The following is a 115,343-nucleotide window of genomic DNA, read 5'->3' on the forward strand; positions in this document are numbered from 1 at the left end:
GCAAAGTATCGGGCTTAATTTTATATGGGCAGGGGGAATGTCCCTTGTAATTTATGCAGGAACACTTCAATATTTGGCTGTTATGATGTTTCAAACAGGAATGAGTATGATAAGTGTTGCACTTATGACACTTTTTGTTCATTTTAGACATATGGTTTATGGACTTTCTTTAATAGAAAAATTCAAAGATATAAGCTTTTTTAAGAAAGTATATATGATTTTTGGTTTAACTGATGAAACATATGCGCTATTAACTTCTTCAACCGTTCCTGAAAGTGTAAAAGACGATGTAGAAAATTACTATTTTTACATATCTATCTTAGACCATTCTTACTGGATTATAGGTTCAATTCTTGGTGCAACCATAGGTTCACTTATAAATATAAACACAGAAGGTGTATCATTTGCCATGATAGCACTATTTTGCGTTCTTTGCACAGAACAATGGTTTAACCTTAAATCAAAAGTACCGATTTTTATAGGAGGTATCTGTGCTTTAGTAGCTTTATTTATTTTTGGGCCTGACAATATGATGATACCTGCAATCATAGCAATAATGATTCTTTTAATGGGAGATAGGAAAAAACTTGAAAAGGAGGGGATAGTAAATGAATAAATATACTCTCTTTCAAGGTTTAATGGCAATTATAATAATGAGTGGAATTACTTTCTTTACAAGAGCCGTTCCTTTTGTACTTTTTTCAGGAAAAAACAAAAAACCAAATGATACGGTTTTACATCTTGGTAAAGTTCTTCCGCCGGCAATGATGGCAATGTTACTTATATACTGCCTAAAAGATACTTCTCTTATTTCTTATCCTTATGGAATACCTGAAATATTCTGTGTAATACTTGCAATAGGGCTACATGTATGGAAAAGAAATAATTTTATAAGTATATTCGGTTCAACAGTGGTATATATGATAATGGTACAATACATATTCGTTTAGAACTTCACAAAATAATTATTTAGTGAAGTAAATTATATAAAAGAGGTAAAACATGCAAGAAATAATAAATATATTATCAAAAGAATTTGACAGAAAACCAAAACACATTGAAAATGTAATTGAAATGCTTGATAAAGGGGATACTGTTCCTTTTATAGCAAGATACCGTAAAGAACTTACAGGTTCAATGGATGACCAGCTTTTAAGAGAGGTTGCACAAAGACTTGGTTATTTAAGAAACTTAAAAGAAAGAAAAGAAGAAGTAATTAGTTCTATTAAGAAACTTGATAAACTTACAAAAGAACTTGAAGAAGAAATAAATAACGCAAATACATTATCTGAAGTTGAAGACTTATACAGACCTTACAAACCTAAAAGAAAAACAAGAGCATCAATTGCAAAGGAAAAAGGTCTTGAGCCTTTAAGCGATATTATCCTTTCGCAGGAAGCAGATTTAGAGGATATAAAAATAATCGCAAAAGATTATGTAAGCGAAGAAAAAGGCGTTAATAACGAAGATGAAGCCATTAAAGGCGCTTTAGACATAATCGCTGAAAACATCTCAGACAATGCAAATATAAGAAAAGAGCTTAAAAAACTAATCAGAAACAAAGGTAAAATAATAAGTAAAAATACTAAAGATGAAGACAGCGTATATCAAACTTACTATGACTTTTCAGAATCTGTAAAAAGACTTCAAGGACACAAAGTTTTAGCTTTAAACAGAGGAGAAAAAGAAGGATTTTTAAAGGTTACAATCGAAATTAATAAAGATGAAGCCTTAAATATAATACATAAATACATTATAAAAAACACAAAAAGCAGTGCATATAAATATTTAGAAGAAACTTGTATTGATGCTTTCGACAGATTAATTTTTCCGTCTATTGAAAGAGAAATAAGAAGCGACTTAACGGAAAGCGCAAACGAAAGTGCAATAAAAACTTTTGCAACAAACCTAAAACAGCTTTTAATGCAGCCACCTGTAAAAAACAAAGTAACCCTTGGTCTTGACCCGGCTTATAGAACAGGATGTAAAATTGCCGTAGTGGACGGAACGGGAAAAGTTTTAGACACAACCGTAATTTACCCAACACCACCACACAACAAAATTGAAGAAAGCGAAAAGATAATTAAAGATTTAATAAGTAAACATAATGTTGAAGTTATTTCAATAGGTAACGGAACAGCATCAAGAGAATCAGAAAAATTTGTTGCCGATACAATAAAAGGCACAAAGGTTCAATATGTTGTTGTAAGTGAAGCCGGAGCATCAGTTTATTCAGCCTCAAAACTAGCTGCAAAAGAATTCCCTGATTATGATGTTGCCTTAAGAAGTGCCGTTTCAATTGCAAGAAGACTTCAAGACCCACTTGCAGAACTTGTAAAAATAGACCCAAAAAGCATAGGAGTTGGACAATATCAGCACGATATGCCAAAGGCTAAATTAAATGAAGCATTAACGGGTGTTGTAGAAAGTGCCGTAAACAGCGTTGGAGTAGACCTTAACACAGCATCTGTATCGCTACTTGAATATGTTGCGGGAGTAAGCAGTGCCGTTGCTAAAAATATCGTAGCATATAGAGAAGAAAACGGAATGTATACAAAAAGGAGTGAGCTTTTAAAAGTTCCAAAACTTGGTAAGAAATCATATGAACAATGTGCAGGTTTCTTAAGAGTTGCAGAAAGTTCAAACCCTCTTGATAACTCAGGAGTTCACCCTGAATCATACAAAGCGGCAAAGAAAGTTCTTGAACTTACAGGACATACTCTAAAAGACATTAACACAGAAAACATAAAATCAATAACAGAAGAAGCAGAAAAAATTGGTCTTGATAATATTTCAAATGAATGTGAAATAGGTATACCAACACTTAAAGACATACTAAAAGAATTAATCAAACCTGGAAGAGACCCAAGGGATGAACTTCCAAAACCTGTTTTAAGAAGCGATGTTATGGAAATGGAAGATTTAATCGTAGGTATGAAACTTATGGGTACGGTTAGAAACGTTGTTGACTTTGGAGCTTTTGTAGATATAGGAGTTCATCAAGACGGACTTGTTCATATCTCTCAAATATCAAATTCATTTATAAAACACCCTAGCGATAAACTTAAAACAGGGGATATAGTTGAAGTAACCGTTACTGATGTAGATAAGAAGAAAGGAAGAATTTCTCTTTCAATGATTATGTAATGAAAAGCCGTGATGTATCACGGCTTTTTTTGTTTTTTAAAGTAAAAATATGATATAATTAATTAGTATTTATCGAAAATTTTATAAATAATTAATTTATTTTAGGAGAAATAAAAATGTCAGAAAGCAATAATGCAAATATTGGATTTGAAAAACAAATATGGGATGCTGCCTGTGTTCTTTGGGGACATATTCCTGCTGCTGAATATAGAAAAGTAATAGTAGGGCTTATATTCCTACGTTATATATCAAGTGCATTTGAAAATAGATACAATGAACTTGTTGAAGAGGGAGATGGGTTTGAAGATGATAAAGATGCTTATATAATGGAAAATGTATTCTTTGTATCTAAAGAAGCAAGATGGAATAACATCGTCGAACATGCGCATACTCCGGAAATAGGAAGCATTATTGATGATGCTATGATAGCAATAGAAAAAGAAAATAAAACATTAAAAAATGTTTTACCTAAAAACTATGCAAGCCCGGACCTTGATAAGAGAGTTTTAGGGGAAGTTGTTGATTTATTCACAAATATGGAAATGGATGAAACCCATAACAGCAAAGATTTGCTTGGAAGAACATATGAATACTGTATAGCTCAATTTGCGGCTTACGAGGGAGTAAAAGGCGGTGAATTCTATACTCCTGCAAGCATAGTAAAAACAATAGTTGAAATATTAAAACCTTTTAAAAACTGCCGTGTATATGACCCTTGCTGTGGTTCAGGGGGAATGTTTGTTCAAAGTGCCAAATTTATTGAAGCACACAGTGGAAACAGAGGAGAAATATCAGTATACGGGCAAGAATCCAATGCCGATACATGGAAAATGGCGAAAATGAATATGGCAATAAGAGGGATAGATGCAAACCTTGGAAACTATCATGCAGATACATTTTTTAATGATTTGCATAAAACCCTTAAAGCAGATTTTATAATGGCAAACCCTCCTTTTAACCTTAAAAACTGGGGACAGGATAAATTAAAGGATGATGTTCGTTGGAAATTTGGAACACCTCCTGCAGGTAATGCCAACTATGCTTGGATACAACATATGATACATCACCTTGCACCAAACGGAAAAATTGGTTTAGTTCTTGCAAACGGGGCTTTATCTTCCATGACTTCTGGAGAGGGTGAAATAAGAAAAAATATAATTGAAGCAGATCTTGTGGAAGGTATTATTTCCATGCCTACACAGTTATTTTACAGCGTAACAATTCCCGTTACTCTTTGGTTTATAACAAGAAATAAAAAACAAAAAGGGAAAACCTTATTTATTGATGCCCGTAATATGGGATATATGGTAGACAGAAAACACAGAGACTTTACAGATGAAGACATAAAAAAACTTGCTGATACATTTTCAGCATTTCAAGAAGGAACCCTTGAAGATAAAAAAGGATTTTGTCACGTGGCAGATTTAGAAGAAATAAAGAAACAAGATTATATTTTAACACCAGGCAGATATGTTGGAATAGAAGAAACTGAGGAAGACGATGAACCTTTTGAAGAAAAAATGAAACGACTTACGGAAGAATTATCGCAAATGTTCAAACAGTCCCATAAACTTGAAGAAGAAATACGTAAGAACTTGGAGAGGATTGGGTATGAAATATAATACTGTTAAATTAGGCGAATACCTTTATATAAAAGGTCGTATTGGTTGGAAAGGTTTAAAGAAAAGTGAATATCTAGAACATAGTGAGTATCGCATAATCAATGGAGAAGCATTGACTGAAGACGGCATAAACTGGGATAAAGCCGGATTTATAACTAAGGAACGCTATGACGAGTCACCGGAAATAATGTTAAAAGAAGAAGATATCCTTATTTCCAAAGACGGAACTATTGGGAAAATTGGATTTATTAATAAACTTGAACAACCTACAACTGTTGCTTCAGGCATATTTGTAATTCGAAATCTTCAACCGGAAATAATAAACACAAGATTTATATATAATTTTTTGTGTTCACATTATTTCAAAGCATTTATTACAATGCGTACTGAAGGGAGTGTAATTCCACACCTATACCAAAAAGATTTTGTGGATTTAGATTTTCCTCTTCCACAAAAAGAAACACAAGAAAAAATTGTTTCTATTCTTGATGGTATAAGTGCCCAAATTGATATAAACAAAAAAATAAATGAGAAGTTGGAAGAGCAAGCTAAGGCGATTTTTAAATCGTGGTTTATTGATTTTGAACCGTTTGAAGGAAAAGTTCCATTAAACTGGGAAAATGGTGTTTTAGGAGATTTTGTAAAAATAAAACGTGGAGGTTCACCACGTCCCATTAGTCAGTTTTTATCTACAAGCGGACTTCATTGGTTAAAAATATCTGATGCAACTTGCACTAACTCCCCATTTATAAATAAAATAAAAGAGTATATCATAGAAGACGGATTAAAAAAAACAGTTTTTCTTAAATCTGGTAACTTAGTTTTATCAAATAGTGCTACTCCTGGATTACCTAAAATACTTGATATAGATACCTGTATACACGACGGTTGGCTATATTTTCCACAATCTAGATTCTCAAATGAATATCTATATTTATATTTTACACTTATTCGCAATAACTTAGTGTCTTTAGGTAATGGTAGTGTTTTTACAAATCTTAAAACAGATATTTTGAAAAATTATCCAACCTACTTGCCAACAAATGATATTCTCAATAAGTTTGATAATATTATAAAACCTATTTTTTCAATAATTCTTACAAAACAAGAGAAATAAAGAAATTAGAAGATATTAGAGACACTCTCTTACCAAAATTAATGAACGGTGAAATTGATGTTTCTGAGGTTGAGGTTTAGATAAAATCTTCAAAATAATATTATATAATTAAATATAAAAAGGAGAAAATATATGTCTATTTTTTATTACTTTTCAATATCACTTCAAATTGCAGGTTCATTAATTCTTTTAATCTCAAATTTTTCAACAAATAGAAAAAAAATAATTAAAGATATTTATAATACAAATAAAATTATAAACGCAGACGGTAATACAAAAGAAATAGATGATTTAACAGGTGTTTTAAAAGATAGATTTAAACAAGTATATTTAAACAGGTTTGCATTTGGATATTTAGCAATAGGTTATATATTAGAATTTATTTTTATGCAAAATAATTCATATAACAAAATATTTGCAATAATAACTATAACGTTAATTACGGTTTCATTTTTAGGTTTAAGTTATTCTGTAACTTATAAATATTTACTAAATAAAGATATAGTAACCCAAAATATTTCATATAAAGAATTAAATGATTTAAACTTAAAACCACATTTAGAATCTATGTCTTGCGAAGAGTTAATCAAAATATTAGATGGTGATGCTAAATAATTTTAAGAATAAAAATGGCTGTTTTCTACATCTATTATATCTGTTGTTATTGAATATTTATATATTATGCCTTTTCGTGTTAGTAAGTTAAAAGAAAAAATTAAAGCAAGAAAAAAATTCAAACAAGGAGATAAAAAATGGAATTTGAATATCTCGATGAAGAATCAGAGGAATTACTTAAAGAATTAATTGAAGATAAAGATTTATTTTTAAAAAGAATGAGTGGAATAGCTTTAGAAAATTTAATTGATAAAGGCTTTGTTAGTGGAGAAAATAGTACATATACTATTGACAGAGAACCTCATTACGATAATTTAAAGATAAAACAAAAAGGCTATACATATTTTGAGATGAAAGAAAAATATGAAAAAGAGAAAAGAAAAGAATTCATTTTTGAATTGATAAAAATTTTACCGAAGTTTTTAAGTTCTATAATTTTAAAAATTTTTTTCAAATAAAAGGAGAATAACATGTTCTACACCGAATCCAGCTACGAAAAATCAATAATAGAATTATTTACCAATAATTTAGGTTATGAATACATATATGGACCTGATACAGAAAGAGACATACACAGTCCGTTATATGAAGATGTACTTATTGACTGCTTATATAGAATTAATAAAAATATGCCAAGAGAAGCAATAAATGATGCCATATTCAAATTAAAAAATATAGAAAATGGGGAACTTGTACAAAGAAACTCTGTTTTTATGGACTATCTGCAAAATGGCTTCCGGTAAGATATTTTGTAGATGGAAAAGAAAAATCTTCTATCATTTATCTTGTAGATTATAACAATGTGGAAAATAACTCTTTTATCATTGCCAATCAATGGACATTTATTGAAAACAGTGAAAAAAGACCTGATATAATTTTGTTTGTTAACGGGCTGCCTGTAGTGCTTGCAGAGCTTAAGTCTCCATCTCGAGAAGAAACTAATGTAACAGACGCTTACAGACAGATTAAAAACTATATGAAAGAAATACCTTCAATGTTCATATATAATGCAATTTGCGTTATAAGTGACCAAGTAATATCTAAAGCTGGAACCATAACATCAGGCGAAGACCGTTTTATGGAATGGAAGAGTAAAGACGGAGATTATGAAAACACAAAACACGCTCAATTTGATACATTCTTTGAAGGAATGTTTGAAAAAGAGAGACTTTTAGATATAATAAAGAATTTTATATGCTTTTCAAACGAGGGCGTAAAATCTTATAAAATTTTAGCAGGATATCACCAATATTTCGCAGTAAAGAAAGCGATAAAATCAACTATCAATGCAACTGATACAGACGGAAAAGGCGGGGTTTTCTGGCATACACAAGGCAGTGGAAAGTCTTTATCCATGGTATTTTATGCTCAGCTTATTAATCAAACCCTAAACAGCCCTACAATCGTTGTTATTACAGATAGAAACGACCTTGACAATCAGCTGTATTCTCAATTTGTAAAGTGTAAAGACTTTTTAAGACAAACACCTATACAAGCAGAAAGCAGGGAAAATTTAATAGAATTGTTAAAAGGAAGAAAAGCAAACGGTATTTTTTTTACGACAATGCAAAAATTCACAGAGACAGGAGAAGCGCTTTGTGATAGAAAAAATATTATCGTAATGGCAGATGAGGCACATAGGGGACAGTATGGGCTTAGCGAAAAGGTAGACATTAAGACAGGGAAGCTAAAAGTAGGAACAGCAAGAATGATTAGAGATGCTCTTCCTAATGCTACATATATTGGATTTACTGGAACTCCTATTTCTCAAAAAGATAGAAGCACAAAGGAAGTATTCGGAAATTATATTGATATATACGATATGACACAATCTGTTAAGGACGAAGCAACGAAACCGATTTGTTATGAAAGCAGGGTTTTAAAATTAAATCTTGATGATGATATTTTACAACTTATAGATAAAGAATATGACAAAATGGCAGCTAATGCTGATGAAGAAGTGATTGAAAAAAGCAAACGTGAACTTGGAAAGTTAGATGCTATATTAGGAAACGACAAAACAATCCTTTCTTTAACAATGGATATTATTGACCACTACGAAAACAACCGTGAACATCTCCTTACGGGTAAAGCAATGATTGTTGCTTATTCTCGTCCAATTGCAATGAAAATATATAATCAAATATTAAAATTAAGACCGGAATGGAAAGATAAAGTTGCAGTTGTAATGACTTCCACAAACAACGACCCTGAAGAATGGCGTGAGATTATAGGTAATAAAAATTATAAAAATAAGCTTGCACAGGAATTTAAAGACAATGAAAGCCCTTTAAAAATAGCAATAGTTGTTGATATGTGGCTTACAGGATTTGATGTTCCGTCTCTTTCTACAATGTATATATATAAACCAATGGAAGGTCATAACTTAATGCAAGCAATTGCCAGAGTAAACAGGGTATATAAAGATAAAGTTGCAGGGCTTATAGTTGACTATATAGGAATTGCAAGTGCATTAAAAAAGGCGATGAGCGATTATACTGCAAGGGATAGAGAAAATTATGGAGATACAGACATTTCAAAGGTAGCTTATCCAAAATTTGTAGAAAAACTCGAAATATGCAGAGATTTATTCCATCAATTTGATTATTCAAAGTTTGAAATAGGAAGCGAACTTGAAAAAGCAAAGACTATAAGCAGTGCCGTAAACTTTATAATGGATAGAAAGAGAGTGAAAGATAAAGAGGCTTTTATGAAAGAATCATTTATTCTAAGTCAATCATTATCTCTCTGTTCTTCCATCGTTCCTAAGAATGAAAGAATAGAAGCATGTTTTTTCGATGCGGTAAGAGTATTTATTTTACGTCTTAATGATAACGGAGTAAATAAGAAAATCTCTTTAAAAGAAATGAACAACAGAATAAACGAGCTTTTAAAACATTCAATAAAAACCAGCGGAGTAATTAACTTATTTTCTGATATAAAAGAAGAATTCTCAATTTTTGATCCAGAATTCCTTAAAGACGTAGCAGCAATGCCTGAAAAAAATCTTGCAATAGAACTTTTGAAAAAATTAATTAATGAACAAATTTCTGTATATAAAAGAACAAATATAGTTAAATCAGAAAAATTTAGTGAAATAATAAAACGTTCATTAAATTCATATTTAAACGGGATGTTAACAAACGAAGAAGTTATAGAAGAGATGTTGAAACTTGCAAAAGAGATATCAAAAGCTCAAAAACAAGGGGAAGAAATGGGATTAACTGCGGATGAACTAGCTTTCTATGATGCATTAACCAAACCAAACGCAATAAAAGATTTTTATGAAAATGATGAATTAATAGCAATTACAAAAGAATTAACCGAAACCCTAAGAAAAAATAAAACCATAGACTGGCAAATGAGAGAATCCGCAAGAGCAAAAATGCGAATGATTATTAAAAGACTTCTACGTAAACATAAATATCCACCTGAAGGCATGGATGACGCAGTTAAAACATTAATGGCACAGTGCGAAATGTGGGCAGATAATTTATAAAAAAGACCTAACAGGTCTTTTTTGTTTTAATTTATATATACTTTTTAGGTATACATATATCAATAAATATAGAATTTGATATATTTAGTATTTTAATTTAAAATAAAATATATAAATAAAGTATTGACATGGAGTAAACTCCAAGTGATAGACTAAGCCTAAGATAAAACAAGGAGGTTTTATAAGATGAAAAATACATTAGTTGCTTATTTTTCAGCAACAGGAACTACAAAACATAAAGCTCAAATGATCGCTGAAGCTTTAAATTGTGATATTTATGAAATAGAGCCAAAAAATCCTTACACATCAGCTGATTTAAACTGGCATGATAAGAAATCAAGAAGCTCTATTGAAATGGATGATAAATCCTCAATACCTGAAATTATAGATAATAATCCAAATATTGAAAACTATGATGTAGTATTCTTAGGTTTCCCAATTTGGTGGTATACAGCGCCTACTATTATCAATACATTCCTTGAAAAATACAATTTTGAAAACAAGGAGGTTGTATTATTCGCAACTTCAGGAGGTAGTGGTCTAAGAGGTATTTCAAAGGATTTAAAAGGAAGCGTATCTGAAAGCACTATAATAAAAGAAGGCAGAATGTTAAACGGTAATATTACAAAAGAAACATTAGAAAGCTTTGTTAAAAGCTTAAATTTATAATATAAAGGAGAAGAAATTTAAATGTTAGGAAATTTTTCATATTCAAACCCTACAAAATTATATTTTGGTGAAGATTCATTAAACTATTTAAATGATGAATTAAAAAATTATGGTAAAAATATCATGCTAAGCTATGGTGGTGGCTCAATAAAGAAAAACGGTATATATGATAAGGTAATTGAAATTTTAAAAGCAAATGACAAAAACATCTTTGAAGATCCTGGAGTAATGCCAAACCCAACAGTAGAAAAACTTTATGAAGGATGTAAAATTGCTAAAGAAAATAAAGTAGATTTAATTCTTGCAGTTGGCGGCGGTTCTGTATGTGACTACGCAAAAGCAGTTTCTGTTTCAACTTACTGCGATGAAGATCCATGGGATAAATACTATTTAAGAATGGAAGATGTAGACAATGAAATCATTCCTGTAGGATGTGTGCTTACAATGGTAGGAACAGGTTCAGAAATGAACGGGGGAGCAGTTATAACAAATCATGAACAAAAATTAAAAATAGGTCATGTATTCGGCGAAAATGTATTCCCTAAATTCTCAATTTTAAACCCTACTTTTACTTATACTCTTCCTAAATACCAAATGGTAGCAGGTTTTTACGATATTATGAATCATATCACAGAACAATATTTTTCAGATGATGATGACAATACTTCTGACTATATTAGCGAGGGGTTACTTAAATCATTAATTCATAGTTCAAGAATAGCAGTAAAAAATCCAACAGATTATGAAGCAAGAAGTAACATAATGTGGATTGCAACATGGGCATTAAATACTTTAATTGCAAAAGGCAAAACAACAGACTGGATGGTTCATATGATAGGTCAATCAATCGGTGCTTATACTGATGCTACTCACGGTATGACTTTATCAGCTATTTCAATGGCATATTATCGTTATATCTGTCCATATGGTTTAAATAAATTTAAAAGATTTGCAGTTAACGTATGGGGAGTGAATCCAGAAAACAAAACTGATGAAGAAATTGCAAAAGAAGGCCTTGACAGAATGGAAGAATGGATGAAAGAAATCGGTCTTGTTATGAATATCAAAGACTTAGGCGTTAAAGAAGATATGCTTGAAGGAATTGCAAAAGGTTCATTCATAATGGAAGGCGGTTATAAAAAATTAAGCCACGAAGAAATCGTTCAAATTTTAAAAGAAAGTATGTAATATAAAAAACAGCTCTATGTAGGGCTGTTTTTTATTATTGAAATAACTAATATTAAAGATACTTTTATCTAAAGGGAATATAAATAGTTTTTAACCAACTTTCCGCTAAAGACAACTTTAACATAGAATTGACTATATTTTATAATAAAATTAACATATTTTTACACATCTTCTCAAACCCTTTGATTATAAGGCTTTTAAGCATTAATATCTTTATAATGTTATTTTCTATTATCTTTTTAATATATATTCCATTTTATATCTATACCATTTTATATCTATACCATTTTAAAATTTACTAAATGGATTTTTATTCATATCAATTTCTTCTTTTTTATCTTTTAGATATCTTTCAACTTGTTTATCTGTTTTTAGTCCCAAGAATGATTTGATTTCATTAAAACCTGCATTGTTATAATCTTTTAACATTTTTACTGCAGTATTCCTTAAAATATTGCTGCTTATTCCTTTTTCTTCAATTCCAATTCTCTTAAGTGCATTTTTAACAATTTCTTGTATTCTTCTTGTTGAAATTGGTTTTTCGGGATTTGAAGGACTATTTAACAGGTATATTTGGTCGTTTGAAAATAAAAAACGGCTTAAAATGGCTCTGAGAGCGTCATTTATTTTAACAATTCTTTCATTTTCACTGTTTTTGTTTATTATGATATTATTATCAAAAATATCTTCAGTTTTTATGTTTTGAACTTCTTTAACCGTAAGTCCATTAAATAACATAAGAAAAATTATTATTTGATTCTTTTCCGGTTCAATGTTTTTTACGTAATCTATTAAATCATTTATCTGCTCATTAGAAAGAACATCTTTATTTAAACTATCATTATTATATCTAAATTTGAACGAAACTATTTCGTTATTTAGACCATATTTTTTATTAAGAAATTTATAAAAGTTTTTAACTGCAGATATTTTTCTTGCGATAGTTTTATCTGAATTTTTAAGTTCTTTTTTTAAATAATCAACATAAGCATACATGTCGATACTATTAAGGTTTAAGAATAAATCTTTATCAGCTTCGTTATCTAAATTATTAATATGGTTTCTCTTCATCATAAATAAAACAAAGGTATTTAAGTCATATAAATACCCTTTAGTTGATGCCTTAGAAATATTATTTGTATTTAAAAATTCATTTATAAGTTTACTTTCCATTTTACATAACTTCACTAAATATTTCTTTAGTGAAGTTCTCTCCTATATAATTTTGATTTAACATTTTATTAAAGTCATCAATAACATTTTGAGGTGAGACAATTTTAATTCCACCCTCAAATTGAAATATCCAAGCATAAAATGTCGGACTTAATCCAACACGAACTTTAACTAAAAAATCCTCTTTTCCTTTTTCTAAAACAGGTACATCTTCCCCAAATTTATCTATTATATATTTCATTAATTCATTCTTACATTTAAGTATAACTTCTTTTTCTTCCCCCGGAAACATACTAAATATCTTTTTCCCATAATCTGTAATAGAAAAACCATCTGGGAACTTTGTTCTTTCATCATCTAGCATTGTTGGAATTTCCATCCTATCAACTCTAAAAGAAACAACATCGTTTCTTTTATCGGAATAACCTACAAGATAATACTTATCTTGATTCCAATATAAAGTGTATGGGCTAAGAATATATACTTCACCATTATTTTTAAATATTTTATCTTTATTTATATTGTAATCATAATATCTAAAAGATATTTTTTTATTTTTATTTATAGCTGTATTTATCAAATCAATAATATAATATATTAAGTTATTATTTGTTTTTACTTTTCCTGTGTTAATAATATTTCGATTAAGATGTCTTCTTTGATTTTCTGAAACTAACATCATAAGTTTATTTATGATAATCTTACTTTTCTTTTTACTTATAAACTGTGAAGAAGATACCGCATCTATAAGCATTGCAAGCTCAGGAAGCTCAAAAAGTCGTTCACCAAAGAAATAAATATTTTTATTGCCTTTTTCACAAATTATATCATATCCCATTACTTCTGACAAAAAAGATATGTCTTCATTAAATGTTTTTCTATCTATATTAATATTATGTTCTTTTAAATAACTAAAAAAATCTTTTGTTGTTAATGGATTTTCTTCATCGCTTTTTTCATAAAGAAGCTTTAATATGAGAAAAATTCTATATCTATTGTTTTTCATAACATTACCCTCAATTCTTTATATACACATTCTACAACAAAATTTATAAACTTTTCAATTATAAAAAAATAGACAGGGAAATTTTTCCCTGTCTTAAAAAATTATATAGGTTATTTTATCATTTCTTTCATTTTCTTAGCAGTTTCTTTTGGTGTAGAACTATTTACAAGTCCGCCGCCAACTATTATTACATCAGGATTTTGTGCATTTATTTCTTCTAATGTTTCAAGTTTGACACCGCCTGCAACACTAACTTTTGTATTTTTTACTAAGCTTTTAACTTTTATTAAATCATCAAGAGGAGTTGCCCCTTTCTTTTGTGTATCAGCTCCCGTATGTACACAAATATAATCAACTCCAATACTTTCCAAATATTTAACTCTTTCTTCTAAATTATCTACGCAAATCAAATCAACAAGAAGTTCTTTTCCCGCTTTTTTTACTTCTTCTAAAGAATCTTCTATTGTTTGATTATCACTTACAGCAAGAACAGTTACTATATCCGCACCGGCATCAAGAGCTATTTTCGTTTCAAATGCACCTGCATCCATAATCTTAAAATCCGCAAGTATCTTTTTATCTTTAAAGGTTTCTTTTAATTTTTTTATTCCCTCACTTCCGTATTTATAAGCAATAGGGGTTCCAAATTCAATTATATCGATATACTCTTCACATTCTTTTACAATTTCGATACTTTCCTCCAAGCTTTTTACGTCCAAGGCAATTTGTAATTTTTTCATTTTTTTCCTCCTTTAAATAAAAATCCCCGCACTAAATAAAGTGCAGGGAAAATTTAATACTATTCAGATTTTAAAAGGTCACCGAAGATATCACCTAAAGTTACATTACCATCTTCTTGATGATAAACTTTGTTTCTTTCAATTTTTCTTTTTGGTGGATCCATTGTTTCTTTAATGCTTAAAGAAACTTTTCTTTTATCTTTATTAATTTCAATAATTTTAACATTAACTTTATCACCAGTTTTAACAACATCTTCAACTTTGTTTACTCTGTCGTATGATAATTGAGAGATGTGAATTAAACCTTCAACATCAGGAATAATTTCTGCAAAAGCACCAAAGCTTGTTGTGTTTTTAATTGTAGCAGATACTGTTTGACCTACTGTATAATTTTCAATAAATTCTTGCCATGGTTCTTTTGTTAAATCTTTAACGCTTAATTTTACTTTGTAGCTTTCTTTGTCAAGTTCAGTTACAATAGCTTTTACGCTGTCGCCAACTTTGTATAAATCATTAATATTGTTAACTCTTTTCCAAGCGATATCAGAAATATGAATAAATCCGTCTACGCCGTCTAAATCAATGAACATACCAAAGTTTGTAATGTTTTTGATTGGAGCTTCAATAACTTTACCGATTTCTAAATTAGCAATAGCTGCGTCTTTAGCTTCTTTTTCTTTAGCTTTTCTTTCTTTGTAAGCTTCTTCAAGAAGAATTCTTCTTGAAACAATAATTTTGTTTTTGTTTTTATCAAATTCTACGATTCTACATTCAACTTCTTTACCAAGTAAATTATCAAAATCTTTAATGAATTTTGTATCATAGTAAGAAGCAGGCATGAATGCTTTAATGAATCCTAAGTCAACAATTAAACCGCCTTTTACAACTTTTGTAATTTTAGCGCTAACTGTTTCTTTTGCTTCAAATTTATCTTTTGCTTCATCTAAAGCACTAAGTTCATCAACTTTGATTTTAGATAATGAAACGTTCCCTGTACCGTCATTCATTCTCATAACCATAACTTTAACTTTATCACCTTTAGCGGCTTTTGTTGTTAAGTCTTCCATAAGGTCATATAAATAATCAGCTTTTTTAACAATTCCGTCTGATTTGTAACCAATATTCATTGTTACTTCATTGTGATCGACAGCAACGATTTCGCCTTCAACGATATCTCCCTCTCTAATTTCTTTCATTGATTCTTCGATGTTTTTTTCAAAACTATCCACCATGTTGTTGTCCATAGTATTAATTACCTCCTCTATTAACTGGGTTGGTGTAGATGCTCCAGCCGTTAGTCCAATATTCTTATATTTCTTTATAGCATCGTCCAAGTCCGAAGCTTTTTCAACAAAGAAAACATTTTTGCATTTTGATTTACTGATTTCAACCAATTTCTTTGTATTTGAGCTATGAGTATCACCAACAACTACCATAGCTTCAACTTCTGATGCTATCTTACTGGCTTCTTCCTGCCTTACGCTTGTGGCGTTACATATTGTATTAAAAATTACCACATCTGCGCAATTTTCTTTAATAATATCTGTTATATCATTAAAGATTGATTTAATAATTGTAGTTTGGGCAACAATACAAACACTGTTATCTGTTTTAAATTCTCTCGCTTCATCTAGCGAGAAAATAACATGAGCAGAGTTCTCACACCACCCGTTAACCCCTATAACTTCGGGATGATTTTTATCTCCTACAATTATTATAGTATACCCTTTATTATGATATTTTTCAACCTTATTTTGAATAGATTTTACATAAGGACAAGTTGCATCGATAAGTTTTAGATTTTTTTCCTTAATCTTATCATATACATCTTTTCCAACGCCGTGAGAACGAATTATAACCGTTCCGCTTTCTATACTGTCAAGGTCTTCAATTATATCTACACCTTTTTCCTTTAATTCATTTGTAACAAATGCATTATGTATTAAAGGTCCAAGGGTATAAACTTTTTCATTCTTGTTTTTACTTGCTTCATAAGCTGTTTCAACAGCTTTATTTACACCGAAGCAGTAACCTGCACTTTTTGCTTTTATTATACTCATTTTACATTTCCTTTAATCTTATAATTTCAGGATAAATTTCTTTTTTGCATATTTCTACAAAATCTTCACTGGTAAGTTTTTTACCGTAATATTTATCTAAATATATAGGCTTTCCATAATTAATGGTAAGAGGTTTTCTGAACTTATATTCACCTCTAATACCAACAGGAACAACTGGAACTTTCATTCTTGTTGCCAAAAGAACAAGTCCGCCTTTTGGTTCAAGCATTTTTTTGTCTGTTTTATTTCTTGTTCCTTCAGGGAAAAGCCCCAAAACTTCTTTATTTTTTAAAACTTTTATTGCACTTTTTATTGCAACAATGTCATTATCTTCTCTTCTAACAGGTATTGCATATACTTTATGTAAAAACCAATTTAAAAATTTAGATTTAAATAAGACATCTTTTGCCATAAAATGGAGATGTCTTCCTTTAATTTGCACAGCCATAACAACAGGGTCCCAAATATGGATATGGTTACCTGAAATTATGTAACCTTCATCTTCACTCGGAAGATTTTCAAGCCCTGTTATTTCGACTTTATATAAAATTTTACATAAAACCTTTATTATTGGTCTTAAAAAATCATATAACATACACTACCTACTAACCGTTTACTTTATTTATTATAAAATCAACTACTTCATCTATTGTCATATCTGATGTATCAATTACTGTTGCGTCTTCACAAACAACAAGAGGGTCAACTTCTCTGTTTTTGTCGTTTTCATCTCTTAATCTTATATCTTCTAAAATATCATCATATGGAACTTCTTTTCCTCTTTCAATATTTTGAAGGTATCTTCTTTTTGCTCTTTCTTCTGCTGATGCATCCATATAAAACTTAAATTCTGCATCCGGAAGAACAACGCTTCCAATATCTCTTCCGTCCATTATAACGCTTTTGCCTTTTGAGATATCTCTTTGAATATTTACCATTCTTTCTCTTACTTCTTTTATTGCAGCGTATTTAGAAACGTTTTTATCTATATTTTCAAATCTTATTTCTTTTGTTACGTTTTTGCCGTTTACAAAAATTTCATCTTTATCAAGTACAAGATCAATGTTTTCAAGAAGTTTTATAATATTTTCCTTATCATCACTTTCAACATTGTTTTCAAGTGCATAATAAGTAAAAGCTCTATACATAGAACCTGTATCAAGATAAGTAATATTAAGTTTTTTTGCGATTATTTTTGCTATTGTACTTTTACCTGATCCAGCAGGTCCATCAATTGCTATATTTATTATTTTACTCATTAGTAAACCTCAAATTCTGATAAATACTTATAAAATATTATATAATATCTTTTTAATTTTAACAAGTATTTAATTATATTTTAACACTAAAAAGTTTGTTTATACCTTTGTTAAATTCGTACTTTTCATTAACCATTGGAGATTTTATATTATCAGAAACCTTTAATACAAGTACACTTAATTTATCTTCTTTAAAGTTTCTAAGATCCACTTCCACAACATCTTTATCGCTTACGGCAAGAGTCATTATATTATTCTTTAAAGTATAATTAAAATCTTCTTCTCCGTTTACAAGTATTTTTACTCCGTCACTTTCACTAAAAGACATTTTTATTACGCCTGCTTGTAAATAATTACTGGAATTTACCAGTTTTGTCTGTTCATTTGAAGTACTGCTTACAGTAGATATTATTTCGTTTTTATCCAAAATATTAAGCCCAATACATAAAATACTTAAAACAACAATTAAACTTACTATAAATTTTTCAAATTTATATATCATTTTATCACCTGTTTCCTCTTTAAAATTTTATGTCAGCACTTAAAAAAAATACTTGTAAAGTTAATAAATAATTTTTATTTTTTTGTTTTTGGAGAAAAAATAAACGCAAAAAAATATCCAAAAATTATTGCTGCGGTAATCCCTCCTGCCGTAGCCGTAAGAGGGCCTGTTAATATTCCAATAATTCCGTCTTGTTTTACCTGAAGAATGGTTCCTTTTACCAGAGAATAACCAAAACCTGTTAAAGGAACTGTCGCTCCTGCCTTTCCAAATTGTACTATGGGTTCATATAATCCAATAGCCGTTAAAATAACACCCATAACTATATATATTACAAGAATTTGTCCAGAAACAAGCTTTGTATTATCCATTATAATTTGTGCTATAAGACAAAGTATCCCACCTGTTATAAATACGTTTAAATATTCCATAAAAACTCCTTTAATATTTATTTTCAATAGATACTGCATGTGCAATGCAAGGAATGTTTTCCTTTTGTCCCGTAGAGACAGGACTTAAAAGAGCACCTGTTGCCACAAGCAAAATATTGTTTAACTCTTTTTTTAAAAGTTTATCGTATAGAAAAGAACAAAATACGCTTGCACTGCATCCTGCACCGCTTCCTCCGCTTACAACATCTTGATTCTTTGTGTCGTATATAAGCATTCCGCAGTCTTTGTATATATTTTCTATATTTACTCCTTTTTTTCTTAAAAAGTCCTTGGCGATATTGTATCCCACAATACCCAAATCACCTGTAATTATTAAATCGTAATCTTGTGGTGATTTGTCTATATCTTCTAAATGAGTAATAATTGTATCACAAGCGGCAATAGCCATTGCGCTTCCCATATCATTTGGGTCATTTTGCTCAAAATCCATAACTTTTCCTATTGTCATATGTGTTATTATTGGTTTATTTGTTACATTTTTATTTAACAGTACACAACCGCTCCCCGTAACAGTTCTTTGAGCAGTGGGCGGAGACTGAGTTCCGAGTTCCAAAGGGTATCTATACTGTCTCTCTGCCGTTGAAAAATGGCTTGTAGCACTTATTATAGCAGTATCTATAAAGTCACCGTCTAAAAGCGTTGAAGCTGTCTGAAGAGCCTCTACAAAAGTAGAACATGCGTTATAAACACCCCAGTAAGGAATTTTTAAATCTCTTGCAGTAAGATTTGTAGTTATAATTTGATTTAATAAATCCCCGCCTATATAGATATCTATATCACTTTGTTTTAAATTGTTCTTTTCCATCACTGCAAGAATATTTTTAAGGCACATCTGATGTTCTGCTTTTTCATAAGAATTCTGCCCGAGTAAATCATCTTTAATAATTTCATTAAAATAACTTCTTAAGGGACCTTCTCCTTCCATTGGTCCAACTATGGCTCTGGTATCTGAAATTGATATTAAATTATCAAATTTATAAGTTTGCTTTCCAAGTTTTTTACTCATTATCTACCTCGTTAAAATAAAATATATAAGCCCTACGATAGAACTTGATGTAATCCCAAATACAATAACAGGACCTGCAATTTTAAACATATTTGCTGCCATTCCGAAAATATATCCTTCTTTGCTGTATTCCATGGCACAAGATACAACACTATTCGCAAAGCCTGTTATTGGAACTATAGAACCTGCTCCGGCTTTTTTTCCTATATTATCGTAAACACCTATACCGGTTAAAAAAGAACCGATAAATACAAGTACAATAGATGTCATATTTGATGCTTCAGTTATAGAAAATCCTTTCATAGAAAAAAAATCATTTATTATTTGTCCTATAATACAAATAAATCCTCCTACTAAAAATGACATTATTAAATGACTTTTCTTAGGCTTTGGTTTGTTTTCCTTAACTATTTTTTTATATTGTTTTATATTTTTTTCGTTGGTTTCCATATCTTTCTCCCAAAAATAAATTTATTTATATTTTTACCCAAAAAAAGAAAAACTTTCAAAAATTTAATTTTCAAAAGTTTTTTTCATATTTTCTATTATTTTCTTTTCTAGTCTAGATACCTGAACTTGAGAAAGTCCCAAAATTTCTGCAATTTGTGTTTGTGTTTTATTTTTAAAATACCTTAAAACAATTATCTGCCTGTCTCTTTTATTTAAACTCATTATTGCGTTTTTAAGATCAAGCCTTTCTATAATCATTTCATTATTATCTTTTTCATCTTTAATTTTATCCATAAGTAAGACTTTTGTTTTATCTTTGTTTGTCAGTTCTTTATTAAGTGATTCAGGCTGTCTGCAAGCTTCAAAAGCCATAATTAAATCTTCTTTTGATACACCTATTTTTTCACTTAAATAATTTACATCAGGTTCTTCACCATTTAATTTTATATATTCTTCTCTTATTTTTCTTGATTTAAGATATATTGTTTTTAAATTCCTTGCTACTTTTATTATTCCTTCATCTCTAAAATACCTTTTATATTCTCCGTTTATTACATACACCGCATAAGTAGAAAACTTTGTGCAAAAGGAAAAATCAAATTTTTTTATTGCTTTAATTAGTCCTATTGCTCCTATTTGAAATAAATCTTCATATTGTACGTTATAAGATAAATATCTTTTTAATATTGAATTAATAAGCGGAGTGTTTATTATGGTAAGTTCTTCTAAAGCATTTTTATCACCTTGTTGTGCATTTATTATAAGTTCTTTTACTTCATCTGAAAAATAATCTATTTTTACAGACTCGTTACTCATTTTGATATGTATCCTTTGAAGATATTTTTTTGCTCATAATTAAACTTGTACCTTCTCCATATCTAGATTCTATTTCAAGTGTATCCATAAAGCTTTCCATAATAGTAAATCCAAGCCCAGACCTTTCAAGCTCCGGTTTTGAAGTGTAAAGAGGTTCTTTTGCCTTTTTAATATCCTCTATCCCAATTCCTTTATCTATTATTTTTATTGTTACTTCATTTTCTTTTATATATGCTTCCATTGTTATAAGGTTATCTGATTTATTGTTATAACCATGTATTATAGAATTTGTAACTGCCTCCGAGACACTTGTTTTTATATCGTTTAATTCTTCCATTGATGGATTTAGAGACAGAATAAAGCTTGAAATAATAAGCCTTGCCAACGATTCGTTTTCTGATATGCTTTTAAACTGAACATTTAAGTAGTTTTCTATGTTTTTACCTGTTTTCATATTTGTTTATTCCTTCCTGTAAAGTTTTAAATAAATCGAAAATTGAAAGTATTCCCGACATTCTAAGTATTCTTATTATCTGTTCATCTCTTGTAACAATACCGCATTCTCCATTTCTCTTCTTTATTTGTCTAAATCTACCCATAAATAACCCTATACCTGCAGAGTCCATAAATGTAACTTTGCTTAAATCAAAAATAAGGTGGTTTATTTCTTTTTTGCATAATACATAATCAATATTTTCTCTTATATCATTTGTTACATGATCGTCTAAATCTCCCAAAATGGAAACAATAAGGATATTGTTTCTTATTGTTATTTCAAAGTTCATTTTTATACCTCTCAATATTATTTTCACCTACAAGATATTATCAAAATCGGAATGTAGAAATTTGGAAAAAAAGAATAAAAGTACATATTAAAAATATAAAAAAAGCAGGCATAACCTGCTTAAAATAAAAATATTAATATAAACCTTATATAATCTAATATATTATAATTGAATCATTTATTAGCTATATTAATTATAATCTTTTAAAAATAAGAATGTATATGTTCATTTCTTTATATAAATATAATTAATTTATAAAATTTTCTAATCCTACCTAAAATATAATTTTTATATTTAATAAAAAAAGACAGATACAATGTATCTGTCTTTTATATATTATCCTTATAGTATTGCAAGATAAATTACAAATATAACAAGTAATACCCATGTAATTGCATTGATTTCTTTTGCTTTACCTGTAAATACTTTAGATATTGCATAGAAAAGGAAACCAACAGCGATACCATTTGAAATTGAGTAAGAAAGAACCATTGTAATAATTGTTAAAAATGCAGCAACAGCAGTTGCAATATCTTCCCATTCAATTTCTTTTAATTGTTGAGCCATTAAAACACCAACGATGATAAGTGGTGCACTTGTTACTGGAGATAAGAATAATTCTCCAACTTGAATTGAGTTAACAACAGTTAGAAGTGGCATAAATAATACTGATAAGAAGAATAACACACCTGTTGTACAAGCTGTTAAACCTGTTCTACCACCTGCTGCAACACCAGAACCTGATTCAACGAAAGATGTAACTGTTGATGTACCAAGAACAGCACCAACACATGTACCGATTGAATCTGCTAATAAAGCTTTTTCAATATTTTCCATTTCACCGTTTTCATCAACTAAACCGATTTTGTTACCAACAGCAACTAATGTACCTGCTGTATCGAAGAAGTCGATGAATAAGAATGTGAAGATTATCATTACAAATGATGGTTTTGTGAATAAAGTAGATAAACCACTAAAACATCCTGCAAATGTTGGCATTGTAAAATCGAATGAAACAACACCTTGAGGAAGTGCAGGCATTCCGCTTACACCAAATAATCCGGCAACAACACCTACAACAGCAGTGATAATCATTCCGTAGAATACTGCGGCATTAACCCCTTTGCAAAGTAATGCAACAGTTACTATTAAACCAAAACAAGCAAGAAGTACAGTTGGGTTTGTTAAATCGCCAAATGCAATATATGTAGATGGATCAGCAACAATAATACCTGCATTTTTAAATCCGATAAATGCAATGAAGAATCCAATACCTGCACCAATAGCTAATTTCATGTTTTTAGAAATAGAATTGATAATTGCTTTTCTAATTCCCGTAACAGAAATAATCAAGAAGATTATACCTGAAATCAAAACGGCTGCTAAAGCTTCTTGCCATGTATATCCAAAAGTTAAACAAGCTGTATATGTAAAGAAAGCATTAACCCCCATTCCAGGAGCTAATCCAACTGGATAGTTTGCAAGTAGACCCATAATAACACTTGCTATACCTGATGAAATGGCAGTAGCCAAAAATACTGATTGAAAATCCATTCCGGTTTCTGCTAACATTCCAGGGTTAACACCTAAAATATAAGCCATAGTAAGGAAAGTTGTTAAACCAGCGATAAGTTCAGTTTTAACGTTTGTTCCTTTAGCATTAAGTTTAAATAATTTCTCGAACATTATGTTCCTCCCTAAAATTTTATAAATACTAACGAGACCCCATTATAACACGTTTTCTTCACCTCTACAATATACTTTTTTCACAAAAGTTGCAAATTTTTTACATTTTTTGATTTTTTTTACAAAAAAACAGTGCAAAAGCACTGTTTTTTATAATTTATAGTAAATCCATGGCAATAAGATAACCGTTAAGGCCTTTTCCTATTACTCTGTCAGTTGCCACATAAGATACATATGAAAGCTTTCTGAACTCTTCTCTTTCACTTATATCACTTATATGGACTTCAATTATTTTGCCTTTAAACATTTTTAACGCATCAAGTATCCCTACGGATGTATGAGTATAAGCAGCAGGATTAATGATAATGTCATCAAATTCATCCAGTGCTTGTTGGATTTTTGTTATTATGCTTCCTTCACTGTTTGATTGATATATTTCAACATTATATCCTAGCTCTTTCGCTTTTTTATTTATAATACCACAAAGATACTCATAATTTTCACTCCCATAAAAATCCTTTTCTCTTCTTCCAAGCATGTTCAAATTTGGACCGTTAATTACAAGAACTTTTTTTCCCATTCATATCACCTTATTTTATTTATTTTTTATCAATGTTTTCATCGTCTACTGTTTCTTTAAGTGATGCAAGAAGACCTGATAAGTTTTGAATTTCTGAAGGAACAATAATCTTTGTTGCTCTTCCTTTTGAAACTTCGCTGAATGTATCCATTGATTTTAAAGCAAGATATTCTTTTGTTGCTTTTGCTTCGTTAATCATTCTGATACCTTCTGCATTTGCTTGTTGAATTCTGATAACAGCTTCAGCGTCCCCTTCTGCAATTTTAATTTTACTTTGTTTTTCTGCTTCAGCTTGTAAAATTGCAGCTTCTTTTGCAGCCTCTGCACTAAGAATTTTAGCTTCTTTTTCACCTTCTGCTATAAGAATTGCACTTTTCTTTTCACCTTCCGCTCTAAGAATACTTTCTCTTCTTTCTCTTTCTGCTTTCATTTGTTTTTCCATTGCGTCTTGTATTTCTCTTGGCGGTAAAATGTTTTTAAGTTCAACTCTGTTTACTTTAATTCCCCAAGGGTCAGTTGCTTCATCAAGAATAACTCTAAGTTTTGAATTTACAACGTCACGGCTTGTTAATGTTTCATCAAGTTCCATTTCCCCTATTATATTTCTAAGAGTTGTTGCAGTTAAAACTTCAATAGCTTGAATAGGTCTTTCAACTCCGTAAGTATAAAGTTTAGGGTCTGTTATTTGAAAATAAACAACAGTATCAATCTGCATTGTTACGTTATCTTTTGTAATAACCGGTTGTGGCGGGAAATCAATTACTTGTTCTTTTAAAGAAACTTTCTTTGCAATAACCTCGATAAAAGGTATTTTAATATGAAGTCCCGTTTGCCATGTTGTATAATATGAACCAAGTCTTTCAATAACATAAGCATAAGACTGTGCAACGATTTTGACGTTTGCAATAAGAAGTGCCATAAGCAGAATTATAAGTAGTACAAATAATATAAAACCAAACATTTTTATCCCTCCTTTAGTCTATGTTTTTTACAATAAGATGTACACCTTCTATTTTTTCGACTTTAACCTCTTTGTTTTCTTTTATTATTTCACCATTTAAACTTTTCGCTGACCAAACTTGTCCTTTTATCTTTACCTGTCCTACTGCATCCATATTGTTTATTTCAACTATCACAACTCCATTTTCTCCAATTAAACTGTTTGCGTTTAAATGAACTATATCCTTTTTTATATATTTATGATATAGAGGATAAGTGATAAGCAGTAAAACAACCGAAACAATAAAAAACACTATAACTTGTGTTACAATTTGAAATCCGCTGAAATTTAAAATAAGTGCAACAAGACTTCCTCCAGCAAACCAAATAGAAACAAGCTGGGTTGTAGCAAGTTCAACTACGGTAAAGGCAACCAAAAGTATAAGCCAAATTAAAATCATGTTTTCGTTTGTAATGTTCATCTTTCTTCTCCTTTTTGTTATTATATCATATTTACTTTTTAAATATTATTATTAAGTATAAATTTAATAAATATTTTACTTTTTATTATTGACTTGTTTTAATAAAGATATAAAAAAACGCCTCTAAATTATAGAGACGTTTTAAATACAGTTTATAAATTATTCTAAGTTAGCGTGGTTTTTATACATTTCAGCTCCGTCTGTATCAATATCTTCCATTAAATCTAAAATAACAGAATCACAAATCAATAATAAAGCTTGTTCAAAAAGTGTTCCCATTGGTTGTATTGATTTTCCGCTGTCTGATTTATCTTTTGCTTGTGTTTCAATTTTTACGATACAGTCTGCAACTTCTGCAATACCTTCTTTATCATTTGAAGAGATAAGAGCAATTTTAGCTCCCATTTCTTTTGCTTTTTTTGCCATTGCAACAAGGCTTGATGTTTTACCTGAACCTGAACCTAAAACAAGTAAATCGCCTTCTAAAATAGCAGGTGTTGTTGTTTCACCTACAACATATGTTTTATATCCCATATGCATAAGTCTCATGGCAAAACCTCTCATCATAAAACCGCTTCTGCCCATTCCTGCTGTAAATATTCTGTTAGAATTTTCAATTATTGTTTTAAATTCTTCAACTTGTTTGTCATCAACTTTTTCCATTAATTCAACTAATTCATTTGCAACTTGTTTTCTTTTATTCATCTACTCTTCCCAATTCCTTCCATGTTTTTTCCATTCTGTCTTTAACGTTTGAGTGTCTGTCGCTTATAAACATCTCTTGCATCAATTCAGCGTCAAGAGCTTCGCAGTAAAATCTGCATTTACATAAGAAAAAGTAATATACATTATACTTACTTCCAGACATAACTTCAAAGTTTGCCATACCTTTTGAAATTATTATGTCAGCATTATCAAGTACTTCAATACACTCTTTTGAACATTTAGGTAAATATGTACCTACGATATCATTCCCGTTTGGAACTATATCCGCATAATCTGCCATTCCGGCTTCGTATGCTTCTTTAGGTGTAGCATCACTTGAAATAGGATAAGATGCAGGAACAACAGTAATATGTTTATCAGGATAAACTTCTTTTAATTTCTTACATAAAAGAGCATCCAAAACAACTTCTCCAACGTTATCAAGAAGAATAACTATTTCCTTTGCATTTTCCAAATCTTTTGTAAAAATTTTATAAAGTTCTTCATCAAACTTATATTTTTTTACATCATTAATAATACTTTTTAAATCATCAAGTGTTAAATTCGGCATTGTAGCAAAATCAATAACATTACCTGCGATGGCAAATTTAATGGCATCATTGATAACATCATCGCTTTCGTTTAACATACTTTCGATATCATCTTTCATATCTAAAATACATTTTTGGAATTTTTCTCTTGATTCTTTATGAATATCGTCTGTTTTCATAAATTTTCTCGTTACTCTTTCCCAAGCCGATTCTAATTCTTGATAAGAAGCCGCATTTACAGCTTTTGTTACTTCTTCAAAATAATCTTCTCTTTTTTCTTCAGGTATATGCTTATTTGCATATTTTGTATATCTCCTTCTTGCACACTCAAGACAAGCTTTACTTGTAGCCATATTTACCCCCTTAAAAACAATTCAAATATATTTTACTACAAAAAATTATAAATTAATAGTATTAAATAAAAAAACACGGCAATAAGCCGTGCTTTTTATAACAAGTTATTATTTTTCTTTCTTATCTGATTTACTGATAGCATCTTCTTCATTATCTGATTTTTCATTATCCTCATCGTTGGAGATATCAATATAATCTATATCTTCTTTTTCTTCGCTAGATTCAGTGATATCTTCTATATTGTTACTATCAGTCTCATTTTCAGATTGTTCATCTTCTGTATATTCTTCCAATGAAGAATCCATATTATCAGTACTTGAAATTTCTTCTTCCTCTACTTCATTTATTTCCCTTGAAGTTTCATCATTTGAACTTTCTTCACTGTCTGAAATATCATTTTCTTTATCATCAATAACTTGCTGTTTTTCTTCTTCAAGCTGTTCTACTTCATTAGTGCTTTCAATTTCTTCATTTGATACTTCATCAAAGACTTCATTTTCATGTATATTTTCATCAAGCTCTTCTACATCAGAAGTTTCTTCATCTGACGTATTTACAACTTCTTCACTTGATACTTCATCATCTAAAGCTTCATTTTTCTGTGTTTCAACATCTTCATTTTCTTCTTTAGTTTCTTCGATGTCATCTTTCAAGTCTTCTTGTTCTTTGTCATTTTCTTTAGAAACTTCTTCATTAGATTCTTCTGATTCAATTTCCTCTACTATTTCAGTTTCTTTATTTTCTTCTAATTGTTCATCAGAAGTTTCTTCTAAAGTATCATGTTGTACATTTTCACTTTCGTCTAAAACTTCAGCGTTGTCAGTATTTAACTTTTCATCATCTTGTTCATCAATTGAAGAACTTTCCTCTTCATAAGAAGCTTCCTTATTATCCTCATTTTCTAAATGAAAATCTTGTTCATCCTGTTTAACATCATCAGAAGTTTCTCCTTCATCTATTGGCATATCTTCTTTTGTTACATCAATTTCTTCTGTTTCTTCTAAATCTTCATCAGAAACATCTTTTGATTCTTTATTAACTTCTTCAGATATATCTTCTTTATCATTTAAATATAAATTGTCAGCTTCTTTATTTTCGTTTATATCTGATAATCCATCTTCTTCTTTAATATCAGTAACATCATCATCTGTTTCTTCTGTAATTTCTTTTATAGTTTCTTCAAACTCATTTTCCTTATATACTTCATCATAAACAGATTCTATTTCTTCTTTTGATACATTATCTAATATAACTTCATCAGAGTTACCAGTATCTTCACTAACTTCATCACTATTATCAAAAACATCTTCAAAAATTTCTTCTTCACTTATAGAAGTATTTTCATCTTTAATGTTTTCAATATCTTCCCCAAATTCTTCAACATTTACAGATTCTTTATTGCTTGGTTGTTCAAAAGTTAAATTAAGGTTTTTATCCCTCTTTGCTTCATATAACTCTTCATCAACATCTTCAAATACAAAGCTTTCTTCATCATTGTCATAATCTTGATCAATTAATGTTGCTTTGCTTACATGATTTTCTGAATTATTTACAAGTTCAAAGCCGATTTCTTCTTTTACGTCATTTTCATTTTCAAATTCGTAAAATTCGCTTTCGTCTTTAATTTTTGTCATTGCGGCTACATTACCGATGTTGACATTTTCACTTTCTTCTTTCTTATCTTCTTCTTTAGAAGATTTTATCTTATTATCCAAGTCTTTTTCTATTTCTTTATAATCGATAATATTTCCGTTTAATTCACCATTAGAAACAATATCTGCCGTACCGTTTTCTTTTGGTACAATTTTGATATCCTTTAAGCTTGGATATAATTTCATGATTTGTTCTACTGTAAATACACTTTCACCGTCAACTTCTTCGTCTTCATCAGCTTCTTCAATAACAATTTCATCATAATATTCGTAATCATCATCATGGCTTATAGGTTCCAAACCAAGAGCTCTTTTCTTTTTAAGTTCTTTTTCTCTTCTTTTACGTTCTTTTCTTTGTTCTGCTCTTCTTTCGGCTTTTAAATATAATGTCATTAAAAGAACATACAAAATAGCACATAATATTCCAATTAGAATAAACGGTGTATAATCAAAGTCTTCAAGATTTATTGAATTTATTGCTTTATCAAAGAAATCATAATCATCTATATTCTCTTCTCTCAAAGAATTATCAGTAAAAACAAAGTAATATACGTCACCATGGTCAATGGTAAACATAATCATTCCATGTCCCGTTAACTCTTCACCATCAGCACCGGTAAGTTTTGAATTATAATATATTTTATATCCGTTTCTTCTGTCTATTTTGCAATTTTCAACTTTTGTTACAGTTGGAGTTGATGTAAACTTCTTTGCAATGTTAACAGCATTTTGCTGCATATATGAATCATTGCCATATGTATTTTCTACAATATCACTCTTTATATTAATCTTATCAGGGTCTTTGATTTTATTTTTTTCAATTACATCTTCACCAATAAGATCCTCTACTTTTTCAACGTGAATTTCAAGTCTAATCTGATCCTCATAAGGTATGGTTACAACAGACAAATTACTATCCATTACAACGTTTTTTATATCTTTAGGAATTTTCAAACTATACAAGTACGTAGTATTATAATATTCCTCATAGGAATTAAACCCAAATACCGGAGTAGAAAGGTTTGTTATTAATATTAATAATGTCATAAAAAAAGTTAATATTTTCTTTTTCATATAATTCCTACCTTATTTTCATTCCTTTTAATGATATCACAAAATTTAATAAAATAAAAGAAATATTATATACTAACAAATTATAAAATTATTAATATTTTCTTTATTTTTTATTAAAAAACGTCCGCTTTTTGGGACGTTTTATTTCTTTATTGGATGGCGAATTACCGTTTTTAAATTATTTATATTCTTTACTCTTCTTGGGTCAGATAAATATATTTCATGGTGCAATCTTTCTTTTGAAAAATCGTTTTTATACCCTTCTTTTTCAATAAAAGAATTCATTTTCTCAATTGAAAATTTTTCGTCATCATAAGAACCCATATGCATAATTTGAACACATAAGCCTTCTTCTATTTCCTTAAAAAATGTATTCGAAAAATCAACATCATTATTCTTTTTCTTAAATTTTTCCTTAGCTCTTTCGAAAACTTCTTTTGTAACAAATTCAGGTTGTCGTATCATTGAATACCAGCATAAATCATCTTTATTCGTTATATTTAATCCGTCAAAATACTCATCTTCAACCCACCAAAAACCTTCAAGAGGTGGAACGACATATTCAAAATACCCATCTATCTTATCTGAAGGATCCTTGCTCATTTTACTCATCTTTATAGTAAAAGAAAGACCATAAAGAATTTCCATTGCATTTTTATATTCTATTGAAGTGTTTGGATTACCCTTACCTTTTACCATTATAAAATTCATTTTGGGAACTTCTATAATACTTGGAGTTTTCTTTGGCATATATAAATCTTTATATTCCTTTTTATAATCAAGTTTAAAATCACTTTTCATCAGTACACTCCTTATAAAAATTCATATCTAAGTTTAACCTTATCACCTCTGAATATTACTTTTGAGTATTCATAAGGCTTTTTAAAGGCATCATACATTACATCTTCAAGAATTAAAAGAGGATATCCGCTTCCTGTTTCAAAAATTGCGCTTACATCTTCGGTAGAGGTCATTGATTCCAATGTTTCCAAAACTTTATTTGGTTTTATTTCGTACTTTTCTTCTATTAAAACACAAAGCTGTTTACTTTCCAGTTCATCACATTCCCATATTTCTTTAAATTTATTATAAGGCAAATATGAATAGTGAAGACTTATAGGTTCACCTTCAGCAAGACGAAGCCTTTTTATGAATATAACGTCATCATTTTCTTTTATTCCTAGGTGAGATGCAATGTTTATTCCCGCTTTTATTATTTCTTTTTTTAGTAGTTTTGTTGTTGTCTTATACCCCATTCGTTCAAGCTGTTCTCTAAAACCCATGTATGCAAGAGATGTGGTCATTATTTTTGGGTTTGCAACAAAAGTACCTTTCCCCGTAACCCTATATAAAACACCTTCTTTGACAAGGTGATTACAGGCATTTCTTACGGTAATTCTACTTAAATCATATTCTTTCATAAGTTCTGCTTCTGACGGAACTTTTGTATTTACTTTCCATATTCCTTTTTCAATATTTCCTCTTATTAATTCTTCAAGTTGAAGATACAAAGGTTTGGGATCATTTCTGTCTATAATGTTATTCATAATGTTCACCTCTCATTATAACCCGTTATAACCAGTTATTAATTTTAATATAACATAAAAGATAAATAAAATCAAAATGCTTATTATTTTAAAAAAGTTAAATTACTCATCACTTCCCTTTTGGTGCATAAATTCATTAATGAATGCTGCCGTTATAATTCCTGACGGCAAGGCTATTATTGCAATACCGAAAAACGAAGAAATAATACTTACAATTCTTCCTAAAAAAGTAACAGGATAAATATCTCCATAACCTATTGTTGTAAGAGCAGAAGTTGCCCAATATATTGCTTCAAAAAAATTATCAAAAGTACCCGGTTCAACGTTAAACATAAAAAAAGCAGAAAACAATATATATCCAAAGGCAAAAAATAAAATAGAAGTTAATATATCTTTTTCTTTTTTTACTGCATTAAATACGATTTTTATATTTTTTGAATATCTAAAACTTCTAAGCAAAGTACAAGTTTTAAATATTCTAAACAACCTAAACATCTTTAACGAATCATTTAATAAGTACAGTACGGGAAGCATTGAAATCAAATCAATTATTGCCAAAAATGTAAAAGGATAAAGTATAAACGATAATTTACCTTTTTCAAGCTTATAATCTGCAGTTATAAACCTTAAAACATAATCTATAAAAAATACAATAAAACAAATGATATCAATAACATAAAAAACTTTATTATTTGTTTTAAAACATAACGGTATCATTGAAAGTATTATTATTAAACAAATAAATAAATCGTACATTTTACTTTGAATATAATATTCATCTGTAGGCTTATAAACTATTTTAAATATTTTCTCTCTCATATTTTTCTCTTTATTATTAAATTGGGGTTTATATAATAAATTTTTACTAAAATATTTAAAATATATACATTCTGCTATTTTATTTGTTTTATTAATTTAAATTTTTATATGATATAATTTAAATATAAGTAAATTGTTTTATAAAATGAGGAGGAAAGTATGGGAGAAGACAACAATAATAACTTTTCTTTAAATAATGAAAAAGGCGAATTCATTATAAATAAAGAAACGAATAAAGAAGAACCTGAGATAACAGAAGAACAAGGCGAATTTGTTGTAAATAAAGAAGAAAATTTAGAAGAAAATACAAATAAAGAAAACATAAATGATAATGAAAACTTATTAAAAAATCATACCCCTATAAAGCATAGTGAAAAGGAACAGGGCGAATTTAATATTAAAAAAGATAATATAGTTGAAGATAATACTCATGATACCAAAACAGAAAAAAATATAGATGAAATAAAGCCAAGTTATAACGATTTTACTAATCCATATATTTTTAAATCAGTTGAAGAAATGGAAAAAATAAAAAAAGAAAACAAGAAAAATTTAAAAATTTTATTAATTGCGTTTATCTTTTTATTTACAGCTATAGGCGTTGCAGTAACACTATTCTTTTCTTCTTATGAAAAAGGATATAAATCATATATTGAAAATGGGATATCATCTGATGAGTATTTTAAAATTTCCCCTAATTCTTTCATTGATTTACAAAAGTATTATATGAATAACTATTATAATGAGTATATTGATGAATATGACATAGGAAAATTAGGAGATTTTAAGTTTAACGAAGAAAAAGGATATTATGAAGAAGTAAATAATAATACAAATTTTTCGTATCAAATATATACCTCTGAAAATGGTAAAAAAATAGAAAAAATTGTTATCTCCTACAATTGGTTAAAGGGTTCAAAGGAAGCTCAAGATAGTGCATATGATAAGTTTGATACGTATATTAGTATCGTATATGCAAGTATATGGGGACTAGATAATTATACCTTTGAAGAAGAATCAAAAATGTGGGATAATCTTTTATACACTGAGTATGATTATGAAAAAAATGGAATAGGAAACTTTAAAAGCGAATATAAAGATGAAAAAGCAATATATTCCTTAGAAGAAAAAAAAGATGGAACAATATTTTTTACCTTTAGTCCAATTAAATAAAAATAATAAGTAATATATATATTTATTATGTATTATTTATATAATAATATAAAAATTTAATTCTCATTTTATAAATAAATAATATATATTTCAAATTATAATTAAATATATACAATCAATTTAGTCAAATATATAAAAACATTTTTTAAATTTAACATTTTTATAAATATTTTTAAAAATCAATATCTTTTGTATTTTTATTTTTATTTGCTCCAATAATATAAAGTATAGGAAAAACAATCTTACTTCCTATATTCGTAGGAGTATTTTCAATACCAACTAAAAAATAGATAAAACATTATCCATAACGACAAAAAGCAAAACAGCTGAAGCTAAAATAATACATACATACATTCATTATTTTTTATCAGTACACTTTGCATTTTTCACACCATATATTCCAGTAACCATATATATAACAGAATAACAAATACCCCATAAAACAAATATATTAAAATCTAATATATATTGGAGTGAATAAATAAAGTTTATGGCAGCAACTATAATCATTACAATGCCAGCCCCTTTAAGATATCTTTTTCCCCTAGCGTTAATATTCATATTTTTACCCTCCTTTTTATACATAATAACTAAACTATCATTTAAAATAATTTATATCAATAATGTTTATTTTTTAAATTAAAATAATCTAAACTTTAAAAATATTTAATAAAACAAATCAAATAAAAAAAACGGTCAATTGACCGTTTAATTTTTAGTTATTAAAATCATTAGAATCTATTGATTTTTTATTTTGGTTTACACCAACTAAATATAAAATAGGAAATATAAATCTAATTAAAGAAAATACAGATACTCCATATAAACCATTTATAATATATCCTATTCCATAATCCAAAATTATTACAAGAATTAAAATTATTCCCCATTTAAAACAATCTTTAATATCTTTTTCATCAGTACTATTTGCATTTTTTTTACCTTTTAATCCCGTTAAAATCCAAGTAATAGGATATATAAATGCCCAAACAATATAAAATATAGTTAAAAGGTCTAATGCAATTATCCCAAAAAGGCCCAAAACATTAAATGCCAAAGCGATAATTCCAATAATTAATATGATTATACTTGTTACTTTTAAAAGTGTAGCACCTTTTGCTTTACTTTCCATTATGTTACCTCTCTTTCTTTAAGACAGTATACTTCATAAATACAATATAAACAACACCTTTATAAAATTTTATTATTTTCGTTATTTTCAGATTGATTTGTTTCGTTTATATTAACTTGATTTTCCTTAGAATAAGGATTTACAAAAATATTTTCTTGATACATTTTTTTTGTATGTATGTTTTTATTTGCACCTTTTATAAAAATAATAGGGGCTGCAATGAGTATTGCAGTAGTATATATTCTTTCCAAAATTAAAAGAGAAACAAATGTATCTAAAATTATGCAGATAAGGCTTATTATAGCCCAAAATTTACATTTTGACATAACCTCTTCATCAGTTACTTTTGCATTTTTAAAACCCAAATATGCACAGTATCCTTCTATTATACCTATTACTAAAAAGAATATACCGGCAATGCAGTATATTATAGCTTCATTTTGATATACAATATCAAAAATCATTGTTATATATCCAAATAACATAAAAAGCCCTGTAAGCACATTTTGAATACATGCAAATATAAATATAGCAGAAGATGCACGTAAAAAATTTTTACCTTTTGCAAAATCTATATAATTTTCGTTATACATTTTATTCCCTCTTTATTTATAAGTTTTATTTCGTATATTATATATTTTAAGACAAAATAATGCAAATTAATATATTAAAGTCCAACAAAATTCTTAAAAATATTTGTAAATTTGTAAAATATACCTTTATTAGCATTTTTATGTGCTAAATGTTCACTGTAAGAATAAGTTTCATTATTAACATTAACGCTGTAATTTAATATGTAATTATCACTTCCTGAGTTATACACTTTCTTATAATCAACTTTGTACTTTTCTCCATCTTTTAAGGGAAAATATATATCATTTTCTGCAGTAAGTTTTGTAATACCTTTTTTGCTGTTTTTAAGAGGCAGAGTTTTTATGTATTCACCTTTTTCGATAATTTTTTCCATTTTATAATTACTAAAAGACATATCAAGTAAATTTTTACTGTCTGTGTAATGATCTGCACTTTTTAATACTACCCCCACAACCTGCATATCATTTCTCTTAGCAGCAAAAACAAAACACTTCCCTGCCTTTTTTGTATATCCTGTCTTTACACCATTTGAACCATCAAAACTATTTAAAAGTTTGTTTCTGTTATATATTACTCTACCGTTCTCTTTTCCCTCATATGACATACTCCACTTTTTATCATTTATTATTTTTACGAAATTTTCATTTTTCATGGCATATGATGCAAGAAGTGCAAAATCATAAGCGGTAGTATAATGTTCATCGTCAGGAAGTCCGTTTGGATTTTTAAAGTTAGTATTTTTCATTCCCAATTCTTTTGCTTTTTCATTCATCATTTTGGCAAATCCTTCTATTGAACCTCCAATATGATAAGCTACCGCAACTGCTGCATCATTACCAGATACAAGCATCATTCCGTGTAGTAAATCTTCAAGGGTTAATTTTTCCCCTTCCTTTAAATATATACTTGTTCCCTCAATTCCTGTATATTCCTTTTTTATTTCAACAATGTCATTTAAGCTTCCTTTTTCCAAAGCTAAAACGGCGGTCATAACCTTTGTTGTTGAAGCCATAGGGAGTTTTTCGTCTTTATTTTTGGAATATAAAAGCCTATTTGTGCTGCACTCCAAAACCGCATATGCCTTTGAATTTATACTAAAGGCCTCTACATTTTTTTGTTTAGGCAGACTAAAAAAAGATACAAGTAAAACAAATACACATAAAATAATCGATATAACTTTATTTTTCATAAAACCATCTCTTCCCTTTTATTCTATGTTTATTTATATGTATCTAAAATAATTTAATGTTAAGGACAAAGCATAATAAACCGTTCTTTATTACTCAAAAATTTTTTTTATTTTAATCATATATTTATAAAAAAAACATAACTTTTAATTAAGTGAGGAAAAAGGTATGTTAGATAATATAAAAACAAGAGTTATTAAAGAAGCAAATTATATTGTAGATAATAAATCCACAATAAGAAAGTGTGCAGATATTTTTAAAGTAAGTAAAAGCACCGTACATAACGATTTATCAAAAAGGCTAAATAAAATCGATATATCATTATATAAAAAAGTAAGAGATATTATAGAAATAAACAAAGAACAAAGACATATACGAGGCGGAATTGCAACAAAAGAAAAATATAGGGAAATAAGAAATGAAAAGAAACAAAAGAAAGAAACTAAGCTTTAGGCTTGTAAGTGCTGTTTTACTTATAATATTAATATTTACGTATAAATTTTATATTAGAGATATTTATATAGATAAGTTTATAAATAAAGAACAGACAAAAACATATCAAGGACTTATTAATCTATGGGACAGCCCCACAAGAAGCGTTATAGGAAGCAGCTATGGTTTTATAAACAACGCCATATATAACTTTGAAGAGGAAAGCGAATTATTACAAATAGAACTTAGGGAACTTTCTTTTGAAGGCGCAAAGACACTTGCAAACGAAAAAGCACAAAGTGAAAATCACCCTGACATAATAAGTAAATACATTGAAAATACCATAACAAAAACAGACAATATTATGTACGATAAAGAATTTGTAAAATATATGAAAGAAACCTACGGTATAAAAAAAATAAAAGAAGAGGAAGAAAGATGTATATTTCCGTTATATGGTTCTTTTAACGTTATAATAATAAACAAAACCGCCTTTGAAGAAATGGGAATAAACCTTCCTAGTAAAGATTGGAGTTACAATACTTTTATAAACCTAATCAGAGAAATAAAAGAAAAGGATACAAAAAAAGAAAAAATACCCTTTGATATGATTGTAGACGAAGATAACTTTTCATATATGAATTTTATTCTTGATAACGGATACGAAAATATAGGATATAAAAAACTTGAAACATTAAAAAAAGAACTTAAGGGATATAATTGTTTAAAAACTAAGAAAAGCGAAGAAGATGTTCATTATGACTTATACAATTCTAAAACAATGATATATGCAGGAAATATGGATGATGTGAATTATTTAATAAGAACAAAAGACAAGGAAAATGCTTTTGAGTTTGAAGTATATCCCTACCCTTATGAAACAAAAAAAGTAAACTTTATGCAAAATGTAAAAAGTTATTATCTGTTAAATACAAAAGATGAATCAAAAGAAACGGTAATAAAAAATTTTATGGAGTATTTATATCAAAAGGAAGGTGAAAATATACTTAATATTCAAGGAAAAATCCCAATGTTTAAAGTAAATTATAATGCTCAAAAATTAAAGTATCCATATTTAAAAGATTATATAAATTTAGAAGAATATTATTCAACCGAAGATGAAGAATTTATTTTAAAACAAAAAGATATTTATAAAGAAGTCAAAAATATTTTAAAATAAAAAAAGCAGGTCAGCCTGCTTTTTTTAAAGTTCATCTATTATTTTTTTGTTCATTTCATCATAACTGTTTAAATATTCTTTACTAAAAGGAATATCAGTATATTTTAATAAGTCTACAATCATATTAAATACTTCATTTGACGTATATCCTGTAGTTTGTTTTACATATTCATCTGTTACTGATTTAATTTGATGAGCTGCTGTGTTTCTGACTTTACTTTCTACATCTCTTACTTCGTTTATCTTATCTTTCACAGCATCATTAGTGCAAAATCCATCAATTAAAAATTTAAAATGAACACTTTTTAATGTGTCCGTAGTATTAAACTTACCGTTTAAAGCATTAGGACCGTTTATTGTATCTAAAACACGGCTGTCCCCGTTTCTTAATTTTCCGTCAGACCATTTTTTTATTTCATCGTCCATAAATGTATAATCATCAATATTTAATCCGGAATACTTTTCAAATATTTTTATACTGATTTCCAAAAACAATGGAGAAATCGCTCTAATAAAATCAGCATACTCTTTTTTTTCGATTTTAATTTTTAATGATAAAAGATATTCTATAATATCTCTGTCTTCTCTTCTATTTATAGGAAGAAAATGTTCGTTATATTTTGAAATATACCTTGTCATATTTGCAAAGTCAAGCTGAAGTCTTCTATATGCCCCATTTAACAAGTCCATAAATTTATCGCTTATAAACTCTTTTGAACCATTTGCGATATCTATCGCAGAAGAATAATTATATTTTCTTATTTGCTCCTTTATAATATCTGCTTTAATTTAAAAAGCAAGGTTTCTTTTTTTAGATTTCTTACATCTATTTTCAAAGTTTTCCTCGTTATCTATATTACATTCCCACATTAATTCAACATCATAATCTTTTTCCATTCCATCGTTCATTCTTTTTACTGGGGTAGAAACTTGTATTGGAATGAGGTTTTCTTCCCCAAGAACAGATAAAATCTGAACAGAGCTTTTCATTGCAGGAGAACCCGAAGATACATTTACATATATTTCACTCTCAGGATTTTCTTTTCTGATTCTTTTTATTATTTCTTTAAATTCATCAAAAAAGTCATCAAAAATATGAACATCAACAAGATTTGGTCTTTTAATAAGTTCGTATTCTATGTTTTTTTCTATATGTTTTGAAAGAAGTTCAAGAGTTTTAGTGTATCTATGGTCTGATTCTTCCTTTTCAACCATTTCCTTTGAAAGATACATATAAACTTTATCAGGTTTAAACACTCTTGAAATATGTATAAAAGCACCATCATAAGACCCTCTTATAGGGTCTGTTCCTCCTATTGGTGTAAATAAAATTTTTTTCATAAATTCCTCCATTGTAGCGTCCCTGCAATAGGGATTGTTTTGGAAAACACTTAAGGATAAAAGATATATCTTTGGTGGTTCTCGTCCCTTTTATAGGGATTATTTAAATTACGCAGCAATTAAAACTGCACAAAAAGACACGATTTCGTCCCTTTTGTAGAGATTTTTTATTGCTATTATACACCTTAAAGAAAAGGATAATAGATATATTCGTCTCTTTTTAGAGATTAAAACAAAACATATATAATCATATACGTTTATTTTATAAATATATTAATTAATTTACAATATATAAATATTTAATACATAACTATAAAGTCCCTTTTATAGGGATTTTTCATTAATATCGAAGTACATAAGTTAAAAGTATAGTATTTTCGTCCCTACTATAGGGATTATTTTTATACATCAAAAATAAAATCAACACAATTCTAAAAAACACGTTTTCGTCCCTGTTATAGGAATTTATATTATTTCTATATATCTTATACTGTATGTTTTATTTTATCAATATATTAATTCATTTACAATATAGAAATCTGAATTAAAAATCTACAATAAGATATTTCCCTGATAGTTTAAAAACTTCATTATTGTATAATATGTTCATTTTAACCTTTATTATATATACAATTAATTTATTATTATAATTTATAAAATTATTCACTTTTTTTCATAAAAAACCAATGTTAGCATTGACTAACTGGGGGGGGGTGCTATACTTAAGGTATGATATTGATTTCAAGGAGGAATGTATTATGAAAAAAATGAACGATTACAGAGGAGAAATTATAGGTCCAATACAAGCTGATGGATGGGATATAGATACGATTGTAACAACAATTAAACATATAGCAGAAAATAAATCAATTCCTATTGATATTAAAATTGATGAAATAAGTACCGGAGGTTTATTCGGAAAAAAAATGCCATGCATTATTATCTCTCATCCTAATCCACCAATATCATATTTTCAACATATGATTATAATTAATGGAAATATTTTTAATTTTCAATTTTGGGGTATGAGTAAAGCAAACTATAATAATAATATGAAAGAAATGGACAGGAACTCTGGGAAATTAAGTGGATTAATAAAAAGCGCATTAAGAAGTGATATGAGCATGGAATTACAAACAGAACAAATTTGGCATCAAAAAATAATATCAATATACAATGATATTTGGTTTCCTAAAAATGAATAATATATATTTTTAAATTAAAATGAAGGAGAGATAAAATGGCTAAAACATGTCAAATATGTTATTATTTTGAAGATGACTGGAATGAGTTCGGTCAATTTTGGTGTAAATATTATCATTCATGGACAGATATTGACTATGCCGCAAAGTGTACAAAATTCAAACCAGATAGTAGCAGCGGATCATTATGTTATCTTACAACTGCCTGCGTAGAAATGAGAAATCTGAAAGATGATTGTCATGAATTGACAATGATGAGATCTTTAAGAGATGGTTATATGAAAGAACAAAAAAAAGATGAGGAAATTAAAGACTATTATATAACAGCTCCAAAAATTATAAAATGCATTGATATGGAACCTAACAAGGTTGAAATATATGATCAATTATATAATAAATACATTTTACCATGTGTTGAAATGATGGATAAAAAAAATGAAAAAGGAGCATATGATAAATATATTAATATGATAAATTTTTTAAAAACGAAATATAAAATAAAATAATTATAAAAATAAAACTTTGTTCTTGTATAATTTTATAAAAATCGTTTTACATAACTTATTAAAAATAAGAGGATAACTTACTATTCCTCTTATTTTTTTTATGTCTATTTTTCAAAAAAATAAAAAACATATTTTAATAATATGAATATGGAACTTGAATTTAAAAAGACAAAAATTTATTACATTTAATAACCATAATAAAAATACTATTTTATATTATTCATAATAAATGTTTATTTTCAAACTAAGTTTAAAATTTAATTAAAGTAACACTCTTGTATCCGTAAAAATAGAGCAGTTTTTTCAAGGAAATCTTGTTGCGTAAAAGCTCCACGCAGTGGCGCCCTTTTATCCAAATATTTGGGCGAGCAAATATTTGGTGGGGTCTTAGGGGTAAAACCCCTATAACAACATTTTTATACACCCCATCCCCTGAGGAGACTTAACACCTATACCTGCATAAGATGCAAAATCAAAAAGCAAATGAGTAAGACTTAACAAAGGTTTTGGACCTTTTACATAAAAACTTACGTTACCTATAAATGATTTTATTCCAACATCACTGGATTTAAACATAGTACTTTTAATGTTAAAATCCTTTAGTGAAATATTATTTATTAAACTTTCCATTGTTTCTTCATCTTTTAAAGTAACAGGTAAAAATGAATCAGCCTTGTTTACCATACTTTTTACTATAAGCCTTATATCCGGAACAAAAACATTTTTTCCAAAAGATTTAAAACTTGTGGGAGTTACAAATTTTACTTTTATTACCCTGCTTTTTTCTTCTTTATAAAAAGAATTTATATATTCGTTTAAATCTTTTATTTCTTTTAAATTATATTCATATGGAATGTATTTATGGTCTTTATAAGTAATATTAATAAATCCATCTTTGTTTAATCTTTCGATTAGTGGCAAGATAATATTTTCTCTTGCTTCTTCATTTAATGTGTTTATCTGCCAAATATATTCATCGTTAAGCATAAAAACATTTTGAGAATAAGGTTTTAAACCTTGAAGATGTAAAAAGTCCGCATATTCTTTTTTACATGTTTCCATAATATACCCATGAAACAACGGTGCATTGTTATAAAAAAGAGGAAACCCCTCTTCTTTTTTAATTTTTATGGTTAATCTTGAAATCATTATAAAACCTCTACTATTCCGCAAAGCCTTGTTCCCTTTTCGTTTGTTACGACTTTAAGTGTTCTTGGACTGTAATTTTTATCATTTATGTGTTCGCTAATCTTTTTCATTTTAGGATTTCTTGCTTTTTTATGTATCGCTTCCTTTGTTTTTTCTATTAATTCATCCCCCTCATACGCACCTTTTAAAATGCTTTTTGAATGATAACCTACCATTCCCCCAATAACAAATAAAGCATTGTTATTATTATAATTAGGTAAAAAAACTTCTTCTTTATTTCCTATTTTTAAAGCATTTAAATAAAGTTCAAAACCATCTTTTAATATATTTAAGAAATCTTCTTTTGATTTTAAACTTATACCGTATTTTTCATATAAAAGATTGGTTTTTGCTTTATCCAAAGTAACACTGAAAGAAAACATATTTCCTTCTTTTATGAATTCTTTAAAATTACTTATAGTATTTGATGTTCTCTTTTTATAACTATAATCTTCTCTTTGTAAAACCTGTATAGAATCTTTTTGTATTTTATTAGAATCGGAAATCATAACTCCGCTCATAATCTGCAAATCATCTTCTTTTAATAAATAATTCTTTACAGCTTTTGGATTTACTTTAAAATCATTTAATGCTTTATTTGAATTATTTAGTATGTAGCTTTCAAGAACTGTTCTAAAAGCTCCTTTCAAACTGCTTCCAGGTATATAAGGGTTACTGTCAATATCTTTAATAAATAAATCTATTTCATTTAGATTTGTTTTTGAAATCTTGTTTTTATAATATTTAGCCCTGCTTTTTTCAATTAATGAATAATCTATTTTATTTATGATTCCCCTTTTTATTAAAATATCAAAAAATTCCTTTAAAGAAGCCTTATCATTTTGTAGTAAAAATTTATTAAATTCATTTAAACATTCTATCTCTTTAAAATATTTTACAAGTTTTCTTTTATCAATAAAAACAACATCATTCTTATCAAGCAGATAATCAAGTTTATTTATACTTTCACCACTTCCTATAAATAAAGGAGACATAACTTTACAATTTAGTGTGAAATTTACATAATCAGACTTCATTATTCTATCCCCCATTTTAGTGCTTTCGCATATCTATAAATACTTCTTACATTTTCTTTATTTACTTCCTTTATCTGCCCTTTAATATCAAAATCTATACATGAGCCGCTTTTTAACATTGATGTTGTTTTCTTTTTTACCATATTCCCGTTTACGACAGAAAATCCGCTTCTTGAAATAACGGAATAAAAACTATTTGAAGTTTTAAGCATCATAACTTCTTCATCAGTTGGAATAACACTAGATAAAAGCATTTTATATTTACAATTTGAATTTAAGCTGTTTATTATATCTAAACTTGGTTTTATTATTTCATCTATTTCAAATTTGCCGTACCCACTTGATTTTTTACCCCCTATACCGCTAAAAGATAGGCTTCTTATAACATTATCAAATTCTTCTTTTATTTCATCCTTAAAAGAAACAATAAAATATAAACCACAGTTTTTATAAAACTGTATTCCAGAAACAGTGTAAGGAGTCTGCTCTTTTGAAAAATTATACTTTGTTTGATAAACCTCTTTAAAAAATGGTTTAGTAAGTTTATATTTCAAAAGATCATTACCGTTTTTTAAATCATTAATATATTCATTAAATACATTTATTTGAATATATTTTATTTTCTTACCTATTTTTCTGTCTTTATTCTTATTTTCCACTAAACTATCAAATATCATAATAGGCTTTGGAAGATAAAGTTTATCTTCCATAAAAGGAAACAAATCGCTTATATAAAAATCATTAAGGAGTTTTTTCGCTTTATCTATACTATATAGATTTACATATTCATTAAAAATACTTGCAAAAATCTGGTCCGAAGTAAAATCAGAAGAATTGTCATTTGTTATATTTCCTTTTGTAACACCAAAACGAACAGGCGTTACAAACTTAAGTTTATAAATATAATAGTTCATAGTTCACCTTAAAACACATTTTCAATAATAGATTTTATTTTTTCTTCGTTTTCCTTTGTTGCAAACATTATATCTTCATTTTCAATGTTTATTTTTACTCTTCCGTATCCTCTTGTACCATTTCCTCCAAGATAATCCATTTCAAGAATATCAAAACTATCTTTTAAGTTTTTCATATCCTCTTCAAATTCATCAATACTTTCAACATTATAAATAAGCTTAAAATCAAATTTTGCACCGGCAGGAACACGTTCAATTTGTCTTGGGTTTGCAACCGCTGTAATTCTATCAATTGTATTTTCAAATTTCGCTTCTGTTACATATAAATCCGTATCGGCATTTTTAAGCATTTCGGCATTTTCTTCATTTAACTTTAAATCAAAAAATTGAAGTCTTGATGACACTATTTGATTATTTGAATTACCGCTTCCAAAAAGTCTTTTTATGGTAATATCTTCATCATCAATTTTATTTAAAACATAATTTTCACTTTTTATTCTTGAAAGAAGATATCTTAACTTTCCTTTTAATGAGCTTCCGGGAATTATAGGTAAATTTGTTATTGAATCTTTTATTACAGAATTATCAATAGCACCAATTGCCGCAAAATCATCGCTTCCTCCTATGTGAAGCCCTGTTAATATATCTAAACTTCCTTTAAACATTATTTTTGCGTATAACTTATTCATTTTACCCTCCTACTTGTCTCTTCCATAAAATTTTTGATAAGCAATTAAAGCTTCAGCATAATCAAAAAATTTATTCATATCTTCTACTGTTTTTATTATGCTTAAATATTCTAAGAAATTTAATTGTTTACCTTTTGAATTGTAATGTTTTAAATCTACAATAAAACGGCTTAAATTATTACCTCTTTCTTTTTTTGCTCTTCCGCACTGGTAAGCAACCTGCATTTTTAAATATTCTAAATCATCAAGAATTTTATCGCTTAATTTTCCATCAACAATATTACCGTTCAACTTTTCCATTTCATATGTATTTTTCAAATTATTTATTTGTGAAAAAATCTTTCTAAGCTGAGTAGTTGTCGGTAGCATTCTTTTTTCAAGTGCTTTATTTATAAGAACTTCTGCTCTTTTTATATCTTCTCTGCTCATTTTATTCCTCTCTTTCCCTGTTTAAGTAGATAATTAAAATTATTGTTGTAATAAGTTTTTTAATGTTTTCTTTACTGTTAATATTATCTATAATTAAATTTGTAAAATTATTATAGTTTTCTCTTTGTGCTAAATTTTTAGGTTCAATCATTGCAAGAGCATAAGAAATTCTCGCAAGATTTATACTTTCCTTACTATTTTTAAGTAAGTTTAATAGTTTATATAAAAATCCGTTACCTAAATATATTTTATCTTTATTTTTTTCATCTTCATCAAAGAAACAATATTTGTTAAATTTTAAATACAAATTTCCATAAATATCATTAATAAATTCATCCCACTTATATACATTGTTTTCATCAAATAATGTAATGCTGTCTTTTGTGTTTTCCTTAGATATTTCAAGCAAATTTGCGCTTAAACTTGCCATATTATTTATAGGAAGATTTGCATCGTACATTCCAAAACCTGCACTTATGCTTAACCTGTCATTAGAGAATATTTTGAAATACTGTCTTATATTTATTGAAAGATCCAATACTTCATTCCATGCTCCAACAATAAAAAGATCATCTCCTCCTGCATATATTATTGAAATATTTTTAAGAAAATCTTTATTTGTAAAATATAACTTTGTGTCTTTATAACCTGCTATTTTATTTAGATAGAACTTAAAAAACATTGAAAGCATTGAAGACAAGCTTTGAAAACGGGATATTGTAGCGTATTTGTATTTATCTTCCTCTTCTTTATCAAATCCTTTTATGAATGCACTTCCAAGGTCGTCAACGTCCATTCTTAGAACTCCAAGCCTATTTATACCAATACTTCTTTTAGATAAATCAGAGAATGAATATAAGCTCTTACCTTTGAATCTGGTATAATTACCCATCCAAATATTTACGCAGTATTTAAGCCCTATTATTGGATTATTTATTGAATATCCTCTTATAATCTGGTTATTATTGATATCATTAATAAATTCATTTTTATTCTTTAAGTATAAATAATTTTCACCATCAAGAGAAAATAAACTAATCAAAGAATCTTTATCTTTTTTGTTTGATATACTAAAAAGCATTTCATCTTTCATCGTATCAACTCTGAATATTCCCTCTCCAAGTTTATACATACTTTCACAGCTTTCACATACCATATTTCCAAGATCTTCATTTTCGTGTAAATCTTTATAAGACCTTTTACACACACTGCATTCTCTTAAATCTAAATCATTATTAATATACTTACTGTTATCATTAAACAATTCATCTAAAGTATTTTTGTATCTATTTATTTTATCTTTTGAAATTTCATAACCTGCATTTTTATATATTTTAGATAAGGTATCATTACTGTTTATATTAATTAATTCATTAGCAGAACATTCACTATATCCAAAGGCAATATATAAATATATGTAATATTTTCTTAAAAAATAAGAATTAATTTTGTTTTGAAGATATTTTATTTTATCTTTTGTTTCCTTTGTGTTTGCAAGAAGCATATAAAAATGACCTCCCCCGTTATAAAGGAGATTTGCTCTTGACAAATCAAGATAATTTAACATTTCATCTATTATGTTTTCCATTTCAATTTCAAGATAGAAAGAACGACCTTTAATTGACCTTAAAGCTCCTTTTGAAGAAATATTAAAAATAAAATCTTGTATACCCGATAAGTCACCGCTTAAAAGAATCATTGTTTTTTCACTGTATATATTTTCTTCTTCACTAAAACAACATTTTTTATAATCTGTTATTCCTTTAAAGTTAAAATAATCAAAAAAACAACCGGCTATTGCGGCAGTAAGTTTTGAATGTGAATAAAGAGATACGTCATTTATTCCGTTTTTATCAGTGGAAGCAGGGATAAAGGAAAATGTACTTTCAATAAGTTGTAATAAAGAATTTACGTTAATATCATTGTTTGTAATATATTCAAAATTTTTATCAAAATATTCAAAGGCTTTCGAATAATCATATTTATCGGTTAAATTTCTAGCCTTTTCAATATCTTTAGGCAAAAAAATATCTTTTTTTATATCAATATCAGAAACATTAAAAGCACTCTTAATGTTATTCTTATTTGTATTTAACAGATTAAAAATATTCATAAGTGGAGCTTTTTTATCATATCCAAACTCAATATTTCCATCATCTTTTTTTCTTCTGTCTATGGCAGATGAAATGTTATCACAAACATATGTTATATATGAAAAATCATCATTTGTTAAATTTGCATTTGTAATTTTATTCTTATGATGGTACAAAACAGAATTTAAAATCTTATCATTTGTAATTCCTTTTTCTTTTAAATAATTATAACCTAAAAGAGAATGATTTGTTTTTTCGTTTGTACTCCTCATAATGAATTTCCCCAAATCATGCAATACGGACCCTATTATTAAATCCTTATTCAAAACATACCTCCCATTTAATCGTAAATATTTTCTTAATTATACCATACAGAAAATTGATTGAAATAAAAAAATAAATTAAAATATATAAAATATTGATAAAAAGGAAATTTTTCCCTATTATATTACAATTTTTATATATATAATGAAAACAATAAATATATATTATATAAAACATTTCCCTACATTAAAATTTCATTAATATTTTGAAAAAAAATATAATATATAGTATAGTTATTATATATAAATAAGAAATTGGAGGATAATATGGCTTTTAAAATTATTACAGATTCAGCAAGTGATATTCCACAATATATAATAGATGAATTTAATTTACACGTAATTCCAACCCCCGTTGTTATAAATGAAAAAGACTATTTTGATGGCGAAACAATTTTTCCCAAAGACTTTTACAGCATTTTAGAAGATAAAACAAAAGATATTAAAACTTACCACATAAACAGTGAAATGTTCAAAAGAAACTTTGAACCTTATGCAAAAAACGGTGATGAAGTTTTATATATGTGCTTTTCAACAGGAATAGCAGGAACTTTTAATGCAGCGCATCTTGCAAAAGAAGAACTTCTTGAAACTTATCCTGATTTTAAAATTACAATTATAGATACGAAATGTGCATCTTTAGGATTTGGTATTCCCGTTTATAAACTTTTATTAATGCAAAGAAACGGTGCAGACAAAGAAACAATTATAAAAGCAGCTAAACATTTCTGTAAACACATGGAACACATTGTAACTGTTGAAACACTTGATTATTTATACAAAGGTGGTAGACTTTCAAAATTATCTTACGTTGTTGGCGGAGGGCTTAACATAAAACCAATGATTGAAATTGACGAAAACGGTTCTCTTGTTGCATATGCAAAAGTTAGAGGAAGAAAAAAAGCTGTCAATAAGATAATAGAGGAAATTGGAAAAAGAGGAAAAGACCTTGAAAACCAAATTATCGGGGTTGTACATGGAGATAGAGAAGAAGAAGCAAAAGAACTTGCGAATGTATTAAAAGAAAAATACAATGTTAAAGAAGTTGTTATAAGTTACATTGGCTGCGCAATCGGTGCTCATACAGGTCCCGGAGTTATTGCAGCTGTATGTGAAAATGAAAGCGACAACGAATTTAAAGAATATTTATATAAATAACATTACATATTTTAGCTCAAAGTCATTTTATTGTCTTTGAGCTTTTTTATAAATTATACATATTTTAAAAGAGGAATTAAGAATGAAAAAGATATTTATTGTTATTTTACTTCTTTTGATTGTTTCAGTTTTTGGATGTTCAAAGAATAGTGACCAAAGCATTTTTAGTAACATCGGTTTAAATAATGTGAAAAGTGAAAACATAAGTCTTATAACAAAAAAGGAAAGAAAATCGAGTTTTAACGGTGACGGAGAAGATTTTTATGCTTTTGAAATTAAAGATACGAAGGACATTTTAAAAGAGATTGAAACTAATAAAGATTGGAAAAAACTTCCTTTAAGGGAAAATATAAATAATATTGTTTATGGTAATAACGGTTATTCCCCTTTTATAACCGATGAAGATGGAAATAAACTTATCCCGCCTATTAAAAACGGATATTATTATTTTTATAACACAAGCGAAGACGCAAAAGATAAAACAGACGATACATATTTAAAGAATGCTTATTCATATAATTTCATAATTTCAATATTTGATACCGACACAAACATGCTTTATTATGCTAAATTAGATACATAAAAAACAGACATAAAAGTGTCTGTTTTTTTATTACTTTAAAATTCTATACGATTTACAACATCCAAATAAGCATTATTTACACCTGAGTTAACACGGCTAAAAAGTTTATTTGTTAAATTATATGTATCGCTGCAATGCCAAATTCCTTCGCTTTTTGTAAAAGTTAGGTTAAAAGAAATATCACTTGTTTTATTGATATTACTCTCAGTTAATTGGTTGTAGTTTTCTATAAGTTTTACAAGATATTCCTCATCACTAAGCTGCGACGACTGATTTTGATTAATTGTTTCGTTAATAGCCAAAATAAAAATATCTTCATAGTCAGGGACATATAAGGTTATATTTATTTTTGCACTGCTTCCAATTACATCAACACTATTAACTTTATAATCTACGTTTTTAAGTGTATTTAATAACATTGTATTTATTTCTGATTCACTAAGATTATTTTGCACGGAAGAACCTATGACCATATCTGTAAAGTCTTTTTTTATTTCTCTTAAATCACTGTCAAATCCACTTATATGTTCATTTGTATTTGAAGAAAGATATTTTTCATAAGTGTTTTCACTATCTTTTACAAATATAACATCTAAATAATTTTTTATTTTATCTTCACTACTTCCTAAGTTTTGAGTAAAATAACATACAAAAGAAGCAAGAACAATAAAAATAACAGCAAAAATAGTAGCTTTTTTACTAACCTTTATATTAGAAAATATATTTTTTTTATCAGATAAATTATTCGTCTTTTCAAGAACCTCTTCTCTTTCCTCTTTCTCTACTTCATCAAAAAACTCATCAACTTCTTTATTTTTTTCACTATTTTGTTCTATATTTTTATGAGGATCATTTTGTTTATTATTAGATAGAGTATATTCAGCATAAAAATCATCTTCTTCAGATGAAAAATATTCTTTTAATTTTTCTGAGTCATTTAGTTTATTATTGTTTTTTTCTTTCATTGTCTTTCCCCTTTTGTATATTTTAATCAAATTATCATAAGTGGTCAATAAAATATTAACTTTATATTTTTATAATTCTAAAAATAAAGTTTAATTAAATTTTAAATATTAACTTTTAATTAAGTATTTATTAAATACGAAATTTAAACATTTATTACTGATATAATTAACATAATTTAAGGAGGGAATTATTATGAAAGTGAATTTACAGTCTTTTAACCTGAGATTAAAAGAAAGTTATACAAGATTTTGTTCAACATTTATTTTCTTGTTATTTTATCTAATTGCTACTTTTCTTTTAGATTTAGATTTTCTTAATATTAAACATTATTCTTTATATTATGGATTTTTTATAGGTATTTTTATATCTATTCTTGTAAATATATTTATAGTGAATAAAAAGATTTATTCAAATAAAAAGAAAAATATTGTATCTTTTATAATATCTTTGATTGTTTCTGTTTTTTGGTCTGTTGTTATGTATAGATTACCTCAAGAAAGGGTTTTTAATTTATATTATGTAACATTTTATGAATATAATCGACTTAATCTAGTATATTATAGTTTTATTTTAATAACTATATGTTTATCAATATATTTTTTATATAACAAAGAAAATGAAAAAACTCTTTTTTCACATCTAATAAAAAGTGTCACAATAAGCGGATTTATATCTACGATTTTATTTATTGGTATGGCAGTTTGCATAACCGCATTTAGTGTACTTATTTTACCAATGGAAACAATATATATTTATATAATTTTAGCTAAATTATGTTTTATATTTGTTAATATAAGTTTAATTTTAGCTTCAATACCGAAAAAAGACAGTGAAATAATTATCCCTAAATTTTATAAAGTAATAGTCAAAAATATTTTATTACCTCTATTTATCGTTCTTATTGGAATACTATATGTTTATATTCTTAAAATCATAATTACATTAAACTTACCTGTGGGAGAAATAAATATATTTGCCTCTCTCGCTTTACTTGGTTTTGTATTCCTATATTTAAATCTTTTAAATGAAGAAGATAAATACAGTATGTTATATAAACAATATGGCGGTTATTTAATGATACCAATAATAATAACTCAGCTTATATTTATATATATAAGATTAAATGCTTACGGTCTTACTGAAACAAGGGTATTATCACTTATGTTTATGATTATAGGAATAATTTTCCTTGTTAATTCAATTATGAAAAAAAACATAAAATATCCGTTTTTAATAGCTGCTGTTATAATATTTATCTTTACCATATCACCCCTTAACATTTATAATATTTCAAACTTTAATCAAGAATCAAGGCTTATAAGTGTTCTTAAAAAAAATGATATGTTAAAGGGAAACGAAATAGTAAAATCAAACAACCTAAGTGATGAAGATAAACAAATAATACAAAGCAGTCATCAATATCTTGTACATTCAGCTGGAAAAAAATCAGACTTTGTAAAAAGTATTATAGAAAAAACTGATACAGAAAATTTATATGGATTTAAGTTTAAAGAAACATATGAATTCACTGATTTTGGAGATGAAGAATATTATGAAGATGAAAATATAGAATATTTCTCTTTTTATCATGATTATGAAGGAGAAGAAATAAACATAAAAGGATACAACAAAATGTATGATCTATGGATTGAAGGGACTAAAATAAACCAGCATGGCATTAATATAGATTTATATGACTACTTTTATGATTTATATGAAAATAACAAAAATATTGGTACCCTTGATAAAAAGTTAACATATGATATAGGTAAAAATACGAGAATAGTCTTTACTTCAATAGATTTTTCAATAGAAGAAGAAAAGATATCAGATTGTACTTTCTCTATTTATTTACTTAAAAAATAAAAAAAGCAGGTTAAACCTGCTTTTTTTATATAACTTTTTATATTATTTTTTTAATTCGTTTTATATTTTATAAATAAAAAAAATCGGATAAAAATCCGATTTGATTTCTTTATGGCAGGGGCAGAAGGACTTGAACCCTCGGCACGTGGTTTTGGAGACCACTGCTCTACCAACTGAGCTATACCCCTATTTTTGACACTATAAAATTATATCAAATTTTGTAAAAATGTCAATATATATTTTTAATTTATTAAGCCTTATTTTTACTTCCACAAACTTCAATAAGTTCTTTTACTCTTAATTTTAAAGTTTCAATTCCCGCTTTATTATATTCTTTTGGATCATATACACTTTCCATTTGTAAACAATCTCTTACACCTTTTGTAAACGCAGCTCTTAAATCCGTTGCATAATTTACTTTACACATTCCAAGACTTATTGCCTTTTTAACATCTTCATCTTTAGTTCCGCTTGTACCATGTAGAACCAAAGGAACACTAACCATTTTATTTATTTTATCAAGTCTTTCAAAATCTAAATTAGGAGCTTTTTTATAAAAACCATGAGCTGTTCCTATTGCAATTGCAAGAGAAGAACATTTTGTTCTATCAGCAAATTCTAAAGCTTTGTCAGGGTTGGTTAGAAGTACGTCTTTATCATTTACTATTGTTTCGTCTTCTTTTCCTCCTACTCTGCCAAGTTCACATTCAACTGGAACATTGTACTTTGAAGCATAACCAATAACCTTTTTTGATAGAGCAATATTTTCCTCAAAATCAAGTTTTGACCCGTCAATCATAAAAGATGTATATCCTGCGTCTATACATCTTTTACAAAGCTCATAACTTGCTCCGTGGTCAAGATGAAGAACAACATCAATATTATATTCTTTCGCATAATAATTTACTATTTCATAAGCTATCTCAGGAGCAATATACTTAAGAGTTGAAGTTGTTGTCTGCATTATTACAGGAGAGTTTTCTTCGCTGCATGCTTCGATTATTCCTTTTGCCATTTCCATATTTTCAAAGTTAAAAGCAGGAATAGCATATTTTTCTTCTTTTGCTTTTTTAAATAACTGTGTTGATGATATAAGTGCCATAATTACTCCTTACCTAAGTTGTCTTTACTTTTTATAATCTCTGTTTTATTATCTTCACAAATTTTTTCTGTATTTATATCAGTTACATTATCTTGTTCATTTTTCTCTAAACAAATATTCTCATAAGATTTGTCTTTTATATTATTATTTTTATGTGTTTTTCTTATTATAACAATTCCAACTATTCCAATAATTATAAGTGCAAGACTTACAAGCTGAGCTGTTCTAAGACCAAATATCATAAGTGAATCAGTTCTTAAACCTTCTATAAAAAATCTTCCTATGGAATAATATATGAAATAAGAACAAATAAGTTCACCATCATATTTCTTAAACTTCTTATCTATTATGAAATACAAAAGTAAAAATCCCAGAAAATCCCAAATTGATTCATAAAGGAATGTAGGATGAACCATAATTGAACCAAGTACTGGATCAATAACATTAATTGCCCAAGGAAGAGTAGTCTGTACGCCGTGAGCTTCCATATTAAAGAAGTTTCCCCATCTTCCTATACTTTGAGCTAACAAGAAACAAGGAGCTACTATATCCAAAATGAAAAGGACATTTAATTTTTTGCTTCTACTTACTAAATATATACCTATAAAAGCACCGATAAGTCCTCCGTGGATGGCAAGTCCCCCATTCCATATTTTATAAATATCAGATAAATGATTACTATAATAAGACCATTCAAATAATACATAATAAAGTCTTGCTCCAATAATTCCAAGAGGCAGACAAACTATCAAATAATCATATATAATATCAGTATCAATACCAAGTTTTTTTAGTGTTCTTGAACCTACTAAAAGAGCAAGAACTATTCCCGTTAGTATACATATTGCATACCATCTTATTTCAATTCCAAAAATTGAAAACGCTATTGGATTAGGTGTCAACATTTTTTATCCTCCTAAAAATACATATGGGAATTATATCACACATACATTCATTTATAAATATTTTTATATATATATTATTTCAATTTTACCTAAAATATTATATAATAAATTTTAGTTTTTTGATAAGGAGATAAAATAATGTCAATACCATTTACACATTTACATGTACATACAGAATACTCATTACTCGATGGATTTTGCAGAATAAAAGAACTACCAAAATACGTTAAAGAAATGGGTATGGACAGTATTGCAATTACCGATCATGGCAATATGTTTGGTATTATAGATTTTTACAGAGCATGTAAAGCCGAAGGGATAAAACCTGTTCTTGGATGTGAAGTATATATGACAACCGGAGATAGAAAAGGCAGAGACCCGATAAACGACAGACAAAGATTTCACCTTATCTTATTAGCCGAAAATGATATTGGATATAAAAACCTTATGAAAGTTGTATCAATAGCTTATACAGAAGGTTTTTATTATAAACCAAGAGCAGACTTTGATTTACTTGAAAAATATTCAGAAGGTATTATTGCAACAAGTGCTTGTATTGCAGGTGTTATTCCAAGAAAAATTAATTCAGGAGAAATTGCCGAAGCAAGAAAATACCTTGAAAAATTTATAGATATTTACGGTAAAGACAATTTCTTTTTGGAAATTCAAGACCATGGTTTGAGAGAAGAAAAAACTGCAAATGAAGAATTAATTAAAATGGCAAAAGAGTATGGTGTAGGACTTATTGCCACAAACGACTCTCATTATTTAAAAAAATCAGATGCAGAAGCACATGATGTTCTTCTTTGTGTGCAATCTTCAAGTAACTTAAATGATGAAAACAGACTTCGTTTTCCAAATGACGAATTTTATATAAAATCCCCTGAAGAAATGAGCGAACTTTTTAAATACTGCCCTGAGGCCATAGAAAACACTCATAAAATTGCCGAGAGATGTAATGTTGAAATAGAATTTGGACATTATCACTTACCTGTATTCCCTCTTCCTGAAGGGATGACTTCACAGGAATATTTAAAAAAATTATGTACCGAGGGTTTATATAAAAAATATAAAAACGTCACAAAAGAACTAACAGAAAGACTTGAATATGAACTAAGCGTTATTAACGATATGGGCTTTAACGATTATTTCCTTATTGTTTGGGATTTCATAAATTATTCCAGAACACACGGTATACCGGTAGGTCCTGGAAGAGGTAGTGCCGCAGGAAGTATAGTAAGTTATACCCTAGATATTACACAAATTGACCCAATAAAATATTCTCTTATCTTTGAAAGATTCCTAAACAAAGAAAGGGTATCAATGCCTGATATTGATATCGACTTTTGTTATGAAAATCGTCATAGAGCAATAGAGTACGTTATTGATAAATATGGATTTGATAACGTAAGTCAAATTGTTACGTTCGGAACATTAAAACCAAAAGCTGCCGTAAAAGATATTGCAAGATGTATGGGAATCAGCTTTGAACAATCAAACAAAATTGCAAAAATGATTCCTGATGAAAATAAAATAACTGTTCAAAAAGCAATAGACATGAATCCTGAGCTTCATCAATTATACGATGAAGACCCTACAATTACTAAGCTTTTAGATACGGCAAAAGCCGTTGAAGGAATGCCAAGACATTCATCAACTCATGCAGCGGGGGTTATAATATCCGATAGACCTGTTAGCGATTATGTTCCTCTATATCTTAATAAAGACAGTATAGCCGCACAATTCAACATGATTACGGTTGAAGAGTTGGGGCTACTTAAAATGGACTTTTTAGGACTTAAAAACCTAACAGTAATTAAACATACTTTAGATAATATTAAACTATCCAAAGGTATTGATGTAGATATTGATAATATCAGCTTTAAAGACCAAAACGTTTATGACACAATAAGCAGAGGAGATACAATAGGTGTATTCCAATTAGCAAGCCCTGGGATGCAAAACTTTATGCAAAGGCTAAAACCAAATACTTTTGAAGATATCATAGCGGGTATTTCCCTTTATCGTCCGGGACCTATGGATATGATTCCTACATACATTGAAAATAAACATAACCCTGAAAATATCACATATCTTCACCCTTCTTTAGAGCCTATCTTAAACGTAACATACGGTATAATCATTTACCAAGAACAAGTTATGCAGATAGTTAGAGATTTAGCCGGATATTCTATGGGACGTAGTGATAACATTCGTAGAGCCATGGGTAAGAAAAAACATGAAGTAATCGCAAAAGAAAGAGAAGTATTCTTACACGGTAACGAAGAAGCTTATAACAAAGGCGAAGATAAAGAAAAAGTTCACGGATGTGTAGCAATTGGAATAGACGAAAAAACAGGCAATGAAATATATGACTTAATGGAAAAATTCGCATCATATGGATTTAATAAATCCCATGCTGCGGCATATGGTGTTATTTCATACCAAACAGCCTATTTAAAAACTTATTATCCTGCTGAGTTTATGGCTGCGTTAATTACTGTTTATATCGGTTCTGATGATAGAATGTTATACATGAACCACTTAAAAGAACAAGGAATAGAGTTATTACCTCCTGATGTAAACAAAAGTTATGCAAGATTTACAGTAGATAACGGAAGTGTAAGATTTGGTTTACTTGCTCTAAGAGGTCTTGGAGAAGGTGCTATCGAAGAAATAGTTGAAGCAAGAGAAACAAAAGGAGATTTTACGTCCTTCCCTGATTTTGTAAATAAAATTGAATTCCACTCCTTAAATAAAAAAGGTGTTGAAAGTCTTATTTTATCAGGTGCATTTGATTCACTTGGAAACAATAGAAGAGAACTTTATACTATTTATGAAGAATTTTTAAATAACACTTTAAAACAAAGAAAACAAAATATATCAGGACAAACAACTCTTCTTGATATGCTTTCACAGGAAGAAAACGAGCAAATTGAAATGCATATCCCTACAATGAGTGAATTTGAAAATGCTGATAAACTTAAATACGAAAAAGAAGTTCTTGGAATGTACATAAGCGGACATCCTTTAAGAGAGTTTGAAGAGGACCTTAATAAATATACAAGCATGAAACTTTATGAAGTATATGATATGTACGGCAAGAAAAAAAGTGAAGATGAAGATGAAAGTGAAGAAGAAACAGAACCAAAAGTTCAAAATAAATACTCAAAATATAATAACAACAAAAGAGAAAGCATAAGCATTGGCGGTTTAATAACAAACGTTAAAGTAATATATACAAAAAAAGATAATAAACAAATGGCGTTTATGAGCATTGAAGATTTGACTGACGACATGGAAATAGTTGTTTTCCCAAGAACCTTTGAAGAATACAAAAACATATTGCAAACGGATAATAAAGTAATAATCAAAGGTCAAGTAAGTGTTAAAGAAGAAGATGAAGAAGTAAGCGTTTCGATTATTGCAGATAAAATTTATGATCTTGAAGACAAAAGGACAAGACCACCTGCTGTAAGAAAGAAAACAAAATCACCAATAGTCAAAACAATTGATAAAACAGCTCAGTCCCCTGAAATCAAGAAGTCCAACTCAAATAAAATAATGGGAAAATCGCTTATACTTGTTTTAAATAAAATAAGTCCGAAAACCATGAGTGATATTAGACAGCTCTTTGTTAAATATAAAGGAGATAAAAAAGTTGTGTTATTCTCCCCTGTTTCAAAGAAATCTTATGTTGCAAATAAAAGTATGTGGGTAAGCCTTGAATTTGGATTAATTGACGAACTAGCTGAGCTTATTGGAAAAAACAATATAATAATAAAATAAAAGAACCTAAACAGGTTCTTTTTTAATGCTTTTTTATTAATTTTTTTAGCAATATTGTTACAATTTATGATAAAATGTAATATATCGTAAACATTTAGATATTTTATACATGTAAAGTGAAGGATGAAAATGGATAACGAAAATAACAGAGATTTTTTAAATAGTGAAAAGGGTGAATTTATAGTAAATAAAAAAGATGAAGATAAAGAAAAAATAAATACAATGTCTGAAAAAGGAGAATTTATAGTAAATAAAAAAATAGAAAGTAAAGAAAATATAAAAAATAAAGAAGACAACAAGTATACAACACAAGATAAATCAGTCCCCCAAAAAGATACAATAGAAGAAAATAAAAATAAAGGTAAAAATAAAAAAATTATACCATTTTTAATTCTTGGTTTTGTTGTTATGGGAATACTCGCATTAGCGCTTAAAGATGCAGGTTCAAGTAATTATAATTATGTCGATTATGCAAATAAAGGTGTAGAAGTAAATGAATATTTTGAAATGTATCCTGAAGATTTCGCTTATACTGCAAATTATATAACTAAAAGATTATATAAAAATGATTTTAATGGTGTTGAAATACCTTTACTTGATGAAAATTTATCATTTAATGATTCTAAGGGATATTACGAATTAATAATAGATGAAAAATATGATTTTAAAATACTCATTTATCCATCTCCTGATTATGAAAAAATAGAAAAAATATATATTTCATATAATTGGATTTATGCAGATAATAATGGTGAGTTAGAAAAATTAAATAAACTTTATTCTGCATTTATTAATATTATACAAACATCTATTTGGGGATATAACAATGATAATAGTAATTTAGAAATATTAAGCACAAATATGTGGGACAAGTTAAACTCGATAGAATATAAATATACTCAAGATGGTGTTCCATATGGAGAAGTAACCTATAAAGATGATAAAATAATTTATAATATGAAAGACACAAAAGATGGATTTAATACTTTAACATTTACTCCAAACAATAAATAAAAAATTTTATTTAAACGGTCTTTTTGATAATTTTATGATACAATATATATAATCATAAAAGTTTCGATAATTTTAAAATATGGTAAAGTGAGGGATGAAAATGGATAACGAAAACAACAAAGATTACTTAAATGAAGAAAAAGGTGAATTTATCGTAAACAAAAAAATTGATGAAGAAGTCAAAGAAGAACTAAACACAAAAGAAGAAAAAGGAGAATTTATCGTAAATAAGAAACCAACAGAAGAAGAAAACAGTAATATAAGAGAAGATAATAATACTAAGCAAGATGAAAATATAAATACATCTTATAATTATGAACAAAATAATAATTTTAACAATCAAAAATCCTACAATTTTGAAGAAGAAATGCAAAAAATAAAAGATAAAAATAAAAAGAAAAACAAAAAAATTATTGGTTTTTCTATTGCTGGGGTTTTAATAATTGCTTTAATAGCTTGTTTTGCACTATTTGGAAATAGTGGTCCAAGTGCTGAAGATTATGCATATAACGGTGTAGAAGTAAATGATTATTTTGAAATATCACCAGAAGATTTTGCTATAACATTAGACTACACAAATCAAAATTTATATAATGGAGAATTTAAAGGCGTTTCAATTCCTTTAACTGAAAGTTTAACATTTAATGATAATGAAGGCTACTATGAAAAAATACTTGATGAAAAAAATGAATTAAAATTAATTGTATATCCTAACGATGATTACAAAAACATAGAAAAAATTATATTGTCATATAAATGGATAAATGCGGAATCTGAAGAAGAATATGATGAAGTAACCAAAGTATATTCAGCATACGTAAACATGATTCAAACAGTTATTTGGGGTGATAATAATTGTACAGAGGAAATAAATAATAACATGTGGGATAAATTAAATTCAATGGAATATAAAACTACTGAAGACGGTATGCCATATGGAGAAGGATCATATGAAGATAATAAATTTATTTATAAAATAGAAGACACAAAAGATGGTATTGAAATTTTAACAATGATTCCAAACAATAAATAAAAAAAGACTGCTTATGCAGTCTTTTTTATGATACAATATATACAACTTTTTCGATAAATTTAAAATATGGTAAAGTGAGGGATGGAAATGGATAACGAAAACAACAAAGATTACTTAAATGAAGAAAAAGGTGAATTTATCGTAAACAAAAAAATTGATGAAGAAGTCAAAGAAGAACTAAACACAAAAGAAGAAAAAGGTGAATTTATCGTAAATAAGAAACCAATAGAAGAAGAAAACAGTAATATAAAAGAAGATAATAATACTAAGCAAGATGAAAATATAAATACATCTAATAATTATGAACAAAATGTTACAAAAGAAAATAGCAAGTCTAATAATCTTGAAAAAGAGGTAGAAAAAGTAAAAGAAAAAAATAATAAGCTTGCAATTTTTTCAGTTATTGGAGGTTTAGCTATAGCTTTACTTGTTTTAATAGCAATATTTAATGGCACTTTTAACACAAGTTATGTAGATTATGCATATAAAGGTATAGAGGTAAATAAATATTTTGAAATATCTCCTGAAAATCTTGCTTATACAATAGATTTTGTAAATAAAGAATTTTATCAATATGAATATAACGAAACAAAACTTCCAACAATTGAAGAGCTTACTTTTGATGAAGAAAAAGAATATTATGAGAAAGTTATAATGGATGGGTGCGATTTTAAAATAAAAGTTTATCCTTCAGATAATAATAAAAAAATTGAAAAAATTGAATTTTCTTATAATTGGATGTATTTTTATGATAGACCTGAAAAAGAACATGATGATTTTATAAATATTTTTTCAGGTTACATAAATATGACTCAATATTCAATGTGGGGAAACGTTAATTATGAAAACGAAATAAGTAATAAGCTATGGAATAAACTTAATTCAATAGAATATAAATATACTTATGATGGGATTCCTTATGGTAAAATATCTTATGAAGATGAAAAAGCTTTATACGAAATTAATAATACGAAGGAATGTTTTGTAATCTTTACTATCACTCCAAACAATAAATAAAAAAAAGACTGCTTATGCAGTCTTTTTTAGTCTCTAATAATTTCAAGCATATCGCCGTTTTTACATCCTGCAGCGTTACCTTCTTCAATATCGATATGCATTTCAAGTCCACATCTTTCATTAGATCTGATTAATACATTTTCAAAAATCAAACCTCTTTCTCCAGGAACTCTTACTTTAACGATATCCCCATCTTTAACGCCGTATTCTTTAGCTTGAGGTATAGTCATGTGAATATGTCTGCTTGCAACTATAACCCCTTTATCAATTTCAACTTCACCTTTAGGACCTCTTAAAATACATCCAGGTGTTCCGTCTAAATCCCAAGAATCTCTGATTACTTTAGGTACGCCAAGTTTAAAAGTATCACTTGCTAAAATTTCGATTTGTGCATGAGGTCTTGCAGGACCAAGAACTCTCATTTTTATCGTACCTTTTGGACCTACAACATCAACGAATTCTTCTGCAGCGAATTGTCCAGGTTGAGAAATAGGTTTTTTTATAGTTAATTCATAGCCTTCACCAAATAAAGCATCTATATCTTTTCTACTAAGATGAACATGTTTATTTGAAAGACCTACAGGTACTTTAGTTTTCATCTATCTATAATTCTCCTTCAATAATTAATTTAAATGTTTACCACGAATATTCTATCACAAATCACAAAATTTGTACATATTTTTTAAAAACTTATAATCTTTTTCTTATAAGTTCAAATTCTTTTAATTCAACCCCGTCAGTTTTTATAAATAATCTTTCTTTTGGGTGAGGAGTGCTTTCTACAGCTTCTCCTTTTTCATTATACATTTCTTTTATTTTAAAAGTTATGCTCTTTTCTCTTGGTCTTACAAGCTCAAGTTCATCACCAATAAAGAATTTATTTCTTTGTTCTATTTCATACATTCCTTTTTCTTCGTTGTAACCTATAACTTGAGCAACAAAATCATAATTTCTTGTATATGAACTTGTTCCATAATTTTGAGAAGACGAATCAGCTTTTCCAAAGAAGAAACCTTCAGTATATTGTCTGTGGCTTACTTTAGTAAGCTCTTCATATAAACTAGAATCAACTTTGTAATTTGCTTTGTCTCTTTCATAAGCATCTATAGCATTTCTATAAGCATTTACAACTGTTGAAACGTAGAATATACTTTTCATTCTTCCTTCAATTTTAAAGCTGTCTACACCAGCTTCAATAAGTTCATGAATATGATTAATAAGACATAAATCTTTTGAATTAAAGATAAAACTTCCTTCTTTATGTTCTTCAATTGGGAATTCTTCTCCCGGTCTTGTACTTTCAACTAAAGAATATTTCCATCTACAAGGCTGTGCACAGTCTCCCCTGTTTGCATCTCTTCCTGTTAGGTAGTTACTAAGAAGACATCTTCCTGAATATGAAATACACATTGCACCATGTACAAATGTTTCTATTTCCATTCCTTCAGGCTTATTTTGACATATGCCTTTAATATCTTCAAAAGAAAGCTCTCTTGCAAGAACAATTCTGTTTACACCATTTCTTTTCCAAAATTCAATACTTTTATAGTTTGTTGTGCTTGATTGTGTAGAAAGAGATATTTTCATATTTGGAAGTGTATCTCTTATTGTCATAATAACTCCGGGATCAGCGGCAATAATACCATCAACCCCGGCGTTATCAAGTTCTTTTATATATTTTGAAAGTTCTGTAAAATCATTATTTCTTGCTGAAATATTTATTGTTACATAAACTTTTCCGTTTCTTTCATGGGCAAACTGTGCTCCTTCACGAATTTCATCAATTGTAAAATTCCCTGCATTAGCACGCATTGAAAAACTTTTCCCACCTAAATATACCGCATCGGCACCATAGGTAAAAGCATATTTTAATTTTTCTAAATCTCCTGCAGGAGCAAGTAATTCACTCATATTTTTATTTCCTTTTCTATATTAAATTATAAATTAATTTTTCTTGTCCAATTATATTTATCTTCTAATTTACCCCATTGTATACCTGTTAGAGTATCATATAATTTTTGTGTTAAATCCCCTGTTTTGAATCCATTAATTTCGATTTTTTCGCCTTTATAACATAATTCACCGATTGGAGAGATTACAGCAGCAGTACCTGTACCAAAAGCTTCTGTTAATTTTCCATTTCTTCCTGCTTCCATTAATTCGTCAATGCTTAAATCTCTTTCTTCAACATCATAACCCCAGTCTTTTAAAATATGAATTATAGAATCACGTGTAACACCTGGAAGTACAGAACCTTCAAGAGCAGCTGTAACAACTTTTCCATCTATTACAAACATTGCATTCATTGTTCCAACTTCTTCAACATATTTTCTATGTACACCATCTAACCAAAGCACTTGAGTATAACCATTTTCTTCAGCTTTAACTTGTGCGGCAATACTTGCAGCATAATTACCACCGCATTTTGTAAAACCTGTACCGCCTTTAACGGCTCTTACATATTCATCTTCTACCCAAATTTTTACAGGGTTAACACCTTCCGGATAATAAGCTCCAACAGGTGATAAAATAATAATGAATTTGTATGTTTTTGCAGGGTGCACACCAACGCTTGCTTCACTTGCATACATAAAAGGTCTTATGTATAAAGAAGTTTCTTCTTTTGTAGGAACCCAGTCTTTTTCACATTTTACTAATGCTTCAACAGCTTCAATAAACATTTCTTCTGGTATACCCGGCATACAAATTCTCTTATTTGAATTAATCATTCTTCTTGCATTCATTTCAGGTCTGAATAATAATATTTCACCTTTTTCGTTTCTATATGCCTTTAAACCTTCAAAAGTTTCCTGTGCATAATGTAAAACCATTGTTGCAGGATCAACAGCTAATGGTCCATATGGTACGATTCTTGCATCATGCCAGCCTTTTCCTTCTGTATAATCCATAACAAACATATGGTCTGTAAAATAATTACCAAAACCTAAATTATTTTCATCCGGTTTTTCTTTTCTTTGTTCTACCAATTCATATTTTATATCCATTTTAATCTCTCCTTAATCGTTAATGTTATATTTAAAAGCCTTAAATGACTTTTCGTCTGTTGGAATAACTAAATTCTTTGTTGCCATATCTTTTTTTACTTTTTCTAAAGTTGTATATTCATTTGAACTTTGATCAAAAAATGTTTGATTTAATTTTAAATCCAATACAGAATCAAGTACACCTAAATCAGAACAACTTTTTGAATATGATTCAAATATTACTGCATCACAAATTGAAATTACTGCACTTTTATAATCCTTGTTTATTTGAGCAAGTTTTATTTCACTATCAGATTTATTATATAAGTCTGAATCAATAACTTTAAAGCCTTTTTCTTTAGCAACATTATTTACACCTATTGCTCCGGCTCCGCATACGGTAAATACTACATCAGCTTTTTCATTATATAATTTTTCAGCTACCTTTTCTGCTTCTTCGGCACTCATATAAGAATTAATATACTCTTTTTTAACTTTAATTTTAGAATTAACTGCTTTTACACCGCTTAAGAAACCATATTCATAATCAAGATCTCTATCATTATAAGCTCCTACATATCCCAAAACATTGCTTTTTGTTTTCAATGCTGCTAGAACTCCGGCTAAAAAAGCTGCTTCTTCATTTTTAAAAGTAATACTCATTGCATTATTTGTTTCATCATTATAACCAATAAAACCTAAATTACTACCAGGGTATTCACTTTGAACAGAAAGAAGTGCTGAACTTACAGCCGATGAATTAGACACAACTAGGTCATATTGAGAAGCAGAAAGAACTGATGTTGCCATTGATTCATATTCAGTATTAGTCTTTGGAGTATAAATATCTAAACTATATTCATAGTTTCCGAAAGATTCATTGATACCATCAATAACTTGTTTGTTAAAACTTTCTTCTGCTCCATATGTATCAGTCATATATGCTATTTTATATTCTTTACCGTTTTTACTGTTTACTGCACTTTGTTTCTTTTCTCCACCACATCCAAACAATGTCAGGGCAAAAAACAAAGCCATTATTATGCTAATAAATTTTTTCATTTTTAACCTCTTAAATATTTATACTTATACTTGTATAATATATTTATTTTATGCTTTTTTCATGTTTTTTTCAAGTTTTTTATAATATTAATTTTCATATTTATAAATCATTTTTATAAAACATTTTAGTAAATATTATAAACAAAAAAAAGTGTTATTTAAATAACACTTTTTTAATTTAATTCATCTATAAACTCTTCTGCTCCAGTTGCACAAATTGCTCCGTCTGAAGCCGCTGTAACAACTTGTCTTAAAGCTTTTTTTCTAACATCTCCGGCAACAAATAACCCTTTTATAGATGTTTGAAGTGAATCATCTGTTATAATATAGCCGTTCTCATCTACATCAACCATATTTTTAACTAAATCACTGTTAGGATTATGACCTACAAACATGAATACTCCGTCTGTTTTATAATCATAAATTTCCCCTGTTTTTTTATTTTTAACTTTTATTGCGGTTACCATACCATTTTCACCAATTATTTCTACAGGTTCATGGCTTAGAAGGAAATGAATTTTATCGTTTTCTCTTGCTTTCTTTTCCCAGCTCTTTCCACCTCTAAATTCATCTCTTCTATGAATAATTGTAACTTTTTTTGCAAATTTAGTTAAGTATATTGCTTCTTTTAATGCAGTATCTCCACCACCTACAACGCAAACTTCAAAGCCTGTAAAAAACATTGCATCACAGGTTGCACAATAAGAAACACCCATTCCTCTATATTCTCTTTCACCTTTAATTCCAAGTTCTCTTGGAGAAGAACCGGAAGCAATAATACAGCTTTTTGCAATATATTCATCTTTGTTTGCCTTAACATAAAACAAACCATCATCTTTTTTCTCAACGCTTAAAACTTCATCATTTATTATCTTTGCACCAAAGCTTAAACATTGCTCTTTCATTTTTTCAACAAGTTCAGGACCTGTTACTTCACTGGCACCTGGATAATTTTCAATTTCCGTAGTTGTTGTAATTTGTCCACCAACCACAGCTTTTTCTATAATTAAAGTATTTAAAGTTGCCCTTGAAGCATAAAGCCCCGCACTTAGTCCCGCAGGACCGGCACCGATAATTATTACATCATATCTCATTTTTACCTCCTATGGAAGCATGTCAAATTGTCTTTTTGAAAGAAGCTCAACATATTCTTTAACAAAACTTCCTATATGGGCAGTATAGTCACCTATTCTTTCTAGATCTGCCACTATGTCAAAGTATACTACACCTGCTTCCGGTGTGCAAGCTTTTCTATTTAATCTGTCGATATGAGCCATTCTTAGTTCATCTTCTTTTTTATCAATTTGTTCCTCAACCAAATCTGTTTTAACAGCTTTTGCAATATCTTTTTCTTTGAATGCATCTATGGCACATCTTAAATTATTTTTTACCATTTCATACATTCCCATAAGTTCTTTTGTTGCATTTTCACTAAATACTGTATTTTCTTCTTTCTTAAGTTGAGCAATTCTAATCATACTCATACAGTAATCACCGATTCTTTCTATATCATGTATTACTTGATGTAAATGAACCGTAAAATCTGCACTTTGTATACTTGCATCCAATGCAGAAATCTTAATTACAAAATCAGCAATACCCGTTTCATATTTATTAATTAAATTTTCTAACATTTTTACTTCTTCTTCATTGTCATATTTATCATTTATACAAGCATCAGAAGCAAGATTTACTGATTTATACGCAAGTTCAGCCATTGTTTCTACTTCATTTAAAACTTCTGAAACAGCAAAAGCAGGATTTTCAAGCAAAATATCGTTTAGTTTTAACTCGAAACCTTCTTCTTCGTTAGTTTCTTTCTTAACAGGAAGAATTTTTTCTATAAATGATATAATAAGTTTACTTAGGAAAAGTAACAAACTTGCATTACATACATTAAATAACGTATGGAAATTCGCAATTTGTTTTGTAGGGTCACTTCCTGAAATATCAAGAATAAAGTTAAATACAAAACTGTCACCATTTGCAGAGAATGCACCTGTAAGGAATAATAGTGTCATCATCCAAATTACCCCTATTGTTTTTGTTATCAAATGGAAAACAGCAGCTTGTTTAGCTTGTCTGTCTACACCTATCATAGCAATCATTGCAGTTGCACATGTTCCAATATTCATACCAAGAACAATCGGAATTAAAACGCCTAGCGCATCATAACCTTCAACACCTGCAAAAGCTCCGCCAAGAGCAAGGGCTTGAAGTAAACCAATTGATGCTGAAGATGATTGAATAACAGCAGTAACAAATACACCGGCAAACATTCCAAGAATAGGATATTTACCTAAACTTATAAGCATATTAGTAAATATAGGATTATTCGCAAGCGGTTTTAACACATTCGACATAACGCTTATTCCAAAGAATAAAATACCAAAACCAAGTATACATTCACTTAAATGTATAGTTTTGTCTTTTTTTGCAAACATCCTTATTGCTGCACCAAGACCGATAAATAAAGGTGCATATTCTGATAAATTAAGAGCTATAATTTGACCTGTTATTGTAGTACCGATATCAGCCCCAAGAATTACACCTGCAGCTTGAACAAGGCTCATTAAGTTTGCATTAACAAGTCCAACAACCAAAACAGTAGTTGCAGACGAACTTTGTATAATCATGGTAACAATAGTACCAAGAGCAAGAGCTTTTATAGGGTTACTGGTAACTTTATTTAAAATATCTTTTAATTTATTACCTGCGGCTTTTTTTAACCCTTCCCCCATTAAGTCCATTCCGTACAAAAAAAGCCCAAGACCTCCGAAAAGCTGGATTAACATCATAACACTCATATCAATTTCCTCCAATAGCAAAAATGTTTGATTTAGTTTGATTTAGTTTGTTTTATTTCATATGTTTAAATTCTGTCTGTCTTAAGGCTTCATATAAAATTACACAAACACTGTTGGATAAATTTAAACATCTTGCATTTTCTTTTGGTATCATAGGTATTCTAAGTCTTGTATCCTTGTATTTTTCGTGTATAAAATCCGGAAGCCCTTTTGTTTCAGACCCGAACATAAAATAGTCGTTATCACAAAAATTAAAAGAAGAATAATTTTTATCTCCTTTTGTTGTAAGTAAATATAAATTTTTTATATCATTCTTTTCCAAAAAATCATCAAAATTTTCATAAACTTGTATGTCTGCTTCATTCCAATAATCAAGACCGGCTCTTTTTAAATGCTTGTCTCTTATACTAAACCCCAAAGGTTTAATTAAGTGAAGTCTTGAATTTGTTACAGCACAGGTTCTTACTATATTACCTGTATTTTGTGGTATTTCTGGATTAAATAAAACTATATTAAACATAAATTATCTCCGTTTTTCTTATATAAAATTAAAAAAATCTTAAATAATATATCATATTTTAAATTTATTTTACTATATATTTATATTTATTTTACTTAAATTTTACATAAAATGCAAAATTTTTTTTATATTTTCTCTAAATATATTATATTATTCCTTAAAAAAATAAAAAAACACAGAAAAATCTGTGTTTTACGGTTTGGTTAATTCTCCATTTTGAATTTGTTTTATAACTGGTAAATCGTTATATCCAAAATCAATAGCTTTTTGTAAATAATAATCTGTCTTTTCTTTGTTTCCTTCAAAATAATATGCCATAGACATTCCTGCATAAGCCATTGCATATTCAGGATATAAATTGATTGCTTTTTCAAAGTAATTTTTTGCATTTTTTGTATCCATAGGACTTTCTTTTAAGGATATGAGTCCAAGATTATAATACGCTTTTTCATTTTTACTGTTTATTTTTAAAACACCTTCATAACATTGTCTTGATTTCTCAAACTCATCAACAATATAATAAAGTCTTCCCATAACTTGTTTATATTCTTCATTGTTATTATCAAGTTCATTTGCTTTTTCCATATATGCAGTTGCAGTATCAAATCTTTTTAACTGCCAATATGAATAGCCTATCATATAATACATATTTGCTTCATCACTTTTATGTTTATTTAAAGATAAATTATTGTCAGTTATAACTTTTAATGTTTCAATAGTATTATAAAAATCCTGTTTTTTAAAGTACGATAATCCAAGTTCATAATTTGAATCAGCATCTATATCTTCTTTACAAGAACAAAAGGAAACAAGGATGCAAAAGCATATTATAAAAACAAATATCTTTTTTAATGTTTTCATTTTACTTACTATATTTATTTCAATAAGTTCATATCCTGCATCAGTTATAACTTTTTTAAATACATCATCATTAATATCTTTACTTAATGTAACATAAGCACTTTTTTTGTCTAAATCAACAGTACATGCTTCTACACCATCAATTTCTTTAAGTTTCTTTTCAACTGTCATACTACAGTGAGGACACATCATTCCTTCGATTACAAGTTGTTTTTCATTTTTGCTCATTTTTGTTTCTTCTCCTTTTTCATCTTTATTATCTTCATTATCAAACTTTATAAATTTAAGTCTTAATGCATTTGTTACAACACATACGCTGCTAAGACTCATTGCCGCTGCACCAAACATAGGATTTAATTTCCATCCTAAAGCTGTATAAAATAATCCACTTGCTAAAGGTATACCTATACTATTATAGAAAAATGCCCAAAACAAATTTTCTTTTATATTTTTTATAACAGCTTTACTTAATTTTATAGCATTTACGACGTCAAGTAAACTATTTTTCATAAGAACTATGTCTGCACTTTCTATTGCAACATCAGTTCCTGCACCTATGGCAATACCAACATCAGCTCTGGCAAGAGCAGGAGCATCATTTATCCCATCTCCAACCATTGCAACTTTTTTACCTTCTTTTTGAATACTTACTACTTTTGCTTCTTTTTCATCAGGTAAAACCTGGGCTATTACTTTTGGAATAGAAAGCCTTTTTTGCACTGCTTTTGCTGTTCTTTCATTATCTCCCGTAAGCATTACAACATCTATACCCATATTTTTAAACTTTTCAATTGCTTCTTTACTGCTTTCTTTTTCAATATCAGCTACCGCAATAATTCCAATTACATCTTCCTCATTTGCAAAAATTAAAGGAGTTTTCCCCTCATCCGCAAGAGCATTTATTGTTTTTTCATATATAGATATATCTACATTAATATCATTCATTAAAGATGCATTTCCTGCAAAATACATTTTTGAATTTATTTTTGCTTTAACACCTTTACCGAATATTGCTTCAAAATCTTCATTTGGAATAGTGTTTATATTATTATCCTTAGCATATTTAACTATTGATTCTGCAAGAGGATGTTCACTGCCACTTTCAAGAGAATATGCAATACTTAAAAGCTCTTCTTTCGAAATTTCAAAATTTAACACATCAGTAACAACAGGTTCACCTTTTGTTATTGTTCCTGTTTTATCAAGAATAACTGTATCTATGCTGTGTGCAATTTCTAAAGCTTCTCCTGACTTTATAAGTATTCCGTTTTGAGCCCCTTTTCCCGTTCCAACCATTATTGCAACAGGTGTTGCAAGTCCAAGAGCACAAGGGCAAGAAATAACAAGAACAGAAATGGCTACTGATAAAGCAAATTCAAAGCTCTCACCAAGAAGTAACCATACAATCATAGATATTAATGATATACTTATAACTATAGGAACAAACACCCCTGATATTTTATCAGCCATTTTTGCAATAGGTGCCTTTGATGAACTAGCTTCTTCTACAAGTTTTATAATTTTATTAATTGTAGTATCTTCATTCACATTAGTTGCTTCAAATTTTACGAACCCTGATTTGTTTATTGTTGCACCAATTACTTTATCTCCCACTGATTTTTCAACAGGTATGCTTTCTCCTGTTATCATTGATTCATCAACACTTGTATTTCCATTTACGATTATACCGTCAACAGGAAAACTACTTCCGGGTTTTACAATTACAATATCCCCTTTCATAACATCATCAACAGGTACTTCCATTTCTTCTCCGTTTCTTTCTACAACTGCCATTTTTGGAGCTAAATTCATAAGTTTTGAAATAGCTTCACTTGTTTTCCCCTTTGACTTTGTTTCCAAAAATTTTCCCAAAGTTATAAGCGTTAATATCATTCCTCCTGATTCAAAATATAAATTTGTGCTGTATTTATTAACAAGTTCTAAATCTCCATAACCAAGACCATGACCAATCATAAATATTGCAAAAACACCATACACAACAGCAGCCATAGAACCAATAGCAATAAGACTATCCATATTTGGACTACCTTTGAATAATGTTTTAAATCCAACAGTATAATACTTTCTGTTCATATACATTATAGGTAAAACCAGTAAAAATTGAATAAAAGCAAAATTTATGGCATTTTTACTTCCATGAAATAAATTCATTATAAAATCAGGTGTCTTTAACCCTAAAAATCCATCAAACATATGATACATTGCAATATACATAAGTGGAATTAAAAATGCAAATGAAATTATAAGCCTTTTTTTCATATATTTTATTTCTTCATCATTATTTACACTTACATTATTTTTTGATTTTATGTTTGTAATATTTTTATCATGTAAACTTGCTCCATACCCTATTTCCTTTACATCATTTATTATGTCGTTACAATTTGTTATATTTTCATCATAAGAAATATTCATGCTGTTTGTAAGAAGATTGACACTTACTTCTTCTACTCCGTCTTTTTTACTTAATGTCTTTTCTATTCTTGACGAACAAGCAGAACAACTCATGCCGGTAATATCATATTTTTCCTTTTTCATAACATGCTCCTTCTATTTAGAGTTTTTAACATATGCTAATTATTCTAAAAAAAGTATAACACTTAATCCTATAATGTCAATAGGAAATATATTTTTTTTATATAAATATTATACACCATGTTAGCAATAACAAACAAGTAAATATAAAAAAAAGATAACCCATATGGAGGTTATCTTTAATGATGGAATAATCTTGTACCGATAAAAGACATTACCATGTTATATTTGTTACAAGTATCTATTACATTATCGTCTCTTATAGAGCCGCCTGCTTCAGCAATATATTTTACTCCGCTTTTATATGCTCTTTCTATATTATCACCAAATGGGAAGAAAGCATCTGACCCAAGACATACATCTGTCATTTTAGCTAAATACTCTTTTTTTTCTTCCATTGTTAATACTTCTGGTTTTTTAGTAAATACATTTTCCCAGCTTCCGTCTCTTAATATGTCATCATGTTCCTCTGAAATATATACGTCAATAGCATTATCTCTATCTGCCCTTCTTAAGCCTTCTTTAAAAGGTAAGTTTAAAACTTTATCGTGGCTTCTTAAAAACCATGTATCAGCTTTATTACCTGCAAGTCTTGTACAATGTATTCTTGATTGTTGACCTGCTCCTATTCCTATTGCTTGTCCGTCTTTTACATAACATACTGAATTTGACTGAGTATATTTTAAAGTTATTAAAGAAATTATTAAATCTCTTTTTGCACTTTCACTCATATCTTTGTTTTCAGTAACAATATTTTCAAGCATATCTTCATTTATTTTTATATTGTTTCTGCCTTGTTCAAAAGTTATACCAAAAACTTCTTTTCTTTCTATTTCTTTTGGAACATAATTTTTATCAATTTTTATAACAAGATAGTTTCCTTTTTTCTTTTTCTTTAATATTTCTAAAGCTTGTTTTGAATATGAAGGAGCAATAATACCATCTGAAACTTCTTTTGATAAATAAAGTGCAGTTGCCTCATCACATTCATCAGACAATGCGGCAAAATCACCATAAGAAGACATTCTATCAGCTCCCCTTGCTCTTATATAAGCATTTGCTATACCTGTAAGTTTTATGTTTTCATCAACAAAATACATTTTTTTCAATGTTTCATCAAGCTCCAAACCAACCGCAGCACCGGCAGGTGAAACGTGTTTAAAAGATGCCGCAGAAGGAAGCCCTGTTGCTTCTTTTAATTCCTTAACTAATTGATAGCTGTTAAAAGCATCAAGAAGATTAATGTATCCAGGATTACCATTTAAAACCGTAATCGGTAAATCTCCATCTTCCATATAAACTCTTGCAGGTTTTTGATTTGGGTTACATCCATACTTTAATTGTATTTCTTTCATTTGTTACACTCCTAAAACAATAAAGAGCCCACCAATCCAGGCTCTTGCCCAGACGGTCGGCTCATAATAATCATTATACTTCATGTGGTTAATTCCACTGTTCCGTCAGTCGTATAACATAAATTAGAATAACATTTTTTTATTTTTAAGTCAACATTATATCTAAAACAATTACTTTGATAGTTGATTACTACTTATATTACCTACTTTATAAACATTAATTGTAGAATCACTTAAAGTAAAACCACTACTGTCAGGAATAACAGTTAAAACACAAGGTGTTGAAGTAACTGAAATTGGTGTAGAAAAAGACATATTTGCATAGTTACCAGAACCTGACAATGATTGTCTTGTTACTGCACTATTTACTGCGTTTCCATCTTTATATAAAGCAATACTTATTGCAGAAGAAGAACCTGAAGTTCCTGCAGAAGCATTAAAGTTTACTTGATAAATACCATTTTGCGAAATTGTTATATTGGTTGAATTTGTATTATGAGTTATTGCACTACCACTACTTAAATAATTACTGTTAAATTGAATAGGTTGATTTGCGGTTGTTGGTTGTGGTGCAGAATCAATTGCACATAATATTTGAGGATTATCCAAACTGCTTGCGCCTGTGGCACCTGTTGCGCCAGTTGCTCCTGTTATACCGGTTGCGCCCCTTGGAATTGCAAAATTAAAAACCGCATTTTGAGGTGTTCCTGAATTTGTAACAGTAGCAGAAGTACCAGGCGCAGAAGTTGTAACTGTTCCAACACTTAATGTAGCAGCTTGACCGTTATTTCCGCTTGGACCTGTTGGGCCTGTTGGGCCTGTCGGACCCGTAACACCAGTTGCTCCACTTGGGCCTGTTGGACCTGTAGCACCAGTTGATCCACTTGGGCCTGTTGGTCCCGTTGGACCTGTAACACCAGTTGCTCCGCTTGGACCTGCTGGGCCTGTTGGCCCCGTAACTCCAGTCGCTCCGCTTGGACCTGCTGGGCCTGTTGGACCTGTAACACCAGTTGCTCCGATTGAACCTGTTGGACCTTGAACACCTTGAGGGCCTTGTGGTCCTTGTGGACCGGTTGGACCTGTTGCTCCTGTAGTACCTGCACCAGTAGGACCTTGTATCCCTTGAGGACCTTGTGGTCCCTGTGGGCCAGTTGGACCTGTCGCCCCTGAACCTGTTACTCCTGTAGCTCCCGTTGGGCCGGTTGGGCCTGTTGGACCTGTAACACCAGTTGCTCCTGTAGGACCTATTATACTATTACCATTTGGTCCTTGTGGTCCGGTTGGTCCGGTTGCACCAGTTGCCCCTGTTGGTCCTGGACACCCTCTTGGACCTCTCGGACCTGTAGCTCCTGTTGCCCCCGTTGGGCCGGTTACTACGCAGCAATTATGACTTTTGGGAGTATAACAGCAAGAAGATTGATTATTATTTGTATAGGGATAATATTCATTTGATTTCATACTGCATGAATTATTTTTTTTAGAATGTTTACAACAATTTGAATTATTGTTACCTTCTAAAAAACTGTTATAATCAAAATCATACATTATATTTTCACTCCTTATTTTACTTTTAAGAAAATATATTTTTAAAGTATTCTCTGTTTATCATATATTCTCTACCAGCAGGCTTTATAATGCCTGCTAATTCATTATATTCATTTGCTAAATTTGTGTTACCGATTTTGTCATAACATACACAAAGTTGAATTAAAGGAATATATCCATAACAATCTTCTAAAATAAATCCACCTAAAGTATCCTTTCTACTACAATTAAGTGCCGCTTTATACCAATAAATTGCATCATTGTATCTATTTATATTAACAAAATAATTTCCTATATCACAACAAACTTCCGCTCTTGGAGTATCATACTTAAATGTCCTAAACAATACTTCAATTTCTTTATCTGTTTGTCCTATATTTTTATAACAATAAGACATCATCCTTAAAGCATCAATTTTATTTTCCAAAAATCCGTTATCCATATTTAAAAACTTTTCAAATCCATCAATTGCATTATTAAATTTATTGTGATAAAGAAGTTCCCTGCTATAATAAAATAGTTCTCTTGGAGAAAAAACAACCCCGTTATTTAATAATTTTTCAAATATTTTTATATTTCTGTCACTGTAGCTTTTCTTTATTTTTTTATGAGTAACGGCAATATTAGAATATTCTATTTTTCCAAAAGGAACTATTGCCTCATGAACATAACCGTTCCACATATCCTTATGAATATTTTTTATTAATCTTTCCCTGTAATATGAAAAAACGACATTGCCATTTTCATCAAACGACGTATTATATTTCATCATTACAACATCTATATCATTACTCATGTTTTCTTTCATTTTTATGAATTTCTTTTTATCTTCATCAAGTATTACATCATCTGCATCAAGCCATAAAATATATTCTTTTGTAGCTTTTGAAAAAGAAAAATTTCTTGCACGGGAAAAATTATCTACCCATTCATAATCATATATTTTATTTGTGAATTCTTTTGCAATTTCTTTTGTTCTATCCTTCGAACCTGTATCCACTATGATAATTTCATCAACAATATCTTTAATGCTTTTTAAACATCTTTTTAAAACACTTTCTTCATCTTTTACTATCATACATAAACTTATGCTTACCAAAACAAAACCTCCTTTTTGAGAGTTTATATATAATATGAAATATGATAAAAAAACGTTAAAAAAATAAAGGGTAAATACCCTTTACTTTATAAATTCTTAATTTCTTTTTGGTATATTCTCGATAAGAAGAAGACACAAAGGGATACGGCGATAATCTCTGCAAAAGGAAAAGACCACCATATTAAATTAAGTCCTCCTATTTTTGAAAGCACATAAGCTACAGGAAGAAGAACAACAAGCTGTCTTATTCCTGATATAAGTAAACTTTCCAACCCATGTCCTAAAGCCTGACACATAGAAAGAGTACAAATACTAAAACCTGCAAATACAAAACTTATTCCTATTATTCTAAGTGCAGGAACACCTATACTCATCATTGTATTTGAAGCATTAAATACAGAAAGAAGTTCTTTTGGGAAGAACAAGAACAGTAAAAATCCTACAAACATAATCCCAACGGCATAAAAAATGCTAAGTTTGAAAGTTTTCATTATTCTTTCTTTCTTTCTCGCTCCGTAATTGTACGATATAATAGGCACCATACCGTTATTTAATCCAAACACAGGCATAAAAACGAAACTTTGAAGTTTGAAATATACTCCAAAAACCGCTGTTGCCGTAGATGAAAATGTAATTAAAATCTTATTCATTCCAAAGGTCATAACTGAAGATAATGATGATAAGATAATCGAAGGAATACCAACAGAATAAATCCTTTTTATAATGGATAAATTAGGTCTATATCCCTTTAAATTTATATCTATCTCGTGATTCTTATAATGATTAAACAAAAACCCAACAATAGCAGCTATAATTTGCCCCGTTACTGTAGCAAGAGCAGCTCCCGCAACTCCCATTTTTGGAAATCCAAATAAACCAAATATCATTATAGGGTCTAATATTATATTTATTATTGCGCCAAGACCTTGCATATACATATTATAAACTGTTTTTCCCGTAGATTGTAACAGTCTTTCAAATGCTATTTGAAAGAATACTCCAAAAGATAAAACGGTACATATGGTTAAATAAATTGTTCCGTCATTTACAATATCTGTTATATTTGTCTGAGAAAGGAAAAAGGCTCTTGAACCAAAAATTCCAAATATTAAAAATATAATATAATTAATTGCTGCAAGAAATATTGCTGTTTTTGCAGCTTGATTTGCCTTATCAAACTCCTTCTCTCCAAGACATTTTGATAAATAAGCATTAACACCTACTCCCGTACCTACTGCAACTGCAATCATAAAGTTTTGTATCGGGAAAGCCAAAGATACCGCAGTTAATGCATTTTCGCTTAACATCGCAACAAACATACTGTCAACAATGTTATATAAAGCCTGTATAAGCATTGATGCCATCATAGGAAGTGACATAGTAACAAGTAACTTGCTTACAGGCATTACCCCCATTTTATTCTCTTTTCTTTTGTCTATAACAAGCTCTTTTTCATCCATTAAGCTTTATTCTCCTTTATTTCAACTAACGCTTTTATCAGCTGTGCACATTCATCCAAACCCATTGTGCTGTTTAAAACCATATCATAATTTTTTGCTACATTCCATTTTTCATCTGTAATATAATTATAATATTTAGCTCTAGATTTATCTATTTTTGTTACATAATGTTCGATATTTTTTTGTTCTACGTGATAATCTTCCTTAACACGTTTCACTCTTTCTTCAAATGGTGCACTTACGAATATTCTTGCACAATTTTCTTTGTGTCTTAGAATATAGTCAGCGCAAAGACCAACAATAATACAAGGTCCTTTATCTGCCACTTTTTTTATAATATCTGCTTCTGAAACAAGAAGCTGTCCCTCAACAGGTAAATTATCATAACTAAAACTCAAATTTGAAAAACATCCTATTGGATTTCTTGTATCGGCATTTCTTATAAAATCAGCTGCAAGACCTGTTTCTTGAACAATTAAATTTATAAGTTCCTCATCATAAAAAGGAATATCTAAAAGTTTAGAAACTTTTTTTGCTATAAGACGTCCTCCTGAACCGTATTCTCTTCCTATTGTAATAACTGTATTCATATTTACACCTCCCATTCCATAAACACGAACACATTTTTATATAATTTTTTATTATTTTTAATTCTATGATAAAAAAATATTTTTGTCAACAAAGCAACTTAAGCAAAAAAAGAAAGAGTTTTCACTCTTTCTTTTAAAATTACTAAGCCTCAACTTTAGATTCTTTTTCTTTTTTCATTTTATCAAAATATTTCTTTGTTTCACTAACGACTACACCGCTTAATGCAAATAGTGCAATCATATTTGGAACTGCCATTAAACCATTAAATATATCAGCAATTGTCCAAACAGCTTTTACTGTCATATATGGTCCAATAAATATTGCTAAAATATAAATCCATCTAAATGTAAGTAATGCTTTTTTGTTTCCGCCGTTTAAATATTCAAGACATCTTTCAGAATAATAATCCCAACCTAAAATAGTTGTAAAAGCAAAGAATACAAGACAAATCATTAATATAAATGATGATATTTGTGGAGAAAAAGGAAGTCCGTTATTAAATGCATATGTAGTTACTTCAACTCCTTCAAGCCCACTCACTTGCCACGCTCCTGTCAAGATTATAGATAATCCTGTCATAGTACATATTATTATTGTATCTATAAATGTTCCTGTCATTGAAACCAAACCTTGTCTTGCAGGTTCTTTTGTTTTAGCGGCAGCTGCGGCTATAGGAGCAGATCCAAGACCTGATTCATTTGAAAAAATACCTCTTGCGACCCCTTTTTGTACCGCAATAATCATACTACCAACTATACCCCCGGTTACGGCAGAAGGATTAAATGCTCCCTTTATTATAACCATAATTGCATTTGGAATTTCAGTTATATTGCATATCATTAAAATAAGACAAACAACAAAATACAAAACAGCCATAAACGGCACGACAACTTGAGATACACTTGCAATTCTTTTAATTCCTCCTATTAAAACAAGTGCAACACAAACTGTAAGAATCAAAGATGAAATAACAACTGTCCAAGAATATGTTCCTATACCGGGTATTGTAACAGTCCATGCCATATTAGGGTCAAAAAAATTATTCACTGCAGATGCAATACCATTAACCTGTGTAAAAGTCCCTATACTAAACAAACCAACACAAATCCCAAAAAAAGCAAATATCTTGGCAAGCCATTTCCATTTTTCACCCATTCCTCTTTCAATATAATAAAAAGGTCCCCCTAGAGCATGATTATCTTTATCCAAAACTCTGTATTTTACGGCCAAAAGACCTTCAGAATATTTTGTTGCCATACCGAAAAATGCAGCAAGCTCCATCCAAAACAATGCACCAGGTCCTCCCGCACATATTGCGGTTGCAACACCTACGATGTTACCTGTACCTATTGTTGCTGAAAGGGCTGTACACAAAGCACCAAAAGAGGTAACTTCTCCGTCTCCGCCTTCTTCATTTTTTACCATATACTTTAAAGCCAAAGGTAGTTTACGAATTTGAGTAAATCCCAATCTTAAAGTTAAAAATATTCCCCCTGCCATTATCAAAACAATCAAAGGAGTTCCCCATACAAAGTCATTGATTTTAACAAGAAGTTCAGTAAAATTGTCCAACATATTAAAACACCTTTCCAATAAAGAACAAAAGATAAAAAAAGAGCCAAATAAACATATTTGACTCTAATACTCTAAATAAAATAACATTACATAATAAAAAATATTAAAATAATTTTATTATACTCTGTCCTTTTGCCTGAGAGATTAATGTAAAACATCTTGCACCTTCGGCACTCCATAGAGATTCTCCAGAGCCACATCCGTTTATAGTCCTCATTCAAATTTGAATACCTGAGAGTTTTACTCCTTCGGTAAGGCAAAGCCTATTTTCCTACAAACTTCTTTTGTCCTAAATTATTATTAAATTTTCATACGCATATTATTATATATGAACTTTCTGAAAATTTCAAACATTTATTACATTTTTTTCATAATTTTTTAATTTTCTTTTGTTAAGATGTCAAAATTTATTTTTTTATAAAAAAGTTCTCTTATTTTATTAAAATCACTTGTTAAAGATAAAATCCACATAAGTTTAATACATACAGCTTCAACGGTCATATCAAAAGATTCTAAAACATTATATTCCTTCATTATATTTTTCCCTACTTCATAAAGCTTTGCATCGCTTCCTTCAAACATAACCTGTGTTGTAATAACAATAATTTTGCCTTGTTTTGTATATTTCTTTAATTTATCAAGAAAATTTCTTTTATTATGAAAAGGAACTCCCCCGACTCCGTAACTTTCAATAACTACAGCATCATAATTATCCATAATATAATCAAGTATATCGGGTTCAATACCCGGTATAAGTTTTAATACAAAAACGGAAGGTTTTAAACAATCATAAAACTTTATACTGCTTTCTTTTTCATTTTTTTCAACATATTTTACAATTCTTTCCCCATCAATAAATGCAGAAATAGGATAATTGATACTTTCAAAAGCACTGTAGCTTTTACTTCTTACTTTTCTTGCTCTCGTACCTATAATTACTTTACCGTCAAAAACTACATAAACTCCATAATTTTGTTCATCTAAACAAAAGCGTATACTATCTGTTAAATTTTTCTTTGCATCGCTTATTGTTTCGTTAATAGGCTTTTGAGAGCCTGTTATTACTATTGGCTTTTTTGAATTTTGAATCAAATAAGATAATGCACATGCAGTATATGACATTGTGTCTGTGCCATGTGTAATTATAAATCCGTCATAATTATCATATTCTTCCTTTATTACATTTGCAATCTGACACCAATGCTCAGGCTGAATGTTTGTACTATCTAAATTAAATAACTGTTTAAAAGTTAGATTACATATTTTTTTTATTTCTGGTATATATTTCACAATATCTTCTGCCCTAACATATGGCATTAATCCATTTTCTGTGTTTATACATGCAATAGTTCCGCCTGCTGCTATAAGTAAAATATTTTTCATTTTATCTCCTTATTTTAGAAAAGTCTCAATTGACTATTTTTAAATGATTTTATTTCACGTCTTTTTATTATATCATTTTCATTTATTTTATCGCATAATATAGGTGAATTAACATTATATAAATTTGATATTTTATTTACTAATTTACTGTTTTGATTTGCATAACAATAAATACATCCGTTTTGACAAGTATCATAACAACCTACATCTATGCTTTCAACGCATCCACATTCTTTTCTTTGATTTTTATCCTTTTTTATATCCAAATCACACCCTATAATTTTTTCAATAAGTTTTTTATCAATACAACTTCCATGCTCAATTCCATAATTTGATAAATCAATTATTTCTGAACATGTTTGTACCCTCATATTATTCTTTTTAGCTATTTTTGATATATTTTCGCAAATATACATTATTTCATTTTCATTTAAAGATCTTATATCATATTTTTCTATACTTTTTATTATTTTCTTATATATATCTAAAAAACTTATAACAACAGTATTTGTATAACCATTTAAATTTTTACATAAATAATCAAAAAATAATATATGAAAATTTGCATCATATTTTTTATTTATAAAAATTGGATCATATCTTAATATCATTTTTTCCTTTCCTATTTTTAAAGAAAGTTTTTTAAATATATCAATAATATCATCTTTATTATTACAAAAAGGCTCTATTTCTTTTCCATATCCTGTAATTGTATATTGTATATAATAATCATATTTTTTTAATTCATTTATTTTATTTAACATTTTTATAGGATATTTAGACCAAAAAACAATAAAATCTAAATTACAATCATTAAACTCAATAAGACTTACATGTTTTTTATTTATAGGGTTTCTAACATAAACATATCCATCTTTTAACCTATTTAAAAACCAATCAAAGTAATAACAAGGTATATCTGTTCTCCTGCTTACACTAAGTATCATCTTTTAGCCTCTTTAACTTTTTATTCATTATTTAAAATATAACAAATATTTTGTTTTTTTACCAAATTTTTATTAATATTGTATTATTTTAAATTTTTTTATATAATAGATGTAAATTGTAAATTAATTAAATAAATTAATTAAAAATTTAATATATAAGTGAGGTACAAAAATGGACTACAAAATAAAAGGTTACAAACCTGAAAAACTTTTTAATTTTTTTGAAGAAATAAGCGCAATTCCTCGTGGTTCAAGCAATGAAAAAGGCATAAGTGACTATCTTGTTGAATTTGCAAAAGAAAGAAATTTATGGGTTTACCAAGACGAATTGTTTAATGTAATTATAAAAAAACCTGCAAGTAAGGATGCAAAAAATAAAGCTCCAATAATGCTTCAAGGTCATACTGACATGGTTTGCGAAAAAATTTCAAGTTCAAATCATGATTTCACAAAAGACGGTATTGATATTATTGTTAAAGATGGAATAATTACTGCAAACGGAACTACTCTTGGAGGAGATAACGGAGCTGCTGTTGCTTTAATGCTTGCAATTTTAGATGATGAAACTCTTTCTCATCCTGATCTTGAATGTGTATTTACAACACAAGAAGAAACAGGCCTTGGCGGAGCTGATCATTTAGACAAATCTCAAATTAATGCAAAAACAATGATTAATCTTGATTCTGAAGAAGAAGGTATCGCAACTGTAAGCTGTGCAGGCGGAATGAGATTTACTTTAAGTAAAGATATTGTTAAAGAAAACAAAAGCGGTACAATTTTAACAGTAAGCGTAGACGGTCTTTTAGGCGGACATTCAGGTATGGATATTAATAAAGAACGTCAAAATGCAAATATATTGTTAGCAAGATTAATAAATAGAGTTATTAGTAATACTGATACATATGTTGCTTCATTTAACGGCGGTAGTAAAGACAATGCAATCCCAAGAAGCAGCGAAGCTAAATTATTAATAGAAAATAAAGAAGAAGTAAATAAAGTTGAAGAAATAGTTAATAAATTATCAAAAGAATTTTCTGAAGAACTTGTACCTTTTGAACCTGATTTTGTTGTTAATGTTACAAAAGAAGAAGGAGAAACTAACGTATTAAGTAAAGAAGATGCAACAAATCTTGTAAGTGCTGTATACTTAGCGCCAAACGGAGTATTAAAAAGAAATCTAAAACAAGATGGATTTGTAGTAACATCTCTAAACCTTGGTGTAGTAAGCACAAACGATAATGTTGCAAAAATTGTTTTTGCTCCAAGAAGTTCAGTTGCTTCATTACAAGACGATACAACTGACAGACTTTACTTATTAGCAAGAACATTTGGTTTCAATTGTGATATAGCAGGTGCTTATCCTGGTTGGAGTTTTAAAGAAGAATCTCCAATTAGAGATACTTTTATAAAAAGTTACAAAGAATTATTCGGTGAAGATTTAAAAATCGAAGCTATCCATGCAGGATTAGAATGTGGTTTATTCTCAGAATCAATTGAAGGTCTTGATGCAATTGCAGTTGGACCTACAATCAGAGGCGTTCATACACCTGATGAAGAAATACCTCTTGATTCATTTGAAAGATTTTATGAATTATTATGCGATGTTCTAAAAAAAGAAGCAAATGCTTAAAAAATTAATTTAATATTAAATATTATCATCAAAGCTATTCTTAAATTTAAGAATAGCTTTATGCATTTTTAATAAAAATTTGTAAAAATTTATCATTTTTAATTGTAAATTAATAATATATTTACTTTTATGTAAATTTATTATATAATTCAGTTTGATTGTCTATAATAAAATTAAAAGAAAGGGGTTAAATTATGTCTGACAAACATAACGATTTTAAACCGTATATACCAGCAGATAAGGTTGCACCTGAATTTACAGTTACATCAAATTCTTATTGGTATTATTTTAGCAATAGTATTTGGTGCTGCAAATGCTTATCTAGGTCTTAGAGTTGGTATGACAATCTCTGCATCAATCCCAGCGGCAGTTATTTCTATGGGTATTATCAGAGTTATTTTACGCCGTGATTCAATTCTTGAAAACAACTTGGTTCAAACAATTGGTTCAGCCGGTGAATCTGTTGCCGCAGGAGCTATCTTCACATTACCTGCCTTATTCTTATGGGCAAATGAAGGTATTATATCTGCTCCAAGCATAATAACAATTTTCCTTATTGCACTTGTTGGTGGTATCCTTGGGGTAATTTTCATGGTTCCACTTCGTCAAGCTTTAATTGTTGAAGAACACGGAGTATTACCATTCCCAGAAGGAACAGCTTGTGCTGAAGTTTTACTTGCGGGAGAAGAAGGAGGAAGCAAAGCAAGTACTGTATTTGCAGGTCTTGGTATTGCTGCTTTATATAAATTCATTGCTGATGGAATGAAAGTTTTCCCAAGTGAAATTGGATATGATATTAAAGGTTACGCAGGTTCAGCAATTGGTATCCAAGTACTTCCTGCATTAGTAGGTGTTGGATATATCTGTGGTCCAAAAATTTCAAGCTACATGCTTGCCGGTGGTACATTATCATGGTTTGTAATCATGCCTATAATTGCTCTATTCGGTGCTGATGCAACAATCTTCCCTGGAGATGTTGTTATTTCATCTTTAGCACCAAGTGACTTATGGGATACATATGTAAAATACATCGGTGCCGGTGCGGTTGCTACAGGTGGTATTATAAGCTTAATCAAAAGTTTACCTTTAATTGTTAAAACATTCTCTCAAGCTATGAAGAGTATGGGTAAAAAAGCTACAAGCTCAAATACACTTCGTACAGAAATCGACTTACCAATGCCAGTATTATTAATTTTATTATTAATTATTGCTGTTGCTATCTGGTTACTTCCAATGTTCCCAGTTAACTTCCTTGGAGCATTAATCATTGTAATCTTCGGTTTCTTCTTTGCAACTGTTTCATCAAGAATGGTTGGACTTATCGGTTCATCAAACAACCCTGTTTCTGGTATGGCTATTGCAACATTAATTATTGCAACTATTCTTCTTAAAGCTACAGGAACAACAGGTGTTGATGGTATGGTTGGTTCTATTGCTATCGGTGCTATTATCTGTGTTATCGCAGCTATCGCCGGAGACTGTTCTCAAGACTTAAAAACAGGTTTCATTCTTGGTGCTACTCCTAAGAAACAACAAATCGGTGAAATCATCGGTGTTATCGCTTCAGCTGCTGCAATCGGTTATGTATTATACCTATTAAATGCAGCATGGGGTTACGGTTCTGCTGAAATCTCTGCACCACAAGCTACCATGATGCAAATGATAGTTGAAGGTATTATGAATGCACAATTACCTTGGGCTTTAATCTTTGCAGGTGCTGGTGTTGCAATTGTAATTGAAATCTTAGGTGTACCTGTTTTACCTGTTGCAGTTGGTATGTACTTACCATTCAGCTTAAGTGCTGGTATCATGGCAGGTGGTCTTGTTCGTTTAGCTATGGATAAACGTAAAGTAAGCGAAGAAGAAAAGAAAGAATCTGTTGAACGTGGTACATTATATACATCTGGTTTAATCGCCGGTGAAGGTTTAATGGGTGTTGTTCTTGCTGTTCTTGCTGTATTAAACAAAGCAGAAGCAATCGATGTTTCTAAAGCATTTAGCATCGGTCAAATAGGAAGCTTAGTAGTATTCGCTCTATTAATTGTTTCTCTTGTAATGGTTTGTTTAAAAAAGAAAGATAAAAAAGAACAAGCTTAAATGTTTTAAATAATAAAAAGATGTAACTTATTTTATAAGTTACATCTTTTTAAAAAAAGAAAGGAATCCATAAATGAGTAAATCTAATAAAAAAAATAACTATCTGGAATTTATTCCTTTAAAAAATCCTAATACGGAATATGAAACAGATGAAAATGGTATTGTAATAATAAAAAAAGACTGGGTTGGTTTTTATAATAAAATTGCTCAAAAATTTTTTCATAAACCTGAAACCAGTAACATCTCTCTAGATGAATACGGGAGTTTTATTTGGCTTAATATTGATGGTGAAAGTAATGTTTATCAAATATCACAAAAATTAGATGCTCATTATCCAAAAATGGAAAAAAGCTTATCTAGATTAATTAAATTTTTGGAAATCCTTCAAAATCATAATTTTATAACTTGGAAGGAGATTGATTAATGTCAATACTACATTATCTACCATATTTATTATTATTTATGGTTGCAACAATGCTAATTTATGGATGGGGGCTATGGCGTGCATCTCGACAACAAAGAGATTTAATGAATATGTTATATTCAAAAGCCGTTTCAAAAATAAAAAAGGCAATCAAACAAAAAGGTTCTTTATCAAAAAAAGAAATTCAAGAAGTAGTAAAAAACATTCAGGTAAGCCAACCTTTCTCTAAAAACCGTTTAGGTGTAACGGATAAAGTAAGTTTCACAACTGCAATTCTCTCTTTTATGATGGAAAATGATATGTTAATAAAAGAAAAAGAGAATGGAAGATTTGTTTATAAACTTAAATAAAAAAAAGATATCTTTCGATACCTTTTTTTATTATATTTCTTCATATTCACCATTATCTTTTATATTAAATAAAGGTAACTTTTGTAAGAAAATTATATCGTCTCTATCAGCAGCATCCCCTTCTGCCAAAATTGCAGCTTTTGAAACAATCTTTGCTCCAGCTTTTAAAACTAAGTTTTCAAGAGCTTTTAAAGATTCACCGGTAGAAATAACATCATCAACAATACAAACTTTTCTATCTTTTATTTTGCAAGCATCAATACCATCTAAAAATAAATTTTGTACACCTTTAGTTGTTATTGATTCCAAAGATTCACTTACAACATCTTTCATATAAGATTTAACGCTTTTTCTAGCAACAATAAACTCTTTTAAACCTCTAAGTCTTGTCATTTCATGTGTTAAAGCAATACCTTTTGCTTCCGCTGTTACAAATATATCTACATCCCCTATTTTCTTTAACAACTCTTTTGCTGCAACTTCAATAAGTTCACTGTCACTTAAAACAACAAAACTTGCAAATGCTTTTTTATCATCAATATGTATATATGGAAGTTGTCTTTTAATACCACATATATTTATTTCATATTTTTTTTCCATTTTAATTTCTCACCTACTAAATAAAAATAAATCTTGCCAAAATACCGGCAATCATTCCAATAAAAGGATCGCTTACAGCAGTTACTGCCATAGTAATTCCACCTACCATTGGTGTTGTAGCAACAGCAGTTGCACAGTTACCAGGAACTGTAACAAATACACCAAGAACAAATAAGAAACCGCAAATAGATGACGCAGGAACATATTTACCAATTTTAGGAAGAAGTCCAAAAATTAAAATAAGTCCCATTACAAACATCATTGCAATACCAGCCCATAATGCGTGTGGCGCACTTCCTGTAGCAGAAATAATTGATTCAACAGGTGCACCCCCAAAGAAAGATGAAACCATATCAGCTAAAGAACTAATTACAGATAAATGGTCAATATTTACTTCTGTATTTGCCATACTTCCTGTAATAGCACCAAATGATATATTAGAACCAATATTCAAACATACCATACCAAGAGCACCTCTTAGTATTTTAGCATTAAAAGAAAGTTTTTGTCTTTCAATTTTATCTTCTTTTGCTACAGACATCTCTTCATTTGCATCTTTAACAAAGAACTTTGCAGCGATACAAGATAATACTACAGAAATTGTTATAGTATAAACTAAATCTTGTGAAAAAGCATATGTAACAATTGCTGAAATTAAAGAAACAATACCTATAATTTTATCTTTTTTAAGCATATCAACAGAAACTTTAGCAAGCATTAAACCTACCCCTGCCATCATTCCTGCAGCTATTTCAGGCCCTATAAAATCAACAACTTTTGTAAGCATTCCACAAAGTCCGATAACAGCCATTATTGCCGCACCGATAAATATCATAGAACACATTTCTTTTTTATCTTTACCCATTGTACCGACATAAGTTATTGTTTCTGCCTGGAAAGAAATAGGAGCAACACTACCTGTAATAAAGTTACCTATTGCACCAACAAAAAAAGCAAAAGCTGTTGGGATAGATGCAAATCCAAAAGTTAAAGCCAACAACCCTTGTGGTAATCCATTTAAGATTACACTAATAACCGCCATTATATCAGAAGCGATTTCACTCATACAAATTCCTCCTTATTTTACAAAATACCATAAAAGTATATCATATTTTAGGAAAAATTTAATTAATAATTTTCACCTTTTTAAATGTAATCGTAATATTATTTTTATTTAGGCATAAATTAGTTATATAAACTTTAGGAGTAGTAAATGAAAATTAATTTTAAAAGACTTTTATTCTCTATCTTAATTCCACTTATTGTGGGAGAAATATCGGCGTTATTTACAAAAAACAGTATGGATATATATAAAAATTTAAACCTGCCTATGTTATCTCCCCCAGGTTTTATTTTTCCAATTGTTTGGACGATATTATTTATCTTAATGGGAATCAGTGCATATATCATATCCTTTTCAGAGGGAGAAGAAAAAGAAAATGCTCAAAAAATATATATTATTCAACTAATTTTAAATTTTATATGGAGTATAATATTCTTTAATTATAATAATTATGTTCTTTCATTTATCGTATTAATAGTACTTTGGCTTTTTATTTTAAAAATGATTATATATTTTTATAAAATTAATCCTATTTCAGGATATTTACAAATTCCATATCTTTTATGGGTTACTTTTGCAGGATATTTAAATTTTATGATTATTCTTTTAAATTAAAAAAAGCTTCAATTAAGAAGCTTTTTTACCTTATAGGAAGTTTAACTATACTATATTTCCCTCTAAAATTCTCATCTCCATAAGAAATTTTTTTCTCTTTTAATTTATATAATAAATAATCCATTGTTTTTGGAGATAATTTTTCAATAGCTGGGTAATCAGGGAACCTATTTATTTCCGGGAATTTTATTCCACTCTCTGTTATTGCAAGGTCAAATCCAAAATATTCAAGTTCGGGAATATTTCTTGCAACATCCAAAACTGTCTGTTTTACTTTTTCCCAGTTTGGTAGATAACCTTCTATTTTTACATTAGTATCAGGATGATATAAACAAGGTTTAATTTCATTATCTTCAATAATTTTTGCATCATAAAATTTTCCAGTTTCAATATCAATTTTTGCAAACATTCCCCCTGCTCCCATATTATCTACGGCACCGGTTCTTTTAGATCCAAATCTCATATAAGCATTCCCTATTTCAGGATTTTTACCATCTTTTTTAAATACAATCATTCGTATTGTATTAACAGCACCTGAATATATATTTTTAATTACAGGATGCATATTTATATATTCCGTTATTAAGTATTGATTATTAACATCTTTTAAAATATTAAGCACATCTTCTTTTTTTGCTTGTTCATGATTAAGATAGTATTTACCGTCTAAATATTCAAATTTATAAAATCCGTCACCATGAGAACCTTCATCGGGTTTTAGAGCAAGTGATTTTTTTTCTTTTACAAGTTTAAAAATATCTTCAAAAGTATTTGAATACCCTTTGGGACAATCCATCATAGAAATAACTTTATTATTTCCATTTTTTAGAATTATATGGTAATAATATTCAGGAAAACAATTATTATAATCAGAACAAATATACTTTACGGTTATTTTATCTTCCATCCATTTTCTGTATTCATTATTTATATGTCTTAACCATCTATACTCAAAATCAGAAATATAATTATTATAATTCTCATCATTTATTCCGTATTGATTTATTCTGTAAGATATAAAACCATGTTTTTTTGCCCATATTTTTTCTTTAAATGTAGTATCCTTATTTGTAATAAAGTCTTTTAACTGCTCTTTGGGAAATTTTATTGAAAGATAGGGAAGTAAACCTTTCGGGAAAAATAGTTTTGCATATGTGGCTCTTACTTTAAGTTTTACTTTCTTCATTCCCCTTTTTGTTTTTACCGATAAGCCTTTATATGCTTTTCTTTTTTGCTCAACTTTATATTTTAAATATTTTGATGTTTCAATACTAAAAGGAACAGATTTAGGATATTCTGGATGACCATCCCAACTTATAATTTTAAACCCATCATCTGTTATCATTATCTTCAAACCAAAAAACTCAAGTTCAGGAGCAAAATATCCTATATTTTTTACGGTTTCTTTAATCTCATTCCAAAAAGGAATTTTACTTGGAATAGCATAATCATTATTTGGATTTTTTGTTTTCTTTATTCTATTTCCTCTATTTATGCTTACACTATCTGAAATTTTACCATTTATAGTATCTATATAAGCATATACAGTACTTTCATACCATTCTTCGTTTTCTATTTCCATTAATTCTTCATCATTAGAATCTTCTTCATATAATCTAAATAAAATATCATTATTGTTATTTTCATCGTCATTTAAGTTTGTCTCTTCTTTAAATGATGTATTTTTTAAAATATCAATATTATTATTTAAAAATTTATTTTTTTCAAATGAAATATATGCATCTCCGATTTTAGGATTATCACCTTTAGAGTTAAAAACTATTAAGTTTATTAATCCTCCTTCAAAATCTTTTTTAGGAATTAATTCTTCTGTAATAATAACACTTTTATTTATTTTTGAAATATAATCTATTAATTCTTTTTCTTTTACCTTTTTTCTATTTATATAAAACTTATCATGTTCCCATTCAATCAAATCTCTTTGAGAACTATTTGAAATATATAATCTAACCTTTTTCTCTTCTTTTATTGTATTAATTACATCTTTCCATGTATCATTTTTATTATTTACATTAAGAGGAATAATAAGTTTATCATTGTATCTGTTTGTAATATGGTAAAAACATTTTGGCATTCTATCTCTAAAAGGTTTAAAAATATTATAAATAGTTACCTTATCTGATATCCACTTGCCATATATTCCATTAATTGGTCTTAAAAAAGCATAATCCTTTGCAGATATAATATCCTTATAATTTTCTTCGTTTATGTTTAAACTTCTCACCTGTTCAGGTAAAAATCCTCTTTTTACTGCCCAGCTTGTTTCTTTAAAAGAATAATGTTTATCTTTTAAATAACTTCTATATACTCCTCGTATCCATTTTCTTGCCTCTGCACCTGTAAAACCGTTTGAAGTATTTGGAAAAGCTAAAATATTTAATCCGTATTTTTTTATGTCATTAAAGGACATTATATAAGTACCCCCTTATTCTTTTCATAATCCTTTGGTGAATTAAAATCTTGTGTATCATCCTGAATATAAACATATTTATCCTTTATTTCTTTTTCATCAAAAGAAAGTCCTTGAAATGATTGATACACCTGCCAGCCTATACACTTTTCAATTTTACCTTCTAAATATAATTTCCTTACATTCTCAACATGCTTAGTAAACACATTTGAATCTTTTATCTTAATTGCAACAATAGATTTACCATTACCAAAAAACAATAAATCATCAGTATTTATTTTTATAATTTTTTCCATTGCCTTATCAGAATAATATGTGTCACCATATAAAAAACATATATTATCTTCTATAAGTTCATTTGTAAATCTATCAATTTCTAAAATATTATGTTTAGGTTCATATCTTTTTGAACCATTTATTTCATACCTTTTATCATGAGAAGTTATTATTACTTCGCTGTCCTTATCAAATTCATTTAACAACCTTACAGTTCTTTCTATAATCTTTTCCCCATTAACTTCTATAAAATGCTTGGGAATATTTTTATAATTATGCCATCTTTTCCCTTTCCCATCAGCCATTATTATATACTTCATATATTACCTCTATTTTATTACTTTATGATATCTGTAAAAATCTCCAAGTTCGTTATTTCTCTGACCTCCCCAAAGCTGTATAATATTTACACCTGAGGATGTATTTGCTTCAATAATACATATTCCTTCAATAGTTAATAAAATATCCCAAGCTATAAAATGCATATATGGAATTTTATTTGCAAGTTCTAAAATTTCTTTTTTTAACTCTTGCCAATTAGGAATTTTAACTCCTTCTATAGGTGCCTTAGAGTCAGGATGAATTTTATATACATTTAAGTTATGAAGACATCTTGCCTCGGATAATTCTCCTGTTTCTAAATCTATTTTTGAAACAAGTCCTCCTCTGCTTCCATTATCTACAGGTATTGTCTTTTTTGTTCCTATTCTTTGTACGGCAAAGAAAATTTTTATTTTCTTGGTATGAATATCTCTTAATGTAATTAATCTTATTGTATTTACTGTTTTATCATATATTTTATTTGCATACTCGTGTTGACTTATACATTCCACGATTATCCAATTATCCCTTTTAACCAAAAAAGAAACAAACTGTTTCTCATTTAATTCATTTCTATCTACAAAAATATGACCATTATCATAAGTTAAAATATTAACATCTTTTCCTTTTCCTGCTCCATAAGGTTTTATAAATAACTTTTTATGCTCTTTAAGAAGTCTTAATGCATAGTCATAGCCCACTTCACTATCATCAAAAATAGATAAAAAACCTTTATTTTTTATCATATAAATTTCCGGAACTTTAATATATTGTTTCAACACTTCGTTTGCTACAATTTTATTATTAAACATAAAATCAAAAGGTTCATTTATATATCTTGACCTGTACCAATCAAATTCAGATAAATACTCATTTTTATCATTGTGGTCTAAATCATATAGCATCCATTGATCTGCCAAAAAACCTCTTGTAAGATTTGCTCTTATTTTTTTATAAAAAGGACATTTAAAATGATTTTTTACAAATATAATTCTTCTAAAATATATAACAAATAATTTTATTTTTTTTAAAATTTTCTTCGCAAGTTCAAACATAATTTCTCTCTTTTCTATGACAATTTATCTAAGACTAACTGTGCAAGTTTTGCAGTAGATGTTCCAAGTTCTTTTGGCAAATATTTTTCTCTGTAATTATCAAGAGAATTTTGATTGTAATTACCTGATTCCAAGTCCATAATCAAATCTTTTGCATTTTTAAAAGCACATCCCGGCATTGAATAAAATGGATCAACATTAACTCCATTTTTTATTAGGTATTCATCATAATCATAAAGATAATAGTAAGTTTTTTTATTTAAAATTGCCGCTTCTACCGCAATTGCAGAATAATCTGTAATTAAGTACTCACAAACAGAAAGAAGTCTTACTGCACTAAATTCAGGACAAGTTAGTATATTTGGATTATCTGTATTTATTTTTTGATTTGGATGACTTTTTACAATTAAAAAATATTTATCAAAATCTATATATTCTAAAAGCTCTTCCCATTTGGGAATAATATTTCTTCTAAAAGTAGGCGCATATAAAATTACTTTTTTTTCTTTTAAAAAAGGATATTCATCTAAAATTCTTTCTTTATTAAATTCATTCGTTCGCAAAAGATAGTCTATTCTTGGAAGACCTATGTTATAAAGTTTATCTAAACTGGTATTAAAAGATTGAAGGTAAAATTGATTCCAGGATTCTGCCGATGAAATAATTATGTCGTAATTTTGATGCATACATAATAAATTAGAAATTTCTTTACTTCTTCCGGAAGGTTTTCCAACTGTCTGATGTCCGGATTTTTTTATTTTTCCGATAGAATGCCACATCTGTATTATTGTTAATTCTTTTTTATGTTTACAAATAGAAACTATAGGCCAATAAGAATCTAATACACAAACCTTACTTGTAGCAAGATGATACATACTTTTAAAAGAATCAATAATAAATTTAATTATTCCTTTTTTATTATCATCTAATCTGTTACATATGTATTTTATTTCAATTCTATTTGATGTCATATTTATAAGCTCATTTTGTAATAGTAAAAAATCCAAACTTAAAGTATTAGACTGCCTGCTTAAAAATAAAACTTTATTTTCTTTTATAGGGTTAAATTTTTTTATAAAATAATAAACTATATTGATAAATTTCTTTCCTAACTTTATTACAATTACCATTGTTCCCCTCTTAGAAATTTAGACTAATTATATCAATAAAAATATTAAAAATATTAATTTATACATTTAATTTACATAATAGAAATAAAGGTTTTACTTTAATTTTTTAAATAAAATATCCTTAACATAATGTTAAGGATATTTTTTATTTTATCTATTTATTAATCTCTTTATTTTTCTTTTTAATCTCCTTGGAAGCATTCTGATAAATCCTATCTCCATATTTTTTGTATTTATCATTATCTTGTCATAAACAATAGGATTTATTCCTTCTATATCTTCAACTTCTCTTATTTTATCTTCATAAATATGTTTTTTTCCAATTTGGTCTGGAGATTGTAATACATCGAAATTAGGTTTACCATTTCCCTCTACAAATTCAACATCTCCATTTTCCGTAATACATACATCCCAACCAATATGTCTCATTTCGGGCACTTTCAATGCAGCATCGCATACTGCTTCTTTTAACTTATCCCAGTAAGGATATTTAAACCCTAAAATCTTTTCTTTAGAATCAGGATGTATATCTGTTCTTATGTGAGCTCTGTTTATTGCTTGATTAACTTTTCCACTTTCAACATCTATTGTTGCAGCAACTCCACCTCCATGAAAGTTATCTATAACATTTCCGGCTCTTCCGAATCTTGCAACGGCACCCATTACTTTTGCTGTATTATCGGCACATACTAAAGTATAAACTCTAACAGTATTTAATGTACTTTCATTAAACTTTGCTATTTCACTATTTTGTTTAATTATTTCCTCAATTATCAAACCTTCTTCTTTACAAAGTTCAAATAAATTTTGAGCTGTATCATCATTTGTTTTTATTACTCTTGCACCTGCTCCACCAGTTCCTCTTACAGGCTTTGCAAAAAATTCTTCATGTTTTTTTATAAAAGTATTAAATTCATCAAAAGAACAACAACTTACATCAAGCCAATCCCTTTTTACATACTTTTTAAAAGTTTCGTTAAACAATGCTTTATCCAAAAATATTTTTCTATATTCTTTTTTATTGCAAGCTTTGTGAACTCTCTTTCTGTATCCTTCGTTTAAAAATGTATCTCTTATATCAGGCTCTTTATTATAAAGTTCATAATCAAAATAACAATTATGAGTAAATCCTCTTTGGCTACAATATAATAACCAATCACAAAAATATACTGTAAGATTTACATTGTTATATTTTAAATTTTTCTGTGATTTATATTTTCTCTTAAAAGACTTATATTTCTTTTTAAATTCCTCTTTATCAATTTCAGGCATTTTACTTCCAAGTAATTTAACTATACTTTCAAGTGTTCCATCAAAAGCTCTATATTTTATATATTTTGAAGGTTGATTTTTACATTTTGCATAATATGGAAGAGGTGTTCCCAAAATATAACATGTTGAAATAATAGTAGCTGGATGTTTATCATTAGGTCCATTCATTGTTCCTACTATTTCTTTATTTAAACTTATATTATTATCCTTTTTAGTTATTAAAGGCATATATTTAACACATATTCTATTTTCATTTGCAAATTTATCTGCATAACTTCCTTTTTCGCAATATATTGTTAAATTATTACATCCAACAAAAGCATCTTTATCTATACTTGTAACTGATGGTGGTATCTTAATACTTAATAAATTTTCACAATTTAAAAATGCATTTTTTTCAATACATTTTAATGACTCCGGAAGCCATAAGCCACTCATTTTTATACAATTTTCAAATGCGTTTTTTTCTATCTTTGTTACTTCATCAAAAAATCTTACACTTTCTAAATTTGTAAAATTTTTAAAGGCTTCTTTTCCTATTTTCTTTGTTTGTTTTCCCAAATAAACTAGTCTTGTACTATCATTTTTTTCTATATCATTGTTTACATAATATACAGTTTTTCCATCTACATTTTCACTTAGCTTAACTACACTGCTCATACTTAAAAAAGAATGAAGAACAGCATAATCGTCATATATTTCATATATTCCTTCTTTTTCTTCCTTATAATAATTAAAATTATCATTTTCTGTTAGTTCAGGAATATTTATTTTTACTGATCTGTTTTTACTTATATTTTTCTTTTTGTCTTTTAAAATATTAAGTACTTCATTTATATCTTTATCTTCATTTTTTCTTAAATCATCTATTGAATTTGAAGAAACTTCTATATTTGTATTTAATATTATTTCGTTATTTTCAAGAAGTTTACTTACATCTTCATATGTATTTTTAAGCATTGGAACTTTTTCCTCCGTAAGTCCCAAAGATTCTACAATAGGTAATACAGTAAATGGAATTCCCTTATAATTTTTTACAATTTTACATGGTATAAATTCAATTTTTGATTTTATTTGTCCATTTTCTTTTCGTAATTTTAAATTATAAAGAAGTGTGTACTCTGAAAAATTTGAATCAGCAAAAGTGTTTAAATGAGAAATTAAATTTCCCAAAGAGAAAAGTACAGGTTTATCATTTATTTTTTCAAACTTTTGAATAACATGTGCATGAGAACCTACAATAAAGTCATAGCCTATATTAGATAAGTTTTCAGCCATTGAATATTGTCTTTGTGTAATTTCAGAAGTATATTCTTTTCCCCAATGCGGAAAACATACTGTTATTTCTGCTCCTCTTTCTTTCATTTTATCAAATACACTTTGAGCTCTATTTTGGGTATAAGTATTAAGTAAGTTTATTCTGCCTTGTCTGTTTAAGTTAAGCTGCATTTTATTATAAGAAGTTGAAAAGGCTGTAAAACCAACTTTTATACCACATATATCAACAATTACAAATTTATCTTCTTTCTTTAAAAATGTACCTGTTTGAATAATACCAATATCTTTTATATTATTAATTGTATCTACAATTCCTCTTACACCTGCATCAATAGTATGATTATTTGCAGTTGTAAGCATATCAAAACCACATAAAGAAAGAGCCTCTAAATATTCATATGGGGCATTGCAATAATATGGTCCTTCATGTGTTAATATTTCACCTCTGTAAGGAGCTGTTTGCGATATTACGGTTTCTAAATTTCCGCAAACAAAATCTGCTTTTTCAAAAATAGGTTTAACATATTTAAAACATAATGAAAAATCATATCCACCATCTTTTTTAGAATATTTTTCAATCATGTTTTCTAAGCATAATAAATCACCTGTAAAAATTAAAGATATTTCATCTTTATTATCTTTTATAGATTTAAAACATTTATTATCATCAGACAAGACAAATCTTCTTATATTTAAATGCTTTTCAATATTTTTATTAATATTTTCTCTTTTCTTTAGTTCATAACTTGGACTTTTATATTCATACTTTTCTATTTGAGGATATTCCAAAACATTAGTCTCCTTTTTATATAATATTTTAAATTTTATCATAATGTAAAATATTGTTACCTTTCCTTTTCGGTAAAAGGTTTGTAAATTTTTTATAAAATAAAAAAAAGATACTGCAAAAGCAATATCTTTTTAAATCATATCCTCAATATCTTCATCACTATATCCCAAATAATTTAAAACATCTTTAGTATGATATCCTTCAGGATATCCTGCATATTCATATTCAACAGGACTATTTAAAAACTTAATTGGACACCCAACCTGTTTTACTTTTATCTCTTTTTTATGAGGAAGTTTAGTTTCAACAAACATCTGTCTTTGATTTAGATGTTTATCTTCTTTTGTTTCATTTAAAGACATTACAGGTTCAACACATGCATCAACATCTTTAAAAAATATACTCCATTCTTCTTTTGTCTTTTCTTTAAATTTTTCTTTTAATGTTTCTTTTACAAGTTTTGTATCTGTTTTTAAAATTTTACCATCAGCCCAATCTTCATATCCTAAAGCCATACATAAATTATAGAAAAATTTTGGTTCTAATGCTGCTACACTAATATATTCTCCGTCTTTTGTTTCGTAAAAATCATATATACCTCCGCCGTTTAATACTTGGCTTTCTCTTTTAGGAGCTATATTTGAAGTTAAAAAAGAAATTCCGTCCATTGTATTAAAAGGTATCATACCATCAAGCATTGATATGTCTATATATTCTCCAATGCCTCTTTTTTCTCTATTATAGGCTGCCGCTAAAATTGAGGCAACACTATTCATAGAACCCGACGCAAGGTCCGCAACTTGCATATTGTAAAGAGATGGTCCTGATTTTTTCCTGCCTGAAGAAGCCATTAAACCACTTCTTGATAAATAATTTATATCATGACCTGCTCTATCTTTTAACTCACCACTTTGACCGTATCCAGTTAAAGAACAGTAAATAAGTTTCGGATTAATTTTACTTAAAGTATCATAATCCAGTCCAAGTTTTTTCATTACACCAGGTCTAAACTGTTCAATAATAATATCATATTCCATTATTAATTTTTTTACAGCTTCAATTGATTTTTCTTTTTTTAAATTTAAGTATATACTTTTTTTATTTCTTCCAAGCCATGCTGCAGAAGCAGTAATATCTGAATTATCAATAATCGGAGGCCAATGAGTTACCAAATCAAATCTATCTTTACTGCTTATTTTTAATACTTCTGCTCCCATATCTGCAAGAAGCAGTGTTGCATAAGGTCCGGGAAGAAGTGTTGTAAAATCTAAAATTTTTAATCCTTGTAATATACCCATTTTATTCTCCTAAATTTATTTTATTAATTATGTATTTATTATATAATATAACATATATCGACATTTTATTTTAATATTTTACAAATGTAAAATTTTTGAAAAATATTAATATTTTTTTCAGTTTATATACAATCTGTTTTTAGTTTATGATAAAGTATTAAATATAACATTTGGAGGTTTTTATTTTGCCTGGAATTACAGCTCACTACATATTTGGACAAAAAGTTTTAGACAAATATCCAAAAGAAATAAAAAATATAGTAATTGAAAACAAAGATTTATTTAATATAGGTTTACAAGGACCTGATATATTATTTTATTACAAACCTTTAAAATCAAATAATGTTACAAAATTTGGAAATGATATGCACGATGAAAAAGGAAGTATATTTTTTAACAGTGCAATAGATACTCTACATTCCATAGAAGAAGAAAATTTTAATAAATATTTATCTTATTTACTAGGATTTTTATGTCACTTTACTTTTGACAGCAATGCTCATGGATACATAGAAAACAAAATATATACAAGTAAAGTAACTCATTATGACATAGAGTGGGAATTTGAGAGATATTTAATGAAAAAAAATAATATCGATCCAAAGAAAAAACAAAGATTAAATTGGATAAATATTAGTAAAGAAAACAGTAAAATAATTTCAGACTTTTATAAAGGTATAACTCCAGATGAAATTTTTCATTCTATAAATTCAATATCCTTTTATGATAGTTTTTTACTTGGAGCACATTTATGGCAAAGAGAACTTGTTTCTTTCGTTCTTCATATAAGCGGACAATATAAAAGTAAAAATAAATTAAGAATGCAAAAAGAACCAATCAAACTTTGCCTTGACAGTAATTTAAGACTTGAAAAGATAATGAATAATTCAATAAATAAGTGTATAGAAAACACAAATATTTTAATTGATAAATTGGATAATAATACTTCTTTATCAAAAGCATTTGACAAAACTTTTGGACCAAACGAAAATTGGCAGGACATTTTAGTATTATCATTGGAGGAAGAAGAAAAGTATGAAATCGAAATTTAATGAAATAGAAAAGAAATGGGTTTTATATGATGTTGGAAACTCTGCATTTACAATGCTCGTTACAACAATAATGCCTATTTATTTTAACCAACTTGCAAGCTCTCAAGGTATCTCAGAAGTAAACTACCTTGCATACTGGGGATATGCAACGACAATATCAACAATAATAGTTGCTTTGCTTGCTCCATTTTTTGGAACAATATCAGATTTTCCGGGATGGAAAAAGAAACTTTTTTCTGTATCATTGTTAATTGGATCAGTTGGATGTGTTCTTCTTGGAATAATTCAATCATGGATATGGTTTTTATTATTATTTGTACTTGCAAAATCAGCATATTCTATAAACTTGGTATTCTATGATTCAATGCTTACTGATGTTACAACCCCGGAAAAAATGAATAGAGTTTCAGCAAGTGGATATGCTTGGGGATATATTGGAAGTTGTATTCCATTTATTTTATCTCTTGTAGTAGTTTTATTCTATGATAAAATCGGTTTATCAATACAAGTCGCTATGTTTTTGGCATTTCTAATCACTGCTGTTTGGTGGATTCTATTTGCAATGCCTTTATGGAGAAAATACAAACAAAAAAATTATGTTGAACCAACACATCATCCATTAAAAGAAAGTTTTATAAGGTTATCTAAAATATTCAACGAACTAAAGAAAAATAAAAAAGTACTGTTTTTCTTAATAGCCTTTTTCTTCTATATAGACGGTGTATATACAATAATAGATATGGCAACTGCATATGGCACCGCTCTTGGTTTAAAATCCGAAGGTTTATTACTAGCTTTACTTGTAACACAAATTGTCGCATTCCCTACTGCTTTGTTTTTTGGGAAATTAAGCACAAAAACAGATGTGTTTAAATTAATATTAGTATGTATAACAGCATACTTCTTCATAGTTTTATATGGAATGACTATGAAACTTCAATATCAATTTTGGATACTTGCAATTTGTGTAGGAGCATTCCAAGGAGGAATTCAATCTCTTTCACGTTCATATTTTGCATCAATAATTCCAAAGAATAAATCAGGTGAATATTTTGGAATATATGATATTTGCGGAAAAGGTGCTTCAATACTTGGAACATTCTTGGTATCTTTGGTAAGCCAAATAAGCGGAAACATTAATACAGGAGTTGGAATTCTTGCGGTGATGTTTGTTATTGGAGGATTCTTCTTTATAAAAACATCTAAGGTAAAAAGCTTAAATTAAGCTTTTTACCTTTTTTATTATTAATTTTCTTCTTATAAATTACTATTTTTATAGTATAATTTAAAAGTAAAGGAGAATAAAATGGATTTAAAAGAAAAAACAATTTCAAGTGATATAGTATTTAAAGGCATGGTGTTTGATATAGCTCAAGAAGAAGTTTTACTTCCAAATAACGAAACTGCAAAAAGACAAATAATAAAAACTAACGGTGCTGTTTCAATTATTCCCATAACAAAAGAAGGAGAAATAATTTTAATAAAACAATATAGACAAGCTGTAAAATCAGAAACTCTTGAGTTTCCGGGAGGAAAACTTGAAAAAGGAGAAGACATAAAAGAAGCTGCGTTAAGAGAACTTCGAGAAGAAACAGGATATATAGCAAAAAATATAAAATCTTTTGGCGAAACTTATCCTGCAAGCGGATATTCTGATGAGGTTATTTATTATTTTATTTGTGACGATTTAGAAGTTAAGGAAAAACAAGATTTAGATGAAGATGAATTTATAAATATAGTAAAAGTTTCAAAAAAAGAATTAAAAAATATGATTTTAAATGGTGAAATAAAAGACTCTAAAGTAATGGCATTTGGACTAAAATATTTAATTGAAAATAATATTTAGATAGGAGAAAAAATGAATTACTGCTTTGGTGTAGATATAGGTGGAACAACCGTAAAAATAGGTTTATTTCAAGATAATGGAACGATAATTGATAAATGGGAAATTCCAACACATAAACAAGAAGGAGGTAAATATATTTTACCTGATATTTCAAAATCTCTTTTAGATAAAATTAATGAAAAACAAATAAATAAAAAAAATATTTTAGGCGCAGGAGTTGGGGTTCCCGCTCCAATAAAAGAAGAAGGTATTGTAAGAGGTTCAGCAAATCTTAATTGGGAGTATAAAGAGGTTATCAAAGAATTACATGAACTAACAGGATTTAAAATAAAGACAGGAAACGATGCAAACATGGCAGCTTTAGGTGAGATGTGGTTAGGTTCAGGTAAAAATTATAATAACTTGATAATGATAACTTTAGGCACCGGTGTCGGAGGAGGAATAATAATAAACGGTAAACCTCTTATTGGTTCAAATGGTGCAGGTGGTGAAATCGGACATTTAAAAGTTAATTACAACGAAGATAAACACTGTGGTTGTAAAGGTCAAGGTTGTCTTGAACAATATGCTTCCGCAAGAGGAATTGTAAATTTAGCTAAAAATAAGTTAGAAAAAACAAATAAAAAAAGTATTCTTAATAAAGATGATATAACTTCAAAAGATGTTTTTGATGCCTTAAAAGATGGCGATGAAATATCAAAAGAAGTTATTGAAGAGTTTGGTAAATACTTAGGATACGCAATTGCAAATATTGCAGTAATAATTGACCCTGAAATTATTTTAATAGGCGGAGGCGTGTCAAAAGCAGGAAATGTTATAATAGAATATGTAAAGAAATATTTTGACAAAAAAGCATATTTTGCAAACAGAAATATAAAGTTTGAACTTGCAAGTTTAGGTAACGATGCCGGAATTTGTGGGGCTGCAAAATTAATATTAATATAAAAAAATACCCATATGGGTATTTTTTTATCTGTTATTTTTTTCTGTTAAAATTCTTAACTTCTCATCATAACCTTCTAATTGTTCTTTTAAAGCCTGCCATTTCCAGTTCTCATCAACTGTTCCAGGTTTATTCATTCTCGATTCATCCCCTAAATTCAACACATCTTGAAGAGGCATTATAACAATATTGCTTCGGCAAGAATATAATTTATCTTTTAATATTTCTATCTTTTCATCAATATATTTTTTATTTTCATCATTTTCTTCACCGCCAAAATATCTGTCTATACACCAGCCTCTAAGAGTTTGATTATCGTGCGTTCCGCTATAAGCTATCTTATTTAAAGGCGGAATATAATTTTCTGGATCTTTATCATAAAACTGAATAACATCTGCTCCAGGGAAACCTGTTTTTTCAAGTAAAGCTCTTACTCCAGGAGTAATCGTTCCAAGATCTTCAGCAATAAACGGTAATGCTCCAAATTCTTCATAAGCCTTTTCAAATACCTCAGTTCCGACACCAAGTATCCATTCACCTTTTATAGCCTTTTCTCCTTTTGGAACAGACCAATAAGCCTCAAATCCTCTAAAATGATCTAATCTTGTAAAATCATAAAGTGAAATTGCTCTTTTTAATCTTTTTAGCCACCAAGAATAATTATCTTCCTTTATTTTATCCCAGTTATATAATGGATTACCCCAACGCTGACCTTCTTTAGAAAAATAATCAGGTGGAACTCCTGCTTCTTTTTCAATTTCTCCATTTTCATTTACAGTAAAATATTCTGGATCTGCCCAAACATCACAAGATGAAGCAGAAACATACATAGGCATATCACCTATTATTTTAATTCCTTTTTCATTTGCATAACTGTGCAAATCCTGCCACATTTGTTCAAAAACAAATTGAGTAAACTTGTAAAAATCAGCTCTTTTTCCTAGCTTTTTATTTTTATAAAAATCTATAGAATATTTTTTATGATTTTCATAATTTCCTTCAACATCCTTTATTGCCATATACATCGCATAAGCATCAAGCCAATAATCATTTTCTTTTTTGAAATTAATAAAATCACTATCTTTTTTATTAAAATGTTTATATTTATTTTCAAGCTCTGAAATTGAATAACCCGTTAAATTAATATTTCCTGCAAATGCTGATTGTCCGGAATATGGTGAACCAAAGGTATCCGTTGGATTAACAGGTAGTATTTGCCAATATTTTTGTTTTGCTCTTGCAAGAAAATCAACAAAATCTTTTGCCGGTTTACCTAATGTTCCTCCTGGTATTGAAGTTATATGACATAATACTCCGCTTCCTCTTTCCATTTCTGCGCAAAGTGCATTGTCATTTCTAAAATGAATTACAGACGAACCTAAAGGATATATTGTTACATTATAATATCCTTGTTCATCTTTAATCATATCAGCACCTGTTACAATATCATTAGCTTTCCAATCTTCTTTTAATTTAATATCATAAACATTTGATAAACTTCTGTTAATTAATAAAAGAGCTTTTGATTTATCATTTTTTCTATAAAATCCAAAGACGTCATCATTGAATGATACAGGATCAAAATCCCCTTTTATAAACACAGGATAAATTTTTCTAAGAGATATTGCATTTCTATAAATAGAAAGGTTATCCATATCTATTTTTTCCCATGGGAATGAAGCTCTGTTATATGGATCAGAATATCCCTCAAGCCCTGCTTCGTCTCCATAATAGATACATGGAACTCCGGGCATCAACATTTGTGTTAAAACAGCAAGCCATAATCTTCCTTTTGCTATACCTCTTTGATGATCATTTAATCTATATTCTCTTTTTTCATCTTCACTTAAAGTATTTTCATCAACAGCGTCTCCAAGAAGTGTCATTATACGCATTCTATCGTGACTTCCAAGCAAGTTTAAAGAGGAATAAAAATTCTCTTTTGGATAATTTTCATATAAACTCATTAAACTTTCTGCCAAATCATAAGCAGAAATTTTACCTAAAACAAAGTTCTCAATACCATCTCTAAACACATAATTCATAACACAATCAAGTTCTTCACCTTGAAAGTATTTTCTAAGTTCTCCATAACTTATTTTATTGCTTGCATCTTCCCAAACTTCACCCATAAGTACCCCATCATTACCTTTTTTTGCAATTACGGCATTTTTTATTCCTTTTATAAATTCATCGGGAAGTTCATCTGCAACATCGAGTCTCCAGCCTTTTGCTCCTAATTGTAACCATTTTTTTATTATGCTGTCTTCATTTTTATATATAAATTCTTGATAACTTTCACAGCTTTCATTCACATTTGGTAAATCATCCACACCCCACCAACAATCATAAGTACCGTCTTCTTTAAAATTAAACCAGTCATAATACTTAGATTCTTTTCCTTGGAATGCACCTTTTTCATCATAATTTCCATATTTATTGAAATATATACTATCACATCCTGTATGATTAAATACCCCGTCTAAAATAATGGAAATACCTTTCTTTTCTGCCTCTTTACATAAATATTTAAAATCTTCCTCATCACCAAGAAGCTCATCAATTTGATTATAATCTGCAGTATCATACCTATGGTTGCTTGCAGCAGAAAATATAGGATTCAAATATATTGACGTAATTCCTAAATTCTTTAAATAATCAAGCTTTTCTACAATACCTTGTAATGTTCCACCATAAAACTCCCAGCTTTTAATTCTTCCTTGTTCATCTTTATCATATTTAGGTTTATCATTCCAACTATATACAAGTTTTCTTTCTGGGCCTTTTCTTTTCTTTTCTAAGTTTTTAACTCTTTTTTCAAAATCTTTTCCCCTATTAAATCTATCAGGAAAAATTTGATAAACCACAGAGTTTTTATACCAACTAGGAACTTTTCTTTCTTTATAAACTGTAATTTGAAATGAAGGAGGTTCATAAGAATATAATGCACCTTCTCCTCCTGTTCTTCCTTGTTTTGCTCCATAATAAACTTTGTTTCCGTCTTGTTTTTCAATGATGAAACTATACCATATTATACACGCTTCATTACATTTTAAATTGAAACTATGTCTTACATAATCATCTATTTTTTCTTCTTGCATTTGAAAAATACTTTCACCCTTTTTGTCTATCCATACCCTTAACTTAACTTGTGCATTTTCTTCTTCAAACAGGTCTAAACAAACAGAAACAGTGCCACCTATGCAGATGGCACCGAAGGGTTTTCTATAAATTTCGTCTCTAGAATTATGATATGCTCTCATATTTCATTTTCCCTTTTGCTATTTTTTATTATTGTCTTTTTCAGTTGTATTTACCTTACTTGCAGTTTTACTGTCTTCTTTTTTTACAGTTTTATTTGCGGTAGTTTTAGCCTTAGCTGTAGTATCACTATCTTTTTTTACTGTCTTTCTTGAAGAAGTTGTCTTTTTTGCAGCTGTTTTCCTGGTTTTTCCTGCAGTTTTACTTGTTGTTTTGTTTGCAGGTTTTGCAGTAGTTTTACTTGCTGACGAAGTTTGTTTTTTTGATGTCGAAGATGAAGCTTTTTTTGCTTCTTTTTCGGCTTTAGCTTCTTTCTTTTCTTCTGGCTTTACTTCTTCAGCTTTTTTAGTTGCAACTACTTCTTTCATTTTAGTATCAGTATCTTTTTCTTCTTTAACAGCTTCTTTAACTACTTCTTTTTTTTCTTCAATTACTTTAACTGTTTCTTCTTTTTTATCATTATTTTCTACAGTTTTTTCTTCTTTAGCTATTTTATCATCCTTTTTTTCATCTACATATGGTTCAATTTCAGGATGAAGTTGTTCATATAATTTCTTATATTTATCAGCAGCTACATTCCAGCTAAAGTCTGTTTTCATAGCAGTTTTTTGCATCTTTGTCCATGCATCTTTATTATTATAATACAAATCTATTGCTGCTTTAATTGTAAACAACATTTCATGAGCATTATAATTTGCAAAACTAAAGCCAGTTCCTTCACCTGTGTACATATTATAAGGTTTTACGGTATCTTTAAGTCCCCCTGTTTCTCTAACAATAGGAAGTGTTCCAAAGTGCATTGCTATCATTTGAGATAATCCACATGGTTCAAATAATGAAGGCATTAGAAGCATATCTCCACCTGAATATAACCTATGACTTAAAGGTTCGCTAAATCTGATATTTGCACTTACCTTACCTGGATATTTATAAGAGAAACCTTTAAACATTTCTTCATATTCATAATCTCCCGTACCAAGTACTGCAAATTGAACAGATTGTTGCATTAGCTCATCTAAAACTCTTTGAATTAAATCAAGACCTTTTTGTTGCGTTAATCTTCCTATCATTACAATTAGAGGAATATCAGCATTAACTTCAAGACCAAGTTCTTTTTGAAGTTCTTCTTTACATTTTCTCTTTCCTGCTAAATCATCTGCAGAATAGTTTGCAACAATATTTGTTGATTTTTCAGGATTAAAGAAATCAACATCAATTCCATTTACGATACCATATAAAACATTACTTCTTCTTCTGAAAATATCTTGCATATTTTCTCCAAAGAAATCACTTTGTATTTCACCGGCATATGTTTCACTTACAGTTGTTAAAATATCACTATAACATAAAGCACCTTTTAAGAAATTGATAGATTGAGAATCACATCTTAATTGTTCTGATGCTGCTTTATTTCTATCTAAACCTAATATATCACCAAGAACCATATCAGACATTTGTCCTTGGAATTTTAAATTATGAACTGTAAATACCGTTTTTATATTATCATAATTTCCTACACCATTATAAAATTCACGAAGGAATACAGGAGCCAACGCTGTATGCCAATCATTACAATGTAGAACATCACATTTAAAATCAGGCAAATACTGTAAGCATTCCACTATTGCTTTTGAGAAAAATGCTATTCTTTCCCCATCATCAAAATAACCGTATGCTCCTCCTCTGTTAAAATAGTATTCATTATCTACAAAATAATAAATTACGCCTTGATATGTTATTTTTTCTATTCCGCAAAATACATTTCTCCACCCAAGAGGCATATAAAAATCACAAACATGCTCCATTTGATCTTTATATTCCTGTGGAATATCTCTGTATTTTGGAACAATAACACGAACCTCAACCCCGTCATTTTGTAATGCTTTAGGCAAAGATCCTGCAACATCTCCAAGGCCACCCGTTTTCATAAACGGATAAGCCTCAGAAGCTGCAAATAATACATTTAGTTTTCTTTTAACCATTACTTACACCCTATTCATTTTTTTCTTTAATGAAAATATCATCACTGGTTCCTTTAATCATTAAACCTTCACCAATAATATTTCCTTTATCTATTATAGCATATTCTATCTGTGCTCCAGACTTAATTACGCAATTTTGCATTATAATACTATTTTTTACAACAGCACCTTTTTCTATTATTACATTACGGAAAATAACACTATTTTCAACAGTACCTGCTATTTTACAACCTGCCGGTACAACACTGTTTCTTACATGACAGCCTCTTTCGTATTTTGTAGGTGCAGAGTCTTGAACTTTTGTAAGTATTCTTGAATTTGATTTGAATAATTCTTCTGCAATTCCTTCTTTAAGTAAATCCATATTTCCTTCAAAATATGAATCAACATCGAAAATACATCTTGAATATCCTACATATTCAAATGTTTTTACATTTAATTTATTATAAGAACCTTTTAATGCTTCAAATAAATCTAAATAGTCAATTTCATTGAACCATTCAAAAATATTTAATAGAGTTGCTCTGTTAATTATAAAACATTCAATAAATGCTTTATCACCTTTTTTAACACCTTTAACTACATCTACAACTTTTCCGCCGGCTTCTTCTATTTTTAGTATATTTTCATTATCATTTGAAATTACTTTATAAGCCATTGTTATATCAGCTCCGCTTTCAACATGAGCTTTATATAACTGTGTATAATCAATGTTATTGATAATACTTGCTGAAGAAATTACTATGTATGGAGCAGGTGAACGTTTAAAGAACACGTCATTAATTTTAAAATCTCTTATAACAAATTTTTCATTTCCAACACCTATACCATAAGATGTTCCCGGAAGAATATGAAGACCTCCTCTTTTTTTATCTAAATCCCATTCTTTTCCGCTTCCAACATGGTCAATAATAGAACGATATCTTGCAGGTTGTATAAGTCCTATTGTATTAATCCCGGAATTAACCATATTTGAAAGTGGGAAGTCAATTAGACGATATCTGCCTGAATAAGGAAGTGAGGCCATTGTCCTTTTATTTGTTAAAATATTTAAGTCAGGTGTCCCATAATTTGCTGTTATAATACCTACTAAATTTTTCATTATTCTGCTCCTCCACCACTATAAATTTCATCATTACCTATCAATTGAATTTCAGCACCTTCTTCATCACTACCGAAAACAACATTTTGTTTTACAACAGAATTTTCTCCTACAACGGCATTAAAAACTTTGGCTTCTTTTTCAATTGTAACGCCAGGTAATAGTATTGAATCTTTTACGTATGCACCTTCTTCAACAGTACATCCTACACTAATAATAGAATGTTCACATGTTCCCTTTATATGACATCCATTTGCAACCAATGATTGTTGAATATCAGCATCAGGACCGATAACTTGAGAAGAATATATATTAGCATTACTCATAATAGGAGCAGTTGGATCATCCAATATAAATTCAGGTTTTTCTTCAAGAAGTCCCATACCTGTTTCATGATAACTTTCAACAGTTCCAACATCTTTCCAATAACCATCAAATTCATATGTATATAATCTCTTACCTTCTGAAAGAAGTTTAGGTATTATGTTTTTACCAAAGTCATGGTCTGAATTTTCATCTTCAGCATCTTCAACAAGCGCTTTAAGTAAAATATCTTTATTGAAAATATATATTCCCATTGATGCTAAATTTGAATCCGGTTTTGGCGGTTTTTCAGTAAATTTAACGATTCTGCCTTCTTCATCAGCAGTTAAGATACCAAATCTTGAAGCTTCTTCCCATTCAACAGGTTTAACAGAAACGGTTAAATCAGCTTCATTTTTCTTGTGAGTATTTAACATATCTTCATAATCCATACGATAAATATGATCCCCTGAAAGGATTAATACATAGTCTGCATCATATTGGTTTATGAATTCTATATTTCTGTATATAGCATCTGCAGTTCCAGCATACCAAGCTCCACCTGTTTGAGTTTCATAAGGTGGAAGAATGAAAGCTCCGCCTTCTCTTCCATTCAAATCCCATGCAGCTCCGCTACCTATATATGAATTTAAAGCAAAAGGTCTATACTGTGTTAAAACACCTACTGTTGAAATATTTGAATTTGCGCAGTTTGATAATGAAAAGTCGATTATTCTATACTTTCCACCAAAAGATACGGCTGGTTTGGCAATGTTTTTTGTTAAGGCTTTTAAACGGCTACCTTGACCTCCTGCAAGAAGCATTGCAATACATTCGTTTTTTCTCATATTTAATTAAACTCCTTTTTATCTATATCATTTATAGATTATTTTTTATATTCCATATTTCTTCACAATATTGTTTTATAGTACGGTCACTTGAGAAATAACCTGATTTTGCAATATTATGAAGAGATATTTTATTCCATTTATTTCTATCTAAATAAAGTTTTTGTAAATTATTCCATCCGTTCATATATGATTCAAAATCTTTAAGTACAAAGAATTCATCATTGCTTCTAAGCAAAGTATCATATATCAAGTTGAAATTACCTGATAATTTACCAAAAGTTCCATCAACAAGTTCATCAACAAGTCTTTTTATTATTTGATTATTATTGTATTCGTCCCATACATAATAATTATGATTTAATCTATAACTATCAACTTCTTCGGCTTTTAAACCAAATATTTCTATATTATCCATTCCAACTTTTTCAGCAATTTCAACATTCGCACCGTCTAATGTACCTAACGTAATAGCACCATTCATCATGAATTTCATATTACCGGTACCAGATGCTTCCATTCCGGCTGTTGAAATTTGTTCACTGATATTTGCAGCAGGATATATAAGCTGACCATTTGATACTGAGAAGTTTGGAACAAATGCAACTTTTATTTTTTCTGATACACCTTTATCATTATTTACAACATCAGCAACAGAATTTACAAGTCTAATTATATCTTTTGCGAAATCATATCCTTGAGCAGCTTTCCCTGCAAAAATAAATGTTGTAGGTTGAATATCCATATTTGGATTTTCTTTAAGCTGATTATATAAATCAATTATTTTTAGAACATTAAGAAGCTGTCTTTTATATGCATGAAATCTCTTTACTTGTATATCGAAAATTGAATTAGTATCAATTTGAACACCAGATGTATCCAAAATATATTTTGCCAAGCGTTCTTTATTTTCTTTTTTGCTTTCATCCATCTTTTCAAGGAAAGAACTATCATCTTCATATTTTTGAAGTTTTTCAAGTTCATTTGCATCTTCTAACCATTTATCCCCAATTGCATCAGTTATAAGTTTAGAATAAGAAGGATTTGCTTCCCTTAAAAATCTTCTGTGAGAAATTCCGTTTGTTTTGTTTTGGAATTTTCTTGGATTTAATGTATAAAATTCTTTTAATGTATCTTTCTTTAATATTTCAGAGTGTAGTGCCGCAACACCATTTACAGTATGAGAGCAAATTACAGATAGATTTGCTGTTCTTACTTCTCCACCCCAAAGAATTGCTGTGTTTTGATGTAACTCTTGCCAATTTTCAATGTTTCTAGGGAAACTTTCCCTATATCTTCTATCAATTTCTTCAACAACATCATAAACTCTAGGAAGTAGTTGTCTAAACATGTCAATAGGCCATTTTTCCAAAGCTTCAGGAAGAATTGTATGGTTTGTATATGAAATACTCTTGCAAGTTATATCCCAAGCATCATCCCATTCCAAACCTTCTTCATCAATAAGACGTCTCATAAGTTCAGGTGCACAAAGTGCAGGATGGGTATCATTAGTATGAATTGCAACCATATCAGGAAATAACTTCCAATCTGTTCCATGCCATTTTTTAAATGTAGAAATGATATCTGCAATACCTGCAGAAACAAACATATATTCTTGTTTTAGTCTTAATACTTTTCCGGATAATCCATTATCGTTTGGATATAAAACACTTGTAATTGCTTCTACATCGGAACGGAATTTCATTGCACCCGCATAATCCCCATTATTAAATGCATTCATATCAAAATTTTGTTCATAAGGTTCAGCACTCCAAAGCCTTAAAGTGTTGACTGTTTTTCCGCCATACCCTACGATAGGAACATCATAAGGCACAGCAATTATATTTTCTGTATTTTCCCATGAACAATATAATTTATCATTCTCATAATTTCTTTTTACTTCGCCGCCAAATTTAACAACTACAGCTTTATTGTCTTTTCTGGCTTCAAAAGGAAAACCGTTTTCCAACCAGTTATCAGGTAATTCAACTTGTTTTCCGTCTTTTATTACTTGTTTAAAAAGTCCGTATCCATACCTTATTCCCATTCCATAACCTGCATATCCCATACTTGCAAGAGAATCTACAAAGCAAGCAGCAAGTCTTCCAAGTCCACCATTTCCAAGTCCGGGATCTCTTTCATTTTCACATAAACTATCAAGATCCTCTCCCAAATCCTTTAAACCTTCTTTTACAATATCTTCAACTCCAAAATTTATCAGATAATTTTTAAGTAATTTTCCGATTAAGAATTCCATTGAAAAATAATATAATCTTTTTTGTGTTTTGTTTCTATAACCATTCTTACAATCATTACCAATTTCATTAGATTGTTTTTGAATTAATGTTGCAAGCATATTGTATCTGTCAACACTATTTGACTCTTCAAAGCTAGCACCTAATTCTTTTTTAAAAATATTTAGATATTTTTCTTTAAAATCTTCTTTATCTTTAAAAATTTTATTATTCTGATTATTTTCTTGTTCGATATTTTTTTTACCTTTGTTAAAAACCGCCATTATTTAATTGTCTCTCTCTCTATTTTGTTTTTGTTGTTTTTCAGCTTTTGCTGTTTTTTTACTCTTAGTTGTAGTATTTGTTTTTCTCGCAGATTTTTTTGCAGTTGCTCTTTTTAATACCACACCACCGATTGGAGGAAGTTTTATCTTTATGGAATTTTCCATTCCATTACATTCTTTTTTCTTCGATTTAACACGTCTTGTATTAACAACGCCACTACCACCAAATTCTTCACTGTCTGAATTAAATATTTCAACATAATCTCCGGCTTTTGGAACTCCAACCATAAAATTATTATATGTTTCAGGAGTAAAGTTTATTATAACTATTAAATCATCTATAGGTCTGTTTCCATGTCTTATAAAAGATATAATTGAGCGTTCATTATCATCTGCATCAATCCATGTATAACCTTCCCAAGAAGAATCTTTAACCCATAATGATTTTGTTTTTAGATAAAAATCATTTAATGTTTTTATATAATGAAGTTGTTTTTTATGCGTGTCATATTCGTCAATTAAGAACCACTCAAGTTGTTCATAATATCTCCATTCTATAAATTGACCAAATTCACTTCCCATAAAATTAAGTTTTCCGCCCGGATGTGTCATTTGATATAATGCAAGAACTCTAAGTCCCGCAAATTGTCTCCAATAATCTCCTGGCATTTTACCAATTATAGAAGCCTTACCGTGAACGACTTCATCATGAGAAAGTGGAAGAATAAAGTTTTCATTATATGTATACATCATTGAAAAAGTAATCAAATTGTGATTCCAAGGTTTAAATGGAAAATCAGTTCTAAAATAATTTAATGTATCATTCATCCAGCCCATATCCCACTTATAATGGAAACCAAGTCCCCCAACTTCAGGAGGTCTTGTAACAAGAGGCCATGCCGTACTTTCTTCTGCTATTAGCATTACATCAGGATACATTGTTCCTATTGTTTTATTCATATTTTGAACAAAATCAATAGCATCTAAGTCACCTTCCGTCCCATCAGGATTATATTTCTTTTGTGATTCGTCATCTATACCAAAATTCATATATAAAATACTGCTTACACCATCAACTCTAATTCCGTCAACATGATATTTTTCAATCCAATATAATGCATTTGAAATAAGAAAACTTCTTACTTCTCCTTTTGAGAAATCAAAATTGTATGTACCCCATTGTGCATGTTCTTTTGACTCATATACTTTATCTCCGTTTAATGCACCAAGTCCGTGAGCATCTTTACAAAAATGTCCGGGAACCCAATCTATTATTACACCTATACCGGCTTTATGAAAACTTTCAACAAGATGCATAAACTCTTTAGGAGTACCATATCTTGAAGTCGGAGCAAAATACCCTGTTATTTGATATCCCCAAGAACCGTCAAAAGGATGTTCCATTACAGGCATTATTTCAACATGTGTATATCCCATCTCTTTTACGTAATCTACAAGTTCTTTTGACATTTCGTCATAGGTATAATAACTACCGTCTTCATGACATCTCCAAGAACCAAGATGCACTTCATAGATATTAAGAGGTTTTGTTGTATGGTTGTGTTTTTGTCTTGAATTCATCCATCTTTTATCTTTCCAATCATATCCCTCAATATCAGTTGTAACAGAAGCCGTTGCGGGTTTTACTTCAGCGTAAAAAGCATACGGGTCTGCTTTATATATTAGCTCGCCTTCTTTTGTTTCAATTACAAATTTATAAAGCTCACCTTCTTTTATTCCTTCGATAAATCCAGAAAAAACACCATTTCCGTCATCATGTAAAAAGTAGTCTTCAGTGTTCCAATCATTAAAAGAACCCACAACTCTTACACTTTTTACATCCGGAACCCAAATTCCAAAATTATATCCTTCTTTTCCGTCTATTTCAGCAGGATGAGCGCCTAACTTATCAAATGCTCTTAAATATGTTCCTTCTGCAAATAAATACTGTTCATCGTTTGTTAATAAAGTTTTTGACATTTGTGCGCCACCTCATATTTTTTTATAATTCATTTATTAATTTTCTCATTTCACTCTTATAACCTTCTACTCCAGGTTGATCGAATGGATTAACACCTTGCATTGAAGCAGCAATACCACATGTCATTTCAAAGAAGTAAATCATTTGTCCAAGATTATATTCATCAAGTTTTTCTATTGAAATAGTATTAATTGGAACTCCAGCTTTTTCATGAGCTAAAATAACTCCGCCTTCAGCACATCTGTTAATATCTTCTAAAGTTTTTCCTGCATATGGATCACCTGCTATTTCAGGAATAGTAAAGTTTAAGTTTGGTTCATCTATTCTAATTACTGTTTCATATACAATAGGATTACCTTGTTGTAAGAATTGACCTATTGAATGAAGGTCTCTTGAGAAACATAAGCATGCAGGATAAGCACCTTTACCTTCTTTTCCTTCGCTTTCACCAAATAATTGTTTTATCCATTCTCCGAAATATCTTAAAGTATCTTCAAAATATTCAAATACTTCAATAACTTTTCCACTGTTCAAAAGGTCAACTCTTGAAATAGCATATTTTAAAAGTTCATCTTTCCAGCCTTCATCTTCTTCCATATCTTTAGCACCTTTTAATAATGCATCAATATCTGCACCTGCTGCTGCGATTGGAAGTAGTCCTACAGGAGTAAGAACTGAATATCTTCCACCTACGTTATCAGGAATAACAAAAGATTTATAGCCTTTTGCTTCAACTTCAGGTCTTAAAGTTCCCCTTACTGCATCTGTTACAACATATATTCTC

General features: G+C 28.7%; 95 protein-coding genes, 1 tRNA gene, 4 pseudogenes and 2 riboswitches (2 of these 102 cut by a window edge). Of the genes and pseudogenes, 31 read left to right on the forward strand and 69 right to left on the reverse strand.

Annotated elements, in window-relative coordinates:
- The 10 genes and pseudogenes from V2W16_RS01725 to V2W16_RS01770 all read left to right on the forward strand — a co-directional run.
- Positions 1–616, forward strand: partial view of an AzlC family ABC transporter permease gene (locus V2W16_RS01725; protein WP_138268973.1) — the 3' portion only. It extends 89 nt beyond the left edge of the window; the window shows 616 of its 705 coding nt (coding positions 90–705); its start codon lies off the left edge, out of view; the stop codon is at positions 614–616.
- Entirely contained in the window at positions 609–950 is a 342-nt protein-coding gene (locus tag V2W16_RS01730; protein WP_329380434.1) for a branched-chain amino acid transporter permease, read from the forward strand. The genes V2W16_RS01725 and V2W16_RS01730 overlap by 8 nt, the downstream gene beginning before the upstream one ends.
- A gap of 52 nt (positions 951–1,002) precedes the next feature.
- On the forward strand, positions 1,003–3,147 hold the full coding sequence (locus V2W16_RS01735; protein WP_329380438.1) for a Tex family protein: 2,145 nt from the start codon (positions 1,003–1,005) through the stop codon (positions 3,145–3,147).
- Between the two features lie 116 nt (positions 3,148–3,263).
- On the forward strand, positions 3,264–4,769 hold the full coding sequence (locus V2W16_RS01740) for a class I SAM-dependent DNA methyltransferase (RefSeq protein ID WP_329380442.1): 1,506 nt from the start codon (positions 3,264–3,266) through the stop codon (positions 4,767–4,769).
- Positions 4,759–5,886: a restriction endonuclease subunit S gene (locus V2W16_RS01745; protein WP_329380445.1), complete on the forward strand. Its 1,128-nt coding sequence runs from the start codon at positions 4,759–4,761 to the stop codon at positions 5,884–5,886. Before V2W16_RS01740 ends, V2W16_RS01745 begins: the two co-directional genes overlap by 11 nt.
- A 132-nt stretch (positions 5,887–6,018) precedes the next feature.
- The gene (locus V2W16_RS01750) at positions 6,019–6,501 is read left to right on the forward strand and encodes a hypothetical protein (protein ID WP_329380448.1); all 483 of its coding nucleotides are present in this window, start codon (positions 6,019–6,021) and stop codon (positions 6,499–6,501) included.
- 137 nt (positions 6,502–6,638) lie between these two features.
- Complete coding sequence (locus V2W16_RS01755) at positions 6,639–6,959, forward strand: hypothetical protein (RefSeq protein ID WP_329380451.1); 321 nt, start codon at positions 6,639–6,641, stop codon at positions 6,957–6,959.
- 12 nt (positions 6,960–6,971) lie between these two features.
- Positions 6,972–10,000, forward strand: a pseudogene (locus tag V2W16_RS01760) (type I restriction endonuclease subunit R).
- Between the two features lie 186 nt (positions 10,001–10,186).
- Positions 10,187–10,669 (forward strand): flavodoxin, encoded by a 483-nt coding sequence (locus V2W16_RS01765; RefSeq protein WP_329380454.1) that lies wholly within the window; start codon positions 10,187–10,189, stop codon positions 10,667–10,669.
- A gap of 21 nt (positions 10,670–10,690) precedes the next feature.
- Complete coding sequence (locus tag V2W16_RS01770) at positions 10,691–11,857, forward strand: iron-containing alcohol dehydrogenase (RefSeq protein WP_329380457.1); 1,167 nt, start codon at positions 10,691–10,693, stop codon at positions 11,855–11,857.
- Between the two features lie 288 nt (positions 11,858–12,145).
- On the opposite strand, the gene V2W16_RS01775 is transcribed toward V2W16_RS01770, so the two are convergent.
- The 23 genes from V2W16_RS01775 to V2W16_RS01885 form a co-directional block, all read right to left on the reverse strand.
- Positions 12,146–13,030 carry a tyrosine-type recombinase/integrase gene (locus V2W16_RS01775; protein ID WP_329380460.1) on the reverse strand — a complete coding sequence of 295 codons (885 nt, stop codon included), beginning with the start codon at positions 13,028–13,030 and terminating at the stop codon, positions 12,146–12,148.
- A 1-nt stretch (position 13,031) separates the two neighbouring features.
- Positions 13,032–14,036, reverse strand: coding sequence for a helix-turn-helix transcriptional regulator (locus tag V2W16_RS01780; RefSeq protein WP_329380463.1), 1,005 nt, complete (start codon positions 14,034–14,036; stop codon positions 13,032–13,034).
- A gap of 110 nt (positions 14,037–14,146) precedes the next feature.
- Positions 14,147–14,776: a 3-hexulose-6-phosphate synthase gene (gene hxlA, locus V2W16_RS01785; protein WP_329380466.1), complete on the reverse strand. Its 630-nt coding sequence runs from the start codon at positions 14,774–14,776 to the stop codon at positions 14,147–14,149.
- A gap of 59 nt (positions 14,777–14,835) precedes the next feature.
- Positions 14,836–16,836, reverse strand: a complete 2,001-nt coding sequence (locus tag V2W16_RS01790) for a bifunctional 4-hydroxy-3-methylbut-2-enyl diphosphate reductase/30S ribosomal protein S1 (RefSeq protein ID WP_329380470.1) — start codon at positions 16,834–16,836, stop codon at positions 14,836–14,838.
- Position 16,837: 1 nt separating this feature from the next.
- The gene (locus tag V2W16_RS01795) at positions 16,838–17,431 is read right to left on the reverse strand and encodes a lysophospholipid acyltransferase family protein (RefSeq protein ID WP_329380473.1); all 594 of its coding nucleotides are present in this window, start codon (positions 17,429–17,431) and stop codon (positions 16,838–16,840) included.
- A 10-nt stretch (positions 17,432–17,441) separates the two neighbouring features.
- Positions 17,442–18,095, reverse strand: a complete 654-nt coding sequence (gene cmk, locus V2W16_RS01800; RefSeq protein ID WP_329380476.1) for a (d)CMP kinase — start codon at positions 18,093–18,095, stop codon at positions 17,442–17,444.
- A gap of 73 nt (positions 18,096–18,168) precedes the next feature.
- Positions 18,169–18,597, reverse strand: coding sequence for a hypothetical protein (locus V2W16_RS01805; protein WP_253229299.1), 429 nt, complete (start codon positions 18,595–18,597; stop codon positions 18,169–18,171).
- A 74-nt stretch (positions 18,598–18,671) separates the two neighbouring features.
- Positions 18,672–19,028 (reverse strand): stage V sporulation protein AE, encoded by a 357-nt coding sequence (gene spoVAE / locus V2W16_RS01810; RefSeq protein ID WP_138268986.1) that lies wholly within the window; start codon positions 19,026–19,028, stop codon positions 18,672–18,674.
- Positions 19,029–19,038: 10 nt separating this feature from the next.
- The gene (gene spoVAD, locus V2W16_RS01815) at positions 19,039–20,055 is read right to left on the reverse strand and encodes a stage V sporulation protein AD (protein WP_425353931.1); all 1,017 of its coding nucleotides are present in this window, start codon (positions 20,053–20,055) and stop codon (positions 19,039–19,041) included.
- A gap of 3 nt (positions 20,056–20,058) precedes the next feature.
- Entirely contained in the window at positions 20,059–20,505 is a 447-nt protein-coding gene (gene spoVAC / locus V2W16_RS01820) for a stage V sporulation protein AC (protein WP_329380482.1), read from the reverse strand.
- Between the two features lie 63 nt (positions 20,506–20,568).
- Positions 20,569–21,321 (reverse strand): sigma-70 family RNA polymerase sigma factor, encoded by a 753-nt coding sequence (locus V2W16_RS01825; RefSeq protein ID WP_138268989.1) that lies wholly within the window; start codon positions 21,319–21,321, stop codon positions 20,569–20,571.
- Complete coding sequence (gene spoIIAB, locus V2W16_RS01830) at positions 21,314–21,775, reverse strand: anti-sigma F factor (RefSeq protein ID WP_329380485.1); 462 nt, start codon at positions 21,773–21,775, stop codon at positions 21,314–21,316. Before spoIIAB ends, V2W16_RS01825 begins: the two co-directional genes overlap by 8 nt.
- Positions 21,762–22,106 (reverse strand): STAS domain-containing protein, encoded by a 345-nt coding sequence (locus V2W16_RS01835; protein ID WP_138268991.1) that lies wholly within the window; start codon positions 22,104–22,106, stop codon positions 21,762–21,764. The genes spoIIAB and V2W16_RS01835 overlap by 14 nt, the downstream gene beginning before the upstream one ends.
- A gap of 342 nt (positions 22,107–22,448) precedes the next feature.
- Entirely contained in the window at positions 22,449–23,792 is a 1,344-nt protein-coding gene (locus V2W16_RS01840) for an NCS2 family permease (protein WP_329380488.1), read from the reverse strand.
- 157 nt (positions 23,793–23,949) lie between these two features.
- Complete coding sequence (locus V2W16_RS01845; protein ID WP_138268993.1) at positions 23,950–24,372, reverse strand: type II 3-dehydroquinate dehydratase; 423 nt, start codon at positions 24,370–24,372, stop codon at positions 23,950–23,952.
- Between the two features lie 19 nt (positions 24,373–24,391).
- Complete coding sequence (locus V2W16_RS01850) at positions 24,392–25,333, reverse strand: SPFH domain-containing protein (RefSeq protein ID WP_138268994.1); 942 nt, start codon at positions 25,331–25,333, stop codon at positions 24,392–24,394.
- Positions 25,334–25,346: 13 nt separating this feature from the next.
- Positions 25,347–25,793, reverse strand: coding sequence for an NfeD family protein (locus V2W16_RS01855; RefSeq protein WP_138268995.1), 447 nt, complete (start codon positions 25,791–25,793; stop codon positions 25,347–25,349).
- Between the two features lie 159 nt (positions 25,794–25,952).
- A complete protein-coding gene (hxlB, locus tag V2W16_RS01860) occupies positions 25,953–26,498 on the reverse strand; it encodes a 6-phospho-3-hexuloisomerase (protein ID WP_329380493.1) in 546 nt (181 codons plus the stop codon).
- Positions 26,491–27,402 carry a damage-control phosphatase ARMT1 family protein gene (locus tag V2W16_RS01865; RefSeq protein ID WP_329380496.1) on the reverse strand — a complete coding sequence of 304 codons (912 nt, stop codon included), beginning with the start codon at positions 27,400–27,402 and terminating at the stop codon, positions 26,491–26,493. The genes hxlB and V2W16_RS01865 overlap by 8 nt, the downstream gene beginning before the upstream one ends.
- Positions 27,403–27,510: 108 nt before the next feature.
- Positions 27,511–30,129: a putative sodium/potassium/calcium exchanger gene (locus V2W16_RS01870; RefSeq protein WP_329380499.1), complete on the reverse strand. Its 2,619-nt coding sequence runs from the start codon at positions 30,127–30,129 to the stop codon at positions 27,511–27,513.
- A 141-nt stretch (positions 30,130–30,270) separates the two neighbouring features.
- Positions 30,271–30,930, reverse strand: a complete 660-nt coding sequence (locus V2W16_RS01875; RefSeq protein WP_253229306.1) for a GyrI-like domain-containing protein — start codon at positions 30,928–30,930, stop codon at positions 30,271–30,273.
- Positions 30,931–30,941: 11 nt separating this feature from the next.
- Positions 30,942–31,676, reverse strand: coding sequence for a GntR family transcriptional regulator (locus tag V2W16_RS01880; protein ID WP_329380503.1), 735 nt, complete (start codon positions 31,674–31,676; stop codon positions 30,942–30,944).
- Between the two features lie 102 nt (positions 31,677–31,778).
- The gene (locus tag V2W16_RS01885) at positions 31,779–32,495 is read right to left on the reverse strand and encodes an ion transporter (RefSeq protein ID WP_329380506.1); all 717 of its coding nucleotides are present in this window, start codon (positions 32,493–32,495) and stop codon (positions 31,779–31,781) included.
- 159 nt (positions 32,496–32,654) lie between these two features.
- Between V2W16_RS01885 and V2W16_RS01890 the strand changes: the two genes are divergently transcribed.
- On the forward strand, positions 32,655–33,668 hold the full coding sequence (locus tag V2W16_RS01890; RefSeq protein WP_329380510.1) for a hypothetical protein: 1,014 nt from the start codon (positions 32,655–32,657) through the stop codon (positions 33,666–33,668).
- Positions 33,669–34,025: 357 nt separating this feature from the next.
- Here the strand turns inward: V2W16_RS01890 and V2W16_RS01895 are convergent, their stop codons facing one another.
- From V2W16_RS01895 to V2W16_RS01910, 4 genes are all read right to left on the reverse strand, one after another.
- Positions 34,026–34,229 carry a hypothetical protein gene (locus V2W16_RS01895; RefSeq protein ID WP_329380513.1) on the reverse strand — a complete coding sequence of 68 codons (204 nt, stop codon included), beginning with the start codon at positions 34,227–34,229 and terminating at the stop codon, positions 34,026–34,028.
- 154 nt (positions 34,230–34,383) lie between these two features.
- On the reverse strand, positions 34,384–34,800 hold the full coding sequence (locus V2W16_RS01900; protein ID WP_329380516.1) for a hypothetical protein: 417 nt from the start codon (positions 34,798–34,800) through the stop codon (positions 34,384–34,386).
- 59 nt (positions 34,801–34,859) lie between these two features.
- On the reverse strand, positions 34,860–35,393 hold the full coding sequence (locus tag V2W16_RS01905; protein ID WP_329380518.1) for a hypothetical protein: 534 nt from the start codon (positions 35,391–35,393) through the stop codon (positions 34,860–34,862).
- A 74-nt stretch (positions 35,394–35,467) separates the two neighbouring features.
- Entirely contained in the window at positions 35,468–36,583 is a 1,116-nt protein-coding gene (locus tag V2W16_RS01910; RefSeq protein ID WP_329380521.1) for a D-alanyl-D-alanine carboxypeptidase family protein, read from the reverse strand.
- A gap of 166 nt (positions 36,584–36,749) precedes the next feature.
- On the opposite strand from V2W16_RS01910, the gene V2W16_RS01915 reads away from it, so the two are divergent.
- Positions 36,750–37,034 carry a sporulation transcriptional regulator SpoIIID gene (locus V2W16_RS01915; protein ID WP_138268819.1) on the forward strand — a complete coding sequence of 95 codons (285 nt, stop codon included), beginning with the start codon at positions 36,750–36,752 and terminating at the stop codon, positions 37,032–37,034.
- Positions 37,000–38,193: an extracellular solute-binding protein gene (locus V2W16_RS01920; RefSeq protein WP_329380527.1), complete on the forward strand. Its 1,194-nt coding sequence runs from the start codon at positions 37,000–37,002 to the stop codon at positions 38,191–38,193. The genes V2W16_RS01915 and V2W16_RS01920 overlap by 35 nt, the downstream gene beginning before the upstream one ends.
- Positions 38,194–38,217: 24 nt before the next feature.
- Here the strand turns inward: V2W16_RS01920 and csm6 are convergent.
- Positions 38,218–39,546 (reverse strand): annotated as a pseudogene (gene csm6, locus V2W16_RS01925) (type III-A CRISPR-associated CARF protein Csm6).
- A gap of 746 nt (positions 39,547–40,292) precedes the next feature.
- Between csm6 and V2W16_RS01930 the strand changes: the two are divergent.
- Positions 40,293–40,739 (forward strand): hypothetical protein, encoded by a 447-nt coding sequence (locus V2W16_RS01930; protein ID WP_329380529.1) that lies wholly within the window; start codon positions 40,293–40,295, stop codon positions 40,737–40,739.
- Between the two features lie 35 nt (positions 40,740–40,774).
- Complete coding sequence (locus tag V2W16_RS01935; RefSeq protein WP_329380532.1) at positions 40,775–41,242, forward strand: hypothetical protein; 468 nt, start codon at positions 40,775–40,777, stop codon at positions 41,240–41,242.
- A gap of 402 nt (positions 41,243–41,644) precedes the next feature.
- Here V2W16_RS01935 and cas6 read toward each other — a convergent pair whose 3' ends face one another.
- Genes cas6 through cas10 form a run of 6 tightly spaced genes read right to left on the reverse strand, consistent with a single transcriptional unit; the run spans position 41,645 to position 47,918 of the window.
- A complete protein-coding gene (cas6, locus tag V2W16_RS01940) occupies positions 41,645–42,391 on the reverse strand; it encodes a CRISPR system precrRNA processing endoribonuclease RAMP protein Cas6 (RefSeq protein ID WP_329380535.1) in 747 nt (248 codons plus the stop codon).
- A complete protein-coding gene (csm5, locus tag V2W16_RS01945; RefSeq protein ID WP_329380537.1) occupies positions 42,391–43,467 on the reverse strand; it encodes a type III-A CRISPR-associated RAMP protein Csm5 in 1,077 nt (358 codons plus the stop codon). Before csm5 ends, cas6 begins: the two co-directional genes overlap by 1 nt.
- Positions 43,467–44,381, reverse strand: a complete 915-nt coding sequence (gene csm4 / locus V2W16_RS01950; protein WP_329380541.1) for a type III-A CRISPR-associated RAMP protein Csm4 — start codon at positions 44,379–44,381, stop codon at positions 43,467–43,469. Before csm4 ends, csm5 begins: the two co-directional genes overlap by 1 nt.
- A gap of 8 nt (positions 44,382–44,389) precedes the next feature.
- On the reverse strand, positions 44,390–45,070 hold the full coding sequence (gene csm3, locus V2W16_RS01955; RefSeq protein WP_329380543.1) for a type III-A CRISPR-associated RAMP protein Csm3: 681 nt from the start codon (positions 45,068–45,070) through the stop codon (positions 44,390–44,392).
- A gap of 9 nt (positions 45,071–45,079) precedes the next feature.
- Complete coding sequence (gene csm2, locus V2W16_RS01960; protein ID WP_329380546.1) at positions 45,080–45,499, reverse strand: type III-A CRISPR-associated protein Csm2; 420 nt, start codon at positions 45,497–45,499, stop codon at positions 45,080–45,082.
- Position 45,500: 1 nt separating this feature from the next.
- Positions 45,501–47,918 (reverse strand): type III-A CRISPR-associated protein Cas10/Csm1, encoded by a 2,418-nt coding sequence (gene cas10, locus V2W16_RS01965; protein WP_329380549.1) that lies wholly within the window; start codon positions 47,916–47,918, stop codon positions 45,501–45,503.
- 264 nt (positions 47,919–48,182) lie between these two features.
- Here cas10 and V2W16_RS01970 point away from each other — a divergent pair, with 264 nt between their 5' ends.
- Complete coding sequence (locus V2W16_RS01970; RefSeq protein WP_329380552.1) at positions 48,183–49,073, forward strand: DegV family protein; 891 nt, start codon at positions 48,183–48,185, stop codon at positions 49,071–49,073.
- A gap of 82 nt (positions 49,074–49,155) precedes the next feature.
- Positions 49,156–49,656, forward strand: coding sequence for a hypothetical protein (locus tag V2W16_RS01975; protein WP_329380555.1), 501 nt, complete (start codon positions 49,156–49,158; stop codon positions 49,654–49,656).
- A 35-nt stretch (positions 49,657–49,691) separates the two neighbouring features.
- On the opposite strand, the gene V2W16_RS01980 is transcribed toward V2W16_RS01975, so the two are convergent.
- A complete protein-coding gene (locus V2W16_RS01980; protein ID WP_329380558.1) occupies positions 49,692–50,621 on the reverse strand; it encodes a hypothetical protein in 930 nt (309 codons plus the stop codon).
- Between the two features lie 193 nt (positions 50,622–50,814).
- On the opposite strand from V2W16_RS01980, the gene V2W16_RS01985 reads away from it, so the two are divergent.
- On the forward strand, positions 50,815–52,488 hold the full coding sequence (locus V2W16_RS01985; RefSeq protein WP_329380561.1) for a DUF4153 domain-containing protein: 1,674 nt from the start codon (positions 50,815–50,817) through the stop codon (positions 52,486–52,488).
- 112 nt (positions 52,489–52,600) lie between these two features.
- Here the strand turns inward: V2W16_RS01985 and V2W16_RS01990 are convergent.
- The 3 genes from V2W16_RS01990 to lgt form a co-directional block, all read right to left on the reverse strand.
- Positions 52,601–52,676 (reverse strand) — tRNA-Trp (locus tag V2W16_RS01990).
- A 62-nt stretch (positions 52,677–52,738) separates the two neighbouring features.
- Positions 52,739–53,590 carry a class II fructose-bisphosphate aldolase gene (locus V2W16_RS01995; protein WP_329380564.1) on the reverse strand — a complete coding sequence of 284 codons (852 nt, stop codon included), beginning with the start codon at positions 53,588–53,590 and terminating at the stop codon, positions 52,739–52,741.
- A 2-nt stretch (positions 53,591–53,592) separates the two neighbouring features.
- Entirely contained in the window at positions 53,593–54,495 is a 903-nt protein-coding gene (gene lgt, locus V2W16_RS02000) for a prolipoprotein diacylglyceryl transferase (protein ID WP_329380567.1), read from the reverse strand.
- A 138-nt stretch (positions 54,496–54,633) separates the two neighbouring features.
- Between lgt and V2W16_RS02005 the strand changes: the two genes are divergently transcribed.
- From V2W16_RS02005 to V2W16_RS02020, 4 genes are all read left to right on the forward strand, one after another.
- Complete coding sequence (locus tag V2W16_RS02005; RefSeq protein WP_329380570.1) at positions 54,634–58,284, forward strand: DNA polymerase III subunit alpha; 3,651 nt, start codon at positions 54,634–54,636, stop codon at positions 58,282–58,284.
- Between the two features lie 129 nt (positions 58,285–58,413).
- Positions 58,414–59,298, forward strand: a complete 885-nt coding sequence (locus V2W16_RS02010; protein ID WP_329380573.1) for a hypothetical protein — start codon at positions 58,414–58,416, stop codon at positions 59,296–59,298.
- A 100-nt stretch (positions 59,299–59,398) separates the two neighbouring features.
- On the forward strand, positions 59,399–60,331 hold the full coding sequence (locus tag V2W16_RS02015; RefSeq protein ID WP_329380576.1) for a hypothetical protein: 933 nt from the start codon (positions 59,399–59,401) through the stop codon (positions 60,329–60,331).
- Between the two features lie 87 nt (positions 60,332–60,418).
- A complete protein-coding gene (locus V2W16_RS02020; protein ID WP_329380579.1) occupies positions 60,419–61,348 on the forward strand; it encodes a hypothetical protein in 930 nt (309 codons plus the stop codon).
- 26 nt (positions 61,349–61,374) lie between these two features.
- Here V2W16_RS02020 and pduL read toward each other — a convergent pair whose 3' ends face one another.
- The 16 genes from pduL to V2W16_RS02100 form a co-directional block, all read right to left on the reverse strand.
- Entirely contained in the window at positions 61,375–61,947 is a 573-nt protein-coding gene (gene pduL / locus V2W16_RS02025; protein WP_329380582.1) for a phosphate propanoyltransferase, read from the reverse strand.
- A 91-nt stretch (positions 61,948–62,038) separates the two neighbouring features.
- Positions 62,039–63,259: a peptidase U32 family protein gene (locus V2W16_RS02030; RefSeq protein WP_329380585.1), complete on the reverse strand. Its 1,221-nt coding sequence runs from the start codon at positions 63,257–63,259 to the stop codon at positions 62,039–62,041.
- A 26-nt stretch (positions 63,260–63,285) separates the two neighbouring features.
- Complete coding sequence (locus V2W16_RS02035) at positions 63,286–64,353, reverse strand: branched-chain amino acid aminotransferase (protein ID WP_329380588.1); 1,068 nt, start codon at positions 64,351–64,353, stop codon at positions 63,286–63,288.
- 12 nt (positions 64,354–64,365) lie between these two features.
- A complete protein-coding gene (locus V2W16_RS02040) occupies positions 64,366–65,394 on the reverse strand; it encodes a BMP family ABC transporter substrate-binding protein (RefSeq protein ID WP_329380594.1) in 1,029 nt (342 codons plus the stop codon).
- A gap of 173 nt (positions 65,395–65,567) precedes the next feature.
- A complete protein-coding gene (gene trxB / locus V2W16_RS02045) occupies positions 65,568–66,488 on the reverse strand; it encodes a thioredoxin-disulfide reductase (RefSeq protein WP_329380597.1) in 921 nt (306 codons plus the stop codon).
- Positions 66,489–66,497: 9 nt separating this feature from the next.
- Positions 66,498–68,201, reverse strand: coding sequence for a Na/Pi cotransporter family protein (locus V2W16_RS02050; RefSeq protein ID WP_329380601.1), 1,704 nt, complete (start codon positions 68,199–68,201; stop codon positions 66,498–66,500).
- Between the two features lie 52 nt (positions 68,202–68,253).
- Complete coding sequence (gene trmL, locus V2W16_RS02055) at positions 68,254–68,721, reverse strand: tRNA (uridine(34)/cytosine(34)/5-carboxymethylaminomethyluridine(34)-2'-O)-methyltransferase TrmL (protein ID WP_329380603.1); 468 nt, start codon at positions 68,719–68,721, stop codon at positions 68,254–68,256.
- Between the two features lie 192 nt (positions 68,722–68,913).
- Entirely contained in the window at positions 68,914–72,141 is a 3,228-nt protein-coding gene (locus V2W16_RS02060; RefSeq protein ID WP_329380606.1) for a heavy metal translocating P-type ATPase, read from the reverse strand.
- A 176-nt stretch (positions 72,142–72,317) separates the two neighbouring features.
- Positions 72,318–73,493 carry a phosphoribosylaminoimidazolecarboxamide formyltransferase gene (locus tag V2W16_RS02065; protein WP_253229209.1) on the reverse strand — a complete coding sequence of 392 codons (1,176 nt, stop codon included), beginning with the start codon at positions 73,491–73,493 and terminating at the stop codon, positions 72,318–72,320.
- 39 nt (positions 73,494–73,532) lie between these two features.
- Positions 73,533–73,616: riboswitch (ZMP/ZTP riboswitch) on the reverse strand.
- A gap of 48 nt (positions 73,617–73,664) precedes the next feature.
- Positions 73,665–75,038 (reverse strand): collagen-like domain-containing protein, encoded by a 1,374-nt coding sequence (locus V2W16_RS02070; RefSeq protein WP_329380612.1) that lies wholly within the window; start codon positions 75,036–75,038, stop codon positions 73,665–73,667.
- A gap of 25 nt (positions 75,039–75,063) precedes the next feature.
- A complete protein-coding gene (locus V2W16_RS02075) occupies positions 75,064–76,137 on the reverse strand; it encodes a tetratricopeptide repeat-containing glycosyltransferase family 2 protein (protein WP_329380615.1) in 1,074 nt (357 codons plus the stop codon).
- 86 nt (positions 76,138–76,223) lie between these two features.
- Positions 76,224–77,597, reverse strand: a complete 1,374-nt coding sequence (locus tag V2W16_RS02080) for an MATE family efflux transporter (protein ID WP_329380618.1) — start codon at positions 77,595–77,597, stop codon at positions 76,224–76,226.
- Complete coding sequence (locus V2W16_RS02085) at positions 77,597–78,187, reverse strand: cytidylate kinase-like family protein (RefSeq protein WP_329380621.1); 591 nt, start codon at positions 78,185–78,187, stop codon at positions 77,597–77,599. Before V2W16_RS02085 ends, V2W16_RS02080 begins: the two co-directional genes overlap by 1 nt.
- 142 nt (positions 78,188–78,329) lie before the next feature.
- A complete protein-coding gene (locus tag V2W16_RS02090) occupies positions 78,330–79,763 on the reverse strand; it encodes an alanine/glycine:cation symporter family protein (RefSeq protein WP_138269387.1) in 1,434 nt (477 codons plus the stop codon).
- A 114-nt stretch (positions 79,764–79,877) separates the two neighbouring features.
- A riboswitch (glycine riboswitch) is annotated at positions 79,878–79,965 on the reverse strand.
- Positions 79,966–80,141: 176 nt separating this feature from the next.
- Positions 80,142–81,146 carry an asparaginase gene (locus V2W16_RS02095; RefSeq protein WP_329380627.1) on the reverse strand — a complete coding sequence of 335 codons (1,005 nt, stop codon included), beginning with the start codon at positions 81,144–81,146 and terminating at the stop codon, positions 80,142–80,144.
- A gap of 14 nt (positions 81,147–81,160) precedes the next feature.
- Positions 81,161–82,093: a DUF1848 domain-containing protein gene (locus tag V2W16_RS02100; RefSeq protein ID WP_329380631.1), complete on the reverse strand. Its 933-nt coding sequence runs from the start codon at positions 82,091–82,093 to the stop codon at positions 81,161–81,163.
- Positions 82,094–82,265: 172 nt separating this feature from the next.
- Here V2W16_RS02100 and V2W16_RS02105 point away from each other — a divergent pair, with 172 nt between their 5' ends.
- The 4 genes and pseudogenes from V2W16_RS02105 (at position 82,266) to V2W16_RS02120 (ending at position 86,594) form a co-directional block, all read left to right on the forward strand.
- On the forward strand, positions 82,266–83,723 hold the full coding sequence (locus V2W16_RS02105) for an aminoacyl-histidine dipeptidase (RefSeq protein WP_329380634.1): 1,458 nt from the start codon (positions 82,266–82,268) through the stop codon (positions 83,721–83,723).
- A gap of 194 nt (positions 83,724–83,917) precedes the next feature.
- Positions 83,918–85,820: pseudogene (locus tag V2W16_RS02110) on the forward strand (OPT family oligopeptide transporter).
- Positions 85,821–85,893: 73 nt separating this feature from the next.
- A complete protein-coding gene (locus V2W16_RS02115; RefSeq protein WP_329380639.1) occupies positions 85,894–86,244 on the forward strand; it encodes a PqqD family protein in 351 nt (116 codons plus the stop codon).
- Positions 86,244–86,594 (forward strand): hypothetical protein, encoded by a 351-nt coding sequence (locus V2W16_RS02120; protein ID WP_329380641.1) that lies wholly within the window; start codon positions 86,244–86,246, stop codon positions 86,592–86,594. Before V2W16_RS02115 ends, V2W16_RS02120 begins: the two co-directional genes overlap by 1 nt.
- A 30-nt stretch (positions 86,595–86,624) precedes the next feature.
- Here the strand turns inward: V2W16_RS02120 and V2W16_RS02125 are convergent, their stop codons facing one another.
- Positions 86,625–87,194 carry a phosphoribosyltransferase family protein gene (locus V2W16_RS02125; RefSeq protein WP_329380644.1) on the reverse strand — a complete coding sequence of 190 codons (570 nt, stop codon included), beginning with the start codon at positions 87,192–87,194 and terminating at the stop codon, positions 86,625–86,627.
- A gap of 16 nt (positions 87,195–87,210) precedes the next feature.
- Complete coding sequence (locus V2W16_RS02130) at positions 87,211–88,260, reverse strand: NCS2 family permease (protein ID WP_329380647.1); 1,050 nt, start codon at positions 88,258–88,260, stop codon at positions 87,211–87,213.
- A 147-nt stretch (positions 88,261–88,407) separates the two neighbouring features.
- Between V2W16_RS02130 and V2W16_RS02135 the strand changes: the two genes are divergently transcribed.
- The gene (locus V2W16_RS02135; RefSeq protein ID WP_329380650.1) at positions 88,408–88,872 is read left to right on the forward strand and encodes a TspO/MBR family protein; all 465 of its coding nucleotides are present in this window, start codon (positions 88,408–88,410) and stop codon (positions 88,870–88,872) included.
- A gap of 25 nt (positions 88,873–88,897) precedes the next feature.
- On the opposite strand, the gene V2W16_RS02140 is transcribed toward V2W16_RS02135, so the two are convergent.
- The 6 genes from V2W16_RS02140 to V2W16_RS02165 form a co-directional block, all read right to left on the reverse strand.
- The gene (locus V2W16_RS02140; protein ID WP_329380653.1) at positions 88,898–91,303 is read right to left on the reverse strand and encodes a sugar-transfer associated ATP-grasp domain-containing protein; all 2,406 of its coding nucleotides are present in this window, start codon (positions 91,301–91,303) and stop codon (positions 88,898–88,900) included.
- Positions 91,303–91,899, reverse strand: a complete 597-nt coding sequence (locus V2W16_RS02145) for a glycosyltransferase family protein (RefSeq protein ID WP_329380656.1) — start codon at positions 91,897–91,899, stop codon at positions 91,303–91,305. The genes V2W16_RS02140 and V2W16_RS02145 overlap by 1 nt, the downstream gene beginning before the upstream one ends.
- A gap of 9 nt (positions 91,900–91,908) precedes the next feature.
- Positions 91,909–92,955 carry a sugar-transfer associated ATP-grasp domain-containing protein gene (locus tag V2W16_RS02150; protein ID WP_329380659.1) on the reverse strand — a complete coding sequence of 349 codons (1,047 nt, stop codon included), beginning with the start codon at positions 92,953–92,955 and terminating at the stop codon, positions 91,909–91,911.
- A 14-nt stretch (positions 92,956–92,969) separates the two neighbouring features.
- Positions 92,970–94,085, reverse strand: coding sequence for a CDP-glycerol glycerophosphotransferase family protein (locus tag V2W16_RS02155; RefSeq protein ID WP_329380661.1), 1,116 nt, complete (start codon positions 94,083–94,085; stop codon positions 92,970–92,972).
- 150 nt (positions 94,086–94,235) lie between these two features.
- Entirely contained in the window at positions 94,236–97,424 is a 3,189-nt protein-coding gene (locus tag V2W16_RS02160; RefSeq protein WP_329380663.1) for a CapA family protein, read from the reverse strand.
- A 132-nt stretch (positions 97,425–97,556) separates the two neighbouring features.
- Complete coding sequence (locus V2W16_RS02165) at positions 97,557–98,723, reverse strand: CaiB/BaiF CoA transferase family protein (RefSeq protein ID WP_329380664.1); 1,167 nt, start codon at positions 98,721–98,723, stop codon at positions 97,557–97,559.
- Positions 98,724–98,908: 185 nt separating this feature from the next.
- Here V2W16_RS02165 and V2W16_RS02170 point away from each other — a divergent pair, with 185 nt between their 5' ends.
- From V2W16_RS02170 to V2W16_RS02185, 4 genes are all read left to right on the forward strand, one after another.
- Positions 98,909–99,775 (forward strand): zinc dependent phospholipase C family protein, encoded by an 867-nt coding sequence (locus V2W16_RS02170; protein ID WP_329380666.1) that lies wholly within the window; start codon positions 98,909–98,911, stop codon positions 99,773–99,775.
- Positions 99,759–101,000 (forward strand): MFS transporter, encoded by a 1,242-nt coding sequence (locus tag V2W16_RS02175; RefSeq protein ID WP_329380668.1) that lies wholly within the window; start codon positions 99,759–99,761, stop codon positions 100,998–101,000. Before V2W16_RS02170 ends, V2W16_RS02175 begins: the two co-directional genes overlap by 17 nt.
- Before the next feature lie 81 nt (positions 101,001–101,081).
- Positions 101,082–101,621, forward strand: coding sequence for an NUDIX hydrolase (locus V2W16_RS02180; RefSeq protein WP_329380670.1), 540 nt, complete (start codon positions 101,082–101,084; stop codon positions 101,619–101,621).
- A 12-nt stretch (positions 101,622–101,633) separates the two neighbouring features.
- On the forward strand, positions 101,634–102,566 hold the full coding sequence (locus tag V2W16_RS02185; RefSeq protein WP_329380673.1) for an ROK family glucokinase: 933 nt from the start codon (positions 101,634–101,636) through the stop codon (positions 102,564–102,566).
- Between the two features lie 24 nt (positions 102,567–102,590).
- Here the strand turns inward: V2W16_RS02185 and V2W16_RS02190 are convergent, their stop codons facing one another.
- The 7 genes and pseudogenes from V2W16_RS02190 to V2W16_RS02220 form a co-directional block, all read right to left on the reverse strand.
- The gene (locus tag V2W16_RS02190; RefSeq protein ID WP_329380676.1) at positions 102,591–105,827 is read right to left on the reverse strand and encodes a 4-alpha-glucanotransferase; all 3,237 of its coding nucleotides are present in this window, start codon (positions 105,825–105,827) and stop codon (positions 102,591–102,593) included.
- Between the two features lie 543 nt (positions 105,828–106,370).
- A pseudogene (glgA, locus tag V2W16_RS02195) lies at positions 106,371–107,807 on the reverse strand (glycogen synthase GlgA); the annotation flags it as partial.
- Positions 107,808–107,817: 10 nt separating this feature from the next.
- Positions 107,818–108,909, reverse strand: coding sequence for a glucose-1-phosphate adenylyltransferase subunit GlgD (glgD, locus tag V2W16_RS02200; RefSeq protein WP_329380679.1), 1,092 nt, complete (start codon positions 108,907–108,909; stop codon positions 107,818–107,820).
- The gene (locus V2W16_RS02205; protein ID WP_329380682.1) at positions 108,909–110,060 is read right to left on the reverse strand and encodes a glucose-1-phosphate adenylyltransferase; all 1,152 of its coding nucleotides are present in this window, start codon (positions 110,058–110,060) and stop codon (positions 108,909–108,911) included. The genes glgD and V2W16_RS02205 overlap by 1 nt, the downstream gene beginning before the upstream one ends.
- A gap of 31 nt (positions 110,061–110,091) precedes the next feature.
- Positions 110,092–112,578 carry a glycogen/starch/alpha-glucan phosphorylase gene (locus V2W16_RS02210; protein WP_329380685.1) on the reverse strand — a complete coding sequence of 829 codons (2,487 nt, stop codon included), beginning with the start codon at positions 112,576–112,578 and terminating at the stop codon, positions 110,092–110,094.
- A gap of 3 nt (positions 112,579–112,581) precedes the next feature.
- The gene (glgB, locus tag V2W16_RS02215) at positions 112,582–114,558 is read right to left on the reverse strand and encodes a 1,4-alpha-glucan branching protein GlgB (protein WP_329380688.1); all 1,977 of its coding nucleotides are present in this window, start codon (positions 114,556–114,558) and stop codon (positions 112,582–112,584) included.
- 22 nt (positions 114,559–114,580) lie between these two features.
- Positions 114,581–115,343: the 3' portion of a glucose-6-phosphate isomerase gene (locus V2W16_RS02220; protein WP_329380691.1), read on the reverse strand. 464 nt of this gene lie beyond the right edge of the window; the window shows 763 of its 1,227 coding nt (coding positions 465–1,227); its start codon lies off the right edge, out of view; it ends in the stop codon at positions 114,581–114,583.

It is taken from the genome of Anaerofustis butyriciformans (genome assembly GCF_036289385.1).
Taxonomy (GTDB): domain Bacteria; phylum Bacillota; class Clostridia; order Eubacteriales; family Anaerofustaceae; genus Anaerofustis; species Anaerofustis butyriciformans.

What these genes read in the sequence shown, in the direction of transcription:
- V2W16_RS01730 (WP_329380434.1), top strand. Translation starts at nt 609, where the DNA reads ATGAATAAATATACTCTCTTTCAAGGTTTAATGGCAATTATAATAATG.
- V2W16_RS01735 (WP_329380438.1), top strand. Translation starts at nt 1,003, where the DNA reads ATGCAAGAAATAATAAATATATTATCAAAAGAATTTGACAGAAAACCA.
- V2W16_RS01740 (WP_329380442.1), top strand. Translation starts at nt 3,264, where the DNA reads ATGTCAGAAAGCAATAATGCAAATATTGGATTTGAAAAACAAATATGG.
- V2W16_RS01745 (WP_329380445.1), top strand. Translation starts at nt 4,759, where the DNA reads ATGAAATATAATACTGTTAAATTAGGCGAATACCTTTATATAAAAGGT.
- V2W16_RS01750 (WP_329380448.1), top strand. Translation starts at nt 6,019, where the DNA reads ATGTCTATTTTTTATTACTTTTCAATATCACTTCAAATTGCAGGTTCA.
- V2W16_RS01755 (WP_329380451.1), top strand. Translation starts at nt 6,639, where the DNA reads ATGGAATTTGAATATCTCGATGAAGAATCAGAGGAATTACTTAAAGAA.
- V2W16_RS01765 (WP_329380454.1), top strand. Translation starts at nt 10,187, where the DNA reads ATGAAAAATACATTAGTTGCTTATTTTTCAGCAACAGGAACTACAAAA.
- V2W16_RS01770 (WP_329380457.1), top strand. Translation starts at nt 10,691, where the DNA reads ATGTTAGGAAATTTTTCATATTCAAACCCTACAAAATTATATTTTGGT.
- V2W16_RS01775 (WP_329380460.1), bottom strand. Translation starts at nt 13,030, where the DNA reads ATGGAAAGTAAACTTATAAATGAATTTTTAAATACAAATAATATTTCT.
- V2W16_RS01780 (WP_329380463.1), bottom strand. Translation starts at nt 14,036, where the DNA reads ATGAAAAACAATAGATATAGAATTTTTCTCATATTAAAGCTTCTTTAT.
- hxlA (WP_329380466.1), bottom strand. Translation starts at nt 14,776, where the DNA reads ATGAAAAAATTACAAATTGCCTTGGACGTAAAAAGCTTGGAGGAAAGT.
- V2W16_RS01790 (WP_329380470.1), bottom strand. Translation starts at nt 16,836, where the DNA reads ATGAGTATAATAAAAGCAAAAAGTGCAGGTTACTGCTTCGGTGTAAAT.
- V2W16_RS01795 (WP_329380473.1), bottom strand. Translation starts at nt 17,431, where the DNA reads ATGTTATATGATTTTTTAAGACCAATAATAAAGGTTTTATGTAAAATT.
- cmk (WP_329380476.1), bottom strand. Translation starts at nt 18,095, where the DNA reads ATGAGTAAAATAATAAATATAGCAATTGATGGACCTGCTGGATCAGGT.
- V2W16_RS01805 (WP_253229299.1), bottom strand. Translation starts at nt 18,597, where the DNA reads ATGATATATAAATTTGAAAAATTTATAGTAAGTTTAATTGTTGTTTTA.
- spoVAE (WP_138268986.1), bottom strand. Translation starts at nt 19,028, where the DNA reads ATGGAATATTTAAACGTATTTATAACAGGTGGGATACTTTGTCTTATA.
- spoVAD (WP_425353931.1), bottom strand. Translation starts at nt 20,055, where the DNA reads ATGAGTAAAAAACTTGGAAAGCAAACTTATAAATTTGATAATTTAATA.
- spoVAC (WP_329380482.1), bottom strand. Translation starts at nt 20,505, where the DNA reads ATGGAAACCAACGAAAAAAATATAAAACAATATAAAAAAATAGTTAAG.
- V2W16_RS01825 (WP_138268989.1), bottom strand. Translation starts at nt 21,321, where the DNA reads ATGAGTAACGAGTCTGTAAAAATAGATTATTTTTCAGATGAAGTAAAA.
- spoIIAB (WP_329380485.1), bottom strand. Translation starts at nt 21,775, where the DNA reads ATGAAAACAGGTAAAAACATAGAAAACTACTTAAATGTTCAGTTTAAA.
- V2W16_RS01835 (WP_138268991.1), bottom strand. Translation starts at nt 22,106, where the DNA reads ATGAACTTTGAAATAACAATAAGAAACAATATCCTTATTGTTTCCATT.
- V2W16_RS01840 (WP_329380488.1), bottom strand. Translation starts at nt 23,792, where the DNA reads ATGTTCGAGAAATTATTTAAACTTAATGCTAAAGGAACAAACGTTAAA.
- V2W16_RS01845 (WP_138268993.1), bottom strand. Translation starts at nt 24,372, where the DNA reads ATGGGAAAAAAAGTTCTTGTAATTAACGGTCCAAATTTGAACATGCTT.
- V2W16_RS01850 (WP_138268994.1), bottom strand. Translation starts at nt 25,333, where the DNA reads ATGTTTGGTTTTATATTATTTGTACTACTTATAATTCTGCTTATGGCA.
- V2W16_RS01855 (WP_138268995.1), bottom strand. Translation starts at nt 25,793, where the DNA reads ATGAACATTACAAACGAAAACATGATTTTAATTTGGCTTATACTTTTG.
- hxlB (WP_329380493.1), bottom strand. Translation starts at nt 26,498, where the DNA reads ATGAATAAAAGAAAACAAGTTGCAAATGAATTAGTTGAATTAATGGAA.
- V2W16_RS01865 (WP_329380496.1), bottom strand. Translation starts at nt 27,402, where the DNA reads ATGGCTACAAGTAAAGCTTGTCTTGAGTGTGCAAGAAGGAGATATACA.
- V2W16_RS01870 (WP_329380499.1), bottom strand. Translation starts at nt 30,129, where the DNA reads ATGAAAAAGAAAATATTAACTTTTTTTATGACATTATTAATATTAATA.
- V2W16_RS01875 (WP_253229306.1), bottom strand. Translation starts at nt 30,930, where the DNA reads ATGAAAAGTGATTTTAAACTTGATTATAAAAAGGAATATAAAGATTTA.
- V2W16_RS01880 (WP_329380503.1), bottom strand. Translation starts at nt 31,676, where the DNA reads ATGAATAACATTATAGACAGAAATGATCCCAAACCTTTGTATCTTCAA.
- V2W16_RS01885 (WP_329380506.1), bottom strand. Translation starts at nt 32,495, where the DNA reads ATGAGAGAGAAAATATTTAAAATAGTTTATAAGCCTACAGATGAATAT.
- V2W16_RS01890 (WP_329380510.1), top strand. Translation starts at nt 32,655, where the DNA reads ATGGGAGAAGACAACAATAATAACTTTTCTTTAAATAATGAAAAAGGC.
- V2W16_RS01895 (WP_329380513.1), bottom strand. Translation starts at nt 34,229, where the DNA reads ATGAATATTAACGCTAGGGGAAAAAGATATCTTAAAGGGGCTGGCATT.
- V2W16_RS01900 (WP_329380516.1), bottom strand. Translation starts at nt 34,800, where the DNA reads ATGGAAAGTAAAGCAAAAGGTGCTACACTTTTAAAAGTAACAAGTATA.
- V2W16_RS01905 (WP_329380518.1), bottom strand. Translation starts at nt 35,393, where the DNA reads ATGTATAACGAAAATTATATAGATTTTGCAAAAGGTAAAAATTTTTTA.
- V2W16_RS01910 (WP_329380521.1), bottom strand. Translation starts at nt 36,583, where the DNA reads ATGAAAAATAAAGTTATATCGATTATTTTATGTGTATTTGTTTTACTT.
- V2W16_RS01915 (WP_138268819.1), top strand. Translation starts at nt 36,750, where the DNA reads ATGTTAGATAATATAAAAACAAGAGTTATTAAAGAAGCAAATTATATT.
- V2W16_RS01920 (WP_329380527.1), top strand. Translation starts at nt 37,000, where the DNA reads ATGAAAAGAAACAAAAGAAAGAAACTAAGCTTTAGGCTTGTAAGTGCT.
- V2W16_RS01930 (WP_329380529.1), top strand. Translation starts at nt 40,293, where the DNA reads ATGAAAAAAATGAACGATTACAGAGGAGAAATTATAGGTCCAATACAA.
- V2W16_RS01935 (WP_329380532.1), top strand. Translation starts at nt 40,775, where the DNA reads ATGGCTAAAACATGTCAAATATGTTATTATTTTGAAGATGACTGGAAT.
- cas6 (WP_329380535.1), bottom strand. Translation starts at nt 42,391, where the DNA reads ATGATTTCAAGATTAACCATAAAAATTAAAAAAGAAGAGGGGTTTCCT.
- csm5 (WP_329380537.1), bottom strand. Translation starts at nt 43,467, where the DNA reads ATGAAGTCTGATTATGTAAATTTCACACTAAATTGTAAAGTTATGTCT.
- csm4 (WP_329380541.1), bottom strand. Translation starts at nt 44,381, where the DNA reads ATGAACTATTATATTTATAAACTTAAGTTTGTAACGCCTGTTCGTTTT.
- csm3 (WP_329380543.1), bottom strand. Translation starts at nt 45,070, where the DNA reads ATGAATAAGTTATACGCAAAAATAATGTTTAAAGGAAGTTTAGATATA.
- csm2 (WP_329380546.1), bottom strand. Translation starts at nt 45,499, where the DNA reads ATGAGCAGAGAAGATATAAAAAGAGCAGAAGTTCTTATAAATAAAGCA.
- V2W16_RS01970 (WP_329380552.1), top strand. Translation starts at nt 48,183, where the DNA reads ATGGCTTTTAAAATTATTACAGATTCAGCAAGTGATATTCCACAATAT.
- V2W16_RS01975 (WP_329380555.1), top strand. Translation starts at nt 49,156, where the DNA reads ATGAAAAAGATATTTATTGTTATTTTACTTCTTTTGATTGTTTCAGTT.
- V2W16_RS01980 (WP_329380558.1), bottom strand. Translation starts at nt 50,621, where the DNA reads ATGAAAGAAAAAAACAATAATAAACTAAATGACTCAGAAAAATTAAAA.
- V2W16_RS01985 (WP_329380561.1), top strand. Translation starts at nt 50,815, where the DNA reads ATGAAAGTGAATTTACAGTCTTTTAACCTGAGATTAAAAGAAAGTTAT.
- V2W16_RS01995 (WP_329380564.1), bottom strand. Translation starts at nt 53,590, where the DNA reads ATGGCACTTATATCATCAACACAGTTATTTAAAAAAGCAAAAGAAGAA.
- lgt (WP_329380567.1), bottom strand. Translation starts at nt 54,495, where the DNA reads ATGTTGACACCTAATCCAATAGCGTTTTCAATTTTTGGAATTGAAATA.
- V2W16_RS02005 (WP_329380570.1), top strand. Translation starts at nt 54,634, where the DNA reads ATGTCAATACCATTTACACATTTACATGTACATACAGAATACTCATTA.
- V2W16_RS02010 (WP_329380573.1), top strand. Translation starts at nt 58,414, where the DNA reads ATGGATAACGAAAATAACAGAGATTTTTTAAATAGTGAAAAGGGTGAA.
- V2W16_RS02015 (WP_329380576.1), top strand. Translation starts at nt 59,399, where the DNA reads ATGGATAACGAAAACAACAAAGATTACTTAAATGAAGAAAAAGGTGAA.
- V2W16_RS02020 (WP_329380579.1), top strand. Translation starts at nt 60,419, where the DNA reads ATGGATAACGAAAACAACAAAGATTACTTAAATGAAGAAAAAGGTGAA.
- pduL (WP_329380582.1), bottom strand. Translation starts at nt 61,947, where the DNA reads ATGAAAACTAAAGTACCTGTAGGTCTTTCAAATAAACATGTTCATCTT.
- V2W16_RS02030 (WP_329380585.1), bottom strand. Translation starts at nt 63,259, where the DNA reads ATGAGTGAATTACTTGCTCCTGCAGGAGATTTAGAAAAATTAAAATAT.
- V2W16_RS02035 (WP_329380588.1), bottom strand. Translation starts at nt 64,353, where the DNA reads ATGGATATAAAATATGAATTGGTAGAACAAAGAAAAGAAAAACCGGAT.
- V2W16_RS02040 (WP_329380594.1), bottom strand. Translation starts at nt 65,394, where the DNA reads ATGAAAAAATTTATTAGCATAATAATGGCTTTGTTTTTTGCCCTGACA.
- trxB (WP_329380597.1), bottom strand. Translation starts at nt 66,488, where the DNA reads ATGAGATATGATGTAATAATTATCGGTGCCGGTCCTGCGGGACTAAGT.
- V2W16_RS02050 (WP_329380601.1), bottom strand. Translation starts at nt 68,201, where the DNA reads ATGAGTGTTATGATGTTAATCCAGCTTTTCGGAGGTCTTGGGCTTTTT.
- trmL (WP_329380603.1), bottom strand. Translation starts at nt 68,721, where the DNA reads ATGTTTAATATAGTTTTATTTAATCCAGAAATACCACAAAATACAGGT.
- V2W16_RS02060 (WP_329380606.1), bottom strand. Translation starts at nt 72,141, where the DNA reads ATGAAAAAGGAAAAATATGATATTACCGGCATGAGTTGTTCTGCTTGT.
- V2W16_RS02065 (WP_253229209.1), bottom strand. Translation starts at nt 73,493, where the DNA reads ATGAAAGAAATACAATTAAAGTATGGATGTAACCCAAATCAAAAACCT.
- V2W16_RS02070 (WP_329380612.1), bottom strand. Translation starts at nt 75,038, where the DNA reads ATGTATGATTTTGATTATAACAGTTTTTTAGAAGGTAACAATAATTCA.
- V2W16_RS02080 (WP_329380618.1), bottom strand. Translation starts at nt 77,597, where the DNA reads ATGGATGAAAAAGAGCTTGTTATAGACAAAAGAAAAGAGAATAAAATG.
- V2W16_RS02085 (WP_329380621.1), bottom strand. Translation starts at nt 78,187, where the DNA reads ATGAATACAGTTATTACAATAGGAAGAGAATACGGTTCAGGAGGACGT.
- V2W16_RS02090 (WP_138269387.1), bottom strand. Translation starts at nt 79,763, where the DNA reads ATGTTGGACAATTTTACTGAACTTCTTGTTAAAATCAATGACTTTGTA.
- V2W16_RS02095 (WP_329380627.1), bottom strand. Translation starts at nt 81,146, where the DNA reads ATGAAAAATATTTTACTTATAGCAGCAGGCGGAACTATTGCATGTATA.
- V2W16_RS02100 (WP_329380631.1), bottom strand. Translation starts at nt 82,093, where the DNA reads ATGATACTTAGTGTAAGCAGGAGAACAGATATACCTTGTTATTACTTT.
- V2W16_RS02105 (WP_329380634.1), top strand. Translation starts at nt 82,266, where the DNA reads ATGGACTACAAAATAAAAGGTTACAAACCTGAAAAACTTTTTAATTTT.
- V2W16_RS02115 (WP_329380639.1), top strand. Translation starts at nt 85,894, where the DNA reads ATGAGTAAATCTAATAAAAAAAATAACTATCTGGAATTTATTCCTTTA.
- V2W16_RS02120 (WP_329380641.1), top strand. Translation starts at nt 86,244, where the DNA reads ATGTCAATACTACATTATCTACCATATTTATTATTATTTATGGTTGCA.
- V2W16_RS02125 (WP_329380644.1), bottom strand. Translation starts at nt 87,194, where the DNA reads ATGGAAAAAAAATATGAAATAAATATATGTGGTATTAAAAGACAACTT.
- V2W16_RS02130 (WP_329380647.1), bottom strand. Translation starts at nt 88,260, where the DNA reads ATGAGTGAAATCGCTTCTGATATAATGGCGGTTATTAGTGTAATCTTA.
- V2W16_RS02135 (WP_329380650.1), top strand. Translation starts at nt 88,408, where the DNA reads ATGAAAATTAATTTTAAAAGACTTTTATTCTCTATCTTAATTCCACTT.
- V2W16_RS02140 (WP_329380653.1), bottom strand. Translation starts at nt 91,303, where the DNA reads ATGTCCTTTAATGACATAAAAAAATACGGATTAAATATTTTAGCTTTT.
- V2W16_RS02145 (WP_329380656.1), bottom strand. Translation starts at nt 91,899, where the DNA reads ATGAAGTATATAATAATGGCTGATGGGAAAGGGAAAAGATGGCATAAT.
- V2W16_RS02150 (WP_329380659.1), bottom strand. Translation starts at nt 92,955, where the DNA reads ATGTTTGAACTTGCGAAGAAAATTTTAAAAAAAATAAAATTATTTGTT.
- V2W16_RS02155 (WP_329380661.1), bottom strand. Translation starts at nt 94,085, where the DNA reads ATGGTAATTGTAATAAAGTTAGGAAAGAAATTTATCAATATAGTTTAT.
- V2W16_RS02165 (WP_329380664.1), bottom strand. Translation starts at nt 98,723, where the DNA reads ATGGGTATATTACAAGGATTAAAAATTTTAGATTTTACAACACTTCTT.
- V2W16_RS02175 (WP_329380668.1), top strand. Translation starts at nt 99,759, where the DNA reads ATGAAATCGAAATTTAATGAAATAGAAAAGAAATGGGTTTTATATGAT.
- V2W16_RS02180 (WP_329380670.1), top strand. Translation starts at nt 101,082, where the DNA reads ATGGATTTAAAAGAAAAAACAATTTCAAGTGATATAGTATTTAAAGGC.
- V2W16_RS02185 (WP_329380673.1), top strand. Translation starts at nt 101,634, where the DNA reads ATGAATTACTGCTTTGGTGTAGATATAGGTGGAACAACCGTAAAAATA.
- V2W16_RS02190 (WP_329380676.1), bottom strand. Translation starts at nt 105,827, where the DNA reads ATGAGAGCATATCATAATTCTAGAGACGAAATTTATAGAAAACCCTTC.
- glgD (WP_329380679.1), bottom strand. Translation starts at nt 108,909, where the DNA reads ATGAAAAATTTAGTAGGTATTATAACAGCAAATTATGGGACACCTGAC.
- V2W16_RS02205 (WP_329380682.1), bottom strand. Translation starts at nt 110,060, where the DNA reads ATGAGAAAAAACGAATGTATTGCAATGCTTCTTGCAGGAGGTCAAGGT.
- V2W16_RS02210 (WP_329380685.1), bottom strand. Translation starts at nt 112,578, where the DNA reads ATGGCGGTTTTTAACAAAGGTAAAAAAAATATCGAACAAGAAAATAAT.
- glgB (WP_329380688.1), bottom strand. Translation starts at nt 114,558, where the DNA reads ATGTCAAAAACTTTATTAACAAACGATGAACAGTATTTATTTGCAGAA.